Genomic DNA, 90648 nt, shown 5'->3' with positions numbered 1-90648 from the left:
GGCCTTGGTGTAGTCTGCACCGGTGGTGCCGCTGGCAATAGTCACATCAACGCTAAAGTTATTACCATTTACCGTGCCGGAAACAGTAATCGTACCTGAAGCAGTAGCTGCACCAGTACCTGCAGCGACTGTGCCTTCGAAATACTTGCCCTTGAGTGAGTCAGTGCTCATCTCGTCGATCTTCACGCTGATCATTTCGTTGGCCGCACTGCCGACCTGGAAAGTTGTAGTCCCAAACGAGCCGTCGAGCAGCTTCTTGCCACCAAAGGTAGTGGTGTTGGAGATACGGTCAACTTCCTTTTTCAGTTCGGTCACTTCGTTGTTTAGAGCCTTTCGCTCGTCATCGCTGTTGGAACCGTTGGCCGACTGCAGAGCCAGGTCACGCATACGCTGCAGCAGAGAGGTAGACTGCTGAAGAGCACCTTCTGCGGTCTGTGCCATGGAGATGCCGTCGTTGGAGTTCTTGACGGCTACGTTCAGGCCGTTGACCTGAGAGGTCAAACGGTTGGCAATCTGCAGACCTGCCGCGTCGTCCTTGGCGCTGTTGATGCGCGAGCCAGTGGACAAGCGCTGCAACGTAGTTTCCATCGATTTGGAAGAAGCGTTCAGGTTACGCTGAGTGTTCAGCGAGGCTACGTTAGTGTTAACTGTTAAAGCCATGATGTTGTCCTCCGACGGACATAATTTGTTTGCCTGACTTGCGACCCGGCCTGACAACCAATGAGTTCGCGTTCATTTACTGTTTCGGCGTTTTCACTGGAAGCTTTAGGGGGTCAATCAAATTTTTTATCTTTTGACTTGACAGGTAAGCAATCAAGATCCACCTCAAAGGCCTACCCTCCTATCCAGTACCTTTAATATCGGACGGCTTGCCTAATTCTTTAGGCCTTTCAACTATTTTCAAAACAAAAATTATGAAGCTGGAACCATGTAAAAATGACTTCAGACTATTTCCAGCCAAAAAAAATCAATAAATTGAATGCTGTCTTTTGTAAAACCACCAAAGTTCAACTTTTTGATAAAATCAAATAATCAAAAAAATAAACTTATAGAATTGACACTAAAGCACTGACCAACCTATATATACAGTCATATGCTTAATCAAACTATCCAAATGAAATCAAGCATAAAAAAGCCTCTTATTTCTAAGAGGCTTTCGTTAATTTCTCGAATTAATTATGGCATCCAAGCTTTATACCAAGCTTCTAGATTCTTCCCTTCCAAAGTCCACTCACGCATGACTTTTTCTTTGAGCTCCTCACCCATAAGAGCAGTAGCGTCTAAATCATTAAGATGCATATTTATAGCTTCCACCCAATCCTTAAAGCGATTCCTAACTCTTGTAGCCGGAAGGTCATTTCGATAAGGACGGACATCACTACAAATCACAGGAAAACCACAAGCACCATACTCTAGTAATCGTAAATTACTTTTGCATTCATTAAAAAGGTTATCTTCAAGCGGAGCTAAAGCGATATCTAAGTTTAGCTTTGCCAAGGCGACTGGATACTCAACTAAAGAAACACCACCGTGTATCTCTTTAACATACGGCTTAATCTTGTCGGGACACATACCAAAAAAGACCCAATCAACTTTCTGAGAAAAATGCTTGATAACATCAGCTATCATCTCAAGATCACCGGTATGCCCTGAACCTCCGGCCCATCCGACACGTGGACGCTTACTCACGCGCCTTTCGGATTGAAGTCCCTTCCACCACTGAACAGGCAACCGGTTTTCAACTACACGAATGTCAGTGTGTAAGCCTGCAAATACTTCAGCAAGCGCCTCGGTAGAAACTATAAATCGATCCGTATAACCCAAGCCTATACGGAGCGACTTTAGAACATCTTTAGGTACATGTTGGCGATGAATGCTTTTTAACGGGACATTAGGAAGATAGTCATCCAATTCGTAAACTTTGAAAGCTTTTGAAAAAGCTTTCATTCTACGCATCGCCTCTAGTCTATCTTCCTGGATTTGTCGCTGTAAAATAATTACATCTGGATCATAACGCTCTAAGTCAGTAACATGCATCAAGCCGATGGAAAGGGTTCCATCAATCATTTCTGCATTATGCAAGGCGCTAAAAGGTTGTATAACTCTGTAATTACCGCAGCCAAATTCATCAGCAGGATGAGCCAAAACAACAGGTAGTGGCCGCCATGACATAAGTGGTCGCCAGGAAATTTGAGGGTCAGTCAGCTTGAATCCACCGGGCTGTACTAAAGAGAAATTCGGGTTATAGGCTGGATCTCGAGCTAAGCTAGGCAACCATTTTGCATAAATAGCATCTTGCTCTTCAATAAATCGTTTCTGCTTTTTAACAACAGGCAGAGTATCAACGCTTTTTTGACTTACACTTCCCTCATGCAATACAATAGAATGAGGAGTCCAAACAATCAGATAGCCACTTTCCCTTACCTTCAGACACAAATCCACATCATTATATGAAACTTTGAATGCCTGCTCGTCTAAGCCGCCCACTTCCTGATATACAGACTTTCTAATCATCAAGCATGCCGCAGTGACAGCACTGTAGTTTTGGTCAACTTCTAATCTTTGCATATAGCCAGACGCATCCATAGACTCACCTATAAAAGGATGCTCGGCAGGACCACATAGGCCTAAAATTACCCCAGCATGCTGGACAGTTTTGTCTGGAAATAGAAGTTTCGCGCCCACAATTCCTACTTCGGGACGAAGCGCGTGATTTAGCAATTCCTCAAGCCAACTCTCACTAATGATAGCTGTATCATTATTCAACAATAAAAGATAATCGCCTTTAGCAACTTCAGCGGCTTTATTATTGATAGCAGAATAATTGAAAGGATATGGATAGCGTAGTACTTTTAACTTTTCATCCCCAAGCGACTCAATAGCTGCAAGCCATTCTTTTGCGTCCGCCTCATCACTATCGTTGTCAATGATAATAATTTCATAATTATCATAGCGCGTAGTTTCAAGAATGCCTTCAACACAACGGCGAAGCATTGCAAGCTGATTCTTGGTTGGTATTAAAATCGAAATTAATGGCCTTTCTTCTTGCTTATAATAAATATGATAGCGACCAGGAAGACTAGAAGTTACTTCCGCATTTTCGTAACCTCGATCTCTTAAATGTCGCTCGATTGCTTTTATTTCATTTAAATTATCGCGCAAAAGAGGGGTAGAGCTAATAGTCAAAGGTTCAGGAACATGGCCCAGTCCAGCGAATCCGCCTTGTTGAACTAAACGCAGTAAATAATCAAGCTCAGCGGCATCCTCTAAAGCAGGGTCAAATTTTCCAACTGCACAGAATTCCTCACGGTTAAAAATCCAGTGCTTAGCCATTCCTGTAGGAAAGCTCAACAAATAATCAAGATTAAAATCGGGCCGCAATGCGGCGCCTAACGAGCCATCTTTATAACGATGCACCTCGTCTGCATAAATAGCTCTATAACCTTGTGCCTTAGTTAACTCTACGGCTAATGTAGCTACTCCACCTTTTGTGAACTCTGAACCAGCCTCGACCAGCATAAACCATTCAAAGTCAGAACTTTCAACAAAATCATTGATCTTATAAATACGCTCTTCAACAGAACATAAAACATGTTTTATGTTTAATGAAGAAGTATCGGTAGCGTGACCACCAAAAATCACACACTCGCAACTCAAGAAATCATCAGAAATTTCCGCCAGGCTATTAATAGTTTTATTTATTGCAGCCTGGCTAGAGGAAGAGTCAATGACTAATACGCCTAGCTTTCGATCATTACCAGAATCTAGCAAATATTGTTTTGTAAGTTTTTCTTGAGTAGGTGAAAGCTGACGAGCTAAAAGCCAGCTGTCCGTGCTATTACTTGCTGCTTCATCCTTATATACAAAAGAGTTCAATGGAGAACCAATAGCACCTAATCTATCAGAAGGAAAATGCAGCTTTCTTTTAACTTTTCCTTCGGCAGCGCTTTGTGTTTTCTCTATAAAACCTTCTAAGGCGCTCCAAAAACCTGCTTCTATTGCCCTATATTCTTTCGTATATTCATGTACAGACTTTTGCGCCGCCTGGATCTGCGCAGAATCACAGCCTAAAGCGATACCCGCTTGGCCATAGTCTTTCATTACACTAAGAGGGTAATGGCTGCTTTCAGCTAAAAAGACAACCGGACAGCCGCACAAAAGCGCTTCAAAGATAATAGTAGAAGGCTCATATACATAGAGTAGTTCAACGGACTTAAGGAGCTGAGCTAACTCATAAGCATTACGATGCTTTACTCTCGAGGAAATTTCAATTGAGTCTTTGGTAACAGGCGAAGGCTTCCCATCATTTTCTAAAAAGCGATGTAAGAATACCGCAGTCCCCTTTCTAGTTTTATCATCAGCCCCTACGCTATTAAATATCTTTGTATCCACTAGCGGCATATGAAGTAAATCAGCTTGCCATCCCTCTGGGACAACAGCCAAACCATGTGTATAAACAAGATCTGTAGCAGCTAAGTCAATAGGTGTTCCTGTCAACTTTCCAGGGTAATTTAATAGATAGCGCACTACATTTTGAGCGCTTAAGGGATTGTCTGATATCACTTCGGGATAAACTACTATGGGACTTCTATCTGCATCATAGTGCCCCTGAACAATATCAGGCGTTAATACAGGCGTGCGCAGACTGCTACTTACTACAGAAGTAAGTACATAAGCCTCTTCACCTTTAAGATTAAGAGCGTGACATAGATTGTGTAAAGCTCGAACTCCACCAGAATTATATCTAAAAGCCGGAGCCCATATATAATAAGGTTGCCGTAGAGGCGCATATAATCTGGACGACATAGTCTAACCCTTCAGACAGGTGATATTTGAATTATGCTTTAAAGAAAGAGTTGATAGCATGGCATACCCTTTCCACCATCTCGCTGGTCATCTGAGAGAAAAGAGGCAGTCGTAGCAATCTCTTAGATATATCATTTGTCACATCTAATCCTCCTGAAACACGTGAATAGCGCTTCCCTGCTGGAGAATCATGCAAAGGTACATAGTGAAAAACCGCAGCTATGTTTAACCCCGCCAAAAAATCAATTAATGCTTTACGCTCAGTCTCTGTCCGGCATGTCACGTAAAAGATATGCGCGTTTTCCGGTTTCCCATTGATAGTAGCAGGCAAACTCAAGTAGCCCTTTTCTGCAAGCGGCTTCAGAGAAGAATAGTAACTGAGATACAGTTCTCTACGATGAGCATTGATATGCTCAGCGTGTTCTAGCTGTGCATAGAGAAAAGCAGCTGTTAACTCGCTAGGCAGGAAAGATGAGCCGATGTCCACCCAAGTGTATTTATCAACTTCTCCACGAAAAAATGCTTTCCGATTTGTTCCTTTTTGCCAAATAATCTCAGCCCTTTCTATGAGCTTTTCATTATTTATTAAAAGTGCTCCACCTTCGCCGGATATAACATTTTTTGTTTCGTGAAAACTAAGACAGCCTAGATCACCGATAGTACCCAGTGCTTGGCCATCATTCTTGGCCAGAATCGCTTGCGCTGCATCCTCGATCAAATAAAGTTCATGCTTCTGACAAATATCTTTTAAAACTCTCATATTGCATGGTTGACCGGCGTAATGCACAGCTACGATAGCTTTTGTTCTGCTTGTAATCGCCCTCTCTATTAACTCTTCGTTAATGTTCAATGTATCCGGTCGAATATCTACAAAAACAGGAATTGCGCCCCGTAACACAAATGCACTGGCAGTAGAAACAAAGGTGAAAGAAGGCATCAGCACTTCATCGCCTGCCTGAATATCAGTTAAAAGCGCAGCCATTTCCAGTGCAGCAGTACATGAATGCGTAAGCAAAGCACGTTTACATACAAGATTTGTCTCTAACCACTCGTGGCAACGCCGAGTAAACTCACCATCTCCTGACAGAACTCCATTGCTGACGGCCTGCGCTATGTAGGAAAGCTCTTTACCTACAATGAACGGCTTTCCAAAAGGAACTTTTTCTGCTTTCTGAGAAATTGCCTGTGCGATTATCTCCGTCAAGCTACCCACAAAATCCTTCTGCTCCGCCAGATCCAAATCATAAGAATTTCTGTACTCAGGAAGTGACATATTGCTACTCCACGCCGCACGCTAGCGCTGTAAAATGAATGACACTCCTTTGAGAGGCTAGTCAAATATAAGACTTAATAAAGCCAATTTTTGGAGTCTGATTCTTCATAGCAATGGTTATGCCAGCTTTTTTTGGCTGCATAATCAGTAGTTTGCGTGAGGGAGAGACAATAAAATGTCAAAAAATAATTAGCGATGGTGCCTGATCAAGCCCATGGCTAAGGTTTTACCAAAGGATGACGACAAATTGACGAAATGGCCGCTATGCAGACAAGCCATAAAATAGCAGGTGGTAAAAGCGTTAATGAAATAACAGCTTCTTATTTTGGCATGTAACTTTTCTTTATTTTTATGCCAAATTCTTCGTGTGTTCTTGTTAAAACCGCTGGATTTCCTCTATACATCGAATGAGCCATACTACTTTTAAGCAGTACAGATCCAGCCACCAGATAAGTTTCATCTTTTATGTCGATTGAATTTACCGTAGCAACTGAGCTTCCAAAAAAGCATAAATCCCCCATATCACACCCTGCCCCAACAATGCAGCCAGGAGCAACATAATTATGGCTTCCCATTTTAAGGTTATGGCAGAGCAGACTTTTAGACCATATTGTGTTGTTATCACCCATATTAACGAAGGGTTCGATAATCACACCTTCTAAAAATATATTATTTTCGCCAATAGAAACATTACGAATCCTGACAGAGGGATGAATATAATTTATCATCCTATACCCCTTCTTTTTCACTTCATCAAAAACCTTTTTCCTGTACCTCATATTTGAATAGCCAACGGCCACCAGAAAATTGTGCTTATCTGTTGGAAATTTTTTTTCGATATCCTCGAAAGGATAGACAGGAATACCACAAAACTCTTTTTCTTTTAGAAACTCTCCATGCACACAAAACCCTACCAAGTGATTATTGCTATCACTCTCGAACTTCAAGTAATAATACATCAGCTGAGCAAAATCACTCGCTCCAAAAATTATAATATTCCTCATATCAGCGGCCAATTTTATCCCTGGTTAGCCTTATATAACCGGCTTTCTTCAGGAAGGTAAAACTCTTCTAAACTGGTGGGCATTCTTACGTTCATACCAAGTAACCGTTTACCATCCTCACCGAATTGCTTCATTAACTCGAGAGATATTAAGCGTGGATAGTCAAAACGTTGCCGCATATAAGATCTGCAATAGTTTAAGGTTAACGCGTGCCTTGGGACATCAGTAGTATTTTTACCTGCAGCATGAAAACATCTAGGATTAAAAACAATCATGTCTCCTGCATTACAGCAGGCTCGTTTTGCTTTTTTGAAAAACTCATCTGTATCAGGCGCATTTGGCAATAAATGAGAGCCCTCTAAATAGTAGGTTGCCCCATTCTCTTCAGTGAAATCATCTAAGGGTAAAATTACGCCAAGATTGGTCATATAACCTGGGATAAACCTTGGTGAATCAACATGAATTCTACCGCCATAATTACCCTGTCCCGGCGCTAGAGAAGATGACTGATAAGCGTAGAGAATGCACGTATCAGAAAGAACAGAATTTACATATTTGTTAATAACAGGATTATCCAAAATTTTTGCCATATGCTTTCCTCTAAGCATACAGTTATGAACCATACCTTTATCAAACACATTATTATAAAATATATGATCTTCAGCAATTGCTGTTTCAAGCTCTTCCCGCAGAAGCGATACTTCTTGTCCAGAAAATACTTTTGGAACTATTACTAAACCCTTACAAGTTAACTGCTCTAGAAAATTCATACATATCTCCCAGATTAATCATTTTACAAATATGAAGCTTAAATATTTGTACAAGGATGTAGATGCAGGAATTATTGACTTTAAGTAACTATTCACAACTTCAGCATTTTCAAAAGACTGTTTATGCATGACCTCTGCCTGTCCCAGAAACCAATGATACTCTACTTTAAAACTTGAGAAGCCTATCTTTCTAGCGACTTCTAATACTTCACTAGCATCAAAACCTTTATTCAGGGACTTTATAGGCTCAGCTTTTTCTAACAGATCAGGATCAAGCTCATATTTATCTTGATAGACAGTCCCATTTTTAATGGCCCCCTTAATTTCCTTAACTATTACTCTCGGCAAAGCTTCGTTCGACTTTTCCGCTAACCCCTCCATCAACAATATAAAGTCTTTATTTGGATTAAGATCAGAATAAAAAATCCCCCCTTTCCTTAAAACTCTATGAGCCTCTTTCAAAAAGTCCTCATAATTATAGAGATGATCCATAAAGGAGTAAGCTGAAGCAAAATCAAAATAGTTAGACTCAAGGCCGGTTTCCTCAGCCCTGCATTGATGTAGAGTAACATTATGCGATGAGCAATCTATATGCTTCATCATATCCCAAGTAATATCAACTCCATGAATCTCATCAAAAAGATCGCGCTCTAGATTTATAATAAAACCTGTCCCACAGCCAAAATCTATAGCTTTCCTAGCGCAACTAGGATTTAAACTCTTATAAAGACCTTCAATTACCGACCTTACTTTTGCTTTATTTTCCGGTAGAAAATGCGGACTTTTATCGTACTCCCCAATATTAGATAAGAAAGAGTGAACGGCTATATTAGCCGCTAGCGTTTTATTCCTTTCTTCCTCATTCATTTAACTTTCTCCAAAACTCTTGCATTTCATATAACTGATAGAATCTTTTCCACAATTAAACAATAAGTCTAATATACTTACGCCATGCTCAAAACCACCCCACAGCTGGGGGTACTCTGAATATCCAGCATAGTCGAACCAGTGTACATTTATATTTCTTTCTTGAAAGCTAGATTCATCCAAATAGTTTTTGGCGGCTGGCCCAGATACATATTCAGCTGCCTCCGCTTTTGTGCATAACTCCACAAGCTTACCGACACGATCTGTAGTTTCTATACAATAGTCCCAAGAGTATGAGATCTTTGTTTTTATACCCAAATAGTTACAGATTAATTCAATAAACTTTCTATTAAACACTGTAAGATTAGCCAAATTATCATCTTCATACAAAGGCAAAATCATTTCGAAGACTTCTTTAAAGTAGTTTGCTCTGCTGTAATTTGCCTTTAGCGTATGACAATGCTTTTTTTGCCATCCCGTAGTAGGTAGAGTTACATCTTTTATTTTTCTGTCAATACTCTGCCCAACTGGGATACTTAACCATTCCAGCCCTTTTGAAGTTTTTATTTTATTTCGATTGCGCCAGTCATTCTTGGTAAACTGGACCTCATCATATATAATGAATTCGTCAGAGTACGCAATCAAATCAAAATAGCCCTTCCAAGGAATGTAGTTAGATTGAATTATAGAGACTTTTTTGAAATTTTTTACGCTCATAAACTTAACTAGATCCTTAGATCTTTTTTAAAATGAACGATTCCATTAGCTCTTTAGCAGACCAGGCAATAAAATCGCCTGGTCTGAAAAGGGTTACTAGAATTCACATTTTACTAAAAAGACTCAGTGAAGAGATTTTCACATAACTCTGCTGCGCTGCCTCTAGCACAACTGACTGTAACGACAATCGAGACAGAGCCTCTGCATAGTCAAGATCTTCCAAGCCGGAACGAACAGTTTTATTAATTAGCCCTAAATCTTCATTGCTTGTCTCAGTCGCCTCAATCACATTCAAACGGCCACCGATCTGACCACGAGCTTTGAGAATAGAATCCTGGCCACTTGCCAGGTTTGTCAAAGCAGATGCAACCGAGTCGCGGACAGCAATGTTTCCTTGAGGTGCGTCAGGTGCGTCTTCTAGAACTTTTCTGAGGCTTGCGATAGAAGTAAGAATACTCTGCTTTTCTGTCGAGGCTTGTCCGCTCAAGTCATACGAGGCGCCATCGGCGGGCACAGCATCAAAGCGCATTTTCAAACCAAAGGCACTAACAACCTGAGGGAAGCTGCCACTTACCGTTTGGACCTCTCCCGATGGGCTTAGGGTCATATCAAAACTATTTCCCGTTACATTACTAACGGACAAAGCAGCCGCCGCGCCACCTGTTGCGCTTTGCCAAGCGCCTAGATCTTCAACAACAATGCCGTCAAGGGCTGTGCTGCTCGACTGTACATTGACAGCCTGACGAGTTGGCATAACGGTAAAACGCTCTCCTACTGCTTTAGGGGTCGCAGCTGCCTGCCCATCCAGATAGAAACTCATACCGCCAAAGACAACTTGATCGCCCCCTTGTGGATCCTCATCCATACGGCCTTCGTATATAGGAGTAGATGAAGCATCACTTGGGTAGGCATAAACTCTAAAGACGTCTTGCTCTGCCGTATCAAACACGATTTCAACGGCGCCGGACGGATTGTTTTGGAGGAATGTTCCATAAGAAACTTCGTCCGTAACAATAGCCTTACCGATGCTCAACGTTGAACCAGATACGCTCTGGCTACTGGTCTGCAGACGTGCCGCATTAGAAACGTTATCAAAGATGTTTTTACCGTTATCGGTAATCGCTATCTTTGTAGAGCCTGCGATTTGAACACTACGTTGGCCCTCGTCACCTACATAGGCATAGCTGCCATCTGTATTACGCACATACGGCTGGGTCTTGCCCTGAAAGCCGCCAAATAGGTATTCGCCACGGGCATTCTTGGTATTCATCAAGCCAAGCAGTTCTTCCTCGCGCTCTTTGAGCTCCGAGGCAATCGCTTGGCGGTCTGTCTTGCTTAATGCACCGTTACCTGCCTGGACTGTCAGCTCACGAACACGGTCAACAACATTGCCAATGCTGTCGAGTACGCTTTCCTCTTGGGTGAGGCTGTTCTTAGCTGCAGTCAAATTATCTGAGTACTGCTTAAGCGCCGCCTGTTCTTGGTCCAATTGCAATAGCCTTACTGCAGCTACTGGATCATCAGCAGGTGTCAAAATTTTCTTACCGTTACTGATCTCTTCCTGAGTTCGTGCTGCATTCGAATAGGTCCGCTGAATACCGCTGACGCCACTGTTATACGCTTGAAGACTAGAAATGCGCATGGCTTACTTACCGAAGTGAATTGTAAAGGGTATCGAACACGGACCTTGCCACCTGAATTACTTGGGCAGAGGCGCTGTAATACTGTTCGAACTGAATAAGCTTGGCTGCTTCCTCATCTAGATTTACCCCTGCCAGCGAATCACGATTGTCTTGTGCCTGCTTGAGCAGTGCGCTAATCGAGTTGCTGTCTACGCGGGTTTGAGACGTCAAACTGCCGACACGCTCTACTAGATCGCCATAGCCACCATTAAAAGAGACGCCCGAGTTAGTAACTGGCTGTCCTGCAGCGTCATAGCTAACACCAATCGTGGCCTTGCTCTGCAAGTCGACTAGCTTGAGACCATTTCGGTTATCAGACACCCCATTGGTGTTCATCGAAAGATTGAACGTATCGCCCGTCTCTGGAACACCACTGAATTTCAGCTCAAAACTATAATCACCGTTGCCCAGTTTTAAGGTATTACTTTGTCCTGGTGTGACCGTAATGGTTGATGCATATGTAGCAGGTGTTGTACCAAGCTCAAACTGAGCCGTGCCGCCAGTGATTGAAAGCTGATCGGGCTCACTAAAGCTTAGCGTAAGCCCATTGCTACCCAGCAGGCTTTCTAGATCTGCTTTATTAATAGGCGTAGGGCCGTCAACCAAATCAGGCTGACCGATTGAGCCATTACCGCGGTTTTGCAGGTTGCTGCTGGAGCGAACAGGTGCAGTAAAAGCCAACTGCTCAGGTTGGTTAAGCTCTTGGCCAACATCTCGCGCGCCCGTACGGGTTGGCATAAGCGTGTAGGTATCACCAGCCTGATAACTCGTCCCGTTTACAGGTATATGGAAACCAAGCCCTGCAACATCTTCTGCACCTACGGTGAAAGTTGTGCTTCCCGGGGATGACTGAACCCAGCTTCCCCCAACCGGACGGATACGATATGTAGCATTCGTCCCGCTTGAAAGGAACTCCACTTCATAATCGCTTGTGGTCAGCTTCGAACTGTCATCAATATAAACATTCACCCCATTAGGGTAACTGCGCTGCGCTTGTAGGTCGGCTGAGTTGATATCCTTGAAAAGAGCTGAGCCTACATTGCCTTTAAGGTCCAGTCCTTGGGACAACTGATCATTGACCTGCTCGCTGATCGCCATGGCCATGCGGCCCAACGAGTTAAATGTTGGGTCAAGTACTTGGCTGCGATACCGCAACAGGCCGCCCAACTCACCGCCGCTAATTTGGCTTGTAATCGGTTGAGTCACACTGCCGCTGCTAAACTCTACCTGCATACGCATTGGGTCAGAGGGGCTTGGCGTTACAGCAATAGAATTAGCTCTGCTCCCTACAACCAATGGCTGACCTGAGCCGATAAAAACATTTAAAGATGTTGCGTCTTGCTCAACAACTTGCACGCCTACCAATTCAGACAACTGGCGTATAGCTTCATCACGCGCATCAAGCAGATCGTTCGGACTTTGACCACTTGGCTTAATTTGAGTGATTCGGTCGTTGTACTGACTAATACTGACAGCAAGGTTATTCACTTGGTCAGCAATAGAGCTCATCTGCTTATTAAGAAACTGGTTTTGGTCGTCTAGCCGGTCGTATACCGAATTGAACCGATTGGCCAGCCCTTCTGCCTCGGACAGCACAAGCTGACGCGCCGGTACGTCCGAAGGAGACTCTACCGAAGCCTGCATCGCCGAGAAAAAAGATTGTAGGCTGGGCGTTATGCCTGTAACCGTACCCGACAACAAAGAATCAAGCTGATCGATCTGGCCTTTATAGGCAGCTATATCGCTGCTTACCATCGTGTTGCTACGTACTTCAGCAGTCAGGTAATCACTAGCTAGACGGCGCACATCAACAGCTTGGCTGCCTGTGCCTATCCAGTTAGTGCCCTCCTGTAATGGATTACCAGTGCGCTGTAATAAGTCTTGGCGCGTATAACCAGGCGTATTTACATTGGTGATGTTATGCCCAGTAACGGTCAATGCCGTCTGAGTTGCCCTTAGGCCGGATAGCCCAATGGAAATTAAACTAGCCATGGTTTAGCCTCAAGATCTATTTAGCTTGTTGTCTAACGCTGCAATTGATTGGTAAGCATTCATGCTTTGAGCAATCTGAGTGATCTTCCGAGCGTATTGAGGGTCAGTGGCGTAACCGGCCTGCTGTAGCCCTTTCATGAATTTCTCGGAATCGCCTCCACTACTAAGTGCCTTCTGGTATCGCTGGTTGCTTTGCAAAAAGCTTACGTAGTCATTAAAACTGTCGGCAAAGGAGTCATAAGCTCTGAACTTGGCAACTTCTTTTACCGGCTGACCGCCCACAAACTCTGTGGTTACGGCTCGAGCGGAGCCCCCTTGCCAGCCATGCGCTTTAATGCCAAACAGGTTGTGACTGCTGCTTCCGTCCTGTTGCCGGATAATGGACTTACCCCATCCGGTTTCCAGAGCCGCCTGGGCAACCAGGTAACGAGGATCCACCCCAATGCGTTTCGCCGCGTTTTCAGCCATGGGCAACATGGTGTCGATGAAGTCCTGACGGCTGCTGAACGATGACGAACTTACCGCCAACGGCGGCTGGGCATAGCGGCGAACACTCAAATCCTGTGCCGTACCATTCTTCAAACTTCTATCGGCCGTTCCGGCCAAAGCTTGAGTCTGCTTCCAGTCATTTTGTGCCAGGGCCGTTGTACGGGTAGCTGTGGTCGTCGAACTCGTATCCGGCACGATACCAGCCATGACACGATCGACCAGCTTGCCCGGCAGCGCCAAACGGCGCATGTTCAGCAATTTGGAATCATCCCGACCGGCGCTAGTTGGCTCGTTTGTCGCTACGACCTTGTCCTGCGCCTGTGCTTTGGCGATGTCAGCAGGCGCAGGACTGCCCTGCCCTACCTGAGCGAATGGATTAGGACGGCTAGGCCCATGATTCGTCTTGGACAGCTGACGTTCCAGCACACTGGCCAACCCCAAGCCCCCGCCTTCGCGAGCGAGCGAGATCGACATCTGCTGGTCGTACATGCTCTGGTACTGCTTGGTGGTTTCGCTCTGGAACGGGCTGTCCTTGTCGGCCAGAACCTCGTTGGCCGAACGCATGGACTTCATCATTTGATTCAGGAATAGCGATTCGAACTCCTGAGCCACTTTCTTGATGTTTTCTTCACTGTCCCGGTTTTTGCCCTTCATCTGGGCCAGGCGGTTCAGGTCGGTATAGGCGCCTGAATCGACGTTACTGCTGTAGGTTCCGCCCAAGCGAGAGTCCATGATTACTGCTCCGTTAAATCACGATCAGATCGGCTTGCAATGCACCGGCCTGCTTAAGAGCTTCCAGAATGGCCATCAGATCACTGGGCGCCGCGCCCACTTGATTGACTGCCCGGACGATTTCATCCAGCGTGGTACCTGGGCCGAACTTGAACATCGGCTTGGCCTCCTGGTTGGCTCTAACCGTCGAGTTTGGTACTACTGCCGTCTCGCCATTGGAAAGCGGGTTGGGCTGGCTGACGATCGGGTCTTCGCTGATGGTGACCGTCAGACTGCCGTGGGTAACGGCCGCCGGAGATACCTTTACGTTTTGCCCGATTACAATGGTTCCGGTACGAGAGTTGATAATGACTTTCGCAACGGCTTGGCCGGGGTTGACTTCCAGGTTTTCCAGTACCGAGATGTAGTCGACACGCTGGCTAGGATCCATAGGTGCCGTCACGCGCACCGAGCCGCCATCAATGGCTGTAGCTACTCCTGGGCCGAGCAGTTCGTTGATCTTGTCGACGATGTGCTTAGCCGTAGTGAAGTCAGACCGGTTAAGGTTCAACGTAAGGGAATTCCCCTGGTCGAACCCGCTCGGCACTGGACGTTCTACCGTTGCGCCTCCAGGAATACGCCCGGCTGACGGAACGTTAACTGTAATCCGCGAGCCATCTTTACCCTCGGCATCGAAACCGCCGACAACCAGATTGCCTTGAGCAATAGCATAAACGTTGCCGTCGATCCCTTTCAGCGGGGTCATCAGCAGGCTACCGCCTCGCAGACTCTTGGCATTACCAATCGACGATATGGTTACGTCGATTGTTTGCCCTGGCTTGGAAAAAGCTGGCAGGTCCGCATGAATGGATACGGCCGCCACGTTTTTTAACTGCACGTTGCCACCGCTCGGCACCTTGATCCCGAACTGCGCCATCATGTTATTGAATGTTTGCACCGTAAACGGCGTCTGGGTTGTCTGGTCACCCGTACCGTTGAGGCCGACCACCAGACCATAGCCGATCAACTGGTTGCTCCGGACGCCCTGGATGCTGGCGATGTCCTTGAGGCGTTCTGCCTGGACTGCCGTAGCCGACAGAACCAGCGCGAAGGCAACGCAAAGGTGTTTCAACATGGCTTCTTGCCTCAGAACGGAAACAGCGGACTATTAAAGAACCGGCTCAGCCAACCGGGTTGGCTCGCATCAGCGAAGGCGCCCGTGCCCGAGTAGGTAATACGGGCATCAGCCACTCGCGTAGAAGACACTTCGTTGGTAGTGCTGATGTCATCTGCCCGAATCAGGCCGGAAATACGCATCAACTCATTGCCAGTGTTGAGGGTCAGCCATTTTTCACCGCGGACCGCCAACACCCCATTAGGCATAACATCCGCCACGGTAACCGTCAGCGAGCCACTCAGGCTGTTGCTTTGAGCCGCCTGGGCATCACCTGCCGACTCACGCGAACCCTCGAACTGAGCACCCAGGTTCAATTTACCGCTCGACAACGGATTGGCAATTTGTCCTGAGGTACCAAATAGCGAAGTGATGCCCAGGTCAGCCGAACTGTCTTTGGAGATATCAGAACTCGCTTTCTTGCTCGCCTGCGTTTTTTCTTCCAGCGTAATGGTAATAATGTCACCTACGCGGAAGGCTTTACGGTCCGTATACAGGTTCTGATCGAACCCAGGCTGGTAGATAGAGCCATTGTTCTGCGCAGCTGGCATCGGCGTACGCGGCAGCACAGGCGCATAGTGCGGATCGTTCGGTTGCGCAGACGGAGCTACGCAACCTACCAGTACGACAGCACCCCATACTGGAACAAGAGCAAGAAGGCGATTCATGAAACAACGACCTCGCAAAGTAAAAGCGATTACAGATTCTGCGTGACGAAGCCAAGCATCTGGTCAGCAGTAGAAATAACTTTCGAGTTCATTTCATAAGCACGCTGGGTAGTAATCATGTTCACCAGCTCTTCCACCGTGCTGACGTTAGAATTTTCCAACGTGGCTTGCATAACTGTTCCCAAACCGTTCAAACCGGGCGTGCCGTTCTGAGGAGCGCCGCTGGCAGCGGTTTCCATGAACAGGTTGTTACCTACTGCTTGCAGACCAGCCGGGTTGATGAAGTCAGCCGTTTGGATATTGCCGATGATTTGCGGTGTTGCATTGTTGTTGGCGGTAGTCACGGATACCGTGCCATCCTCACCCACAGTAAACGTACGCGTCTCTGCCGGAACCACAATGGCCGGCTCTAGCGGGAAGCCATTGGCTGTTACAACCTGGCCATCGGCGTTCAGGTGGAACGTACCGTCGCGGGTGTAAGACACCGTGCCATCTGGCATCAAAACCTGAAAGAAGCCCCGACCATTAATTGCCATGTCAAGCGGCTGGTCAGTAGTCTGTAGACTGCCTTCGGTAAAGTTCTTTTGCGTACCGACAATACGCACGCCGGTACCCAGCTGCAGACCGGAAGGTAACTGGCTGTCCTGAGTCGACTGAGCGCCCGGCTGGCGACGCACCTGATACAACAGGTCCTGGAATTCAGCGCGGTCGCGCTTGAAGCCTGTAGTGGACACGTTGGCCAAGTTGTTGGAAATGGTCGTCAGGTTCATATCCTGGGCGGATAGACCCGTCTTGCTAACCCACAATGCTGATAACATAGCGTACTCCTAAGCGCCGGCTTTACGGCGGTTCATGCTGTAATCAAGAGAGCTGCAAAACCTTTGCCATTGCACCGGCATTGTCTTCAGCGGTACGCATCATTTTGATGTGCAGTTCGAACTGACGAGCCAAGGCCAGAACTGAAGTCATTTCCTCAGCAGCATTGACGTTACTAGCCTCGACGAAACCTGAAACGACGCGAACATTGGCGTCGGCGGCGGCCGGCTGCTGGTCTTTTGTATGAATCAAGCCATCCGTACCTTTTTCCATTTGTTTAAGGTCAGGATTAACAAGCTTGATCCGATCCACTTCGGCTAGTACACGTGGATTTTCACCGAGGGCGCGGATGCTAATGGTCCCGTCCTGACCGATCTCAACTTTGGCTTGCGGCGGAATAGCAATAGGGCCACCGTTACCAATCACCGGGAACCCAGAACTGGTACGCAGTTGACCGAGGGAGTCGATTTGCAGGCTGGCCGTACGCACATAGGCTTCCCCGCCACTAGGGGCCTGTACGGCAATCCAGCCGTCACCCTCAATCGCTACATCCATATCGTTGCCTGTCTCTTGTAAGGCAGCCGGAGTGAAATCTGTAGCCGGCCGCTCGCTCATGGCATAAACGCGCGAAGGGTGGGTATCGCCAAAAACCTGCATCGAACGCGCCTGCTCAAGGTCTTTACGAAACCCTGAAGTAGAAACGTTTGCCAGGTTATTGGCGTGTGCACGTTGCGCCATTTCATTTTGAGTGGCGCCGGTCATGGCTACATACAGCAACTTGTCCATAGATTCCTCTAGCGACGGTTTTTTTGCAGCAAAGTGCTTCGTGCCAGATACAGAGCAAGTTCCGTACCAATGATTAATCAAAAACAAATCACTGAATTTAAAAGAAAAAAGCCTCAAAAGAGGCTTTTTTCATAGGGTGCCGGAATATTGTTGCCGCTTGCGGCAAAGCTATTCGCTAGAGTTACCGGATCTGGATAATAGTCTGAGCGATTGTACTTTCGGTCTCAATGGTTTTGGCATTTGCCTGATAATTTCGCTGGGCGACAATTAAATCGACCAATTGAGCGGTTAGGTCAACGTTCGAATCTTCCAGAGAGCCAGCCTCAAGCGTACCCAAAATACCAGTTCCAGGCTCACCGGGCACAGGCTCCCCGGAAGAAGAGGATTGAATCCAGTTGCTGCCTCCAATAGGCGTAAGCCCTTGGGGATTAGCAAATGTAGTCAAGATAACTTGACCCACATTTTTGGACTGTCCATTTGTATAAGTTGCGAATATGGTCCCAGAAGAGTCTGTAGACAGACCAGATAATTGGCCAGTCGTGTAGCCGTCCTGTCTGATGCTAGTAACAGCAGATGTATTGTTAGTTTGAGTAATCTTACTGATATTCAGCGTTACTCCGTCAGCATTGGCTGCAGCACCATTAGAGCCCCAAGTCACTGGGGAAGTCGTACTGTTAGTAATGGTTGCAGGAACCCAATTTGCCAACGTTAAAACATTATTTGCGTCCACACTAAAATCAGACGACGTAATGCCTGTCAACTTTCCATAGGCATCAAAATCCACCTCAGCAGAATAAGGCGTTGTCAAAGTAGGATCAGCCGGGTTACGCCCATCCATAGTGACGTACATATTCCATTGGTTAGTATCGGTCTTGGCAAAATACTGCATCATCGTATGCTCGTTGCCCTGGCTATCAAAAACACTAACAGATGTAGACCAATTATATGTTGAAGCATCCGCCGGATTAAATGTTGCTGCAGTAGGAACTGTAGCTGTTGAATTCAGCGTTAATATCTGCTCAATCTTGGAAGTAGCTTTAGGTAACTGAGGCGTCGTGTCGACTACCAAGTCCGTTACCTCTCCCTTCATAAGAGTGCCATCAACATCAGCCTGATAACCCTGAAGCTTATAACCTGAGTTATCAACTACATTCCCATTTTTATCTGAGCTAAAAGTTCCATTACGTGTATAAATTTCAGCCCCACTATTGCTTACTTTAAAAAAACCCTGACCATTAATAGCCAAATCCAAACTGTTACCAGTTTTAGTAATGTTACCCTGGGTAAACTGTTGAGAAATATTAGCTGTCTGAACACCGCTACCTATTGTCCCAGCATAAAGATCTGCAAACTCGGCACGTGATGCCTTGAAGCCCGTACTTCCTGCGTTTGCGATATTATTACCTGTTACATTCAGGTGAGTGCTAGCGGCTTTAAGACCACTTAAACCTGTATTGAATGTCATTCATTCCTCCTTTGCCGGGATGCCGGCTTACTGTCCGATCATCTGAACTTGCGACAGCGTTACACTGCCCAGCCCAGCAAGGTTGAGTTGCATTTCACTACCATCCTGCCCTAGCGTCACGCTATTAACAGTAGCTGGCAGGTAGGTTGAAAGCGCTAGAGGAGCGCCATCAATCATCCCTATTGCTTTAAAAGTATGTAAGCCTGGCTCTACTTTGTTGCCTTGCTCGTCTGTGCCATCCCAGATGAAATCGACGTTCCCAGCGTTCTGAGAACCTAACTCAATTTTTTTAATCAGTGAGCCTGCACTGTTATACACCCCAACAGAAACGTCATTACTCGCAACCGGTAAAGCCAGAGCTCCATTAAAGCTTTTCGAGCTATCTACCAGTGCCGAGTCTGTCTGGGCAATGACAGAGCGACCTACAAGCGAGGAAGCTTGTAGCGCTTGAGCAGATTTGTAACTAGTGGCAATTCCATTAACGGAAGAGTTAAGGTTCTGAAGACTTTCCACACTACTGAACTGAGCCAACTGCGCTACAAACTCGCTGTTGTCCTGCGGATCCAGTGGGCTTTGGTTATTTAACTGAGTAACGAGTAACTTAAGAAAGTCATCCTTACCTAAACTACTTTGCTTTTCAGTGGATGCGGCTGAGCTTGCCGAAGAGCTGCCAGCCAAACTTGTTAGTGTTGAGGCAGCTACACCTGCGCTATTTGTAGGAGTCATTTTATTTTTCCCCTCACTGGCCCAATGTCAGCACTTTATTCATCATCTGCTTGGCCGTGTTCATGATTTCCGCATTGGTCTGGAACGAGCGACTGGCCGAAATCATGTCTGCCATCTCTTCAACGACATTCACGTTCGGGTAGTACACATAGCCATCCTTGTCGGCTGCTGGATGATTGGGCTCATAGCGAGCCTCGAGATTGCTTTGATCTTCGACAATACCCAAAACCTGGACGCCAGTACCCGCCTCACCCTGCTCTTCAAACAAGGACGTACCGCCACCTTGTTGTGCCTGATTCAACATGGTGGCAAATACTGGATGACGAGCCCGGTAGGTCTCATCGACGCTGGACGACACCGTCTCGGCGTTGGCAATATTACTGGCGATGGTATTGAGTCGCGTGGTCTGCGCGCTCATGCCGGTACCAGCAATATTGAAAACATTACTCAGGGACATGGTTACTCTCCGCGAAGGGCAGACATGAGCCCTTTGAATTTGCTGTTAAGCAGGGTGAAACTGGCCTGGAACTGCACCGCGTTTTCGGCATAGTTGGCCTGTTCGATCTGCTCGTCTACGGTATTCTGGTCAAGCGAGGGCTGAGTTGGGATGCGATAGCGCAATGCAGCGCCAGCCATCATGTCGCCGAAACCCTCAGCTGCGATATGACGGTTATCTGTCGTATCAAGGGAGAAAGTTTCTTTGGTAGATTTTTCAGCCTGCTCCGCCAGGACAGCAGAAAAATCCAGATCCCGCGCCTTGTAATTAGGCGTATCGGCGTTAGCGATGTTATTGCCCAACACTTCGGCGCGCTGGGAGCGAAACGCCAGCGCCTGCTGGTGAATACCTAATGCTTTATCGAAACTGATACTCATGGTGATGACCTGTTGCCAGAAGGGCTATTGCCTTATAGCAAGTGTCATGCCAATAAAAAAAATTCTTAATAATCAATAACTTAATTAAATTTGAGTGAAGTAGATGCCAAAAGCGGCAAAGCTTTTCCGCTATGGCAAGAGGAAAGCGGCAAGGGGACGGCAGGAATTTGGCGGTTGGCGTATGGAAATTTGACTCGGAAAAGAAAAAAGGCCCTTCGCAGGGCCCTCACTTACTTCACTTTATAAATGATTCCAGGGTTGCACTGGACCATCTGATAAAGGTCGGGCAATCCGTTAAGCGCCTCGGAAGCCCCTAAGAAAAGATAGCCACCGGGTTTAATCATGGCGTGCATACGCGTCAAGATGTCTTTCTTGAGGCCTGCTGAGAAGTAAATCAATACGTTGCGGCAGAACACCATATCGAACTTGCCTAAACTAGCGTAACTGTCGAGCAAGTTCAGCGAGCGAAATTCGACTCGACTCTTAATAGCTGGCTTCACGGCCCAGCGGCCCGGCTGAAGCGTATCAAAATGACGCTGCAGACGCTCCTGCGATAGCCCTCGCCCGATAGCCAGGGAATCGTACTCGCCTGACTTTGCGGCATTAAGGATCTGGCCGGACAGGTCCGTCGCCACGATCTGAACGCCACTTCGCAGCTGACCTGGATTGGCCCGTTCGTACTCATCAGCAATCATCGACAGAGAATAGGGTTCTTGTCCTGAAGAGCACGCTGCTGACCAGATACGCAACCGCTGGCCCGGCGAGGCCTTGATTAACTCAGGAATCAGCTTGTTCTTAAGCACTTCAAAAGGATACGTATCACGAAACCAAAGGGTTTCGTTCGTCGTCATCGCATCCACAACCTTTTCTTTCAATCCGCTACGCGGCTGGGTCTGGATTCTTTGTACAAGCTCACCAAGCGTTTTTATTCCTTCAGTTTCCATGAGCTTATTAAGACGGCTCGAAACCAGGTATTGCTTGTTGTCGCCCAACACTATTCCACACGTCTTTTCAAGAAAGACACGGAACTGCACGAACTCCGCATTGACTGCTGACACTTCCGTTCTGCTCCTGAATCAGTAAAAAGGAGAGCTGACTTCGTCAGCTCTCGTCGGCCGCCTTGATCCGTTCGGCTACCCGAGAAGCCAGATCATCCGGCCGAAACTTAGCTAAAAAATCATTGGCTCCGACTTTTTTGACCATCGCCTGATTAAAAACACCTGACAGAGAGGTATGCAGCAAAATATGCAGCTTTTGTAGTCGCGGATCATTTCGGATTTCCGCCGTCAGGGTGTAGCCATCCATCTCAGGCATTTCAATATCAGAGATCAGCATGAGCAGTTGCTCTTCCGGCTTCTCTCCTCTATCAGCCATTGCTTTAAGATAATCCAGGGCCTGCCGTCCATCATTGAGCGCTGTAACTTCCACGCCAACGGTATCCAGACACCGGCTCACCTGCTTACGCGCCACCGATGAGTCATCAACGATCAGGACACGCTTATTAATAGCTTTAGCGTGAGTATCCGTGTCGATAACACCTTCCGATACCGTTTGAATGGCAGGCGCTACTTCTGACAGAACCTTTTCAACATCAATGATCTCGACCAGCTTATTATCGACACGCGTCACTGCCGTCAGATAATGGTCACGCCCCGTCCCCTTTGGCGGCGGATGGATTGACTCCCAGTTCATGTTGACGATCCGCTCGACCGAGCGCACCAGAAACCCCTGAACTTTCATATTGTATTCGGTAATGATCACAAAGCTGTTTTTCAGATCATTTAGACCAGGCTGGCCGGTAGCTAACGCCAAATCCATAATCGGAAACGTACCACCTCGAATACTGGCGACGCCCCGCACAACCGCACTTGATCTTGGCATTACGGTGAGCTTGGGGCATTGCAGCACCTCCCTCACTTTGAAGACATTGATTCCATACAGTTGCGGGCCGTCCAGCTTAAATAATAATAGCTCCAGACGATTCTGCCCGACCAGCTGAGTACGCTGGTTGACTGCATCCAATACGCCAGCCATTTTGGACTCCTGAAAAGGCCGGCCTATCAATATCAAAGGGCGGCACAGGGATTGCTTAAGTAAAGGTAACAACCGTCAAACGACAGCTTCCCGACGTATGAACAGACGCCGCTACATACCATCCTTCTGGGCGATGATCGTCTTTAGCTTGCTATGCCAACGGCTTATAGCTGCAGAAATGACCCTACCTACTCAACTTATCGGCGTAGCCCACGCATTTCTTGAGGAGCGGGTCCAGGAATATTTGGTAACGAGTAATACCGAAGGCCGGCACGAGATCCAGATCAATGACCTGGACCCACGCTTGCGGCTCCCCCTGTGCGATAAAGAGCTCACTGCAGCACAGCAAGGTGTAGGCAGCCCCGTCGGGCGCCTTACTGTTCGTGTCCGCTGTGAAGGCAGTGCTCCCTGGACAGTATTCGTTCCGGCTGAAGTCCACCTTTACCGTAACGTTGTCGTGACGACGCGTCCTTTGCTCCGTAATGCGACCGTTGATTACTCTAATGTAGCGCTTGTCGAGCGAGACGTAGGTCGCCTGACTCAGGGATACCTGAGCGACCTTGATCTGGTTGTTGGTCAGACCCTCAAGCGACAGGTCATTGCGGATCAAATCCTGGCACCTTCTTTTCTGCAGGCGGCCGAGGTAGTGCGCAAGGGCGATCAAGTTGTGATTAGTGCGGGCGCTGGCCGCTTTGATGTCAGGATGCAAGGCGAAGCATTAAGTAGCGGCGCAATGGGTGAGCAGATTCGTGTCAAGAACCTCAGCTCACAACGCGTAGTGAAAGCTCGGGTTACAGCGCCAGGACTAGTAGAGGTCGTCTTATAAAAAGAAGCGGTAAGACCGGTTTCAGATGGTTTATACTGGCCTTTAGCTTTTTGCCAAGCGGAGCACACTTTAAGCCTAAAGTTTTCGCAAGACGGGCCGAAAAGCTGGCCATGCGATTGAAACTATCCGAGGTAACACACCATGGTTATTGACTTCAATAAGCCAAGTAGCACATCGAGTACATCCAGTACTACACGTACCGGCGCTGTAAAACCGACTGCCGCCCCAGCTGCCACAAGCGAAGTGAATAAGACCGCCAGCGTTTCGGCCAGCCAGTCCGTAAGCGACAACGTCAAGCTGAGCAACGAAGCCCAAGTGCTTCAGAGCGCAGCTGAGAAACTGCGTGAACAACCCGTAGTTGACAGCGAGCGAGTCAATCGCTTGAAGCAAGCTATCGCTGATGGCAGCTATAAGATCGACAACGAACGCGTAGCTTCCAAATTGCTTAATTTCGAGTCCCAGCGCTGAGATAACGCAGCGCTGGAAACATGACGCATGAGTGTAGAACCAATGCACAACGCCAGCCTGCTTGAACTGACCCTCGCGGATCTTGAGATTGCAACGCGCCTGCTTGAACTGATCGAGTTCGAACAAGAAGCCCTTCTACATCGTCGATTCGACATTTTGGGTATCATTCTTGATGAAAAGCAGCCGCTCCTGGTTGAACTCGACCAGCATAATCATCTGCGCTCTGCTTTGCTGCAGCGGGTTGGCCTGCCGCTGAACCGAGAAGGATTGCTGGCCTATGCTGACCGCTTCGAGCAGGATAATCAGCTCGTCGAAGCGGCAGATCGTCTGAGTGAATACATAGAACGTTGCAAGGAAGCCAACAACCGCAACGGACAAATCATCAAGGCGAATCAGCATACTGTCTCGAACATGCTCGAAATTCTGCAGGGGCCTCCAGTCCCCAGCCTGTACAACAGACGTGGTTGTCTACCCCGTCAGGCTTATCAGCGCCCGCGAAGTCAGGCATGAAGCGAAAGAGTCATAGCTGAATTTTCAGCTCTCATTCATTCATTACATTTACTGGAGACAGGGCGTGTCTAACGCATTTAATGATGAGCAAGGGCCTCAACCTCCCAAGCTGCTAAAGACGGCTGTCGAAATCAATGCCTATCTGAAGCTGCTACTAGAGGCTAGAAGCCCCTTGCGCATCACCTTTACCGAGCTCAATCGGCAGTACCAAAGCTTTCTTGTGGAAATCGACATTCAGCGCGGCCTGATCGCCCTGGATGAGTTGATACCAAGCGATGGCGAGAAATTGCTCCTAAAAGGCGAGCGTTTGCGTGTAGATACTGCTCATGAAGGTGTGCAAATCTCCTGGGAATGTGAAAAAGCCGGCGAGCTTAGTGAAATCAATGGCAGTCGTGGTTATTGGCTGCCATTGCCCGATCAGGTTGTTTATCACCAGCGCCGCAATGCTTTTCGCGTGCGTCTGCAACTCAACCGCCAACCCCTCGCTCAGCTCGCTGACTTACCCGGCAAGAAGTACCTAAAAGGATCATTGTTAGATATTTCAGCTACCGGCTGCAAGATCCGTATTCCTGACAACGCCACCAGCCTTCTGGCGCCAGCCGACCTGCTAGAGCAGTTCTCGGTAGAACTTCCTGGCACCGCTATCCAATCTGCGGTTGAGGTTCGTCACGTTCAGTACAATGAAAAACTTGGCTGTACGGAAATCGGCCTGCGCTTCTACCGCATGTCCGGCCTCACCCAGCGCCAGATAGAGCGATTCGTTTATCAGTTGCAACGAGAAACCCGACGCCTGGACTAAGGGTCAAGGTGTTTTCTCTTCCGGATTTTCGATTACCGCATTTACCTCATCCAGTTCCGTTTCCTCATTAGAAACGGGACTGGATGTAGTGTGAGCTGTTTGCATTTGCTCTTGAACTAGCTGCTCGTCCACTCGGGGATCCAACGACGCAACCAATGGCGAACTGGCCAAGCTATCAGGCATGGGCACATGATGCAGAGGGGCTTCCTCTACTCGATGCAACCCTGTTACGTCCTGCGGGCGTATACGCCAGACTAATATCAATCCGCATAGACTGATAAAAGCGTAAAGCATGTTGGCACCCAGCCAGTTCATCAATCCGCCGACCAGTAACGGCCCGATACAAGCACCTACGCCAAATGTCACAAGCAACATGGCCGTCAACGAGACACGTCGCTCGGCTTCGATATGGTCATTGGACAAGGCGACGGCTAGTGGATATAGAACAAATAGCAGAAGACTTACCATAAACCCTAGAAGCAGCAGGAATGCCAGCGGGACGTGAGGAAGCAAGGCCAAGGGTAGCCCTACAATAGTCATGGCCATCGCTACATAGCGAATAAGCGTAGTACGATCATAGCGATCAGATAGCCAACCGATTGGCCATTGAGCCAACAGTCCCGCGAAAATACAACAGCCCATGAACAAGCCTATTCGTTCAGTAGGCAACTCCTGAGCCGCCGCATAAACAGGTGCCAGCCCATAAAACGAACCAATGGCAAGACCCGCGATAAGTGTCGTGGTCAGCGACTGAGGGACGCGGTCCAGAAAAAAGCGCGGCTCCAGGGGGGCGGGGCTCATCGGAGCCGGGTGAATGTTATGGGTGACGGCCACAGGTACGAGACACAGGGCAAAACACAAGCCAATCAGCATCAGTTTCTCGTTACCCAGGTCGGGCCATACGATCAACACAACCTGCCCTAGCACCAGCCCTAGATAGGAAGCGGCCATGTAGCCAGAAAACACGGTGCCTCGCTGACCAGGCTCTGCCTGATCATTAAGCCAGCTTTCTAATACCATGTACTGGCACATCATGCCGACCCCGACCAGCATACGCAGCACCAGCCATATCGGTAGCCATGGCAGTACCCCTATCGCCAGGACCGCCGCGGTAACCACCCCGGCACAGGCGACGTACGCCCTGATGTGGCCTACTCGGGCAATAAGACGATGCCCCAGTTTTCCTCCCAGCACCAGCCCCAAATATTGGGCCCCTGTCAATGCCCCGATCCAGGTTCCATCAACAGCATCGCCAGCCAGCCTCAACGCCAGATATGTACTCAGCAAGCCCGAACCCATGAGCATTAACAGCGTAGCAACATACAACGCTCTAAAAGCAGATAATGTACGACCCATCTCGACTCCAGACAGCGCTCACCTTAATGCATTACGCTGACATCCCTTTTATATGGACACTGCCATCCTCAGGATAGCCCGGTTTAAACTCTGCTCTTGCCTATCAGGCCTGGCCGATTCCTACCACCGGCTGGCTTCCTTGCTTCGATGGAATCGGAGTCGCCGAGTTCGCTTGAGCTCTTTGGCTTTTCGATAAAACGGAACAGCCTGGCATAGAGCCAGGATGGCATGGACGTGCATCCATAACGTTAGGGAGAAGAGAAAGTCTGGAGAAAGTGACGCTCAAGCAATGGCACACCTTTCCATGGCGTGCCGCCCTTGGCTATTTCGGGTCGTATTGCCCTGTACAAGCCTTGAATAGCACTTCCAGCACTGAAAGGTTGCCTTTGACACTACTGATTTTGGTAGGCACCTCACCCTGAGGATAACGCCGAATCGTTGGCAATTCGACGCAACGATAGCCTAGCTTGGGCACTCGATACGACAAATAAGCCAACAGCTCATACGTCATGAAGACATCACGAAATGGCGCAACCCGGGGATCAAGAAGCATTTTGCGACTATAGGCTCGAAACCCTTGCGTTGTGTCAGTCCAGCGAAAGCCGGAAGCCATACTCAACATGGGCGCATGAATAAAGCGAATCGCAAAATCACGGGACTTCGGCGTGTTCTCTGCAATGCCACCTGGGACAAAGCGTGATGCCTGAACAAAATCCACGCCCTCGTCCAACGCCTGCAGAAAACGTGGAATAGCTTCCGGGTCGTCCTTGTCGTTGCCATCAATCGTGACGATACCGTCATACCCTTGCTCAAGCGCAAAAGCATAGGCGCAGCGCAATTGAGCGCTCAGTTTGCCAGGCCCTTTCTTGATGAGTAGTCCACGTACCTTTAAGCTTTTTAGCCGTTCAAGCTCCATGGAGCCATCAGTACTGCCGCCATCAATGATGATAATGTCAGATTGATCGGCAATATTGAGCTGCGCCATGCGGGTTAGCAGGTTAATGATCCTGCTACCCTCATTGATCACCGGAATGATAACGCACGAGGCATGCTGCCGCCCTTGCCATAAAGCTGTCTCATACGCAGGGACTTGCCAGGTGCTGGTATGTAGATGTTCTGAAATATCGGCTGTCATAGTCATCTCAAAGGTTAACCTACTCTGGCAGTAATCAATGCAACGCCAGCAATGACCAGGAAAATCCCGGTTGCGGTCGTCCAAGGAAAGGGCTCGCGGAAGATGGCCGAGGACATGAGCGCCACGGTTGCTACAGCTCCGGCTGTCAGAACCGGGTGAGCCACGTTCAAGGGCAAGCGGGCCAAAGCGGCCGCATAAAGCAAAAATGCCAGCCCATACAAAAATAGCCCCAGCCAAAAAGGCCAGTTGCTGATAGCCCCCATCGGGTCGCCCAGGCTAGGAAACTTGCGCGGCGGAATCATGGCCATCTTGACCAACACGCTCGCCGAGGCGTTGGAAAAGATGCCCAGTATAAGAATCATCCATTTCATGCCATTTCCCCTCTATTACCTCGATAAACGTGCGTTGCCAATGCTAGTGCTCGCTCGATAGAGGCCAGGTTAGGCTCCTCCTTGGCGGGGAGCATTTCGATACTGACAACATGCTCGGGCAGATACTGCCTCATTGCCGAGGCTACATCTCTATGCCGAGAGCTACCTTCGCCTAGGGTAATCAGATTGGGTTCACTAGCATGAACATGCCCAATGAGCGGGGAAAATCGTGAAATCACCGCATAAGGATCTTCACCGTTAATAGCCAATGCTCCCGTGTCCAACTGCATACGGATAGCCGCATGATCCACGGCTTCTACCACCGAAGCGGTTTCCGTACTGTCGATCATAAAATTGGCACCGTAGCAGGTGGGATTGGGCTCCAGACAAATCAGCACACCATGCTGGCCTGCTACATCGCCCAAGTGACGAAAGAACGGCACGGCCACTGCCTCGACTTCAGCATCGCTCAAAGCAGAGCGGTCCCTGTTTTTTGGCGAGCCGAAAACCAGTCGTGTTGCCCCCAGACCCGCCGCAATCCGGCAAACCGCGTCGAGATGATCAAGCATGGCTTGCTGTGACTCTTTCGCGCCGAAGACATTCAAGCCACTCGTACCAAACAGCAGCGCCTGCATCCCAGTAATCGACACGCCCCTGGCCTGCCAAACTTCACGCACCTCATTGATATCCGCTTCAGTAGCCCGCTTAGGCTCAGGAAAGTACTTGCCGGGTGCGATATCAATGGCATCTATGTCATAGCGATTTAGTAACGCAGCAACCTCGGTATCGTCTTTGGTATCCCAGGCGATATTAGAAATAGCTACCCTCATCAATGCGCTCCCGGTCCAGTGGCGGGCTCGGACTGAGCATAAGCCCGTACGGCCTGAAGCGTTTCTCGCTTGCTGTATTGATAACCGCCCTGCCCTCCAAACACCTCGGCATGAAGAGATTTGAAATCATAGGAAGCCGCCGGTTTGTCCAACTGATTGGAAAACATCTTGCCGAATCCCTGCTGAGCAATTTCCGCGACACTGACAGGCTCAGCGGTGAAGTGAACCAATCTGAGTTGGGCCTGAAGAGCGGCCTGGATGTCATACCAGAGGTTGACCATAGGATAGAACTGAAATACGCCACGGCTATCGATAGCCGAGAGGTTATTATCGTTCAGGAAATCATAGATCACGTTCTTACGCAGGCCCGGTCCTACCAGCCCTGGCAAGCGCACAATCAGATGATTCTCGAAATGCGTCTCGACAAACTTCTCGAGTAGCCGTCGGTTGAGTCCATAAGCATGCAGCCCTTCTTCGTTGACCGGCGTCTCTTCAGTAACATTTATGGGGGATCCAAACACATCGACAGTACTGATTAGTACAAACGTTTCGCACTGAATACGCTTGAGATGAGCAATCAGACCTTCAATTTTTTCGCGATCCGCTTCTGGCTCACGATTAGCGATCCATTTTTGAGCTGGCGCTCCGGCACAAACAACCATGCCGTAGGGCTGCTCACCTACCTCTGCAATGTTCGTGGACCGGAACTGACCTTCAAAGGTCTTTTGCTTGAGTAACGTAGATCCAACGAAGCCGCTATATCCAATCAGCGCATCAGGCATAGTCATTCCTCTCACTCTGGAAGGTTCTTGAAACGAAGACAATATTCCGACTCGCACCGCTCGTATGGATACTTCTCGTCCAGGTACTTTTTGAGTTCGGGAAACTTATCGTGCATTGACAGATCATCGATGCTGAAAGACCAAAAGGTCGACGAATAGATCACAGCGGGAGGCTCACTCCTCCTCAGATCCGCAATCATGTCCTGCTCGTAAACACGAGTGGCGTAAACGGGATAGATGTACTTTGTACAGGCAGGCAAAGCCGTTATGCCATTGATAATACCGTTGTTAGACAAATCGAATACACAGGACGCACCAGAGCGCTCAATCTCATAAGCAGCCCAACGAGCCCCCTCCGAAACGAGCAATTCGTTACGCGGAGGCTGAGCCAAGCTAGGAATCCACCTGAACCCGTTAGCTAACACACCCGGAACGGGAGACTTGTATAAGGTAAAAGCGATTAGCAATGCTCCAATGGCAAGGTATGCCGTATAACCAAGCGGCTTCTGGCGTTTATGAATGAATACAAGCCCTAAAAGAACCACGAAAAAAGGCATGGGGTTCTTGCCCACCAGACCGAGCAACAACAGCGCGCCTATCATCGCCATGGCAATATACGGTCGAGCGAGCACCTCGCCCTCTTTGGCCACTCCCTTACGCGCTTGATCGTGAGCAAAAAGGAATGCAATCATCGGCGCCCACATACCCATGGGGATATGGATGAAATCCGCTCGGTTAGTAGCCACCTTGTAAAGCATCAACATGAGTACAGCGACCATACCTATCGTTGCCAAGCTCGTACTAAAACGAAACGGCCGAGGCATAGCCTTGAACAGGGCGTAGTAGGCCAATAGTGTTGGGATCGTCAACAATGCTGTTTGAATCAGGAACCGGGGTGTTCTATAGGTCCACTGAGATGAGGTACTAAGCAAGAAATCCAGATTTCTGACGTAATCGCTTAGGGCAAACACCTCGGTAAACGAGGCCAGGACAAAGAACGTGGCAAAAAACACTGCCATGGCGTAAAGGAATCGCTTATTTCCAAAACTAGCGATTAAAACGCCGAACCCAACCGCTCCCAGGCCGGTAATGCCTCTATCGTAAGACCAGAACATGTTGAAGGCGGCAGTTACCCCCAACAACGTTGCCAGCAGGTAAAAATCCGAAGAGCGGCTCGCTCGCAGACACAGCAGAAACAAAAAGATCGACAGGAGCAGAAACAGGTCACGGTAGCCCACCAAGTAACTGGCAACAGCAGCTATCGTAAGCAAAATCAGCAGTTCATACCGCTCCCCTCGCTCCACATATAGGGAGGCGATCAGATACAGCAGCAGTGCTGCCCCGAAGTTACATAGCGCATATAAAACTTGCGTGTAGAGAAAGTGGGTTTCCAGGCTACTGATATGTATAGCAATCCAGGCAGGCAAATAATCCAAGGCGCCATGAATGGTGAAGGCGTGCCCTCCTGCATCGTTTTGCAGAAGGTTGGGCAACGTGGCGAAATATTCTCCCTGATGGAATGGGTCAAGTATCTGTCCGGTTCCCAATGTAAAAAAGTTAATGCATGAGAAAACAAAAAGTACTGCTACGCCTACCAGCCGAAGCGACCTGACTGGCGTCAAATCACCCAGCTGGGCAACGTTAGTGGATGGGTTCGGCATCTAGCTTCTCCAGCACATCGAAAATATTATCGATCTTCCCACCAAGAACCGAATAACAATGAGGAAGCTGGGGGTGCTGCTCGAAAAGAATCGGACGACCGTCATCCCCTTCGTTCTTGACCAGAATCGTCTTGACTTCGAAAAGTGAATCGACGTACTTCACCTTGGCAACTGGTGCCATATAGCGAGCGACATCCCTGATCATCCGGTCTACACGTGTAGCCCTATCGTAGCTTTCGAGCCGCTCGTAAGGATCCTGATCCGGCTCGTCGTTCCACTGCATATGCGGCGTATACCGCACATGGGACAAAGTATGTAACTCACGCGCAGGAAAGGGCATCATCGAAAAAAACGGCCCATCCATTACCGTCACGCCCAATTCTTTAAGCTCGTCAGGCATGTCGACTAAAGCCATTTCAGTCAATTCATGCTTGAGCTTGGTCCGCGTCCCAGGAAAGTCACCAGTAAACTGGTTAAGACCACTGTAGGTGCAATTGAATACATAACGAGTAACGCGCTCCGTCTCCTCTCCTCCATGCGCGTAAATAACGGACAAAGCATCATGCCCGCGCTGATGAATGGACTTCACTCTCGTCTCAAGCAGGACTTCTACCCCGGCATCATCTAGCTCTCGCTTGGCTTCGCCAGCCAGTTGGCGCGAATTGAAAGCATATTCCTGGGTCAGGTATACCGAATCGATAAGCCGCGGCTCGAACAATTTCATCATGGCAGGCGGTGCCGATTCGAGCTGAGCACCAATTTCATGACAAAACCGCTCGAATTGCTTGGCTGTAACCTTTGAATTGTTACGTGCGATGGCATAAAGCTTGGTGAAATTACGGACTACCGCATCAGGGTAGTCCTTCACGAACCGAGGCAAATTTACTCGACTGCGAAAAGCCGTCGTGAAACTTCGCGGATAGTGGTAGCCGTTATGCACCCGAGCTTGATTGTTATAGGAAGCCCTGTTCAATAGAACGGCTTCGCGCTCAATGAGCGTGACCGTCTTAAAGCCTCGAACCTTCATTAGATACAGGGCAATCATGGACCCGTAAAAACCACCACCGATGACAATAGCGTCCTGCATGGATGTCTACTCTCATCAAACGATATGGGAGGCCACGGCCATTTTCGGCTCGGCCGCTTGCGCGTCGTCTACCACTTCAATATTGAGTTTTTCTCGTCGCGTCATGATGGCACTCGTAAACTCTTGGGCAACGTGATAAGCCGGCCCTTCGTTGGTTCGCGTTACCATTTGAACTATGTATTCACCCAATACCAGCAACGCGAGCGAGAGTAGAAAGAACATACCGGACTGCTGCAACGACAACGTTACCCATCCCGGCGCCACATCAGCCTTGATAAGGCCGACAACGATGACGTAAGCGGAATAAAGCAAATTGGCCGCAGCACCGAACAGACAAATTACACTTACAAACCGCATGGGCGCACGGGTTGTCGACACCAAAAGGCGAATACCACGCTCGATACTTTCCTTAAGATGCTTATTCTGGCGAGCCTTGGGTTTGGCGCTATAACTAAGTTTGACCTGAGCGAAACCAGCCGTAGCGGGTAAATGCCTATAGGTAACCGCCGGCACAGGATGTTGCAGAATGAAGTTAACGACCCGCTTGCTCAAAAGGCGATATTGAGGGGCATCGTTAGCTAAATCCACGCCACCCAGGCGCTTATAAAGTGCATTAAAACCGGCAAAGCAGGCCTTGTAAGGGAAACTGCGGATTGGCTTGTGAGTGTTGATGGCAAAAACTACGTCCATACCTTGAGCGGCATGCTCAAGCATGGCGGGCAAAAAGTTGATGTCATCGATTAGGGGGTCAATAACGGCTACAAAATCCCCTAAGGCATTTTCGAGCCCGACCCAGCAGGCCGTATCCGTATCGACTTCCTTGGTTAGAGCATAGACCTGCAGATTCGGCAGTCCCTTCTCGCTCGTCAACCCCTTTAACGTTGCAACACTCTCATCGGTTGAAGCGTTATCGACGATGATGAGTTCATAATCACTCACCAAGGATGAAACCACGCTGGCGGCATTGGTCAGTGCTGCCTCAAGCTCACGCGATTGGTTGCGTACTACGAAAACAACAGATAACAGAACAGGATAATAAGACATCCACGCTTCCTCTCTCAAAGCCCTGAATGGGATAAGTCCATATTCGGTAAGGCTAGAAGACGACACCTTGAGCAGTGGCATCGTCTTTCCGAAAGGGATCAGTCTTTTGATTGAATAGGCGGGACCAAGAAAAGCAGGCCCTCATCATTCAATATAGGTGGGCTCATGCTTGTTAATATGCTTATAGGAGCCATGCACCCTTGTTCGCCCAATGATTATCTAGTCGTGATGAATCAACTAAACAGGGCTTCATACAAACTAGGTCATATCTGAAAAGTGTCTACGTAAATCATGCTTCATGCTAATCGACTCAGAAGCGACATCACTTAAAGCTCACTTAGATCTACAGATTTAAATGTGAGCCGATCTGCTTCTTCACTTTTTGCTTTGCCTGACCTTCGCTCGATCACTTTACAAGCAGACCCTAGCATGTCCATGGAATGCTAGTAGTAGATTTGCGTCCTTGGTGGAAGGTTCACCCAACCCTGCAAACCATGTCACACATTTAAACATTAATCTCTTTTTAGCAAACTTTAAGATCAATCTTTGATGCTGTTCTGTCGACAATTGAAACTTATCGTTCAAGATCATGAACGATAAGTGATGTATCAGGCCTTAATTATTCGGGACCTTAAAAGTAGGTCATTTATGTTTGGCCTGATGACAGCGATGAGAAAATGGATTAGCCAAATGCAGAAACCGATAACAATAATAGCGTCGGTTGTACGGGCGAAATAATGAGAAGTTATACAGAGGAAATAGTGGCGTCCCAGGCGAGGTTCGAACTCACAACCTTCCCCTTAGGAGGGGGATGCTCTATCCAATTGAGCTACTGGGACAACAACAACGCGCATGTTAACGAGAACAAACCGCTTTGTCATGCCGATTGTAAAGACATGCAAATTTGCCATCACAAAAGAAATTCATTGCTAAGCTTCTCATCAACGATCACGGATAACTGGCTGACTTTGCTTTTTTTGAGAATTGTCACTAAATTGACGTCAATAAGCTCACAGCCTCTTAATAGCAGTGAGTCCAAAAAAGTAAACGCTGTCTCGAGCTTCACTGAGAAGCTTCGCTAGCATCGCCTCCCTGACCACTTAGATGAATGTACTCATGACTCAGGCAATTAGATCTTACTCCAGCCGTACAGCTGATAAATTCGTCGTCCGTCTTCCTGAAGGGATGCGTGAACGGATCGCTGAAGTAGCACGCAATCATCATCGAAGCATGAATTCCGAAATCATCGCCCGTCTCGAGCAAAGCCTAATTCAGGAAGGCGCTATCCAAGACGACCCCAGTATGCGGCTGGACAGCCCTGAACTGACTGCCCATGAGCGGGAGCTATTGCAACGCTTTCGTCAGCTCTCAGGCCGACAGCAAAACGCCCTAATCTCCCTTATCGCTCATGACGTCGAGACTTCGACTCAGGAATAATCGGATCTATCAGAGTCAAGTCAGACATACTGACTTGACTCTGGAATCCCTTACAGCAAAAACAGCGTAGCCAGTCCCAGAAAGATAAAGAAACCGCCGCTGTCGGTCATAGCCGTAATCAGTACACTAGATCCCATAGCAGGATCACGCCCAAAACGCTGCAAGGTCATGGGTATCAGCACGCCCATAAGTGCAGCCAAGAGCAGATTTAGCGTCATCGCCCCCATCATTACCAAGCCCAACGACCAACTGTTGTACAGGTAATAGGCAACCACGCCGATCACCCCTCCCCAGATAAGCCCATTACACAGCGCAACGCCTAGCTCTTTACGCAATAACCGCGCCGTACTGCTAGCATTCAATTGCCCCAACGCCATGGCACGTACAATCATAGTAATCGTTTGATTGCCGGAATTTCCTCCAATCCCGGCCACGATAGGCATGAGCGCCGCCAATGCCACTAACTTCTCGATACTGCCCTCAAATAACCCAATGACTCGCGAAGCTACGAAAGCGGTAACCAGATTAGTAGCGAGCCATGTCCAGCGATTACGCACAGACTTCCAGACAGAAGCAAAAACGTCCTCATCTTCTCGCAAGCCAGCCATATTGAGGACTTCTGATTCGCTCTCCTCTCGAATCAGATCCACGATCTCGTCAATCGTCAGACGGCCGATCAGCTTGCCGTTTTTATCGACTACAGGCGCCGAAATCAGGTCATAACGCTCAAAGGCCTGCGCAGCCTCATAAGCGTCATTATCAGGGTGGAAGGCAACCGGCTCACTTGCCATGACCTCAGCTACTAGTCTTTCAGGGTCATTAACCAATAGACGCTTGATAGGGAGGATGCCCTTGAGAATCCCATCGTAGTCCACTACAAAGAGCTTATCTGTATGGCCAGGAAGCTCTTTCAAACGCCGCAGATAACGCAAGACCACCTCAAGCGACACATCGTCTCGAATGGTGACCATTTCGAAATCCATTAGCGCCCCGACCTGATCCTCCTCGTAGGACAAGGCCGAACGAACCCGCTCCCGCTGCTGCGCGTCTAGCGCCTCCATGAGCTCATGCACAACATCGCGTGGTAGGTCCGGCGCTAGATCGGCCAGTTCATCGGCGTCTAGCTGACCCGCTACAGCCAGGATCTCCTGATCATCCATGTCTGCAATCAAGGTCTCCCGAACCGCATCGGAAACCTCGAGAAGGATATCTCCATCCTGCTCAGTCTGGACCAAGCTCCATATAGTCAGACGCTCTTCAAGCGGCAGCGCTTCAAGGATAAAAGCAATATCGGCCGGGTGGAGCTCGTCCAGACGTTGCTTCAGCTCAGTCAAACCTTGCTGACGGAACGAATCATCCAAAATAGCGGAGGGATCTTCGGAGGAACGCACCTCCAATAGCTGATATTGATGAAGCAGTTCGACAACTTGAGCGAGTCGCTCTTGCAAACTTTCTTGAGGCTTTCTTGCTTCGACTTCACTCATAGCGCACTCCATCCCCGACCACGGAGCACGCTGCGGGGATTAAATCTTCAACGAATTGAACAGCAATTGAGATTCGACGGATCGGGGTATGTCCATGGATAGAGTCCACGAGCCCCGGCGGGGCTGACGAACGGAATAATAGCATTGCCACTAGCGACTCGGCGATGCAAAAACAATCAAAAACAGTCATTTGCCTTGAACAGCTCGTCCCAGTTAAGACCTAACGAAGAGAAGATGCGCAATCAGTCACGGAAGAGAACTTGCATCTGCATTACGCTGCACCTCGCCGTCAGGGAGGACGAATCAATGTATCATCGCCTTGTTGCGATACTGTGCCTATGCATGTGCAGTTACACCTATGAAAGCTTGGCCGCTACTGTCTATCGCTGCCAAGACACTTCAGGCCATGTCACCTTTTCCAGTAATGGATGTCAAAAGAGCGAAGCCATTACCTTCCATACAGCGAGCAATCTTCCTCCCAGTGGAAGCACCATAATTACCAAGCAGCCAGTAATAGAAAGACAGACCGAACAGCCGCCGCAGCAACCTCGGGAAATAACCGTAGTTGGTACCCAACAGGATGGCTGTTCTAATTTACTCTCTCGGGCGGAACGCCGAACCGCCATCATTCACCAACGCGTCCGCGCTGGCATGACGTTAAAAGACGTCGAAAGCGCTCTTGGCAAACCTGACGCAATCAGCGAGACCAACGGAGCCATTAGTTATCGCTATCAGAAAAAGGGACGCAAACGCACCCGCATTGTGACATTTGATGAGGCAGGATGTGTTATCTCTAAAAATCGTACGCATAAAAAAGCCATGCCGTAAGGGCATGGCTTTCAATAGAGCTTGTTGCACTGCTACAGGACAGCTTTAGGATACGATCCTAATATCTTCAACGCCACAACATCACTATTAATCTTTTCCAACACGTCCTTGATAAGCGGATCGTGCTGATGACCTATGAAGTCGATGAAGAAAACATAAGTCCACTTACCACTCCGAGAAGGACGCGTTTCGATGCGCGTAAGATCAATATTGTTAGTATGAAAAGGCATCAATAATTCATGCAGAGCGCCTGGTTTATTACGTGTTGAGACAATGATAGAGGTTTTATCATCGCCACTTGGCGGTACTTCCTGATTACCAATGATCAAGAAACGCGTAGAGTTATCCGGGCGATCTTCGATCTTTTCTTGCAGCTTGGTCAGGCCATATAGTGACGCTGCCATATCGCCTGCAATAGCAGCACTATTCCATTCGCCTTTGACACGCCGCGCGGCTTCCGCATTGCTGGCAACGGCTATCCGCTCGACATTAGGATAGTACGCATCCAGCCACTTACGGCACTGCGCCAATGACTGAGCATGCGAATACACACGTGAAATAGAGTCAGACTTGGTAGTCTCGCCAATCAATAAGTGATGATGGATACGAAGCTCCACCTCACCGCAAATAGCCAGATCATGCTCAAGGAAGCTATCTAGCGTATGGTTAACCGCACCTTCTGTAGAGTTCTCTACCGGTACGACACCAAAGTTAACAGCACCTGCCGTCACCTCACGGAACACCTCGTCGATGGCCGCCATAGGTCGCGTTATGACAGCCTGTCCAAAGTGCTTAAGCGTAGCGGCCTGAGTGAAAGTGCCTTCTGGCCCTAAATAAGCGACCTTCAGCGGCTCCTCCAAAGCGAGACAAGACGACATGACTTCCCGAAATAGTCGAGCCATATCCTCGTTGCTCAACGGCCCCTGGTTACGCTCCATGACCCGCTTCAACACTTGCGCTTCACGCTCAGGACGGTAGAAAACCGGTTTTTCCCCTTCCGCCAGCGATTGCATCTTTACCCGGGCCACATCTTGAGCACAGCGAGCACGCTCACTGATCAACTCCTGAATTTTTTCGTCCAGGCTGTCGATACGAAGACGCAGCGCCTTGAGCTCTTGCTCGCTCATAGTTAACCGTGCTCCTTTTCAAACTCAGTCATATAAGCGACCAGAGCCTGCACAGCCTCCAGACTGACCGCATTATAGATAGAAGCACGCATGCCGCCGACCGAACGGTGGCCTTGCAGATAAAGCAAGCCACGCTCTTCTGCACCATCCAAAAAGACCTTGTCAAGACGCTCGTCCTGCAAGCGGAACGGCACATTCATCCAAGAGCGATCATTCTTGGCGATAGGATTTACATACATCTCGCTGTTATCAATATATCCGTACAACAGCTCTTGCTTCTGCCGGTTGATCCGCTCAATAGCTGGCAGACCGCCCTGCTCCTTCAACCACTGGAACACAAGACCAGACAGATACCAGGAGAACGTTGCTGGAGTGTTATACATCGAACCATTGTCGGCTTCGACTTTATAATCGAGCAACTTAGGGCAGGATGAGCGGGCGCGCCCTAGTAAATCTTCCTGAACGATAACCACCACCAATCCGCTCGGCCCGATGTTTTTCTGGGCGCCAGCATAGATGAGGCCGAACCGGGAGACATCCAGGGATCGCGACAGCAGGTTTGAAGAGGCATCAGCCACTAAAGGAATGTCGCCCGTTTCGGGAATCCAGCCATATTCCAAACCACCAATGGTTTCATTGGGCGTGTAATGAACGTAGGCAGCATCTTTAGACAGCTGCCATTCGTTTTGACCTGGAATCGCTAGGTAATCGTATTTCTTAGCACTGGCCGCCACGTTGACCGCGCCGTAATTTTGCGCCTGCTCAATCGCCTTACGAGACCATATCCCCGTATCGATGTAATCGGCTTTTCCACCCTCAGGCAACAGGTTTAACGCTACCTGGGCAAACTGTAGGCTGGCGCCTCCCTGAAGGAATAACACCTTGTAATCAGAGGGAATCACCAATAAATCACGTAAATCCTGCTCAGCCTTTGAACTGATAGCAGTAAAGTCATCCCCCCGATGACTCATTTCCATGACTGACAGACCACGCCCCTGCCAGTCCAGTAAATCAGCCTGAGCCTGCTTAAGAACTGCTTCCGGCAATGCTGCCGGGCCAGCGCAGAAGTTATACGCTCGCTTGCTCATTACTCATCGTCCTCGTTGGGCATATCGTCAGAAGGCACATTGCTCACGCCAGGCAACACATCGTCGGCGCTCGGCTCTTCGCTGATTACAGGCAACTCTTTTTCCAGCAAAGCATCGTCCAAGGCGTCTTCATGCTCAATCAACTCTTCTTCGACTGAAGGCTCCTGAACACGCTCAAGACCTACTAACTTCTCGCCATTACCAAGCTTGATCAGCGTAACGCCTTGTGTATTTCGGCCCTGAGAAGACACCTCATCCACGCGTGTCCGCACCAGCGTTCCCTGGTCAGAAATCAACATGATTTCTTCGCCTTCAAGCACTTGTACTGCCCCGATAAGCGGACCATTGCGCTCGTTAGTCACCATGGCAATTACACCCTGCCCACCACGACCTCGCTGCGGATACTCAGTAATAGCGGTCCGCTTGCCGTAGCCGTTGAGGCTGGCGGTCAGAATCTGCGTATGCTCTTCGGGAATCAGCATAGAGATCAGACGCTGTCCCTCAGCTAGACGCATACCGCGTACACCACGCGCGGTACGCCCCATGGTACGAACATGACGCTCTCTAAAGCGAATGACCTTGCCGCCATCGGAGAACAGCATTACCTCCCGGGCACCATCAGTAATGGCTGCCGCGATGAGGCTATCGCCCTCTTCTAGCTTCAAGGCAATGAGACCGTTACTACGCGGGCGACTAAACTGGACCAGCGGAGTCTTCTTGACCGTACCATAAGCCGTCGCCATGAAAATATAGGCGCCAGCGGGCTCGTCCTTTCCTGCGTCTTCGCCACCCTCGCCGCCTTCTTCCACCTCGGCGTCATCCTCGGGAGCCACGTCTTCGATCATGTCATCCTGATCGCTTAGCTCTTCATCTCCTGACGCCTGCTGACGCACCGCCTCGAGGTCGACAGGCAGCATAGCCGTAATGCGCTCCCCCTCAGCTAGAGGCAGCAGGTTAACCAATGGCCGACCACGAGCCGCACGGGATGCCTCAGGAATTTCATAGGTCTTCTTCCAGTACACTTTACCCAAGCTGGAAAAGAGTAGAAGTGTGGTATGGCTGTTCGCAACAAGCAGATGCTCGATGTAATCGTCATCCTTCACGCCTGACGCTGAACGACCACGCCCACCACGACGCTGCGCCTGGTAGACGTGTAATGGCTGAGACTTGGCGTAACCGCCATGAGAAATCGTGACGACACGATCCTCTTCAGTAATCAGATCAGCAATGGTCAAATCGACTTGAGACGCTACGATTTCAGTACGCCGCTTGTCACCAAACTCTGCCTTGATCTTTTCTAGCTCCTCACGAATAACTTCCATGAGGCGCTCGGGATTACTGAGAATACGGAGCAATTCACCGATCTGGCTCAAGATATCCTGATATTCGGCCAGCAGCTTTTCATGCTCCAGCCCAGTCAGGCGGTGCAAACGTAAGTCAAGAATGGCTTGAGCCTGCTCAGGCGAAAGCCAGTATTTGCCTTCCCGCAGGCCGTACTGGGGATCAAGATCTTCGGGGCGGCAAGTGTCCGCACCCGCGCGCTCGACCATAGCCTCGACTGCAGAGGACTCCCACCCTGTTGCAATCAAACGCTCCTTGGCTTCCGCCGGAGTTGGAGAGGCCTTGATCAGGTTAATTACCGGATCGATATTGGACAACGCGACCGCTTGTCCTTCCAGAATATGCCCACGCTCACGCGCCTTACGCAGCTCATAGATCGTCCGGCGGGTAACTACTTCGCGACGATGACGAACAAACGCCTCAAGCATGTCCTTCAGATTAAGGACCCTGGGCTGGCCGTCGACCAGGGCAACCATGTTGATACCAAACACGGTCTGCAGCTGTGTCTGAGCATACAGGTTGTTTAGAACAACCTCAGGCACCTCTCCCCGACGCAGCTCAATGACAACGCGCATTCCATCCTTGTCAGACTCATCACGCAGCTCCGTGATGCCCTCGATCTTACGCTCCTTGACCAGCTCGGCGATCTTTTCGATCAAACGCGCCTTGTTCAGCTGATAAGGCAACTCGGTAATAACGATTTGCTGTCGGCCGCCTACCTTGTCGATATCCTCGACATCAGCGCGGGCCCGTACATAGATTCGACCACGGCCAGTGCGGTAAGCCTCAATGATACCGGCACGTCCGTTAATAATTCCGGCCGTAGGAAAATCGGGGCCTGGAATGTACTGCATCAATTGATCAACAGTCAGCTCACTATTTTCAATGAGCGCCAGGCAACCATCGATGACTTCGGTCAGGTTATGCGGCGGGATATTAGTAGCCATACCCACAGCGATACCGCTAGAACCATTAACCAGCAGGTTTGGCACTTTAGTAGGCATGACCGCCGGAATTTTCAGCGAGCCATCATAGTTGTCGACCCAGTCGACGGTTTCTTTGTCCAGATCCGCCAGCAGCTCGTGGGTCAGCTTGAACATGCGCACTTCGGTATATCGCATCGCAGCAGCGGAGTCGCCGTCTACCGAGCCGAAGTTGCCCTGACCGTTCACCAGCATGTAGCGCAGGGAAAATGGCTGCGCCATGCGCACAATCGTGTCGTAGACCGCGGAGTCACCGTGCGGGTGGTATTTACCGATTACATCGCCCACGACACGGGCAGATTTAAGATAAGGCTTGTTCCAATCGTTACCCAACTCACTCATGGCATAAAGCACACGGCGGTGGACGGGCTTCAAGCCGTCGCGCACATCCGGCAATGCGCGTCCGACGATTACACTCATCGCGTAATCAAGATAAGACTGTCTGAGTTCGTCTTCAATATTGACCGGGAGGATTTCTTTGGCCAGTTCGCCCATGAGAAGCCTGGTTCCTTAGTTTCGACACCCTGCGGGAAAGCGGTGAATACTACCATAGAAGGCCCATCAACTGGGCCTTAAGTAGGACTTTTGCAGGGACGTTTTTAGCAAAAATCAGTGCAAGCGCTTGCGGCTCATCAAAGCAGCCATCTTTTCCGCATTTGGCCGCTCGACGATTCCCCTTTCGGTCACGATGGCATCGATCAAGTCCGCTGGCGTGACATCAAAAACAGGATTAACCGTCTCTACCTCTGCAGCGATACGCTTACCACCAATTTCCAACAATTCACGACCGTCACGCTCCTCAATGGGAATATCCTCGCCAGACGTCAGAGCCATATCGATCGTTGAGCTTGGAGCCACCACCATAAAGCGCACACCATGGTGCATGGCATTAACAGCCAGCTGGTAAGTACCGATTTTATTCGCAACATCGCCATTAGCGGTTATCCGGTCGGCGCCAACGATAACCCATGAAATGTTGCCTGTTTTCATCAGATGAGCCGCTGCCGCATCAGCATTTAAGGTGACTGGCACACCTTCGCCGGCTAGTTCCCAAGCGGTTAGTCGTGCGCCCTGGAGCCAAGGGCGTGTTTCATCGGCATAAACACGATCGACCAGCCCTTCAAGATAAGCCGCTCGAATTACGCCTAGAGCCGTACCGAAACCACCGGTAGCCAGAGCACCTGTATTGCAGTGCGTTAGTAAAGTTTGCGCACTGTTACCATGTTTACGAATCAGCTCGACACCCAGCTGGGCCATGGTGAGATTAGCCTCGCGGTCACTTTCGTGAATAGCTACCGCTTCCGCCTCTAACGCTGCCAGCACATCCTCTTCAGGCTTAAGGCGTTTGAGCCGCTCACGCATACGATTCAAGGCCCAGAAAAGATTAACGGCGGTTGGCCGCGACTCGGCAAGCAGTTGAAAATCGGCCTCCAGGGCCTGCTGCCAATCCTGCCCAGCCGAAAAGCGGGCTTTTACACCCAACACCATGCCATAGGCTGCACAGATACTGATGGCCGGAGCACCTCGTACGACCATCTGGCGTATCGCCCCAGCCACCCCTGCTGCGGAATCATACGCCAGCCAGACCTCCTCCAAAGGCAAAAGCCGCTGATCCAGCAGGTGTAAAACGCCGTCCTGCCAATCAATCGCTTTGACCTTTTCTGCGGCCAGAAGTCGCTCTCGCATGCCTACCTCATCACTCGAGACAAAATACTGATTATACAGAGGGCAACGAAAATGGCTGTCACAATAGATTGTCAGCCCATGAGATCATCAAATGAACGTTTTACGCGGTTCACGTCATTCCGCTGAGCGCAGTTATACTTCTTGTTCATTTCTTGAAGGAATCATTCCAATGCCCGATCCCGTGCCACTCGACCTGCTTATTCATCCCACCTGGATCGTTCCGGTGGAGCCAGCCGGCGTAGTGTTAACGGGCCACTCATTGGGTATACGCGACGGGATCATTGCTGTCCTCGCACCCCGCTCTGAACTCAAACGCTATCAAGCGCAGGAAGAAATGGAGCTTCCCGGGATGCTTTTGAGCCCTGGCCTGATCAATATGCATGGTCATGCAGCAATGACACTTTTTCGTGGCCTGGCGGATGACTTGCCGCTGATGACCTGGCTGCAAGATCATATCTGGCCTGCTGAAGCCAAATGGGTAGACGAGCATTTTGTACGTGACGGCACCACATTGGCCATCGCAGAACAGATCAAAGGTGGGATCACTTGTTTTTCCGATATGTACTTCTTCCCGGACATCGCTTGTGAAGCGATCCATGAGTCCGGCATGCGCGCCCAGGTAACGCTTCCAATTCTCGATTTTTCGGTACCCGGTGCGCATAACGCTGATGAAGCCATACGCCGGGGGCTAGAACTGTTTGATGATTTGAAACAGCATGAACGAATTACCGTGGCCTTTGGTCCTCATGCTCCCTATACCGTGAGTGATGACAAGCTGGCCAATATACTTATGCTGGCTGATCAACTGGACGCCTGCATTCATATGCATGTGCACGAAACTGCAGGCGAGGTTCAGGAAGCCTTAGTGAAAACGGGGGAACGCCCTCTTACTCGCCTGCGTAGGCTAGGTCTTCTTGGCCCACGCTTTCAGTCTGTGCACATGACTCAGATCGACGAGGAGGACTTGATTAATCTGGTCGAAACCAACACACACGTCATTCATTGCCCTGAATCAAATCTCAAGCTGGCCAGTGGTTTCTGCCCAGTCGAGAAGCTTTGGGAATCTGGGGTCAACGTGGCCATTGGAACTGATGGTGCTGCTAGCAATAACGACCTAGACCTTCTAGGCGAGACCCGTACCGCGGCACTTTTAGCCAAAGCGGTATCGGGGTCAGCCACTGCATTAGATGCACACCGTGCATTACGTATGGCAACCCTTAACGGTGCGCGCGCTCTGGGTCTGGAAAAATGCCTGGGCTCGCTGGAAATCGGTAAAGCGGCTGACCTTGTAGCATTCGACCTAAACAGACTGGCACAGCAGCCTATCTACGATCCAGTATCGCAACTGATCTACACCAGCAGCCGCGACTGCATTCAGCATGTCTGGGTCGGCGGCCGCCCCCTGCTCCACCAAGGCAGACTGACGCGCCTGGATGAGGCCGAACTGATCGACAATGCACGAGCCTGGGGCCGAAAGATTGCCTCACGCTGACTGAATTCCAGGCTTAAGCGTCTACCTTATCGTGGCGCCGCCTTCTGAAAGAATCTGATTACTGGAGTACTACCCATGTCCAACGTCGACAATGCTGAAATTGCCAAATTCGAAGCCTTGGCCCATCGCTGGTGGGATAGAGAGAGCGAATTCAAACCCTTGCACGACATCAACCCGCTGCGGGTCAACTGGATCGATGAGCATGCTGGACTGGCAGGCAAGAAAGTACTCGATGTAGGTTGCGGCGGCGGCATCCTAAGCGAAGCCATGGCCATGCGCGGAGCCCAAGTCACTGGAATAGACATGGGCGAAGCCCCACTATCCGTAGCGCAATTACATCAACTTGAATCTGGCGTGGCCGTAAACTACCGACGCATCACAGCTGAAGAGCTGGCTAGCGAAGAGCCTGGTCAGTATGACATAGTGACATGTCTGGAAATGCTGGAGCATGTACCGGACCCGGCCTCTGTAATCCGAGCCTGCCAGACTTTAGTCAAGCCCGGCGGCCATGTCTTCTTTTCTACTATCAACCGCAATCCCAAGGCCTACCTGCTCGCAATCGTAGGCGCCGAATACCTATTGCGCTTACTTCCACGCGGCACCCATGATTTTCGCAAGTTTATCCGCCCCTCCGAATTGGGTGCCTGGTGCCGCGCAGGCGGCCTGAACGTACGCGATATGATTGGCTTGACCTACAACCCTATTACCAAGCGCTACAAGCTAGGTCGCGATGTAGATGTGAACTATATGATCCATACTACTCGTGAGGGTTGAATCCATGCGCTTGCAAGCTGTGCTTTTCGATATGGATGGAACCCTGCTGGACACAGCACCCGACTTTATCGCTGTGATCCAGTCCATGCGTGCCAGCCGAGGGCTGGATCCTGTCGACGAAAAGATTATCCGCGATGTTATCTCGGGCGGCGCGCGCGCAATGGTAGCCTCTGCATTCGATACAGATCCGCTCAGCGAGATGTTCGAACCCTTGCGCCTGGATTTTCTTGAGCGCTATCAACATCATTGCGCCGTACATACTCACCTGTTCGAGGGGATGGCCGAGTTGCTCAATGACCTTGAAAAGGCGCGTATAACCTGGGGCGTGGTAACGAATAAGCCGGCTCGCTATGCCGAGCCGATTATGCAAAAGCTGGGGCTGGCAGAGCGCTCTGCCGTATTGGTCTGCCCTGATCACGTTACGCACAGCAAACCCGACCCAGAACCTGTGCTTCTGGCTTGTCACCAGCTTCAGGTAGATCCGCAAGCGGTACTTTTTGTCGGTGACGATCGGCGGGACATCGAGTCGGGTCGAGCAGCTGGAACTAAAACTGCTGCGGTGCGTTTCGGCTACATCCATCCAGAAGACAACCCCTCACATTGGGGCGCCGACTTGGTTGTGGATCATCCGCTAGACCTGCGTACTGCGCTGGATCGTGCCGTCTGCGGCTGCTAGCAACCTTCTCAGCCATTAGCGTCAGGAGTCATTGATCATGTTCGAGTACAAGGCCCGCCCAGATTTGCTGAAAGGGCGCATCATCCTTGTAACAGGGGCCGGCCGTGGAATCGGCGCGGCGGCCGCCAGAAGTTACGCCGCCCATGGTGCCACGGTGCTTCTACTGGGTAAGACCGAAGAAAACCTTAATGAAGTTTATGACGATATCGAGGCAGCCGGTTACCCTCGGGCCGCTGTCATTCCCCTTGATCTCGCAACGGCGCAACCTGTGCATTATGCAGAGCTGGCCGCAATGATCGAACAGGAGTTCGGAAGGCTAGACGGCCTTCTGCATAATGCCAGTATTTTGGGACCACGCTCCCCGCTCGAGCAAACCGCTAGCGATGCCTTCATAAGCGTAATGCAAGTTAATGTGAATGCCGTCTTCATGCTGACGCAGGCGCTGCTTCCTCCTTTACACCGCTCCGAAGACGCCTCGGTTATCTTTACGTCTAGCAGTGTTGGCCGTAAAGGACGCGCTTACTGGGGTGCGTATGCCGTCTCCAAGTTCGCTACCGAGGGCCTTATGCAAGTCCTCGCTGACGAAGTAGAGGGAACATCGAAAATCCGCGCCAATAGTGTCAATCCTGGCGGAACCCGGACAGCCATGCGAGCAGAAGCCTACCCAGCTGAAAATCCAGCGCGAAATCCAATACCCGAAGACATCATGCCGGTTTACCTGTACCTAATGGGGCCAGACAGCGTGAATATTAACGGGCAAGCCTTTAATGCCCAAGATTAAGCAAGTTACCCATGCTTTGCTTGACAACTGGCCCAACACTAGCCAAAGGCAGGCACCTAAATACGACAAGCCACTTGAGGCAACTAAGCAGGCTTAACTGGAAAATCAGTTAATAGACACCCGAGCGGAGATTAATAAATACCATCTCCGCTCGCATACAGCTTTTAACGCCCCGCTCGTGACTCCCGAATGTAGAAGCGTGCCTTTTCGGCGTTTTCTACACATCCGTTATAGGCCTCGATCTGCTGTTGCGTCTTGGCAGTAGAAATAAGACCAAGCGCTTTGGAGTAACTTACCGTACCGGCAAACCCTTCGGTCTTGGCAATATCAAGCTCCTTCCAGGCGGCGTTCACCTGAGCCGCACAGTTGTCCCGATTGACCGTCTTGCCAGCACAACCGGTCAGAACAATAGCAGCAACAGGCATCATCAATAGCCAACGCTTCATGGCTAACTCCTTCAATGGATGGACAGGTCCAGCCCTATAGAGACCCCTTTTCCGACAGGCGGTTCATCGGTTAGCCTTCAGATACTCGACAACAGCTTGTTGCTCCCCAACAAACAAGATCCGGCCAGCTTTATTTTCGCGCTGATAGACATACATGGGATCGTAATACTCTTTCAGAAGTGCTGCGATCCACTCACGATGTCCATCTACTTCGCCCGTCTGCGCCTGCTCCTTCAAAGCAGTATCCATGATATGCGCCAAACGCTGATACCGCTCACCTCCTAACCGCTTGGCAATATTATCCAAACTCTTACGCAACTGATTGGCAAATACAAGAAATCCTTGATCACCCCTCTGCACACATTCGAACTCGGCGGCTAGATCGATAACATAGTCACGCAAAATACGCTCGACTCGGCTCTCAAGACTGTCTTCCAGCCAAACCAGGGGGAAATGTTGCATGGCCTGGTACAGCTCGATCGGAAGCGAACAACGCCCGATAAGTCGCGACTCATCCTCCAAAACAAACCGTGACTGGCCTGCCGCACGGCGCTTGAGCAGATCTATGGAAAGACGATTCTCAAAGTCGATCTGCGCCGGCTGCACCGTTGCTCGCTTGCCAAAGCTGGAGCCTCGATGATTGGCATGCTTTTCAAGATCAACACTGTCATCGAGCTGAGCTACAACCTCTGTCTTACCCGTCCCGGTCATACCGCCCACCACGACGAACCGGCACTCCTCAAGTGCCTGATGAAGAGTTTCGATCAGGAAGGTACGCATGGCCTTATACCCTCCCGCAACGCGCGGATAAGCGATGCCAGCCTCACTTCGCAGCCACTGTTGACTGATTTGCGAGCGCAACCCTCCACGAAAACAATACAGATAACCATTGGGATTGGCGCGAGCGAAGTCGGCCCAAGCGGCGATACGTTCCTCCTTAACTCTGCCAGACACTAATGAGTGCCCCAACTCCAGCGCAGCCTGTTGCCCCTTCTGCTTATAACAGGTACCCACCTTCTGCCGCTCAATGTCGTTCATAAGTGGACGATTGCTCGCCATCGGGAACGCTCCCTTGGCAAACTCTACGGGAGCACGCACATCCATCAGCGGCGCGTCAGAAAGAAACAGCGCCTGGTAATCACGGGCGTCGTCACGCATTAGTACACTTCCACTGCATGAGGCTGTCGCTCTGTTAATTCTCCGATCGGCTGCAATGTCAGGCCTAACTCCTGAGCGATCGCCAGGAATTCGGCTTCACCCTCAGGCTCTACCGCAACCAGCAAACCACCACTGGTTTGAGGATCACACAGCAACGCTTTTTGCCCTTCGGAAATTGGAGCGATACGCCCACCGTAGCTATCAAAGTTGCGCAGCGTTCCTCCCGGCACGCAGCCCAGTGCCAGGTAATGCTCGACACTGCCTAACCGAGGGACGGCGGCATAATTAATTCGCGCGGTCAGCCCACTTCCGTCTGCCATCTCCACAAGATGCCCTAGCAGACCAAACCCCGTCACATCAGTCATTGCCTTGATGGCATCCACGCGCCCAAAACGACTGCCCGGACGATTCAAACGGCACATCCAATCGCGGGCAATACCTCTATCCTCTGGCCGCAGTACGGCTTTCTTTTCAGCCGTGGTTAAAATGCCTATACCAAGTGGCTTAGTCAAAAACAGCTTGCACCCCAATAAAGCCGTATCGTTACGCTTCATGAAACGCTTCTGGACCACACCGGTTACAGCCAAACCAAAGATGGGTTCGGGCGCATCAATGGAGTGTCCCCCAGCCAGTGGAATACCCGCCTCGTCGCATACCTTGCGCCCACCAGCCACTACTTCGCGAGCCACCTCAGGTGGCAAGACATTGACCGGCCATCCCAAGATAGCGATGGCCATTAACGGATCACCGCCCATTGCATAAATATCACTGATGGCGTTCGTCGCAGCGATTCGCCCGAAATCGAAGGGGTCATCAACGATCGGCATGAAAAAATCTGTAGTAGATATCACGCCTCGCTCATCGTCCAAGGCATAGACGGCTGCATCATCACGCGACGCATTTCCTACCCAAAGCTTTGGATCCAGATGCTGGGCTCCGCTGCCTGCCAGGATGACTTCAAGGACTTTTGGGGAAATCTTGCAGCCACATCCGGCCCCATGGCTGTATTGGGTCAAGCGAATAGGCTCGTTCATGAACACTTCCTGATTCAGGTAAACGCAAGCGTCTGGCAATTATGCCAGGATCTGATGTTGAGATTATTCTATCAAAGCCTGCCCTCATGACTCCCAAGGAATCACTTAAAGAAGCAGGTCAACGGAAAAACGTTCCTAGCGCCACTTTTAAATGCCAACAGTGATGTGGCTCAGTGTCGCAACGCTATTCATCGCCAAGATGTTATTTCCAAAGGATAATCCACAATTCCTGTGGATAACCTCGTGGAAAAATCGGCCAAACGGTCATGAAGACTAGTAGCCACGTGCCTTTCACCTAAACTGTTGTTTTTTTATACAGATTGGAAAAAAGCTCTTTAATTCAGCCAGTTATATTCCTGATACACACCCTACCCCATTCTTGCAACCCCTTGACAGAACACAAACCTTTCCGCCTGAAGTCATGAATAGAGAGATATAAGAACATATAAGGGTAATGACATGCGCCGCATATGAGGCACCGCTTTTCCATATGCCATGCATATCTGTAAAACATTAATACCTTTAACCCGGCAAGCCAATTCCTGACAGTTCGGGTAGGATTTATCCTTTTCCGTTTTGGACTGTCTCATGCCTGGCCTCTCCGATACCGCAACGGACACACACACCCTCACGCCTGCGCGCCCATGGTTACTGCTGCTGGGCCTATTTCTGGTAGCGCTCAATTTAAGGCCGGCCCTCTCCAGTCTTTCACCGTTGCTGCGTCAGATTGAAGCTGAAACAGGACTGTCCAGCGCAGCGGCTGGCCTACTGACTACGGCTCCTGTTTTATGTCTGGGATTATTTGCTCCCCTGGCAGCTCGCCTGTCCAACCGGATAGGTAGTGAAAAGACCGTCCTTATTACTCTAATTGTCCTGGCAGGCGGCATCCTTCTTCGCAGCCTATTTCCTCCGGCCGGACTGTTTGCAGGCAGCGTAATGGCTGGTGCATGCATTGGCATTATAGGCGTGCTGCTACCAGGCATCATTAAACGAGACTTCCCTAACCAGGCTGGTCAGCTAATGGGGGTCTATACCATGGCCCTGTGCATGGGCGCAGCCTTAGCAGCTGGCGCTACGGCCCCTTTGGGCGCCTGGATGGATCATCACTGGCAACCCGCACTAGGAGCCTGGGCCTTACTGGCACTAATCGCTGCCATCGTATGGCTGCCCCAAATCCGCGCTACTCACCATACGCACCGACAGCGCTGGCAGGTAACCGGACTCTGGACTGACCGCCTAGCCTGGCAGGTCACTCTTTACATGGGATTACAATCTTCGCTGGCCTATATCGTCTTCGGCTGGCTACCGTCAATTCTGATCGACCGAGGCTTGACCACTATAGAGGCCGGCTTGGCATTATCCGGCTCGATCCTCATTCAACTGATCAGCGCCCTGGCCACGCCTTGGCTGGCCACCCGCGGCCGCGATCAGCGTCTAACCGTAGTTATCGTTATCTCATTAACGCTTGCCGGCCTGCTAGGCTGCCTGTACGGCCCATTGCCGATGCTATGGCTGTGGACACTCCTATTAGGCCTAGGCCAGGGTGGAACCTTCAGTATTGCACTGGCCCTGATCGTCTTGCGCTCACCTAATGCTCATGTTGCAGCACGCCTTTCCGGCATGTCTCAAGGTGTGGGTTATACCCTAGCCGCGCTAGGCCCCTTTTTAGTCGGCCTTATCCATGACCTCACTCATGGCTGGAACGGAATTGGTTTGCTATTCATCCTGATCAGCGTGGCCGCCCTGCTGTTCGGCATTCAGGCTGGCAGGGACCGTCATGTGCAGGCTCAAAGCACCCCCTTGTAGGACAATTAGATGACTACCGCTATGTAGAGACACCGCTACGCAGAAGGTGGCTCTGCAGCGCTTGCCATCCAATCACGAATCAGGTTGTAAGCAACAGCCAGCAGGATTGGCCCTAGAAACAGTCCCATGAAACCAAAAGCCAATAATCCACCAAACACGCCTAGCAGTACCACAACCAAAGGTAGATCGCCGCCGCGGCTTATAAGGTAAGGCTTGAGAATATTGTCTACGCCACTGATAAAGAACAATCCCCACGCTCCTAGAAAAATCGCATACCCATACTCCTGCTGTAACACGAGCCAGAGGGTAGAAGGGATCCAGACCAGAGGTGGTCCGACAGGAATCAAGCTCAAAGCAAATGTTAGAAGCGCCAATCCTACAGCGCCGGGCACGCCCGCAATCATCAGACCGATCAAGGCCAGGATGGCTTGAGCGGCCGCGGTTCCAAGTATGCCATTAACGACCCGGTGCACCGTATCGCCTACAAGTTGCATATAGTGCCCCGCCTGTCCACCAATCAGCCGCAACAAGACTTTTTCAGTTAGATAAACTAACCGCGGGCCATCACGATAGAAGAAGAAGACGAGCACCAAGCTCAAAGCTAGCTCTAGCACACCACCACCAATTCGTGCACTACGAGCCAACAGCCAATTTCCGACCTGCCCCAGGTAGGGTTTTAGACTATCGAAATAAGCTGCGCCCCGAGCGTCGATCGTCTGCCATAAACTAACAAGCCGATCCCCTATCCAAGGCAGTCTAGCTACCCACTCAGGTGCTGGCGGCAACCCACCTACTTGAATAGTACGAACCAGATCCATCGTGCCCCGCACATGGTCTGCCAATCCCATTCCAACCCATACCAGCGGCAGTGCTACAAGAAGAATCCAACCAACACTCAGAATGGCAGCCGCAATAGTATTACGTCCGTCGAGACGCCGGCTTAAACCACGCATCAAAGGCCAGCTGGCAAATGCCAGAACGGCAGCCCAGAACAGTGCGGACATGAAGGGCAACAACACCCACACGCAGGCACCTAATAAGGACAGAAGAAGTATTCTGACCAGCAGACGATCGTGCTCGTACATGGGAGAGGATGGTGGTACGGGTTTATCAGAAAGACGCCTCATGTCATGTCCTTAAACTAACCTGCTCCATCATAAGCCGAAGCGTACCTGGATCATGCAGGCTATTTAAGTGCACGAGGACCTTAGCTGTATTTAGGGCTTTACATACAGCCCTGCTGGGCGGGCAGCGTCCACTTGAAGCCGAGCAATACGTATCCTTCGCTCAACCAAAGCATCTCGCCACTTTTCAGCCTGTGGCCCGCCAATTACGACAGCAAGGTCACCGTCCATAGCCAGGACTCGACTTAGCAGATCGGTCCAGACTGCATCAGGTTTAGTCTCCAGCATCGGCAGATGTAGTTCACCATCACGGCGCAATTGCCTTAATAGAGTACTGGGATTTGCAACCTGCTCGCCAAGAGGGGACGTTGCGTTCAACTGCTCTACATGGAGATATCCGCGACGATTACCACGCGTAATCGCATACAACACAAGCAGGGTGTTTTCCTGGGGCGCCGCTAATCGAAGCAAGAGATAAGCCTGCTGTCCATCAGGCCCGTAGAGCCTAGACTTTCCAAATATGGCGTTGGCAATCACATTGCTAGAGCCGCAATCGCGACCCTCACACCAGAACAACGGTATGGCCGATTGTTGTTGCAGGTCATGCCGAGCCTTGTCCAGTGCCTCGACGGGGTTGTGGCCCTGCGCCATTTCATAGGTTAAAGCCGTCAAATGTCCTTGTGCTTGTACTTCGCCTTCCAAGCGCAAGCGCCCCCCGATACGGCTAACCGAGCCTTGCGGGTAGCTACGCTCTACGGAAGGGTCCATATGATAATCCACGATATTAGCATGTGCCGGACGAGGCAGAGCTTCTAGATCGGCACTGCCGGGAAAATCAGCTGCGCCAGCCTTAATTGCTAATAGGCATGTCAGGCTTAGCATTATCATTCGCATAACAATCACTATATCACCTAAAGCTGACCAGAAAGATTCGGCGAACCTGACAGCCATCCTTCTGAGAAGTATTCAAGTCTTGCCGCAGGGCAGGTCGAGCGACAGGTTATTGCCTTGCAATCATCAAGTGCTGCAGCTGGAATATATGACTACCCATAAGGGCTTTTTATACCCTACATGGTTAGCGTTAAAGGATACTGTTGTGACCTTGCATCGGCCCGACCTTATCCATTTGCTGCCCCTTTTCTTTTAAGCGTCTATATATTGCGTGCTTCATCAGCGGACAGAGCCACTACATAAGCATTGATCACTGAGAGCCTCTAAATATGGAGACTCCACACCAACCAGATTGGCGTCAAGGCTAAACGAAAAAGCGATTGAAACAATCTGCTACCGCCTGGGCGCCGGCTTCATCATCTAGATGCAAATGATGCCCTCCTGGCAATTGTTCAATCTTAAATCCCTCAAGCCCTGCCAGAAGTTCATTGATACCTGGAATATTGACCAAAAGCCCTTGCTCAGCCACGATCAATTGAGCTGGACACTTGACTGCCTTAAGGAAGGCCAACGCCTGCGCCGCAGTCAGGCGCAGAGTGGTAGGCAAGGTTAGGCGTGCATCCGAGCGCCATGTATAACCGCCTGGAACCGGCATTAAGCCGCGCTCGGCCAGTAGCTCAGCGGCTTCTACGCTCACTGACCCCACGCCTTTCAGCCTCGCCTGCACAGCGTCTTCGATCCGCTCATAAACAGGTTTGCGCTTATTAGGCAGGTTCAGCTGTGCACGCAGCGCGTTGCCAAGCTTGGAGGGGGCCTCCTCAGGCGTAGTGGTATAAGGCATAAGCCCGTCGATAAGCGCCAAACGTTCAACCCGCTCAGGCAATGCAGAGGCAAACATCACTGAGATAATGGCACCCAGCGAATGACCTAACAGCGAAAATCGCTTCCAGCCCAATTGCTCCACGGCGTACAAGACATCTTGCACATAATCCTGCAACAAATAACCACAACCCGCTGGCCGATGGGCCGATAATCCATGCCCTGGAAGATCTAGCGCAACGATTCTCAACCCGTGTAAACGAGGCGCTAATCGTGAAAACGTCATGGCGTTGTCTAGCCAGCCATGTAAAGCCAGCACAGGTTGACCATCCTCAGGGCCAAACAGATGAGCAGCCAGCTCAATATGAGGCAGATTAATACGTAATTCCTGTACGTGAGCAGTCATTCAGCCATATCCCAGCAGTGATTTTCTTCAGACAATACTGTATCTGGAAGACTCCCTATGCTGGGTCAGCACCCGCTGGCCTGACATATAAACTCAAACGAACCTGCAAGTACCGCTGCCGCTTTACAACAATCTTGCTCTGGCCAACTCCAACGAGCTATGCGGCTCAACGACTGGAATACTCATCCTTAGTCACCACCGCTACAGTCAACCGTGAAATACATGTGGTATGCCCCCTCTCGTCGGAGAGTCGAATATCCCACACATGAGTACTGCGCCCTAAATGGATAGGTTTGGCCACTGCTGTTACACGTCCTGAGCGCATAGGCCGCAAATGATTGGCATTGACCTCCAACCCCACGCAATTGAACCGATCTCTGTCAATACACAGAACACTGGCCATAGACCCCAACGTCTCAGCCAGCACGACGGACGCTCCCCCGTGCAATAAGCCAAAAGGCTGATGAGTTCGCTCATCCACAGGCATGCTTGCAGTCAGCGACTCATGGTCAAAAGCTTCGAAATGGATCCCTACCCGCTCACACAATGTGTTTTGCAGGCTAGCATTTAGGGTGACAAGATCAGGCTCGGTCCGCCAGATAGTCATGCCTTTTGCCTCCGTACAAAACGATCAACAGTGCTATCTATGCAAAAAAGGGACATAACGATCCTCGTTATTGCTGAAAGAAATGGAATCGTGTTACGTCAAGGGTGGAACAACTCGATCAATGTCATCGCGCCAGCTACTGCCATAGGCCCCTCAAGGATAGCTAGCGATCCCGTGCCCATAGGTAGTGGCTCTTGACGGTGCCCGTGAATCAGCAGGCCAGCTAACTGGCTGACGAAAGGATTATGGGTGGCCAGCAGGACGCCGGACGTCGGCAAGGCTGCCAACCAATCAAGCGCAGCAGCAGGATCATCGTCCGGCGTGACGCCAGGAACAGTCACAATGGGAGGGACGAATCCCAGTATGTTTTTAACAATTGCAGCTGTCTGTTGTGCTCGTACATAAGGGCTGGCATATATTGCTGTAAGCGACTCCCTGGCAAGCCGCTGGGCGCTTCGCCGCACCTCCTCCTCGCCACGCACGGTCAGCCGACGCAGCTCGTCACCTGCCGCATGCGGCTCCGCCTCACCGTGACGCAGAAGACATATCTTCATATCGCATCCTCATGTTTCTGAGCTGCACGCTTACCCGGCCAGTCTGCAACAGGCCAGGGCTTTTCTTCACTGGCAAACGTACCGAACCGTACGATCTGAGCCAGATATTCAGATAATCCCGTACCCAATCGAGCCATACCTTCATGAGTATGCCCTTTGACTAACCGATTGATCAGCTGTGCAATGACCAATCCAGCCAGCAAATACTGCGCAATCAGCCAGACGAACACAAACAAGACCATCCAAACGAGACGCAGACTAATAGTTTCACGCTCGTAGTTATGGCTAGACATCATTTATCTCCTACGACTCGGATAAAGTAGGTAAATAGAAATCGACATCGGTCTTAGGCTCGCCTCGCATTAAAGCGACGATCACCTGATCCAAAGTGCGACCTTCAAACAAAATGGCATAGAGACCTTGAACGAGCGGCATGTAAACCCCTGTTTCATCCGCCTTGGCCTTCAGAACTCGCAACGTATTTACTCCTTCAGCCGTTTCGCCCAAACGCGCTACGGCAGCTTCCAGCGTGAGCCCCTCACCTAGTGCATGGCCTACCTGATAGTTGCGACTCTTGGGAGAGGAACAGGTAACAATAAGGTCTCCCACCCCAGCCAACCCCATAAATGTCATGGGATTAGCGCCCTGCTGCACGGCAAAGCGCGTCATTTCCGCCAGCGCTCGGGTAATCAACATGCTACGCGTGTTTTCCCCCATATCTAGCGCGGCGGCTAGTCCTGCCATGATGGCATATACATTCTTTAAAGCCCCGCCCAGCTCCACACCCAATCGATCACGACTGGCATAGACCCGAAATGTACGTCCATGCAGAGCGGCCTGGACCTGCTGGCAGACTTCCTCGTCCTCACTAGCGATAACGGTCGCCGTTAAGGCATGCTCGGCGATTTCACGCGCTAAATTTGGTCCGGAAATTACACCGATCCGGGCATCGGGCACGACCTCCTCAATAATCTGACTCATAAGCAGGAAAGTATGGGGCTCGATACCTTTGGTCAGGCTGACCACAGCCTTACCTTGAAGTCTTATAGCAACCGGAGCGAGCACCGTACGCAAGGCGCTTGAGGGCAAGGCTACGAAGACCAGGCCACAATCGGACAGAGTCCCATCTAGATCACAGCGCGGCTCCACCGCTTCGTGTACCTTGATGCCTTTCAAGTAGCGAGGGTTTTCACGGCGCTGGCGAATAGCTTCAGCCTGCTCGGGGTCACGCATCCATAACCGTACAGCCTGCCCATTCTCCGCTAGCAGGTTGGCCAAGGCTGTACCGAAACTGCCGCCTCCTAGAACCGCTATTGGTTGCTTTTCACTCATGAGCTTATCCATTGTTGCCGCAATATGCGACGATCTACACATTATACGAAGCGCGCCTGCAATATTCCGATCACTTTTACTAAACCATGCTCTATTACGCGGTCCGTTGGTCCTGGTAGGACTGACGGGAGTTGAACGGCACCTGACTGACAGGTAAAAAGAGCATCGAGCGCCACGCTCATGGAGAACGCTCTCTTGGACAAACGACGCGGCTGGGGAATTCGCACCCGCACGCTAGCTATAAGCCTGGGCCCTGCCCTATTGATTACGCTGGTATTGACCGGTTATTTCACCCATGCACGCCTTCAGGATTTACATCATGAATTGAGTCATACCGGCCAGCTGATTGCCATCCAGCTGGCCTCGGCCAGTGAATATGGCGTATCTACTGACAACCTGCCCATGTTACGTAACCTGCTAGACGCGACACTGGCCACACGCCATGTGCGCTTCATTGAGATTCGCGACCGGCAGGAGCGCATCATTATGTATGCCCATAATCCTCCACCAACAGGCCAAAGCACGTCTCAAGTCGAGATCTTTCATGCCAGCATTAGCCGCTCAGGCATTCCTAACGTCAATAGCTCGCTGGGCCGTGTGGCTGTTGGGGTAACCAACGAAGCCTTTCATCAACGACAGCAGGAAATCCTGATCAAGGCCGCTGCCCTTGCCATCCTAGCGCTGGGACTTACGTTTCTCTTGGCTTGGCGACTAGCCAAGCGTCTATCCGCTCCGCTGAGTGATATGGGGCGAACCGTCAATGCCATCCGTGCTGGTGATTACCATAGCCGTCTACCCGTACCAGACAACTCGGAAATGGGTGTCTTGGCGCACCTCATTAATGATTTGGCCCAAGCACTTCAGCGCGCTAGTGAAGAGCAACAACGTAGTATCGATCAGCTTGTAGCTGCCCGTGAAGAAGCGGAACAGGCCAACCGAGCCAAATCGGATTTTCTTGCAATGATGAGCCATGAATTGCGTACCCCGCTCAATGGGGTTCTGGGCATGTTGCAATTGCTAGAAACAACAGAGCAGTCACGAGAGCAGAGCGAGTACACCACGCTGGCTACAGAATCGACTGAGCACCTGCTCAAAGTCATTAATGATGTTCTTGATTTTTCACGTATCGAGCGTGGTGCCTTAGAGCTAGAAAACATTCCCTTTGGCCTTGCCGAGCTTGTTAACGGCTCCGTACAAGTTTTCCAGCACAGCGCAGCGCAGCGTGGTCTTGAGCTTTCCCTTGACGCTCCTACCGATCTGGACCAACTTGAAGTAACTGGCGATCCAACTCGCTTGCGGCAGATTTTAGTTAACCTTGTCGGCAATGCGCTCAAATTTACAGAAAGCGGCTCTATACGAGTAGAGTGCCGCTGGCAACCCCTAGACGACTGTATCCTCTGGTTTAGCTGTGCCGTACATGACAGCGGCATCGGCATTTCAGCCGAGCGCCTGGAGCGTATGTTCGATGCCTTTCAGCAAGCGGACCCTACGATCAGCCGACGCTATGGCGGCACTGGCCTTGGCTTGTCCATTGCACGCACCCTGGCCGAACGGATGGGGGGTACGTTGCAGGCCACTAGCGAGGAAAACCAAGGCTCGATTTTCACGCTTGAAGTACCACTTCCCTTCCGACGCGTTCAACCATCTGATCATAATCAGCGCCCGCTACAGGAATTTCAGGCCAACGGCCTGAATGTGCTCCTGGTTGAAGATAATCCGGTCAACCAAACTGTGATCGAGGCCATGCTGCGTAGCCTTGGTTATCACATCACGGTTGCTGGCGACGGGGCTCAAGCCGTACGTTTCGCCGAGCAGCAGTCTTTCGCAGCGATTCTAATGGATTGCCGACTTCCCATTCTCGATGGCTATCAGGCTACTCGCCTCATTCGCGAGCGATCCGGCCCAGGCATACCGATCATCGCCTTGACGGCCAATGCCTTACAAGGTGATCGTGAAAGCTGCTTAGCAGCAGGCATGAACGATTACCTGGCGAAGCCCTTCAAACGCGCCGATTTACAACTCATGCTTCAGCGCTGGATTCACCCACCGGCACCTCATTGGGAAGCCATATCGTCTTAAGCGAAGCGATCAATGTTGGAGTATTTGAACTCCAACGTGCACAATTCGCCTCTGGGAAGGTTTTATCGCCTTGCTGTGACTTTCAAAATGGCTTGGCTGTCTATGTGGTGGCGGCCTAATAGCGAGAGCGACATTATAATCGCCGCCACTGACCCACCAGGCCAGCTACAGGAGCTTGCATGACCAAACAACACGCCTTCACCCACGAAGACTTGCTGCGCTGCAGCCGTGGCGAGCTATTCGGCCAGGGTAATGCGCAACTGCCTGCCCCAAACATGCTAATGATCGACCGGATCACGCATATCAGTGATACAGGCGGCAAGTACGGTAAGGGTGAACTGGTCGCCGAGTTGGATATCAATCCAGACCTCTGGTTTTTCAAATGCCATTTCGAAGGTGACCCGGTAATGCCAGGCTGCCTGGGCCTGGATGCCATGTGGCAACTCGTCGGATTTTATCTTGGCTGGCAAGGCAATCCCGGTCGCGGGCGCGCCTTGGGCTCCGGCGAAGTCAAGTTCTTTGGCCAGGTACTGCCTACGGCGAAGAAAGTAACCTATAACATTCATATCAAGCGTACCATTACACGCTCGCTTATCCTGGCCATTGCTGATGGGAGTGTTAGCGTGGACGGGCGTGAAATTTACTCGGCCGAAGGTCTCCGTGTCGGTCTATTTACTTCAACAGATAGCTTTTAAGGGTCTTTCCGCATGCGTCGCGTCGTGATCACCGGCTTGGGCATAGTTTCTTGCCTCGGCAATGACAAAGACACCGTCTCCGCCAACTTGCGTGCAGGCCGCTCCGGCATCCGTTTTAATCCGGAATATGCCGAAATGGGGTTGCGCAGCCAGGTTTCCGGCTCCGTTGACCTTAATCTCGAAGAACTTATCGACCGCAAGGTCAAGCGCTTCGTCGGCGATGCCGCTGCCTATGCCTATCTGGCGATGGAGCAGGCTGTAAAGGATTCTGGCTTAACCGAAGAGCAGGTTTCTAATCCACGCACCGGCCTGATTGCTGGATCCGGTGGCGCCTCGACGTTCAACCAGATGGAAGCCTTGGACATCCTGCGCGAAAAAGGCGTCAAGCGCGTCGGTCCATATCGGGTCACCCGCACCATGAGCAGCACGGTTTCCGCCTGTCTGGCTACGCCTTTCAAGATCAAGGGACTCAACTATTCCGTCGCCTCGGCTTGCGCCACCAGTGCCCACTGTATCGGCTTGGCCATGGAGCAGATCCAACTAGGCAAGCAGGACATTGTTTTTGCTGGCGGTGGCGAGGAAGAGCACTGGAGTCAGTCATTCCTGTTTGACGCCATGGGAGCCCTGTCTAGCCAGTACAATGAAACGCCCGAAAAGGCGTCGCGCGCGTATGATGCCAACCGTGACGGCTTTGTTATCGCTGGCGGCGGCGGCATGGTCGTCGTTGAAGAGCTAGAGCATGCCCTTGCGCGTGGCGCAAAAATTTATGCTGAGATCGTTGGCTATGGTGCCACCTCAGACGGTTATGACATGGTGGCGCCTAGCGGCGAAGGTGCTATTCGCTGCATGCAGCAAGCAATGTCAACCATACAAGACCCGATCGACTACCTAAACACTCATGGCACTTCAACCCCTGTGGGAGATGTGGCAGAGATCAAGGCAGTTCGTGAAGTCTTTGGTGACAAAGCGCCGCCTATTAGCTCTACCAAAAGTTTGTCAGGCCATTCTCTAGGCGCTGCAGGTGTTCATGAGGCCATTTATTGCATGCTGATGATGGAAGGCGGCTTTATTGCCGGCTCGGCCAACGTGGATGAATTGGACTCCCAAGTCGCCGATCTACCGATTCTGCGTGAAACACGCGAGAACGCTAAGATCGATGTCGTCATGAGCAATAGCTTTGGCTTTGGTGGCACCAATGCCACGCTTGTTCTTAAACGGTGGCAAGCCTGACGTCTAATTGATCTGCTTAATAGCCCGCATTGAAAGATGCGGGCTTTTTTTTGAGTATTCGTCAGGCATTAATACGAGGTTTTTTTAACTTAAGCACGCGGCCGAATCGATTTCGTGACGCTTCGCCACTATTATGCCGCTCCGATTGAACCGAAACCGATTAGATCAATCTTAGTGCGAGCTTTTAACCGGGCGCTTAAACAAGTAGCCTTTCATTTGGAGTAAAGATGAATAATTCCAACCACATCCCCAATTACAGAGGCCCTCTGGCAGTATTAACTGTCTTGTTCTTCATGTGGGGACTGATCACCTCACTGAATGACATTCTGGTTCCCCACCTCAAAGCTGTTTTCACACTGAGCTATGTACAAGCATCGCTGATTCAGTTCTGTTTCTTTACCGCCTACTTTATCGTCTCTTTTCCAGCGGGACGCCTAGTTGAGAGCTTGGGTTACAAAAAGGGCATCATTCTTGGTCTTTGCACAGCCGCTGTAGGATGCCTGTTGTTCTATCCTGCCGCTGGTGCTCACTCTTACACCTTTTTCTTACTAGCCCTGTTCATTCTTGCAGGCGGCATTACTATCCTGCAGGTAGCAGCTAACCCGTACGTTACAATTCTGGGCAAGCCAGAAACAGCCGCTAGCCGCCTGACTTTGACCCAGGCTTTTAACTCATTGGGCACTACGGTAGGCCCGCTGATCGGCGCGGTTACCATCCTGGCACTTGTGGAGCACAGCACAGACGCTTCCTCAGTCCAGATGCCCTATCTCATTCTGGCCGGCATGCTATTGGTCATCGCCATTATTATTGGCCTTATCAAACTGCCTCAGATCAAGGGCGGCAATGAGGAGGTCCAGACCAACAGCGCAGCTCCTCATCAGGAAGCCAAAAGCATCTGGCAACACAAGCATTTGTTGCTCGGTGTTGTAGGCATCTTCATGTATGTGGGTGCTGAAGTGTCAGTTGGTACATACCTCATCAGCCTGATGGAAAGCCCTGAAGTAGCCGGACTGACCAGCAGCGCAGCAGGCCAATACTTGGCCCTCTATTGGGGTGGGGCGATGGTAGGCCGCTTCGTAGGCGGCGTTATCATGGCCAAAGTTAAGCCCAGCCATGTATTGGCCTTCAACAGCATTGCCAACGTGATCTTGATCGGCCTAGCCATTGCCATGAGCGGTAAGTTCGCCATGTGGGCATTGCTGTGTGTTGGCCTGTTCAATTCAATCATGTTCCCAACAATTTTCTCACTAGCCCTGGATGGATTAGGCAAGTTCACCAGCAAGGGTTCCGGCCTGCTGTGTATGGGCATTGTCGGTGGCGCACTGCTGCCGTTGATCCAGGCAATCTTTGCTGACTCCATCGGCCTGCTAACGTCCTTCTTTGTACCAATGATTGGCTATCTGTATATCCTGTTCTACGGCCTGAAAGGCTATCGTGTTCAACCCTTGAACACACATTAACTCCCAAACCGGCAGCCTTGAGCTGCCGGTTTGCTTTTTATGAACATTACTTTTTTGTAAGCAAAAAAAAGGCGACCGAAGTCGCCCCAAGTGCCTTGCGTGCTCCAACTGGAAGTATCAATACCAAAGGGTATCCTTCCAGATAATGACTTCTGCAACATCCCTAAACAGGCAAATCAAGCTGCCCTTCCTTTCATCCCGATCGTGATTTGATCAATGATGAACATGACAGCGACTCCTGTATGGCCTTGCGATAATCCGCACAATAAGCCAACAAAAGCCGCCAAGTATTGACGGAAGTCAATGAAGAGGCATTAGCAGAGCACTTAACGCTTCTTGGGTTTAGATTTTCCTTTCTTTTTAGGCTTTCCTAGCGGCAGGGCCTGCTCAAAAGCCTGGCGCATTTCATTCAGCCGCTTTTCCTTGAGGTCATGGATGCGCTTACTGCGCTCGCTATTGAAATCGATCAGTTTATCGTCGCTCACATCTTTATCCAGCGAAAAGTAAGGTTCAATCGAGATGCCAGTGTCTTGCGAGTCTTAGCAATCTGATGCTGCCAGTAATGTTGCGTGGTACCTCGCATGATCAACAAGGAGCCATGAGTCAACAGCAGGGAATGCTCTATACGCTGCGCCCCTTTCCTACGCAGATCGAATCGGCGCGTTTTGCCGAGACTTAACGAGGCAATGACTGGATTATGCCCCAGTACCGCTTCATTATCGCTATGCCAACCCATCGAATCCTGCCCTGTCCGGTAATGATTAAGCAATACACCATTGAACGCCTGTTCACAGGTGTGCTCGACCCGGGTACGTATCGCCTGTAGCAATGGAGTCCAGGCTAGCGCCGGATGATCGAGGCCCGAGTAACCGTAACGCACGGCAGGGTCGCTGTACCAAGCCACTAACCGAGGCGTTGGATAGTGGCGACCATAAATGAACACTTCAGGCTGCTCCCAAAGCGTTTCCCTCAGCAGAGTTGCCATCCAGGCCTTGCCCAGTTCAGGCTCGACCCATTGCTCATGCAAATACAGCTCCGCATTTGTCAGTGGCAAAGCAATACACTTAGAATTCATGACAATAGCCTAACGAAGCCTGTCCCCATAGGGTTATCACTCTGCTTGCTTGCGAAGTACAAACCTAAACTTTTACATCAACGCACTGCCCTTTTTCCAACGGGTCGGTTAGAGCATCTGCAGAGTCAGCAGACAACGTGGCTTCGAGGGCACGCTTGCGCTTACGGCGGCGCTCGCTTTCCTGCTCAAGCTGACGCTCATCGAGCAAGCGCTGAAAGCCACTTTCCTTAGTGGGCGCGACCGGAGATATAGGGGGGATATCATTTCTAGGCTTAACAACATCATGCTGGGTCGTAACCGGAAGCAGACCTTGGGAGATGGGCGGTAACATCGGATGCACCTCAGGCGTCACACCTATTGAAAGTTTTTATGCATCAGGCTTTGGCCCTGACGAATGCTTTCGTTAACATAACCGGCTTTTTGAACGGGCGGGAGAAGCTACTACATGGCGCAGTATCAACCTGGGCAACGTTGGATCAGCGACAGTGAAGCCGAGCTGGGTCTCGGAACCATTCTGGCACAGGATGGCCGCCTGCTGACGGTACTGTATCCGGCTACCGGAGAAACACGCCAATACGCTCAACGCAACGCACCGTTGACTCGTGTACGCTTCACCCCAGGTGATGAGATTACACATTTTGAAGGTTGGAAGCTGACCGTTCGTGAAGTGGAGGAGAACGACGGTCTATTGACCTATCATGGCTTTACCGCACAGAACGAACCACGTTCCCTAACCGAAGCGGAACTGTCTAACTTTATCCAGTTCCGCTTGGCCAGTGATCGTCTGTTCGCCGGCCAGATCGATCCTTTGTCCTGGTTCAGCCTGCGCTACCATACGCTGGAGCACAGCAGCCGCCTTCTTCAATCATCCCTTTGGGGGCTAGCCGGGGCGCGTACTCAACCGATCCCCCATCAGCTGCATATCGCTCGAAGCGTTGCTGATCGTGTTGCTCCGCGCGTCCTACTGGCCGATGAGGTCGGACTGGGCAAGACAATCGAAGCCGGCCTGGTCATTCATCGCCAGTTACTTAACGGGCGTGCCCGGCGGGTTCTTATCCTCGTTCCGGAAAACCTACAGCATCAGTGGCTGGTTGAGATGCGCCGCCGCTTCAATCTTGAGGTTGCGCTGTTCGACGCCGAGCGCTTTGCCGCTATTGAATCGGGTAATCCTTTTGAAGAAAACCAGATCGCACTCGTGTCTATTGAGTGGCTGAAACACGCCGAACGTGCTCAAGATGCCGCATTTGCTGCCGGCTGGGATTTACTTGTAGTCGACGAAGCGCACCACCTTGTATGGCATCCCGAAAATGCCAGCCCTGAATATCGCCTCGTAGAACAATTGGCCGAGGTTATTCCAGGTGTCCTGCTGCTAACAGCGACACCCGAGCAGCTAGGCCAGGACAGCCACTTTGCGCGGTTGCGCCTGCTTGACCCCAGCCGCTTTCATGATCTTGAAGTATTCCGCGCCGAAAGCGCCCATTACCGACCAGTTGCAGAGGCGGTACAGGAACTGCTGGACCATGGAACATTGAGCGCCACCGCGCGCGAGGCAATCCACGGATTCCTGGGTGCTGAAGGTGACACATTGTTGACCGCAGTTGCCGACGGTGACGAAGAAGCGCGTGCTCGCCTGATCCGAGAGCTGCTCGACCGCCACGGCACGGGACGGGTCCTGTTCCGTAATACACGGGCAGCCGTGAAGGGATTCCCCGAGCGTAACCTTCAGGCACATGCCCTGCCACTTCCGGATCAATACATGGATATTGGCAACTCCTTGTATCCGGAGACGCAGTATGTACCAGAAGATGACAATGATCGCTGGTGGCGCCACGATCCTCGGGTCAGCTGGCTGATCGACACTCTGAAGTCACTCAAGAAACACAAGGTTCTGGTTATTTGCGCTCATGCGGAAACGGCCCTGGATCTGGAGGACGCCTTGCGCCTGCGCTCTGGCATACCCTCTACCGTGTTCCATGAGGGTATGAGCATTCTTGAACGTGATCGGGCAGCCGCCTATTTTGCTGACGAAGAATTTGGAGCCCAGGTCCTAATCTGCTCAGAAATTGGCAGTGAAGGACGTAACTTCCAGTTCTCTCATAACCTGGTACTGTTTGACCTGCCGGCCCATCCGGACCTGCTTGAGCAGCGCATTGGACGCCTCGACCGCATCGGCCAGCGGCATACCATCCAGGTACATGTACCTTATCTTCAAGACAGCATGCAAGAGCGTCAATTCCAGTGGTACCACGAAGCTCTCAATGCCTTCCTGGCAACGAGCCCGACAGGTAATGCTCTGCAGCAGCGTTTTGCCGAACAATTGCATAACGGGCTAATGGGTGGAGATGAAGATGAATGGAAGGCTCTACTTGCTGAAGGACAGCGCACCCGTGAGACCTTAGAGACCGAACTGCATAGCGGCCGTGACCGCTTGCTTGAACTTAACTCCAGCGGTGCTGGAGAAGGTGAGGCGCTGGCAGAGGCTATTCTGGAGCAGGATGACGCCTTTACGCTGCCTATTTATATGGAGGAGTTGCTTAACGCCTTCGGCATTGACAGTGAAGATCATTCTGAAAATGCCTTGATCCTACGGCCAAGCGAAAAAATGTTGGATGCTGGCTTCCCCTTAGGTAGTGATGAAGGCGTTACCATTACCTATGACCGCAATCTTGCACTGGCCCGAGAAGACATGCAGTTCATTACCTGGGAGCATCCTATGCTTCAAGGTGGAATGGACCTCGTACTGTCAGGCTCAATGGGCAACACTGCGGTGGCATTGATTAAAAACAAGGCGCTAAAGCCTGGGACCGTTTTACTGGAGCTGATCTATGTAAGTGAAGCTGTAGCGCCTCGGGCTCTACAGCTGAGTCGCTTCCTGCCGCCAGTGGCGATACGCTGTCTGCTTGATGCAAACGGTAATGATCTGGCGGCTCGAGTAGCATTCGAAACCTTGAACGATCAACTAGAAAGTGTGCCACGTGGCAGCGCTAATAAGTTTGTTCAAGCGCAGCGGGATGCTTTAGCCAAGCTGGTCGTAACCGGGGAAGGAAAAGCCCTGCCACGCCATACTGAACGCGTGGAGCTGGCTCGGCATCAGTTCATCGCAAGTATGGACGAAGAAATAGACCGTCTTACTGCATTGCAAGCGGTCAACCCCAACGTCCGAGATACCGAAATTGATACGCTTCGTCAGCAGCGTAAAGATGGTATGGCTTACTTGGATAAAGCATCGCTACGCCTAGAAGCGATTCGCGTCCTCGTAGCAGGCTAATCCGCCTCGCCATGGCCCTTTCCTAAGGAAAGGGCCATGCGGCCATTCATTCCAATATTTCAACCGGCATGCCTACGCTCAAGGCACCACAATTGAGCGGCACGAGATTCTGTCCGAAATATATGGCGCCCTCACGCTCACGGTAGGTCTTGAGTGTTGCCAAGGGTTCACGATCAGGGTCACGCACGTTGGTCAAAGGATCGATCGTCGTCATGATGCAACGGGAACAGGGTTTGGCTACCCGAAAATCAACCGTACCAATACGCAGCCGCTTCCAATCATCTTCAGCAAAAGCCTCGCTCCCCTCAATTACCAGATTCGGCCGGAAACGTCGTACATCGAGGCTTCGCCCTACTCGCTGCGACACATCCTCCAACGAGCCCTGACCAATCAGCAACAAGGGAAAACCATCACCGAAATGGACCTTTTCCCCTATTTCGGCATAGTTGGTGTCCACTTGGCGAGCACGACCTTCAGGCATGTAGACCAGCTGACAAGCACGCTCGAGGAAGGCACTAAGCCAACGGTTGGCCTCGACGCCTGCATCAGGGACCTGAAAGCTATCACTCCATACGGTGACCCCCCGCAGCGCGTCATCAGCAGACGGAACATCAACACATAAATCCGGCATGCCGGGAGCGCGTAAAAGCAGCTTCTCCCATCCCTCCCAGCGGGCCTCAATCTTACCCATTGCAGGTAACAGCCGCTGGGTAAGGAAACGCCCGGTAGCTGCGTCGACAACCATCCAACGCCGATCGCCCGCTATGCCCAACGTATCGATCAAGGCTCGCTCAAGTGGCTCTGGAGTCATGGATTTGACCGGATAACGGTAAAGGGCGTTTAGATACAACATGGCACGGCTTCCTGTCGAGCAAGTGAAGCCGTGAGTCTAGGGAATATCAATCCTTTTGTGCAGATGTAAGAGTTTATTGCTCGAGAGCAGCTAAGCGGGCGCGTACAGCATCCACGAGCAGATCCGGCTGAAACTTTGACAGAAATGCGTTACAGCCTACCTTTTTCACCATTGCTTCGTTGAAGCTTCCAGACAAAGAGGTGTGCAACACCACATACAAATCACGCAAAGCAGGATCCTGACGAATTTCGGTGGTCAGCCTATATCCGTCCATCTCGGGCATTTCTGCATCGGTAATTACCATCAGCAGCTTTTCGGTGACGTCAATTCCTTCCTGTGACCAAGCCTTCAGCTTTTGCAACGCCTTGAGCCCATCAGTAGCCACATGGAAACTTAAATCAAGCTGAATCAAGGTATCGCGTAGTTGGTTAAGGGCCGTACTGGAGTCATCGACCAGTAAAACTTCACGCCCTCGAGCCCTGGCCAACACCGGATCATCGAGCCGCTCACGGGACACACGCACGTTGTACGGCACAATTTCCGCCAAGACTTTTTCGACATCAATGACTTCGACCAGCTTGTCATCAACCTTGGTAATAGCAGTCAGATAATGCTGGCGACCAGCCCCGCCGGGCGGCGGCTGGATCGTATCCCAGTTCAGGTTGACGATACGATCAACGCCACCTACCAGGAACGCCTGTACTGTTCGGTTGTACTCGGTGACGATAATCGTACTGTTCGCATCGGGAACAATGGGGCGCATACCAATGGCACAAGCCAAATCAATAACGGGCAGAGTCTGTCCCCGCAAATGGATAACACCACAGACGACTGGATGGCGCTTGGGCATGAGCGTCAACTTGGGCAGATGGAGCACCTCCTGCACCTTGAAGACGTTAATAGCGAATATCTGTCGACTAGACAGACGAAACATCAAAATTTCCAGACGGTTCTCGCCTACCAGCTGCGTACGCTGGTCGACCGAGTCGAGAAGGCTGGCCATGCAGGCTCTCCCAAGATTATCGTTTCCTGGGTATCGGCCATTTCCAGTAATGCTTGAAGCCTGACGATGAAATGGCCAAAGAACGGCTCAGTTGGTTATTCATAAGCAGATCGCTACGGCATTAATAACCACAATTTCGCTCTTCCTTGGCCATAAAGCCCCAGCTGCCCTAGAAAGGCTTAGGATCCGGGCATGGGGGGTGGTTCGTCTCCCTGCGGCGGGGTCCCCACTTCCCCTGGCTGGGTTGGAGTCCCTGGCGCATCGGGGAAACTCGGTTCAGAGGTAACACCGGGCCCGGCAGGCTGGCCCGGCCCTGGATCATCCGGTGCGCCAGTATCGTTAACCATTGGATTATCTGAGACCCCGGCACTAACCCCATATTCTGAGTAGTGCAGGCTACGTTGTGATTCAATCAGTTCATTCACGTTCTCGACCTCTGCCAATGATTGCCAGTGTTTTCGCAAGTCAGCGCTTGTTATGGTGAGAACGCTTCTGGAGAACTGAATTCAAACGCTTCGTCGGTCAGCCCCAGCAGTCAAGGCAATAAGCAGAAAAAAGCCGGAACACGTCCGGCTTTTTCAATAATCCTAGCTATCAGGCCTTTGGCAAGGTCACGCCACGCTGGCCTTGGTATTTACCACCACGATCTTTATAGGACACCTCACACTCTTCATCGGACTCGAGGAAAAGCATTTGGGCAACGCCTTCGTTCGCATAGATTTTGGCTGGCAATGTCGTTGTATTGGAAAACTCCAAGGTGACGTGCCCTTCCCACTCAGGTTCGAGCGGCGTGACATTGACGATAATACCGCAGCGGGCATAAGTACTCTTACCCAAACAGATAGTCAGCACATTACGTGGAATGCGAAAGTACTCTACCGTTCGCGCCAGGGCGAACGAGTTTGGCGGAATGATGCAAACATCACCCTTGATATCCACGAAACTTTTTTCATCGAAATTCTTAGGATCGACCGTTGCTGAATGAATATTGGTAAAGACCTTGAATTCATCAGCGCAACGCACATCGTAACCATAGCTGGAAACGCCATAGGAGATCAGCCGATCAGCACCTTCGCCACGCACCTGGCGCTCCACGAACGGCTCGATCATGCCGTGCTCCTGCGCCATGCGGCGAATCCATTTATCTGACTTGATACTCATGGCGGGTAATACCTGTGTGGTGCGAAAAATTGACCGTGCATTTTACCGGTCGGTCTGGCGTGTTCAAGGACCTTTGGCATAAGCCATTTGTCCTGTCTTACCAAAAACAGGCCTGTCATTAATCTGCTGACAGGCCCTTCACTATGCAAATTACCGACTCAGTCGTCGGAAACCGTGATGGTAGGCATTACAGCAGCTTTCTTGCCACTTAAAGCAATTCGAGCACCTACATGGCGCGCCATATCTTGATAGATCATAGCGATTTGGCTGTCTGGATCGGCAATCACTGTAGGACGGCCCTGGTCGGCCTGCTCGCGGATTACCATGGATAATGGTAACGAAGCCAGTAGATCAACTCCGTACTGGCTCGCCAACTTTTCGCCGCCGCCTGCACCAAACAGATGCTCGGCATGGCCGCAATTCGAACAAATATGCACGGCCATGTTTTCCACAACACCTAAAACCGGAATATTTACCTTACGGAACATCTCGACGCCTTTTTTAGCATCAAGTAAGGCAAGGTCTTGCGGAGTGGTCACGATAACCGAGCCGGCCACCGGAACCTTTTGTGCCAGCGTCAGTTGGATGTCACCCGTACCGGGCGGCATGTCGATAACTAAATAATCAAGGTTGTTCCAAGCGGTTTGAGTTATCAATTGCAGGAGAGCACCAGATACCATCGGCCCCCGCCAGACGACAGGGGTGCGCTCATCCGTCAGGAAAGCCATGGACATGACTTCAACGCCATGAGCCTCAAGTGGAATAAACCATTTCTCGTCCTTGATCTTGGGACGCGTGCCTTCAGGCAGGCCAAACATAATGCCCTGGCTTGGACCATAAATGTCCGCATCCAGAATACCAACCCGTGCGCCTTCGCGCGCCAAAGCCAGGGCCAGGTTGGCCGCTGTGGTTGATTTGCCGACCCCACCTTTGCCAGAGGCAACTGCAATGACGTTCTTGACGTTAGTCATCGCCTCAACCTGCGGCTGAGCGGCATGCGGCTTGATGACGCAGTTGATCTGCACCACGGCTTGCGCAACGCCCGGCATATTTTCCAGAGAGGTCTTGAGAACCTGAGCCATGCCGTTCTTGAACAGGCCGGCAGCGTAACCCAACTCGAACTGCACCGTGACCTGCCCGTCGTTGATGATGAGGTTGCTCATGCAACCCGCGCTCAGCAAGTCCTGATTAAGATAGGGATCGGTGTACTGGCGCAGGGTAGCTTCTACCGCTTCGCGGGTGATCGCGCTCATAACAGCTCCAAACAATGATACGGAGAATCGTGATGACTATGCTACCGGGCGAATCGGATAAAACCTACCCGGCTAGTCTAGTCAGACTTTGGACCGGACGTGAAAAAAACCGGCTTGAGCTTTATAGTGTCTTACTTACCTTTGCCTTAATTGACAGTTGAGCACTATGTCCGAGTCCCGGAAGATTCTAGTCACTAGCGCCCTCCCCTATGCCAACGGTTCGATTCACCTGGGTCACATGCTGGAATATATCCAGACCGATATCTGGGTGCGCTTCCAAAAGTTACGGGGCAACCAATGCATCTATGTCTGCGCCGACGATGCTCACGGCTCGGCCATCATGTTGCGTGCCGAACGTGAAAACATTACGCCGCAGCAACTTATCGATGCCGTGCGTGCTGAGCATATGGCTGACTTTGCGGACTTTCTGGTGGAGTTCGATAATTACTATTCGACTCATTCGGAAGAAAACCGTGCGCTCGCTAGCCTGATTTATACCAAGCTGCGCGATGCTGGTCACATTGCTACACGGGCCATTACCCAGTATTTCGACCCGGACAAGCAAATGTTCCTGGCCGATCGCTTTATCAAGGGCACCTGTCCGAAATGCGGTACAGCGGACCAGTACGGCGATAATTGTGAGAAATGCGGTGCCACCTATGATCCGACCGACTTGATCGATCCAAAGTCGGCTATTTCCGGGGCAACACCCGTTCTCAAAGAATCACAGCACTTTTTCTTCAAACTACCTGAGTTCGATGCCATGCTGAAAACCTGGACGCGCAGCGGCGCGCTTCAGGAGTCGGTCGCTAACAAGATCGCTGAATGGCTCGATGCAGGTTTGCAAGAGTGGGATATCAGCCGTGATGCCCCTTACTTTGGCTTTGAAATTCCCGATGCGCCAGGCAAATACTTCTACGTCTGGCTGGACGCCCCAATCGGCTACATGGCCAGCTTCCAGAACCTGATTACCAATCAGCCGGAACTGGGCCTGGAGTTCGAAGCTTTCTGGGGCAAAGACTCTACTGCCGAGCTATATCACTTTATCGGAAAGGATATCGTCAACTTCCATGCCCTGTTCTGGCCAGCCATGCTGGAAGGTGCCGGCTACCGCAAGCCGACTGCCCTGAACGTGCATGGCTACCTGACTGTAAATGGTCAGAAGATGTCTAAATCGCGCGGCACCTTTGTCAAGGCGCGTACATATCTGGATCATTTCTCACCGGAGTACCTGCGTTATTACTATGCCGCCAAGCTGGGCCGGGGTGTAGACGATCTGGATCTGAACCTCGAAGACTTCATCCAAAAAGTCAATTCGGATCTCGTAGGTAAGGTCGTCAATATTGCCAGCCGTTGCGCCGGGTTTATCCATAAAGGCAACGATGGCCTATTGATTGATGCCAATCCGGCTCCTGAATTATGGGAGAGTTTCCAACGAGCATCCCCCTCGATTGCTGATGCCTATGAAAATCGAGACTTCGCCAGGGCCATGCGTGAGATCATGGCGCTGGCTGACCAGGCCAATGCCTGGATTGCAGAAAAAGCACCCTGGGCACTTGCCAAGCAAGAGGGCAAGCAGGACGAGGTACAGGCCGTTTGCGCCTTGGGCATCAACCTTTTCCGCCAGCTAGTGATTTTCCTCAAGCCGGTCCTACCCAACCTGGCAACAGCCGCCGAGCGTTTCTTGAACGTGACGCCGTTGCGCTGGGAAGACCTTCTTACGCCATTGGCCAACCATCGACTCAACCCATTCACTCCGCTCATGACGCGGATTGAAGCCAGCAAGATTGAAACCATGATTGAAGCCTCAAAAGAAGACTTGGCGGCTGCCAGCACGACAGAACCTCAGCACTCGAATAATGGTGAGCTGACCAAAGAACCAGTGGCAGAAACGATCGACTTTGAAACTTTTTCAGCCGTAGACCTCCGGATAGCCCGTATCGTCAAAGCTGAAGCAGTAGCCGGTGCCGACAAGCTGCTCCAATTGACTTTGGATATTGGGGATGAGTTACGCAATGTCTTCTCTGGCATCAAGAGCGCTTATGACCCAGCCAGCCTCGAAGGGCGCCTGACCTTGTACGTTGCCAATTTAGCGCCTCGCAAGATGCGCTTCGGCGTATCGGAAGGCATGGTTCTGGCAGCAGGCCCTGGCGGCCAGGAAATCTATCTGCTCAGCCCTGATTCAGGTGCTATTCCCGGGCAACGCGTCAAGTAAGCTATCCAGCTTGCATAAGTAGCCGTTCCTAAATAGGGACGGCTACTGGAACCATTCATCTCTATCCCTCTATAGAACCCCTGCCGCCCTAGGTGGCAGGTTGTTCTCGAACAACCTTATCCCGGATAATAAGGATCTGTTCGACTATCAATTCTAATTGCAATGACAGCGTTTCCCACTGCCTGCGACTTCGTGCAGGCCCCCTGGGTTTTCTTTCTTTGCTGGCAATGCGGGAAGTACTCATGAGTCTCATACAAGCCATCGATGCCTTATTGCCTCAAACACAATGCGGCAAATGCGGCCATCCCGGCTGCCTGCCTTATGCCACCGGCATAGCATCAGGCGAGGCCATCAACAAGTGTCCTCCTGGCGGGCAGGAGACCATCCATGAGCTGGCGGACCTGCTTGGAGTTGAGCCCACTCCTTTAGAATCGCCCTATCCGCCTACGCCAGCCCAAGTTGCCTACATTCGTGAAGCCGACTGCATCGGTTGCACCAAGTGCATCCAGGCCTGCCCTGTCGATGCCATTGCCGGAGCAGCCAAGCTGATGCATACCGTTATCAGCGCTGAGTGCACCGGATGCGAGCTCTGCATTACACCCTGCCCCGTCGATTGTATTGACCTGCAGCCACTGCCTGTCGAACTCTCTCAGCAGGAAAAGCGCCATCGCGCCGTGTATTACCGCGCACGTTATGAGGCCAGAGCAGCTCGTCTTTCGCGTGATGAACAGCGTAAACAAGCCGAGCGTGAGGCCAGACTGGCACGAGTCAAGATAGAAACGACTCACACGGCGCCCCTTGATCCGGTCCAAGCGGCCATTGCTCGGGTCAAGGCGCAAAAAAGTGCGGTTGAACATTCCAGTGCTGACCTCAAACGCTTGAAGATCAATGCATCCATGACCCAGGTTGCTTTACAAAAGGCAGAAAAACAACTGGCTCTCCATGCAACGGAAGAACTGGCACAACAAGTAGTAGCTCTACGCCAGACAGCCGAAGCCGCACGACAGGCTTTAAAACAGGCAGAAGGCAATGCCGAAACCGAAAACAAGCCCTTACCAGATATAGACCCCTTAGCTCTCAGAAGAGCCAAGGTAACGGCGGCTATGAGCAAGGCGCAATTGAACAAGGCGCAAAAAGCATTCGGCGTTGAGCCTTCTGTTGAACAACAGATGCAACTGGATAGCTTACGACGAACTGCTGAAGAAGCCGTTAAGGCATTGACTGTTTTAGAGCGATCAACCGAGGACGCCGCTTGCGACCCAGCTACTGCGGAACAAGACCGCTTGGCAGAGGAGCAAAGGGCTCCCGAAACAGAACAAACTCCTGTCGAGCCTCTTTCACACCAAACGCATACAACCAGAAGCCTTTTAAAGGATGAAACACGTCGACTAAAGGTCCAGTTGGCCTATGCGAAGGCAGAGTTTAAGCGCTTGGAGCGTCACGAGGCGCCTTCCTCAGAAGCTTTACATGAGGCACGCACGCGTCTGGTTGAGCTAGAGCGCCAATTGGCCGAGCAGTCTGCCTGCTAAGAGCAGATCACCGCGTCAAGCTTTCTTCAGATAATCGGATACAGACGAGATGAATGCAGCCAAGCGACTGGAGATATTCCGCCGACTCCATGAAGACAATCCTGAACCTACTACCGAGCTGTCTTACACCACCCCGTTCGAACTGCTGATTGCCGTGATACTGTCAGCCCAGGCGACAGATGTAGGCGTAAACAAGGCAACAGCAAAACTGTTTCCAGTCGCCAATACTCCGCAAGCGATTTATGCCCTAGGTGTCGAAGGTCTTTCTGAGTACATCAAGACCATCAACTTTTACAACACCAAGGCCAAGAACGTCATCGAAACGTGCCGACGTCTCATCGAGCACCATGGCGGCGAGGTTCCACAAACCCGCGAAGCGCTGGAAGCCCTCCCAGGCGTCGGTCGTAAGACGGCCAACGTTATTCTCAACACAGCCTTCCGACAACTAGCCATGGCTGTCGATACTCACATCTTCCGGGTTAGCAACCGTACCAATCTTGCTCCTGGAAAAAATGTCGTGGAAGTCGAGCAAAAGCTTCTAAAGGTCGTTCCGAAAGACTATTTACTGGACGCTCACCACTGGCTAATCCTGCATGGGCGTTACGTGTGCCAAGCACGCAAACCACGCTGCGGAAGTTGCAGAATAGAAGATCTATGCGAGTACAAGGCGAAGACGTCGGATTATTGATTCCACTCCACTTTAACGCACCAATCGATTGAAAAAATCTTTTTTACGGCCAGACACTTTGTCGCTATAAGGTGCGCCAAAAGGCTGTGCAGCATTTCTAACTGCGTGAAAGCCTGACAACCTTCTGCTAGGAGTTCACTCATGGCCGCCGATAAAAGCGATATCGAAATAGATGATGATTTTATAGAAAGCGACAATGATCCTGAGGCGGCCGCTGACGTTCCCGTAAGCAAGACCAACCTCACTAAGCGCCGCTTGATCGATAACATGCTCGAAGAGCGTCGCCTAAAGCGGCAGATTTCAGAGTTTGATTTTGATCTTGAATAAAGCTTAAAAGCTTTATGAGATTAACAGCCAAAAAGCTCGCTCACTGTAAAAAAGAAAACCCCGGCCAACGCCGGGGTTTTCTTTATCTACGTCAGAATAACTTACGCCCTTTATTAGCTGCGATACGCATGCGCAAGGCATTGAGCTTGATGAACCCTGCCGCATCGGCTTGGTTGTAAGCTCCGCCATCCTCTTCGAATGTTGCTATATTGGCATCAAACAACGAGTCTTCAGATTTACGGCCAACCACGATGACATTGCCCTTGTACAGCTTCAAGCGAACAACGCCATTCACGTCAGCCTGGGACGCGTCGATCATCTGTTGCAGCATGACTCGTTCAGGGCTCCACCAGTAACCGGTATAAATCAGGCTGGCGTAACGCGGCATTAACTCGTCCTTCAGGTGAGCAACCTCACGATCTAACGTAATGGACTCGATAGCGCGATGGGCCTTGAGCATGATAGTACCGCCAGGCGTTTCGTAGCAGCCCCGGGATTTCATCCCTACATAGCGGTTCTCGACAATATCGAGGCGACCGATACCATTCTCGCCACCAATGCGGTTAAGCTCGGCCAGAACCTGGGCTGGCGTCATGTTCTTGCCATCAATGGCAACAATATCGCCGGCACGGTAGGTCAGCTCGATATAAGTTGGCTGGTCCGGCGCTGCCTCAGGTGACGTAGTCCAACGCCACATGTCTTCCTCATGCTCAGTCCAAGTATCTTCCAACACACCACCCTCATAGGAGATGTGCAAAAGATTCGCATCCATTGAATAAGGAGACTTCTTCTTGCCGTGACGCTCGATCGGAATATTGTGCTGTTCAGCGTAGTCCATGAGTTTTTCACGGGACAGCAGATCCCATTCACGCCACGGTGCAATAACCTTTACACCGGGCTTCAGCGCATATGCGCCTAACTCGAAACGAACTTGGTCGTTACCCTTCCCGGTTGCACCATGAGAAATCGCATCAGCACCGGTCTCGTTAGCAATCTCGATCAGACGCTTGGCAATCAGTGGCCGCGCGATGGAGGTGCCCAGTAGGTATTCGCCTTCGTAAACGGTATTAGCGCGGAACATGGGATAAACGAAGTCGCGTACAAACTCTTCTCGCAGATCTTCAATAAAAATTTCTTTTACGCCCAGCGCTTGGGCTTTAGTACGTGCCGGCTCGACTTCTTCACCTTGCCCTAAATCGGCTGTGAACGTCACCACTTCGCAATTATAAGTATCCTGCAGCCACTTGAGGATCACCGAAGTGTCCAGGCCGCCGGAATATGCCAAGACAACCTTCTTAACGTCCGCCATGCCAATTGCTCCCACGCGTTACTTGAAAGTAGATGATTCTACTTGCCAAGCCCGTCTATTTATAGAGGGGCGACAGGAGAGGACGAGTAAGCGACACGCCTGAGCACCATCAACTTGCTGGTTTGGCGGACTGTGCAGCCGTAATCGGCTCTGACGACGGCGCGTCAACCGGCGCCTCTGGGGCAGGCGCTGCGACAGGCTCACGACTGAAGACTAGCGAAACACGACGGTTACGGGCCCGATTCGCCTTACTTGTATTAGCGACCAAAGGATACTGCTCGCCAAAGAACCGGATTTCCATCTGCTCCTCAGGAAAACCACTCGCCTTTAAATACTCCATGACGCTTAAAGCACGTAAACGAGACTCTTGACGGTTATCCAGACGATCACCGCTGTTATCGGTATACCCAGAAATAATTACGCGGTTCACCGTAGGATCGGCCTTTAGGTACTGCATGATGATGTCCAGCTTGTCTCGCGCGAGAGTATCAAGATCACTACCTCCACGAGGGAACCCGATCAAAGAGTGACGAACCTGATCAAAGTTAACCGGCAACAACTTCGTCGCGCATAGTTGAAAATCCTTGTAGGCCGAATCAAATTTTGCTGGCAAAACCCGAACCTCGAAAGGATTACCTCCTACCCGATGACGTACGACTGGACTACGGCCTTCGAGCAAACCGGTTAAGAGGCGTCTACCCTGGGCCTCGCTGGTATGTAGAGGAATGGAGCCACCCTGGATTTTGACCGCGCCCAGCGACAGATCTCCGCGACCAGGTTGCCAGGGCGTAGCGGCAGCCAACAGCGTTGCACTTCCCTGTGTTAGCCAAGACTCAGATGTCTTGAGCCGAAACACAGTTTGCTCACCTGCACGGCGCACGAACTCCCCAGCACCAAAGCGCGGGATATCCTGGGTCATCCGACATTCGAACTGGTCGCCATCAACTTTCCAAGCAGCCGTTTCGATTCGGTCCTGGAACGTGATACCCATGGCCGGCAGGCTGATCAACAGTGTCGAAAAGATGAGGTAGCGCAGGCGCACGACGATGGCTCCAAAACGGTAATTACACGTTAGTGATATCGGTTATTCAGCCCCGAACTTGAGCGCGCCGATTAAAACACGCTTATGACCGGCCAATACCATTACCAAATGATGAGTTATCTTTATAAGACTCCAAGCTAAAGCCTGCTAACCATTTGAGCGATTAAAAGGCTCCACCTAGCCTTCAGACGTGCCGGATACGGCCTTTTCCGGTAGCATTCCTCTACATTTACCTGCCTGGAATCCAGCATGTCCGATCGGATTACGCTTCGCCGTCCTGACGACTGGCACATCCATCTTCGCGATGGCGCCGCCCTTAGCCACACCGTTGCCGATGCCGCCCGTACGTTCGCGCGCGCTATCATTATGCCCAACCTGGTACCGCCTGTTCGCACTGCAGAACAAGCGGCTGCCTATCGTGACCGTATTCTGGCGGCTCGGCCTGCGGGGAGCCGTTTCGAGCCTCTGATGGTGCTTTATCTAACCGACCGAACAACGTCGGAAGAAATTCGTGCCGCCAAGGCGTGCGGTTTTGTCCATGCCGTTAAATTGTATCCAGCCGGTGCCACGACCAACTCGGACTCAGGCGTTACAGCGCTGGAAAATGTCTTTGGCGTTCTAGAGACCATGACTGAAGTCGGTTTGCCTCTATTGGTGCATGGAGAAGTAACCCGTAGTGAAGTCGACATATTCGACCGGGAAAAACGCTTCATCGACGAGCAACTGACCCGGGTCGTACAACGCTTCCCTACGCTCAAGGTTGTTCTTGAGCATATCACCACGAGCGATGCTGCCCAGTTTGTCCGGAGCGCCTCGAAAAATGTAGGCGCCACTATCACCGCCCACCACCTGCTGTACAACCGAAACCATATGTTGGCTGGCGGCATTCGACCGCACTTTTATTGCCTACCCATTCTGAAACGCAACACTCACCAGGAAGCGCTGCTCGATGCAGCAGTCAGCGGTAATCCGAAATTCTTTCTTGGAACAGACTCGGCACCTCATACCAAACATGCCAAAGAAAGCGCCTGTGGTTGCGCAGGCTGCTATACAGCCTATGCGGCACTGGAGCTGTATGCGGAAGCATTCGAAAGCCGCGCCGCTCTGGATAAACTTGAAGGGTTTGCCAGTCTCTACGGGGCAGATTTTTATGGACTGCCTTACAACACCGAGACCGTGACGCTCGTAAGGGAAGATTGGAAGACACCCATTTCTCTTCCCTTTGGTGATCTAGAAGTCGTCCCACTTCGAGCGGGCGAGACTCTTCACTGGCGTTTGGAGGTTAACGTATGAGCAGTCAAGATGATCTGTTCAGCGAGGAAATGGATGCTACTGCGCCGATGTCCGATTCGCGTATTCCTATGGCAAGGCGTTTTCGCGGTTATCTGCCCGTTGTAGTAGACGTCGAAACGGGAGGATTCAACGCTGCTACCGATGCCTTGTTGGAAATTGCCGCCACGATTATTGGCATGGATGAAAAAGGGTTTCTCTTTCCTGAGCAGACCCATTTTTTCCGAGTAGAGCCCTTTGAAGGCGCCAATATCGAAGCAGCTGCGCTTGAGTTTACAGGCATAAAGCTTGATCACCCTCTGCGCATGGCCGTTAAGGAAGAGCACGCTATTACCGAAATTTTTCGCAGCGTACGCAAGTCCTTAAAGGCTAACGGATGCAAACGTGCCATCCTCGTCGGACACAATAGTAGTTTCGATTTAGCGTTTTTGAACGCTGCAATCCTGCGCATGGGGATGAAACGCAATCCCTTCCACCCTTTTTCGAGTTTCGATACAGCTACGCTGGCTGGACTTGCTTATGGACAGACTGTTCTGGCCAAGGCATGCCAAGCCGCCGGCATTGAGTTTGATAACCGTGAGGCGCATTCGGCCCGCTATGACACAGAAAAAACTGCAGAACTTTTCTGTGGAATTGTAAATCGCTGGCGTGAATTAGGCGGCTGGATGGATCCCGACTGATGTGTTGAGCGGCAGGAATGCCGCTCGGCGGATTGAATCAGACTCCATCTCAACAAGCTTTGACAATCATTCTCACTACGATTAGGCTGCTGAGCATCTTTTTTATGCCTGTAGACGAATCGCCATGTACGTATGTTTGTGCCGAGGTGTCACTGATAAGCAAATTCGTGAAGCTATATATGAAGGCTGCTGCAGTTATCGGGAGGTCAGAGAGTGCACAGGTGTTGGCACGCAATGTGGGAAATGTGCTTGTCTTGCCAAGACAGTAGTACGTGAAACACTGAGCGAGTTGCAAACGGTACAAAGCCTTACACTTTCCACAGGCTTGGCTAACGCCTAATTACTGTAAATAAAAAAGCCGCTATTTTAGCCCGGCTTTTTTATTTAAGAATCAAGCTCTTATGAACCAAATGCGAAAGCTTGCCATTAACGCTTGATTTTCATAATCAATTCAATAACTTAGGTTTGACAAGCCGATCCTATGCGCCCAGACTTTATCTAGAAGAAACCTATCTGGAGCCGTCATGAAAGGCGACATCAAAGTAATCCAGCATCTCAACAAGATTCTTGGTAACGAGCTTGTTGCCATTAATCAGTACTTTCTTCACTCGCGTATGTACAACGATTGGGGCCTGAAAAAGCTGGGTCACCATGAGTACCATGAGTCCATTGACGAGATGAAACATGCGGATCGCTTAATTGAGCGCATCCTCTTTTTAGAAGGCCTACCCAACCTTCAGGATCTAGGCAAGCTATTGATTGGTGAAAATACCAAAGAAATGCTTGAATGCGATCTACGGCTGGAAATCAGCGCCGTTGCTGACTTACGAGAAGCCATTGTCTACTGCGAAAGCGTACGGGACTATGTAAGCCGGGATATGCTTAAAGATATTCTGGCGTCTGAAGAAGAACACATCGATTGGCTTGAAACCCAGTTAGGTCTTATTCAGAAGGTGGGTATGGAGAATTACCTGCAATCTAATATGCATGACGACGACTAAGCCGAGTCTGATAAAAAAAGCCCGCTGGAGCGGGCTTTTCTATTTCTGTAATACAGCACGCTATTAGCGAACCATCACTTCTTCAAACAGATTGTGCATAGCCTTGAAAGCGCGCTTAGCTACAACAGGATCATACTGTTGCTTGCCAGGGTTATTCGCTTCAGGATCTGTGAATGAATGGACAGCGTTACCGTAGCTAAGCAACTGCCAATCCACCTTCGCAGCGGTCATCTCCTCTTCAAACGAAACCAACTGTTCACGAGGTACCAGCGGATCTGCAGCGCCATGCAGAACTAAAACAGGGGCTTTGATATTGGCAGCATCGGCAGGATTTGGTGTATCAAGATTGGCATGGAAGGTTACGGTGGCAGCCAGCTCAGCACCATCACGGGCAAGCTCGAGCGCTGCACAGCCACCAAAGCAGAAGCCAATGGCTGCGATCTGCTTCGTGTCAATTGGAACATTTCCTGCTTGCTGGACCAAAGCTACATAGGCTGCCTGCATACGTTTACGTAATATAGCGCGGTTGCTACGAACCGGCATCATTGCAGCTAATGCTTCGTCCGCATTAGTAGGACGGACGCCTTGCCCATAGAAGTCGACTACTAAGTAAATTAGGCCATCTTCCTTGGCCAATTTTTTGGCCAATTCCAATGCCCCTTGAGAGACTCCCATCCAATTAGGTGCCAGTAACACAGCAGGGCGGGGTTGTACGTTGCCAGCGTCGTAAACTAATTGGCTTTCAAATGATTGCCCTTCGATGTCATAACGAACAGGCTTGATTGTCAAATCGCTCATGGGTTCTCCTAATAATCCATCACTGCTAATAATAAAGCCCGCCGGAGGCGGGCTTTATTGCGTCAAGCAGAAAGCTCGACGAGGAGCTTGTTCAAGCGACGCACATACGCTGCTGGATCCTTGAGGCTATCGCCTGCAGCCAAGGCAGCCTGATCAAACAAAACGTGAGCCAGATCCTTGAAACGATCCTCATCTTGCTCGGCATCCAGCTTTTCAATTAAGGGGTGCTGAGGATTGATTTCAAAGATTGGCTTGGATTCTGGAGCCTTCTGCCCACTGGCCTCCAGGATCCGTCGCATTTGCATACCCAGATCTTGCTCTCCAATCGCCAAAATAGCAGGCGAGTCGGTAAGGCGATGGGACACTCGAACCTCACTGACGCTAGAATCAAGTGCCGCCTTCAAGCGCTCTACCAGTCCCTCCTTAGCTTTAGCAACCTCTTCTTGGGCTTTCTTATCCTCTTCGGAATCCAATTTACCTAGATCAAGATCACCACGGGCTACATCTACAAAAGTTTTACCATCAAACTCGGTCAGGTAGCTCATCAACCATTCGTCGATACGGTCGGTCAGCAGCAATACCTCGATACCTTTCTTACGGAACACTTCAAGGTGCGGGCTATTTTTTACCTGCCCATAGCTTTCACCGGTCAGGTAATAGATCTTGTCCTGTCCCTCTTTCAAGCGGCCAATATAGTCCGCCAGAGAAACATCTTGAACGCCGCTATCCCCTTGAGTCGAAGCGAACCGTAGCAGGCCGGCAATTTTTTCGCGATTGGCAAAATCTTCGGCAGGACCTTCCTTCAAAACTTGGCCAAAGGCATCCCAAAACTTCTTGTACTGCTCGGGCTCGTTCTTGGCCAGCTTTTCTAGCATATCGAGCACGCGCTTGGTCAGAGCCGACTTCATAGAGTCGATCACAGGATCCTTCTGAAGAATCTCACGCGAAACGTTCAACGACAGATCGTTTGAATCCACTACACCCTTGATGAAGCGCAAGTACAGCGGAAGAAACTCATCCGCCTGATCCATGATGAACACGCGCTGTACATACAACTTGAGACCCCGCGGCGCTTCCCGCTGGTAGAGATCAAAGGGCGCACGAGCAGGAACGTATAGCAACGAGGTATATTCAAGCTTGCCTTCGACCTTATTATGGCTCCAGGTCAGTGGGTTCTCGAAGTCATGGGAGACATGCTTGTAGAACTCCTGATACTCCTCGTCCTTTATCTCTGTGCGCGGACGCGTCCACAAGGCACTGGCCCGGTTGACAGTCTCCCACTCTTGTTCAGCAGGAGCGTCCTCGCCATGATGCTCTTTAGGTAATTCAATAGGCAGCGCGATATGGTCAGAATATTTCTTGATGATATTGCGTAGACGCCAGCCATCGGCAAACTCATCTTCTGACGCTTTTAAATGCAAGACGATACGTGTTCCGCGCTCAGGCTTCTCGATAGTTGCCACATCGAACTCACCTTCGCCTTGCGAACTCCAATGCACTCCCTCGCTTGCAGGCATTCCTGCTCGGCGGGTAAAAACATCAACCTTATCAGCAACGATGAAAGCGCTATAAAACCCAACTCCGAACTGCCCAATCAGATGTGAATCTTTCTTCTGATCGCCAGATAAGTTCTTAAGGAAATCTGCCGTACCGGACTTCGCAATAGTACCCAGGTGCGTAATAACATCTTCACGGCTCATACCGATCCCATTATCTTCAATGGTGACCGTACGTGCTTCCTTGTCAAAACTAACCCGAATTCGGAGCGCATCACCGCCCTCAAGCAACTCGGGCTTAGCCAACGCTTCAAAGCGAAGCTTGTCTGCCGCATCGGATGCGTTCGAAATCAACTCACGAAGAAAGATTTCTTTGTTGGAATACAAAGAGTGAATCATGAGATGAAGCAATTGCTTCACTTCAGTCTGAAAACCTAACGTTTCTTTCTGAGTCTCCACACTCATGGTTACAAACTCCACTGATGACGGATGGGCCGTGGACGGGTAAACCGCACTAACGGTGATGAACGCCAGATGGGGGCAAGTCCTTATTTTTCAACCCAAAATGTAGCGCAGCATGCATGTTAGGCGTATTTGAAAAAAGGTCAGGAACTAGTAACACGTGTTTGTTGCCCTAGGTCCAGCAGCCATGCCTATGGAGGTATGCCGACCGCACCGAAGCCATGAGGCTCAACGCGGAGCTTTGTGGCCTTTCTGCCCGAAGCGCTGCCATAAAATTGACAAGGAGAAAACCATGCAGAAACCTTTTGCTTATGCCCTATTGCTTGCCGCAGCCCTTGGCCTGGCTGCCTGTGACAAGCCTTCTGAAGAAAAGGCACAAGATGCGCAGCAGTCACAAGAAAATGCGCAAGAGTCTATGAATGACGCCCGCGAATCCATGAATGACGCGGCCAAGGAAAGCAAAGAAGCCGTCCAGGAACGCGCTGAGGCCGCACAAGAAAAGATTGAGGAAAGTCAGGACACCACGAATAACACAGCACCACAAGGTGGCGCCCCAGCACCTGCTGATCCTGCTCAGAACACGCAAAAGCCTTAACAGACACAATCGGTTGACCCGAATAATAAGGCCCGCTTATGCGGGCCTTATTACAAATCTTACCTATGGCGTGAGGAATCGAGCCACCTATCAATCAGAACCGCTACTACAAGTATGAGAAGCACAGGTACAAACCAGCCTAAGCTATGCTGTGCCAGTGGTAAAGATTCAATAACAGCCGGTACGTATTCCTTAAAACCTGCTGCTGCCATACCATCAAAAAGACCAAATATCAAAGCCACTCCCATTACCGGAATAAACACACGCGAGGGAGAACGCCAGCAGCGGCTGGCAAGGCTTAAGGCAATGATAACGATAGCCAAGGGATACAGACCAACCAACACCGGAATCGAGACGGTAATTAACTGGGTAAGACCCAGGTTAGATACGAGCAAGCTGAACAAAGCAATAATCAATACCACCGCGCGGTAGGAAACAGGCAGCAACGCACTAAAGAACTGTCCACACGCAGTCAGTAGCCCTACAGCTGTTGTCAGGCAAGCTAAAGTAATAACTACCGCCAGCAACAAGCGCCCTTCTTCACCAAATGTATGGCTCACATAAGACGTCAGAATCGCCACCCCATTAGGTGCCTCTGCAGCAATCTCGCGACTGGACGCTCCTAGATAGAAGAGCGACAGATAAACCAACGACAAACCACAAGCTGCAATTAGCCCGGCAATGATCGAGTAACGAGTGATCAAGCGAGGATCCTCAATACCACGGTTGCGAATAGCTGTCGTGATAACGATACCAAAAACCAGGGCACCCAAAGTATCCATTGTCAAATAGCCTTGGAGAAAGCCCTCAGCAAGAGGCGCCTCAAGATAACGCCCTGTTGCACTGCCGATAGGCCCAGCCGGTTTTATCAAAGCTGTCACGCCCAAAGTCAGCAAGGCCAGGATTAGTACTGGTGTGATGAACTTTCCAACCCGGTCTACCAGGCGTCCTGGATTCAGCGATAGCAAGGTGACGACAACAAAATAAAGAATCGTATATATCAGCAAAGCGCTCTGGCTGTCCCCCAAAAAGGGGGCAATTCCCATCTCAAAAGATACAACCGCTGTTCTAGGCGTAGCAAACATGGGACCTATAGCGAGATAAACCGCAATAGCGAATAAAGTACCCGCTACACGCCCCAAGGGAGCGGTCATGATATCCATTCCGCCCCCCACACGTGCCAGAGCTACAACCGCCAACAAAGGCAGCCCCACTCCAGTAATCAAAAAGCCCAGAGCTGCCGATCCAAGATGCTCTCCAGCGGCCATACCAGCACTAGGAGGAAAAATGATGTTTCCTGCACCAAGAAACAACGCGAAGGTCATAAAGCCGAGAGCGATAAGGTCTAGGCTTTTCAAGCGAGTCATAGTACGCACCACAGCAGATGAAGAGGCAGATGGCCCAATGTATATAAGCGCCACTCATACAAAAATGCAGCGCTACCGGACCTGACGGATTAGTGCCTGAACAGGCGTCCGGGAATTCTATCAATTTCAAAGGGCTGATAGATAATAAAAAAGGCCACCCGAAGGTGGCCTTTTCAAATTAACAAGCACTTACGCCTGCTTCATTTCCCATCCTGTCACTTCTGCTAGTGCCTTACCGATGTCAGCCAAGGAACGAACAGTTTTCACGCCGGCATCTTGCAGAGCAGCGAATTTCTCATCGGCAGTACCTTTACCACCAGAGATAATCGCACCCGCGTGCCCCATGCGCTTTCCAGGAGGAGCTGTAACACCTGCGATGTAAGATACAACAGGCTTGGTTACGTTAGCCTTGATGAACGCAGCTGCTTCTTCCTCTGCCGAACCGCCGATTTCACCGATCATAACGATCGCTTCGGTCTGCGGATCCTCTTGGAACATTTTCAGAATATCAATGAAATTGGAGCCCGGAATCGGGTCACCGCCGATACCCACACACGTGGACTGGCCAAAGCCGGCATCAGTAGTTTGCTTAACGGCTTCATAAGTCAATGTGCCGGAACGCGACACGATACCAACTTTGCCCGGCAGATGGATATGGCCTGGCATGATACCAATTTTGCACTCGCCTGGAGTAATTACGCCTGGGCAGTTTGGACCGATGAGACGAACACCCAGTTCGTCGCACTTGACCTTAGCATCGAGCATATCCAGGGTAGGAATACCTTCGGTAATGCAAACGATCAGCTTAATACCGCCAAGTGCGGCTTCCATGATCGAATCTTTACAGAATGGAGCCGGTACATAGATAACTGACGCATCGGCGCCCGTCGCCTCGACAGCTTCCTTCACTGTATTGAATACCGGCAGTCCCAGGTGCGTAGTGCCGCCCTTTCCAGGCGTAACGCCACCGACCATTTGAGTGCCGTATGCAATGGCTTGCTCGGAGTGGAAAGTACCCTGGCTACCAGTGAAACCCTGGCAAATGACTTTGGTGTCTTTATTAATCAGGACGCTCATTACTTACCCTCCGCGGCCTTGACGACCTGCTGAGCAGCGTCGGTCAGGCTAGTTGCCGCGATGATGTTCAAACCGCTATCTGCCAGAACCTTGGCGCCCAGTTCGGCATTGTTGCCTTCCAGACGAACCACGACCGGTACCTTTACGCCTACATCTTTAACCGCCCCGATGATGCCTTCGGCAATCATGTCGCAGCGTACGATACCGCCAAAGATATTGACCAGAACGGCCTTAACGTTGCTATCGGACAAAATGATTTTGAACGCTTCGGTAACACGCTCTTTAGTTGCGCCACCACCAACGTCCAGGAAGTTTGCAGGCTTGCCACCATGGAGGTTGACGATATCCATGGTACCCATGGCCAGACCGGCACCATTTACCATGCAACCAATATTGCCCTCCAGCGCAACGTAGTTCAGTTCCCACTTCTGAGCATGTGCCTCACGCGCGTCGTCCTGGGACGGGTCATGCATAGCGCGCAGTTTGGGCTGACGGTACATCGCGTTGCTGTCGATATTGATTTTGGCATCCAAGCAATGCAAGTTGCCGTCTTTCTTGATGACCAATGGATTTACTTCCAGCAGAGCCAGATCGTAATCCTTAAACAGCTTGGCCAGACCAACAAAGATCTGAGTGAACTGCTTGATCTGGTCGCCTTTCAGGCCCAGCTGGAAAGCCAGCTCACGCCCTTGGTAAGGCTGCGCACCTACCAGCGGATCGATAGTCGCCTTTAGAATTTTCTCAGGAGTGTCATGCGCGACTTTTTCGATGTCCACACCGCCCTCAGTAGAGGCCATGAACACGATACGACGGCTCGAACGGTCGACAACGGCACCCAGGTAAAGCTCTTTGTCGATATCCGTGCAAGACTCAACCAGAATTTTGCTGACCGGCTGACCATTCGCATCGGTCTGATAGGTCACTAGATTCTTGCCTAGCCAGTTCTGGGCAAACGCTTTCGCATCCTCTTTGCTTTTCACCAGCTTCACACCGCCGGCTTTACCACGGCCACCCGCATGAACTTGTGCTTTTACGACCCACTCGCTGCCACCGATTTTTTCGCAGGCTTCCGCCGCTTCTTCCGGGGTGTCTACAGCGAAGCCCTTGGATACGGGCAGGCCGTACTCAGCGAACAGCTGCTTACCCTGATACTCGTGGAGATTCATGCTTATCTACCGTCTTCGTTAGGTATTGCGCATTTCGGCGCTGCGCTCATCAAGGCGCCGCGCCACCTGTGACTGCCTCCAGGCAGTCCGGTGAGCGTTCCTGCGGCCCTCTTCTAGAGAGCGGCGGGCTGCTCACCGTTGGTTTACTGTCTTAACGCTTTTTACGATTGGCGATATGAATGGCATGGCCATTAACCGCCAAAGCCGCTTCATGTAGCGCTTCAGACAGTGTCGGGTGCGAGAACACCATCATGCCCAAGTCTTCGGCACTGGTACCGAATTCCATGGCGATAGCACCCTGCTGAACGATGTCGGCCGCACTTGGACCAACAATATGCACACCTAGCACACGGTCAGTCTTGGCATCGGCAATTACTTTAACCAAACCAGCCGTATCGTTTGCTGCCATGGCACGGCCACTGGCAGCAAACGGGAAGGTACCGATCTTGATTTCGACGCCTTCTGCTTTAAGTGTCTGCTCGGTTTTGCCAACCCATGCCATTTCCGGATGGGTGTAAATGACCGAAGGAATCAGATCATAATTCATTTGCGCCTTATGGCCGGCGATACGCTCAGCGACCATAACGCCTTCTTCCGAAGCCTTATGCGCTAGCATAAGACCACGCACGACGTCACCGATGGCATATACACCCGGCACACTAGTCGCGCAATAATCATCGACATAAATATAGCCGCGCTCATCACTCTCGACACCACAGTCAGCAGCGAGCAAATCAGTTGTAACTGGGCGACGACCTACGGCAACAATCAATTTGTCGAAGGTTTGCTTTTGCTCACCATTGGCATCGGTAAAGGTCACGGTAACTTCATTACCATTTACCTCAGAACCGGTAACGCGCGTACCAAGACGTACATTTAAGCCTTGCTTGGTCAGAATTTTCAGACCTTCCTTGGCGATCTGCTCGTCAGCAGCGGGCAGGAACTTGTCAAGGGCCTCTAGAACTGTAACTTCAGCACCGAGTCGTGCCCATACGGAGCCGAGCTCAAGACCGATTACGCCAGCCCCAATAACACCTAGCCGCTTCGGTACAGAAGTGAAATCCAGGGCACCCGTAGAATCAACTACGATACCCTCAACCAGCGGTGCTGGCGGAATTTCGATAGGCCGCGATCCAGATGCCAGAATAACATTCTGCGCCTCAACGATCTGAGTTTGCCCATCCATGCCGGTCACTTCGACCTGCTTGTTAGCCAGTAGCTTGCCATGACCTTCGAACAAAGTAACACCGTTCGCTTTGAACAGGGTCGCAATACCACCAGTCAGATTTTTAACGATCTGATCCTTACGGCCAATCATAGCGGGTACGTCAATAGTGACGTCCTTGGCATCGATGCCATGAACCTTGAAACCTTCATGAGCTTCATGAAACTTGTAGGAGCTATCCAGCAAGGCTTTAGAAGGAATGCAGCCTACGTTCAGGCATGTACCGCCCAAGGACACTTTGCCTTCCTTACCCTTGTACTGTTCGATACAAGCTGTCTTCAGACCGAGTTGCGCGGCACGGATGGCAGCCACGTATCCGCCAGGACCTGCACCGATCACGACTACGTCGAATTTATCGCTCATAAATTTCGTCCTATTCCAATAAACCGGACGGCTCTAGACGGAGCCGTCTTAATTTGAGCTGATTTAGATATCCAATAGCAGACGAGCCGGATCTTCCAACAGGTCCTTAATGGTTACCAGGAAGCTTACGGCTTCCTTGCCATCAATCAAACGATGGTCATACGAGAGTGCCAGATACATCATCGGCAGAATTACAACCTGACCGTTTACAGCCATTGGGCGCTCTTGGATTTTGTGCATACCCAGAATTGCTGTCTGCGGCGGATTAACAATGGGAGTGGATAACAGGGAGCCAAAAACACCACCATTAGAAATGGTAAAGGTGCCGCCCATCATGTCTTCCAT

The 90648-nt window shown here is 50.8% G+C and carries 84 protein-coding genes and 1 tRNA gene (1 of these 85 only partly in view); 25 read left to right on the top strand and 60 right to left on the bottom strand.

Annotated features, from left to right (window positions below):
- From IQ22_RS13665 to IQ22_RS13570, 20 genes are all read right to left on the bottom strand, one after another.
- Nucleotides 1-660: flagellin N-terminal helical domain-containing protein (locus IQ22_RS13665; RefSeq protein WP_483247336.1), on the bottom strand; the 660-nt coding region annotated here is incomplete at its 3' end.
- Nucleotides 661-1176: 516 nt separating this feature from the next.
- A complete protein-coding gene (locus IQ22_RS13660; RefSeq protein ID WP_145142858.1) occupies nt 1177-4806 on the bottom strand; it encodes a glycosyltransferase in 3630 nt (1209 codons plus the stop codon).
- Between the two features lie 31 nt (nt 4807-4837).
- On the bottom strand, nt 4838-6079 hold the full coding sequence (gene rffA, locus IQ22_RS13655) for a dTDP-4-amino-4,6-dideoxygalactose transaminase (RefSeq protein ID WP_145142856.1): 1242 nt from the start codon (nt 6077-6079) through the stop codon (nt 4838-4840).
- Between the two features lie 320 nt (nt 6080-6399).
- Nucleotides 6400-7083, bottom strand: a complete 684-nt coding sequence (locus tag IQ22_RS13650) for an acetyltransferase (RefSeq protein WP_145142853.1) — start codon at nt 7081-7083, stop codon at nt 6400-6402.
- Nucleotides 7084-7097: 14 nt separating this feature from the next.
- Entirely contained in the window at nt 7098-7853 is a 756-nt protein-coding gene (locus tag IQ22_RS13645) for a phytanoyl-CoA dioxygenase family protein (protein WP_145142851.1), read from the bottom strand.
- A gap of 18 nt (nt 7854-7871) precedes the next feature.
- Complete coding sequence (locus IQ22_RS13640; protein WP_145142849.1) at nt 7872-8720, bottom strand: class I SAM-dependent methyltransferase; 849 nt, start codon at nt 8718-8720, stop codon at nt 7872-7874.
- A complete protein-coding gene (locus IQ22_RS13635; protein ID WP_145142846.1) occupies nt 8721-9437 on the bottom strand; it encodes a WbqC family protein in 717 nt (238 codons plus the stop codon). It lies immediately after the preceding gene.
- Between the two features lie 103 nt (nt 9438-9540).
- A complete protein-coding gene (gene flgL / locus IQ22_RS13630; protein ID WP_145142842.1) occupies nt 9541-11079 on the bottom strand; it encodes a flagellar hook-associated protein FlgL in 1539 nt (512 codons plus the stop codon).
- Between the two features lie 7 nt (nt 11080-11086).
- The gene (gene flgK, locus IQ22_RS13625; RefSeq protein WP_145142839.1) at nt 11087-13111 is read right to left on the bottom strand and encodes a flagellar hook-associated protein FlgK; all 2025 of its coding nucleotides are present in this window, start codon (nt 13109-13111) and stop codon (nt 11087-11089) included.
- Between the two features lie 9 nt (nt 13112-13120).
- Nucleotides 13121-14332 carry a flagellar assembly peptidoglycan hydrolase FlgJ gene (gene flgJ / locus IQ22_RS13620; RefSeq protein WP_145142836.1) on the bottom strand — a complete coding sequence of 404 codons (1212 nt, stop codon included), beginning with the start codon at nt 14330-14332 and terminating at the stop codon, nt 13121-13123.
- A gap of 13 nt (nt 14333-14345) precedes the next feature.
- Nucleotides 14346-15446: a flagellar basal body P-ring protein FlgI gene (locus tag IQ22_RS13615; protein WP_145142833.1), complete on the bottom strand. Its 1101-nt coding sequence runs from the start codon at nt 15444-15446 to the stop codon at nt 14346-14348.
- A gap of 11 nt (nt 15447-15457) precedes the next feature.
- Nucleotides 15458-16153, bottom strand: coding sequence for a flagellar basal body L-ring protein FlgH (gene flgH / locus IQ22_RS13610; protein ID WP_145142830.1), 696 nt, complete (start codon nt 16151-16153; stop codon nt 15458-15460).
- Between the two features lie 29 nt (nt 16154-16182).
- Nucleotides 16183-16971, bottom strand: a complete 789-nt coding sequence (gene flgG, locus IQ22_RS13605) for a flagellar basal-body rod protein FlgG (RefSeq protein WP_145142827.1) — start codon at nt 16969-16971, stop codon at nt 16183-16185.
- A 43-nt stretch (nt 16972-17014) separates the two neighbouring features.
- Nucleotides 17015-17755, bottom strand: coding sequence for a flagellar basal-body rod protein FlgF (gene flgF, locus IQ22_RS13600; protein WP_145142824.1), 741 nt, complete (start codon nt 17753-17755; stop codon nt 17015-17017).
- A gap of 181 nt (nt 17756-17936) precedes the next feature.
- Entirely contained in the window at nt 17937-19220 is a 1284-nt protein-coding gene (gene flgE / locus IQ22_RS13595) for a flagellar hook protein FlgE (RefSeq protein WP_145142821.1), read from the bottom strand.
- A gap of 27 nt (nt 19221-19247) precedes the next feature.
- A complete protein-coding gene (locus IQ22_RS13590) occupies nt 19248-19946 on the bottom strand; it encodes a flagellar hook assembly protein FlgD (RefSeq protein WP_145142818.1) in 699 nt (232 codons plus the stop codon).
- Nucleotides 19947-19959: 13 nt separating this feature from the next.
- Nucleotides 19960-20403: a flagellar basal body rod protein FlgC gene (gene flgC / locus IQ22_RS13585; RefSeq protein WP_145142815.1), complete on the bottom strand. Its 444-nt coding sequence runs from the start codon at nt 20401-20403 to the stop codon at nt 19960-19962.
- 2 nt (nt 20404-20405) lie between these two features.
- On the bottom strand, nt 20406-20819 hold the full coding sequence (gene flgB / locus IQ22_RS13580; protein ID WP_145142812.1) for a flagellar basal body rod protein FlgB: 414 nt from the start codon (nt 20817-20819) through the stop codon (nt 20406-20408).
- 230 nt (nt 20820-21049) lie between these two features.
- On the bottom strand, nt 21050-21877 hold the full coding sequence (gene cheR, locus IQ22_RS13575; protein ID WP_145142808.1) for a protein-glutamate O-methyltransferase CheR: 828 nt from the start codon (nt 21875-21877) through the stop codon (nt 21050-21052).
- A 43-nt stretch (nt 21878-21920) separates the two neighbouring features.
- A complete protein-coding gene (locus IQ22_RS13570) occupies nt 21921-22853 on the bottom strand; it encodes a chemotaxis protein CheV (protein ID WP_145142805.1) in 933 nt (310 codons plus the stop codon).
- A gap of 133 nt (nt 22854-22986) precedes the next feature.
- Here IQ22_RS13570 and flgA point away from each other — a divergent pair, with 133 nt between their 5' ends.
- The 4 genes from flgA to IQ22_RS13550 all read left to right on the top strand — a co-directional run bounded on the left by flgA (nt 22987) and on the right by IQ22_RS13550 (nt 25456).
- On the top strand, nt 22987-23679 hold the full coding sequence (flgA, locus tag IQ22_RS13565; RefSeq protein ID WP_244309147.1) for a flagellar basal body P-ring formation chaperone FlgA: 693 nt from the start codon (nt 22987-22989) through the stop codon (nt 23677-23679).
- 141 nt (nt 23680-23820) lie between these two features.
- Nucleotides 23821-24147, top strand: coding sequence for a flagellar biosynthesis anti-sigma factor FlgM (gene flgM, locus IQ22_RS13560; protein WP_145142799.1), 327 nt, complete (start codon nt 23821-23823; stop codon nt 24145-24147).
- A gap of 27 nt (nt 24148-24174) precedes the next feature.
- Entirely contained in the window at nt 24175-24657 is a 483-nt protein-coding gene (locus tag IQ22_RS13555; RefSeq protein WP_145142796.1) for a flagella synthesis protein FlgN, read from the top strand.
- Between the two features lie 64 nt (nt 24658-24721).
- Nucleotides 24722-25456: a flagellar brake protein gene (locus tag IQ22_RS13550; RefSeq protein WP_145142793.1), complete on the top strand. Its 735-nt coding sequence runs from the start codon at nt 24722-24724 to the stop codon at nt 25454-25456.
- A gap of 3 nt (nt 25457-25459) precedes the next feature.
- Here IQ22_RS13550 and IQ22_RS13545 read toward each other — a convergent pair whose 3' ends face one another.
- The 9 genes from IQ22_RS13545 to IQ22_RS13505 form a co-directional block, all read right to left on the bottom strand.
- Nucleotides 25460-26812, bottom strand: a complete 1353-nt coding sequence (locus tag IQ22_RS13545) for an MFS transporter (RefSeq protein WP_145142788.1) — start codon at nt 26810-26812, stop codon at nt 25460-25462.
- A 322-nt stretch (nt 26813-27134) separates the two neighbouring features.
- Nucleotides 27135-27947: a glycosyltransferase family 2 protein gene (locus tag IQ22_RS13540; RefSeq protein ID WP_145142785.1), complete on the bottom strand. Its 813-nt coding sequence runs from the start codon at nt 27945-27947 to the stop codon at nt 27135-27137.
- Between the two features lie 14 nt (nt 27948-27961).
- Nucleotides 27962-28318, bottom strand: coding sequence for a DMT family transporter (locus IQ22_RS13535; RefSeq protein WP_145142782.1), 357 nt, complete (start codon nt 28316-28318; stop codon nt 27962-27964).
- On the bottom strand, nt 28315-29148 hold the full coding sequence (locus IQ22_RS13530) for a sugar phosphate isomerase/epimerase family protein (RefSeq protein WP_145142779.1): 834 nt from the start codon (nt 29146-29148) through the stop codon (nt 28315-28317). Before IQ22_RS13530 ends, IQ22_RS13535 begins: the two co-directional genes overlap by 4 nt.
- Entirely contained in the window at nt 29148-29936 is a 789-nt protein-coding gene (locus IQ22_RS13525) for an NAD-dependent epimerase/dehydratase family protein (protein ID WP_342212455.1), read from the bottom strand. Before IQ22_RS13525 ends, IQ22_RS13530 begins: the two co-directional genes overlap by 1 nt.
- 5 nt (nt 29937-29941) lie before the next feature.
- The gene (locus IQ22_RS13520) at nt 29942-31591 is read right to left on the bottom strand and encodes a hypothetical protein (RefSeq protein WP_244309139.1); all 1650 of its coding nucleotides are present in this window, start codon (nt 31589-31591) and stop codon (nt 29942-29944) included.
- Entirely contained in the window at nt 31572-32678 is a 1107-nt protein-coding gene (locus IQ22_RS13515) for an FAD-dependent oxidoreductase (RefSeq protein ID WP_145142775.1), read from the bottom strand. The genes IQ22_RS13520 and IQ22_RS13515 overlap by 20 nt, the downstream gene beginning before the upstream one ends.
- Nucleotides 32679-32693: 15 nt before the next feature.
- Complete coding sequence (locus tag IQ22_RS13510) at nt 32694-33722, bottom strand: glycosyltransferase (protein ID WP_145142772.1); 1029 nt, start codon at nt 33720-33722, stop codon at nt 32694-32696.
- Nucleotides 33723-34484: 762 nt separating this feature from the next.
- Nucleotides 34485-34561: transfer RNA gene (locus tag IQ22_RS13505), tRNA-Arg, on the bottom strand.
- A 277-nt stretch (nt 34562-34838) separates the two neighbouring features.
- Between IQ22_RS13505 and IQ22_RS13500 the strand changes: the two genes are divergently transcribed.
- On the top strand, nt 34839-35159 hold the full coding sequence (locus tag IQ22_RS13500) for an Arc family DNA-binding protein (RefSeq protein ID WP_145142769.1): 321 nt from the start codon (nt 34839-34841) through the stop codon (nt 35157-35159).
- A gap of 50 nt (nt 35160-35209) precedes the next feature.
- On the opposite strand, the gene mgtE is transcribed toward IQ22_RS13500, so the two are convergent.
- A complete protein-coding gene (mgtE, locus tag IQ22_RS13495) occupies nt 35210-36643 on the bottom strand; it encodes a magnesium transporter (RefSeq protein ID WP_145142766.1) in 1434 nt (477 codons plus the stop codon).
- 306 nt (nt 36644-36949) lie between these two features.
- Between mgtE and IQ22_RS13490 the strand changes: the two genes are divergently transcribed.
- Entirely contained in the window at nt 36950-37471 is a 522-nt protein-coding gene (locus tag IQ22_RS13490) for a DUF4124 domain-containing protein (protein WP_244309137.1), read from the top strand.
- 32 nt (nt 37472-37503) lie between these two features.
- On the opposite strand, the gene pheA is transcribed toward IQ22_RS13490, so the two are convergent.
- The 4 genes from pheA to mtnA form a co-directional block, all read right to left on the bottom strand.
- Complete coding sequence (gene pheA / locus IQ22_RS13485) at nt 37504-38598, bottom strand: prephenate dehydratase (protein ID WP_145142763.1); 1095 nt, start codon at nt 38596-38598, stop codon at nt 37504-37506.
- A gap of 2 nt (nt 38599-38600) precedes the next feature.
- On the bottom strand, nt 38601-39686 hold the full coding sequence (gene serC, locus IQ22_RS13480) for a 3-phosphoserine/phosphohydroxythreonine transaminase (protein ID WP_145142760.1): 1086 nt from the start codon (nt 39684-39686) through the stop codon (nt 38601-38603).
- Nucleotides 39686-42505: a DNA gyrase subunit A gene (gene gyrA, locus IQ22_RS13475; RefSeq protein ID WP_145142756.1), complete on the bottom strand. Its 2820-nt coding sequence runs from the start codon at nt 42503-42505 to the stop codon at nt 39686-39688. The genes serC and gyrA overlap by 1 nt, the downstream gene beginning before the upstream one ends.
- Nucleotides 42506-42619: 114 nt before the next feature.
- Nucleotides 42620-43696 (bottom strand): S-methyl-5-thioribose-1-phosphate isomerase, encoded by a 1077-nt coding sequence (mtnA, locus tag IQ22_RS13470; protein WP_145142754.1) that lies wholly within the window; start codon nt 43694-43696, stop codon nt 42620-42622.
- A gap of 169 nt (nt 43697-43865) precedes the next feature.
- Here mtnA and IQ22_RS13465 point away from each other — a divergent pair, with 169 nt between their 5' ends.
- The 4 genes from IQ22_RS13465 to IQ22_RS13450 all read left to right on the top strand — a co-directional run bounded on the left by IQ22_RS13465 (nt 43866) and on the right by IQ22_RS13450 (nt 47419).
- Nucleotides 43866-45188, top strand: a complete 1323-nt coding sequence (locus IQ22_RS13465) for a TRZ/ATZ family hydrolase (protein ID WP_145142749.1) — start codon at nt 43866-43868, stop codon at nt 45186-45188.
- A 75-nt stretch (nt 45189-45263) separates the two neighbouring features.
- A complete protein-coding gene (gene ubiG, locus IQ22_RS13460; RefSeq protein WP_145142746.1) occupies nt 45264-45962 on the top strand; it encodes a bifunctional 2-polyprenyl-6-hydroxyphenol methylase/3-demethylubiquinol 3-O-methyltransferase UbiG in 699 nt (232 codons plus the stop codon).
- A 4-nt stretch (nt 45963-45966) separates the two neighbouring features.
- Nucleotides 45967-46638 carry an N-acetylmuramic acid 6-phosphate phosphatase MupP gene (gene mupP, locus IQ22_RS13455; protein ID WP_145142742.1) on the top strand — a complete coding sequence of 224 codons (672 nt, stop codon included), beginning with the start codon at nt 45967-45969 and terminating at the stop codon, nt 46636-46638.
- 37 nt (nt 46639-46675) lie between these two features.
- Nucleotides 46676-47419 carry a YciK family oxidoreductase gene (locus IQ22_RS13450; RefSeq protein ID WP_145142739.1) on the top strand — a complete coding sequence of 248 codons (744 nt, stop codon included), beginning with the start codon at nt 46676-46678 and terminating at the stop codon, nt 47417-47419.
- Between the two features lie 164 nt (nt 47420-47583).
- On the opposite strand, the gene IQ22_RS13445 is transcribed toward IQ22_RS13450, so the two are convergent.
- From IQ22_RS13445 to selD, 3 genes are all read right to left on the bottom strand, one after another.
- Nucleotides 47584-47865, bottom strand: coding sequence for a hypothetical protein (locus IQ22_RS13445; protein WP_145142735.1), 282 nt, complete (start codon nt 47863-47865; stop codon nt 47584-47586).
- 63 nt (nt 47866-47928) lie between these two features.
- A complete protein-coding gene (gene mnmH, locus IQ22_RS13440; RefSeq protein WP_145142732.1) occupies nt 47929-49023 on the bottom strand; it encodes a tRNA 2-selenouridine(34) synthase MnmH in 1095 nt (364 codons plus the stop codon).
- A complete protein-coding gene (gene selD, locus IQ22_RS13435) occupies nt 49023-50057 on the bottom strand; it encodes a selenide, water dikinase SelD (RefSeq protein WP_145142728.1) in 1035 nt (344 codons plus the stop codon). Before selD ends, mnmH begins: the two co-directional genes overlap by 1 nt.
- 588 nt (nt 50058-50645) lie before the next feature.
- Here selD and IQ22_RS13430 point away from each other — a divergent pair.
- Complete coding sequence (locus IQ22_RS13430) at nt 50646-51863, top strand: CynX/NimT family MFS transporter (RefSeq protein WP_145142725.1); 1218 nt, start codon at nt 50646-50648, stop codon at nt 51861-51863.
- 35 nt (nt 51864-51898) lie between these two features.
- On the opposite strand, the gene IQ22_RS13425 is transcribed toward IQ22_RS13430, so the two are convergent.
- The 7 genes from IQ22_RS13425 to IQ22_RS13395 all read right to left on the bottom strand — a co-directional run bounded on the left by IQ22_RS13425 (nt 51899) and on the right by IQ22_RS13395 (nt 57596).
- Nucleotides 51899-52948: an AI-2E family transporter gene (locus tag IQ22_RS13425; protein ID WP_145142876.1), complete on the bottom strand. Its 1050-nt coding sequence runs from the start codon at nt 52946-52948 to the stop codon at nt 51899-51901.
- A gap of 132 nt (nt 52949-53080) precedes the next feature.
- Nucleotides 53081-53881: a DUF4892 domain-containing protein gene (locus IQ22_RS13420; RefSeq protein ID WP_145142722.1), complete on the bottom strand. Its 801-nt coding sequence runs from the start codon at nt 53879-53881 to the stop codon at nt 53081-53083.
- Nucleotides 53882-54242: 361 nt separating this feature from the next.
- Nucleotides 54243-55103, bottom strand: coding sequence for an alpha/beta hydrolase (locus IQ22_RS13415; protein WP_145142719.1), 861 nt, complete (start codon nt 55101-55103; stop codon nt 54243-54245).
- A 166-nt stretch (nt 55104-55269) separates the two neighbouring features.
- Entirely contained in the window at nt 55270-55710 is a 441-nt protein-coding gene (locus IQ22_RS13410) for a hotdog fold thioesterase (RefSeq protein WP_145142716.1), read from the bottom strand.
- A gap of 98 nt (nt 55711-55808) precedes the next feature.
- A complete protein-coding gene (gene sixA / locus IQ22_RS13405) occupies nt 55809-56264 on the bottom strand; it encodes a phosphohistidine phosphatase SixA (protein WP_145142713.1) in 456 nt (151 codons plus the stop codon).
- Complete coding sequence (locus IQ22_RS13400; RefSeq protein ID WP_145142710.1) at nt 56261-56557, bottom strand: DUF4389 domain-containing protein; 297 nt, start codon at nt 56555-56557, stop codon at nt 56261-56263. The genes sixA and IQ22_RS13400 overlap by 4 nt, the downstream gene beginning before the upstream one ends.
- Nucleotides 56558-56567: 10 nt before the next feature.
- Nucleotides 56568-57596, bottom strand: a complete 1029-nt coding sequence (locus IQ22_RS13395; protein ID WP_145142705.1) for an NAD(P)H-dependent glycerol-3-phosphate dehydrogenase — start codon at nt 57594-57596, stop codon at nt 56568-56570.
- Nucleotides 57597-57791: 195 nt separating this feature from the next.
- On the opposite strand from IQ22_RS13395, the gene IQ22_RS13390 reads away from it, so the two are divergent.
- The 4 genes from IQ22_RS13390 to IQ22_RS13375 all read left to right on the top strand — a co-directional run bounded on the left by IQ22_RS13390 (nt 57792) and on the right by IQ22_RS13375 (nt 63060).
- On the top strand, nt 57792-59675 hold the full coding sequence (locus IQ22_RS13390; RefSeq protein ID WP_145142701.1) for an ATP-binding protein: 1884 nt from the start codon (nt 57792-57794) through the stop codon (nt 59673-59675).
- Nucleotides 59676-59854: 179 nt separating this feature from the next.
- On the top strand, nt 59855-60370 hold the full coding sequence (fabA, locus tag IQ22_RS13385) for a 3-hydroxyacyl-[acyl-carrier-protein] dehydratase FabA (protein WP_145142698.1): 516 nt from the start codon (nt 59855-59857) through the stop codon (nt 60368-60370).
- A gap of 12 nt (nt 60371-60382) precedes the next feature.
- The gene (fabB, locus tag IQ22_RS13380) at nt 60383-61600 is read left to right on the top strand and encodes a beta-ketoacyl-ACP synthase I (RefSeq protein ID WP_145142695.1); all 1218 of its coding nucleotides are present in this window, start codon (nt 60383-60385) and stop codon (nt 61598-61600) included.
- Between the two features lie 227 nt (nt 61601-61827).
- On the top strand, nt 61828-63060 hold the full coding sequence (locus IQ22_RS13375) for a sugar MFS transporter (RefSeq protein ID WP_145142692.1): 1233 nt from the start codon (nt 61828-61830) through the stop codon (nt 63058-63060).
- 326 nt (nt 63061-63386) lie between these two features.
- Here the strand turns inward: IQ22_RS13375 and IQ22_RS23345 are convergent, their stop codons facing one another.
- From IQ22_RS23345 to IQ22_RS13365, 3 genes are all read right to left on the bottom strand, one after another.
- Nucleotides 63387-63545, bottom strand: coding sequence for a hypothetical protein (locus tag IQ22_RS23345; RefSeq protein WP_167654172.1), 159 nt, complete (start codon nt 63543-63545; stop codon nt 63387-63389).
- A complete protein-coding gene (locus IQ22_RS13370) occupies nt 63542-64135 on the bottom strand; it encodes an alpha-ketoglutarate-dependent dioxygenase AlkB family protein (RefSeq protein WP_145142689.1) in 594 nt (197 codons plus the stop codon). Before IQ22_RS13370 ends, IQ22_RS23345 begins: the two co-directional genes overlap by 4 nt.
- A 64-nt stretch (nt 64136-64199) precedes the next feature.
- A complete protein-coding gene (locus IQ22_RS13365; protein WP_145142686.1) occupies nt 64200-64466 on the bottom strand; it encodes an aspartate-semialdehyde dehydrogenase in 267 nt (88 codons plus the stop codon).
- 114 nt (nt 64467-64580) lie between these two features.
- On the opposite strand from IQ22_RS13365, the gene rapA reads away from it, so the two are divergent.
- Complete coding sequence (gene rapA, locus IQ22_RS13360) at nt 64581-67403, top strand: RNA polymerase-associated protein RapA (RefSeq protein ID WP_145142682.1); 2823 nt, start codon at nt 64581-64583, stop codon at nt 67401-67403.
- 46 nt (nt 67404-67449) lie between these two features.
- Here rapA and IQ22_RS13355 read toward each other — a convergent pair whose 3' ends face one another.
- The 4 genes from IQ22_RS13355 to apbC form a co-directional block, all read right to left on the bottom strand.
- A complete protein-coding gene (locus IQ22_RS13355) occupies nt 67450-68256 on the bottom strand; it encodes an MOSC domain-containing protein (protein ID WP_145142679.1) in 807 nt (268 codons plus the stop codon).
- Between the two features lie 73 nt (nt 68257-68329).
- Entirely contained in the window at nt 68330-69259 is a 930-nt protein-coding gene (locus IQ22_RS13350; protein WP_145142676.1) for a chemotaxis protein CheV, read from the bottom strand.
- Between the two features lie 594 nt (nt 69260-69853).
- Complete coding sequence (gene dcd, locus IQ22_RS13345) at nt 69854-70420, bottom strand: dCTP deaminase (RefSeq protein ID WP_145142673.1); 567 nt, start codon at nt 70418-70420, stop codon at nt 69854-69856.
- 158 nt (nt 70421-70578) lie between these two features.
- Nucleotides 70579-71673, bottom strand: a complete 1095-nt coding sequence (apbC, locus tag IQ22_RS13340) for an iron-sulfur cluster carrier protein ApbC (RefSeq protein WP_145142670.1) — start codon at nt 71671-71673, stop codon at nt 70579-70581.
- 166 nt (nt 71674-71839) lie between these two features.
- On the opposite strand from apbC, the gene metG reads away from it, so the two are divergent.
- The 4 genes from metG to IQ22_RS13320 all read left to right on the top strand — a co-directional run bounded on the left by metG (nt 71840) and on the right by IQ22_RS13320 (nt 76432).
- On the top strand, nt 71840-73888 hold the full coding sequence (gene metG, locus IQ22_RS13335) for a methionine--tRNA ligase (RefSeq protein ID WP_145142667.1): 2049 nt from the start codon (nt 71840-71842) through the stop codon (nt 73886-73888).
- A 242-nt stretch (nt 73889-74130) separates the two neighbouring features.
- A complete protein-coding gene (gene rsxB / locus IQ22_RS13330; RefSeq protein ID WP_145142664.1) occupies nt 74131-75417 on the top strand; it encodes an electron transport complex subunit RsxB in 1287 nt (428 codons plus the stop codon).
- A 49-nt stretch (nt 75418-75466) separates the two neighbouring features.
- Nucleotides 75467-76105 (top strand): endonuclease III, encoded by a 639-nt coding sequence (nth, locus tag IQ22_RS13325; RefSeq protein WP_145142661.1) that lies wholly within the window; start codon nt 75467-75469, stop codon nt 76103-76105.
- Nucleotides 76106-76246: 141 nt separating this feature from the next.
- On the top strand, nt 76247-76432 hold the full coding sequence (locus IQ22_RS13320; protein WP_145142658.1) for a PA3496 family putative envelope integrity protein: 186 nt from the start codon (nt 76247-76249) through the stop codon (nt 76430-76432).
- A 91-nt stretch (nt 76433-76523) separates the two neighbouring features.
- On the opposite strand, the gene IQ22_RS13315 is transcribed toward IQ22_RS13320, so the two are convergent.
- Together IQ22_RS13315 and IQ22_RS13310 are read right to left on the bottom strand one after the other, a co-directional pair.
- The gene (locus IQ22_RS13315) at nt 76524-77741 is read right to left on the bottom strand and encodes an argininosuccinate synthase (RefSeq protein WP_145142654.1); all 1218 of its coding nucleotides are present in this window, start codon (nt 77739-77741) and stop codon (nt 76524-76526) included.
- A gap of 109 nt (nt 77742-77850) precedes the next feature.
- Nucleotides 77851-78783: a flagellar protein MotY gene (locus IQ22_RS13310; RefSeq protein WP_145142651.1), complete on the bottom strand. Its 933-nt coding sequence runs from the start codon at nt 78781-78783 to the stop codon at nt 77851-77853.
- A gap of 249 nt (nt 78784-79032) precedes the next feature.
- Between IQ22_RS13310 and pyrC the strand changes: the two genes are divergently transcribed.
- The 4 genes from pyrC (at nt 79033) to bfr (ending at nt 81754) form a co-directional block, all read left to right on the top strand.
- Entirely contained in the window at nt 79033-80076 is a 1044-nt protein-coding gene (gene pyrC / locus IQ22_RS13305) for a dihydroorotase (RefSeq protein ID WP_145142647.1), read from the top strand.
- Nucleotides 80073-80753 (top strand): ribonuclease T, encoded by a 681-nt coding sequence (rnt, locus tag IQ22_RS13300; RefSeq protein ID WP_145142644.1) that lies wholly within the window; start codon nt 80073-80075, stop codon nt 80751-80753. Before pyrC ends, rnt begins: the two co-directional genes overlap by 4 nt.
- Nucleotides 80754-80877: 124 nt before the next feature.
- Nucleotides 80878-81093 (top strand): bacterioferritin-associated ferredoxin, encoded by a 216-nt coding sequence (locus IQ22_RS13295; RefSeq protein ID WP_145142641.1) that lies wholly within the window; start codon nt 80878-80880, stop codon nt 81091-81093.
- Nucleotides 81094-81277: 184 nt separating this feature from the next.
- The gene (gene bfr, locus IQ22_RS13290; RefSeq protein ID WP_145142638.1) at nt 81278-81754 is read left to right on the top strand and encodes a bacterioferritin; all 477 of its coding nucleotides are present in this window, start codon (nt 81278-81280) and stop codon (nt 81752-81754) included.
- Nucleotides 81755-81817: 63 nt separating this feature from the next.
- On the opposite strand, the gene IQ22_RS13285 is transcribed toward bfr, so the two are convergent.
- A complete protein-coding gene (locus IQ22_RS13285; RefSeq protein ID WP_145142635.1) occupies nt 81818-82552 on the bottom strand; it encodes a dienelactone hydrolase family protein in 735 nt (244 codons plus the stop codon).
- A gap of 62 nt (nt 82553-82614) precedes the next feature.
- Nucleotides 82615-84513, bottom strand: coding sequence for a molecular chaperone HtpG (gene htpG, locus IQ22_RS13280; RefSeq protein ID WP_145142632.1), 1899 nt, complete (start codon nt 84511-84513; stop codon nt 82615-82617).
- Between the two features lie 289 nt (nt 84514-84802).
- Here htpG and IQ22_RS13275 point away from each other — a divergent pair, with 289 nt between their 5' ends.
- Nucleotides 84803-85105, top strand: a complete 303-nt coding sequence (locus IQ22_RS13275; RefSeq protein WP_145142629.1) for a hypothetical protein — start codon at nt 84803-84805, stop codon at nt 85103-85105.
- Nucleotides 85106-85164: 59 nt separating this feature from the next.
- On the opposite strand, the gene brnQ is transcribed toward IQ22_RS13275, so the two are convergent.
- From brnQ to odhB, 5 genes are all read right to left on the bottom strand, one after another.
- Nucleotides 85165-86472, bottom strand: coding sequence for a branched-chain amino acid transport system II carrier protein (gene brnQ, locus IQ22_RS13270; protein WP_145142626.1), 1308 nt, complete (start codon nt 86470-86472; stop codon nt 85165-85167).
- A 189-nt stretch (nt 86473-86661) separates the two neighbouring features.
- Nucleotides 86662-87549 (bottom strand): succinate--CoA ligase subunit alpha, encoded by an 888-nt coding sequence (gene sucD / locus IQ22_RS13265; RefSeq protein WP_145142623.1) that lies wholly within the window; start codon nt 87547-87549, stop codon nt 86662-86664.
- The gene (gene sucC, locus IQ22_RS13260; protein ID WP_145142620.1) at nt 87549-88715 is read right to left on the bottom strand and encodes an ADP-forming succinate--CoA ligase subunit beta; all 1167 of its coding nucleotides are present in this window, start codon (nt 88713-88715) and stop codon (nt 87549-87551) included. The genes sucD and sucC overlap by 1 nt, the downstream gene beginning before the upstream one ends.
- A gap of 151 nt (nt 88716-88866) precedes the next feature.
- Complete coding sequence (lpdA, locus tag IQ22_RS13255) at nt 88867-90303, bottom strand: dihydrolipoyl dehydrogenase (protein ID WP_145142617.1); 1437 nt, start codon at nt 90301-90303, stop codon at nt 88867-88869.
- A 63-nt stretch (nt 90304-90366) separates the two neighbouring features.
- Nucleotides 90367-90648 carry the end of a 2-oxoglutarate dehydrogenase complex dihydrolipoyllysine-residue succinyltransferase gene (gene odhB / locus IQ22_RS13250; RefSeq protein WP_145142614.1) on the bottom strand. The gene runs 939 nt beyond the window's last position, so the window shows 282 of its 1221 coding nt (coding positions 940-1221); the start codon falls outside the window, past its right edge; it ends in the stop codon at nt 90367-90369.

The organism is Pseudomonas duriflava (assembly GCF_007830155.1).
GTDB classification, from domain to species: Bacteria; Pseudomonadota; Gammaproteobacteria; order Pseudomonadales; family Pseudomonadaceae; genus Chryseomonas; species Chryseomonas duriflava.
The sequence above is the reverse complement of the archived record's forward strand: the minus strand, read 5'-3'. Positions and strand labels throughout refer to the sequence as shown.

Excerpts from the sequence above, each read along its gene's own strand:
- IQ22_RS13660 (WP_145142858.1), bottom strand. The coding sequence starts at position 4,806 with ATGTCGTCCAGATTATATGCGCCTCTACGGCAACCTTATTATATATGG.
- rffA (WP_145142856.1), bottom strand. The coding sequence starts at position 6,079 with ATGTCACTTCCTGAGTACAGAAATTCTTATGATTTGGATCTGGCGGAG.
- IQ22_RS13650 (WP_145142853.1), bottom strand. The coding sequence starts at position 7,083 with ATGAGGAATATTATAATTTTTGGAGCGAGTGATTTTGCTCAGCTGATG.
- IQ22_RS13645 (WP_145142851.1), bottom strand. The coding sequence starts at position 7,853 with ATGAATTTTCTAGAGCAGTTAACTTGTAAGGGTTTAGTAATAGTTCCA.
- IQ22_RS13640 (WP_145142849.1), bottom strand. The coding sequence starts at position 8,720 with ATGAATGAGGAAGAAAGGAATAAAACGCTAGCGGCTAATATAGCCGTT.
- IQ22_RS13635 (WP_145142846.1), bottom strand. The coding sequence starts at position 9,437 with ATGAGCGTAAAAAATTTCAAAAAAGTCTCTATAATTCAATCTAACTAC.
- flgL (WP_145142842.1), bottom strand. The coding sequence starts at position 11,079 with ATGCGCATTTCTAGTCTTCAAGCGTATAACAGTGGCGTCAGCGGTATT.
- flgK (WP_145142839.1), bottom strand. The coding sequence starts at position 13,111 with ATGGCTAGTTTAATTTCCATTGGGCTATCCGGCCTAAGGGCAACTCAG.
- flgJ (WP_145142836.1), bottom strand. The coding sequence starts at position 14,332 with ATGGACTCTCGCTTGGGCGGAACCTACAGCAGTAACGTCGATTCAGGC.
- IQ22_RS13615 (WP_145142833.1), bottom strand. The coding sequence starts at position 15,446 with ATGTTGAAACACCTTTGCGTTGCCTTCGCGCTGGTTCTGTCGGCTACG.
- flgH (WP_145142830.1), bottom strand. The coding sequence starts at position 16,153 with ATGAATCGCCTTCTTGCTCTTGTTCCAGTATGGGGTGCTGTCGTACTG.
- flgG (WP_145142827.1), bottom strand. The coding sequence starts at position 16,971 with ATGTTATCAGCATTGTGGGTTAGCAAGACGGGTCTATCCGCCCAGGAT.
- flgF (WP_145142824.1), bottom strand. The coding sequence starts at position 17,755 with ATGGACAAGTTGCTGTATGTAGCCATGACCGGCGCCACTCAAAATGAA.
- flgE (WP_145142821.1), bottom strand. The coding sequence starts at position 19,220 with ATGACATTCAATACAGGTTTAAGTGGTCTTAAAGCCGCTAGCACTCAC.
- IQ22_RS13590 (WP_145142818.1), bottom strand. The coding sequence starts at position 19,946 with ATGACTCCTACAAATAGCGCAGGTGTAGCTGCCTCAACACTAACAAGT.
- flgC (WP_145142815.1), bottom strand. The coding sequence starts at position 20,403 with ATGTCCCTGAGTAATGTTTTCAATATTGCTGGTACCGGCATGAGCGCG.
- flgB (WP_145142812.1), bottom strand. The coding sequence starts at position 20,819 with ATGAGTATCAGTTTCGATAAAGCATTAGGTATTCACCAGCAGGCGCTG.
- IQ22_RS13570 (WP_145142805.1), bottom strand. The coding sequence starts at position 22,853 with ATGGCTGGCGTATTGGATGCAGTCAACCAGCGTACTCAGCTGGTCGGG.
- flgA (WP_244309147.1), top strand. The coding sequence starts at position 22,987 with ATGATCGTCTTTAGCTTGCTATGCCAACGGCTTATAGCTGCAGAAATG.
- flgM (WP_145142799.1), top strand. The coding sequence starts at position 23,821 with ATGGTTATTGACTTCAATAAGCCAAGTAGCACATCGAGTACATCCAGT.
- IQ22_RS13555 (WP_145142796.1), top strand. The coding sequence starts at position 24,175 with ATGAGTGTAGAACCAATGCACAACGCCAGCCTGCTTGAACTGACCCTC.
- IQ22_RS13545 (WP_145142788.1), bottom strand. The coding sequence starts at position 26,812 with ATGGGTCGTACATTATCTGCTTTTAGAGCGTTGTATGTTGCTACGCTG.
- IQ22_RS13540 (WP_145142785.1), bottom strand. The coding sequence starts at position 27,947 with ATGACAGCCGATATTTCAGAACATCTACATACCAGCACCTGGCAAGTC.
- IQ22_RS13535 (WP_145142782.1), bottom strand. The coding sequence starts at position 28,318 with ATGAAATGGATGATTCTTATACTGGGCATCTTTTCCAACGCCTCGGCG.
- IQ22_RS13530 (WP_145142779.1), bottom strand. The coding sequence starts at position 29,148 with ATGAGGGTAGCTATTTCTAATATCGCCTGGGATACCAAAGACGATACC.
- IQ22_RS13525 (WP_342212455.1), bottom strand. The coding sequence starts at position 29,936 with ATGACTATGCCTGATGCGCTGATTGGATATAGCGGCTTCGTTGGATCT.
- IQ22_RS13520 (WP_244309139.1), bottom strand. The coding sequence starts at position 31,591 with ATGCCGAACCCATCCACTAACGTTGCCCAGCTGGGTGATTTGACGCCA.
- IQ22_RS13515 (WP_145142775.1), bottom strand. The coding sequence starts at position 32,678 with ATGCAGGACGCTATTGTCATCGGTGGTGGTTTTTACGGGTCCATGATT.
- IQ22_RS13510 (WP_145142772.1), bottom strand. The coding sequence starts at position 33,722 with ATGTCTTATTATCCTGTTCTGTTATCTGTTGTTTTCGTAGTACGCAAC.
- IQ22_RS13500 (WP_145142769.1), top strand. The coding sequence starts at position 34,839 with ATGACTCAGGCAATTAGATCTTACTCCAGCCGTACAGCTGATAAATTC.
- mgtE (WP_145142766.1), bottom strand. The coding sequence starts at position 36,643 with ATGAGTGAAGTCGAAGCAAGAAAGCCTCAAGAAAGTTTGCAAGAGCGA.
- IQ22_RS13490 (WP_244309137.1), top strand. The coding sequence starts at position 36,950 with ATGTATCATCGCCTTGTTGCGATACTGTGCCTATGCATGTGCAGTTAC.
- pheA (WP_145142763.1), bottom strand. The coding sequence starts at position 38,598 with ATGAGCGAGCAAGAGCTCAAGGCGCTGCGTCTTCGTATCGACAGCCTG.
- serC (WP_145142760.1), bottom strand. The coding sequence starts at position 39,686 with ATGAGCAAGCGAGCGTATAACTTCTGCGCTGGCCCGGCAGCATTGCCG.
- gyrA (WP_145142756.1), bottom strand. The coding sequence starts at position 42,505 with ATGGGCGAACTGGCCAAAGAAATCCTCCCGGTCAATATTGAAGACGAA.
- mtnA (WP_145142754.1), bottom strand. The coding sequence starts at position 43,696 with ATGCGAGAGCGACTTCTGGCCGCAGAAAAGGTCAAAGCGATTGATTGG.
- IQ22_RS13465 (WP_145142749.1), top strand. The coding sequence starts at position 43,866 with ATGCCCGATCCCGTGCCACTCGACCTGCTTATTCATCCCACCTGGATC.
- ubiG (WP_145142746.1), top strand. The coding sequence starts at position 45,264 with ATGTCCAACGTCGACAATGCTGAAATTGCCAAATTCGAAGCCTTGGCC.
- mupP (WP_145142742.1), top strand. The coding sequence starts at position 45,967 with ATGCGCTTGCAAGCTGTGCTTTTCGATATGGATGGAACCCTGCTGGAC.
- IQ22_RS13450 (WP_145142739.1), top strand. The coding sequence starts at position 46,676 with ATGTTCGAGTACAAGGCCCGCCCAGATTTGCTGAAAGGGCGCATCATC.
- IQ22_RS13445 (WP_145142735.1), bottom strand. The coding sequence starts at position 47,865 with ATGAAGCGTTGGCTATTGATGATGCCTGTTGCTGCTATTGTTCTGACC.
- mnmH (WP_145142732.1), bottom strand. The coding sequence starts at position 49,023 with ATGCGTGACGACGCCCGTGATTACCAGGCGCTGTTTCTTTCTGACGCG.
- selD (WP_145142728.1), bottom strand. The coding sequence starts at position 50,057 with ATGAACGAGCCTATTCGCTTGACCCAATACAGCCATGGGGCCGGATGT.
- IQ22_RS13430 (WP_145142725.1), top strand. The coding sequence starts at position 50,646 with ATGCCTGGCCTCTCCGATACCGCAACGGACACACACACCCTCACGCCT.
- IQ22_RS13425 (WP_145142876.1), bottom strand. The coding sequence starts at position 52,948 with ATGTACGAGCACGATCGTCTGCTGGTCAGAATACTTCTTCTGTCCTTA.
- IQ22_RS13420 (WP_145142722.1), bottom strand. The coding sequence starts at position 53,881 with ATGCGAATGATAATGCTAAGCCTGACATGCCTATTAGCAATTAAGGCT.
- IQ22_RS13415 (WP_145142719.1), bottom strand. The coding sequence starts at position 55,103 with ATGACTGCTCACGTACAGGAATTACGTATTAATCTGCCTCATATTGAG.
- IQ22_RS13410 (WP_145142716.1), bottom strand. The coding sequence starts at position 55,710 with ATGACTATCTGGCGGACCGAGCCTGATCTTGTCACCCTAAATGCTAGC.
- sixA (WP_145142713.1), bottom strand. The coding sequence starts at position 56,264 with ATGAAGATATGTCTTCTGCGTCACGGTGAGGCGGAGCCGCATGCGGCA.
- IQ22_RS13400 (WP_145142710.1), bottom strand. The coding sequence starts at position 56,557 with ATGTCTAGCCATAACTACGAGCGTGAAACTATTAGTCTGCGTCTCGTT.
- IQ22_RS13395 (WP_145142705.1), bottom strand. The coding sequence starts at position 57,596 with ATGAGTGAAAAGCAACCAATAGCGGTTCTAGGAGGCGGCAGTTTCGGT.
- fabA (WP_145142698.1), top strand. The coding sequence starts at position 59,855 with ATGACCAAACAACACGCCTTCACCCACGAAGACTTGCTGCGCTGCAGC.
- fabB (WP_145142695.1), top strand. The coding sequence starts at position 60,383 with ATGCGTCGCGTCGTGATCACCGGCTTGGGCATAGTTTCTTGCCTCGGC.
- IQ22_RS13375 (WP_145142692.1), top strand. The coding sequence starts at position 61,828 with ATGAATAATTCCAACCACATCCCCAATTACAGAGGCCCTCTGGCAGTA.
- IQ22_RS13370 (WP_145142689.1), bottom strand. The coding sequence starts at position 64,135 with ATGAATTCTAAGTGTATTGCTTTGCCACTGACAAATGCGGAGCTGTAT.
- IQ22_RS13365 (WP_145142686.1), bottom strand. The coding sequence starts at position 64,466 with ATGTTACCGCCCATCTCCCAAGGTCTGCTTCCGGTTACGACCCAGCAT.
- rapA (WP_145142682.1), top strand. The coding sequence starts at position 64,581 with ATGGCGCAGTATCAACCTGGGCAACGTTGGATCAGCGACAGTGAAGCC.
- IQ22_RS13355 (WP_145142679.1), bottom strand. The coding sequence starts at position 68,256 with ATGTTGTATCTAAACGCCCTTTACCGTTATCCGGTCAAATCCATGACT.
- IQ22_RS13350 (WP_145142676.1), bottom strand. The coding sequence starts at position 69,259 with ATGGCCAGCCTTCTCGACTCGGTCGACCAGCGTACGCAGCTGGTAGGC.
- dcd (WP_145142673.1), bottom strand. The coding sequence starts at position 70,420 with ATGAGTATCAAGTCAGATAAATGGATTCGCCGCATGGCGCAGGAGCAC.
- apbC (WP_145142670.1), bottom strand. The coding sequence starts at position 71,673 with ATGAGCGCGATCACCCGCGAAGCGGTAGAAGCTACCCTGCGCCAGTAC.
- metG (WP_145142667.1), top strand. The coding sequence starts at position 71,840 with ATGTCCGAGTCCCGGAAGATTCTAGTCACTAGCGCCCTCCCCTATGCC.
- rsxB (WP_145142664.1), top strand. The coding sequence starts at position 74,131 with ATGAGTCTCATACAAGCCATCGATGCCTTATTGCCTCAAACACAATGC.
- nth (WP_145142661.1), top strand. The coding sequence starts at position 75,467 with ATGAATGCAGCCAAGCGACTGGAGATATTCCGCCGACTCCATGAAGAC.
- IQ22_RS13320 (WP_145142658.1), top strand. The coding sequence starts at position 76,247 with ATGGCCGCCGATAAAAGCGATATCGAAATAGATGATGATTTTATAGAA.
- IQ22_RS13315 (WP_145142654.1), bottom strand. The coding sequence starts at position 77,741 with ATGGCGGACGTTAAGAAGGTTGTCTTGGCATATTCCGGCGGCCTGGAC.
- pyrC (WP_145142647.1), top strand. The coding sequence starts at position 79,033 with ATGTCCGATCGGATTACGCTTCGCCGTCCTGACGACTGGCACATCCAT.
- rnt (WP_145142644.1), top strand. The coding sequence starts at position 80,073 with ATGAGCAGTCAAGATGATCTGTTCAGCGAGGAAATGGATGCTACTGCG.
- IQ22_RS13295 (WP_145142641.1), top strand. The coding sequence starts at position 80,878 with ATGTACGTATGTTTGTGCCGAGGTGTCACTGATAAGCAAATTCGTGAA.
- bfr (WP_145142638.1), top strand. The coding sequence starts at position 81,278 with ATGAAAGGCGACATCAAAGTAATCCAGCATCTCAACAAGATTCTTGGT.
- IQ22_RS13285 (WP_145142635.1), bottom strand. The coding sequence starts at position 82,552 with ATGAGCGATTTGACAATCAAGCCTGTTCGTTATGACATCGAAGGGCAA.
- htpG (WP_145142632.1), bottom strand. The coding sequence starts at position 84,513 with ATGAGTGTGGAGACTCAGAAAGAAACGTTAGGTTTTCAGACTGAAGTG.
- IQ22_RS13275 (WP_145142629.1), top strand. The coding sequence starts at position 84,803 with ATGCAGAAACCTTTTGCTTATGCCCTATTGCTTGCCGCAGCCCTTGGC.
- brnQ (WP_145142626.1), bottom strand. The coding sequence starts at position 86,472 with ATGACTCGCTTGAAAAGCCTAGACCTTATCGCTCTCGGCTTTATGACC.
- sucD (WP_145142623.1), bottom strand. The coding sequence starts at position 87,549 with ATGAGCGTCCTGATTAATAAAGACACCAAAGTCATTTGCCAGGGTTTC.
- sucC (WP_145142620.1), bottom strand. The coding sequence starts at position 88,715 with ATGAATCTCCACGAGTATCAGGGTAAGCAGCTGTTCGCTGAGTACGGC.
- lpdA (WP_145142617.1), bottom strand. The coding sequence starts at position 90,303 with ATGAGCGATAAATTCGACGTAGTCGTGATCGGTGCAGGTCCTGGCGGA.